Annotated in this window: 69 protein-coding genes and 1 pseudogene; 48 read left to right on the forward strand and 22 right to left on the reverse strand. The window is 71.6% G+C overall.

What is annotated here, in order from left to right:
* Window positions 1-7: 7 nt before the first annotated feature.
* The 4 genes from ACIHFE_RS07975 to ACIHFE_RS07990 form a co-directional block, all read right to left on the reverse strand.
* Window positions 8-1,249 (reverse strand): hypothetical protein, encoded by a 1,242-nt coding sequence (locus tag ACIHFE_RS07975; protein WP_400104945.1) that lies wholly within the window; start codon window positions 1,247-1,249, stop codon window positions 8-10.
* Complete coding sequence (locus tag ACIHFE_RS07980; RefSeq protein ID WP_400104946.1) at window positions 1,231-1,968, reverse strand: ABC transporter ATP-binding protein; 738 nt, start codon at window positions 1,966-1,968, stop codon at window positions 1,231-1,233. Before ACIHFE_RS07980 ends, ACIHFE_RS07975 begins: the two co-directional genes overlap by 19 nt.
* Before the next feature lie 261 nt (window positions 1,969-2,229).
* Complete coding sequence (locus ACIHFE_RS07985; RefSeq protein ID WP_400104947.1) at window positions 2,230-3,609, reverse strand: aspartate aminotransferase family protein; 1,380 nt, start codon at window positions 3,607-3,609, stop codon at window positions 2,230-2,232.
* Window positions 3,594-4,097, reverse strand: coding sequence for an Lrp/AsnC family transcriptional regulator (locus ACIHFE_RS07990; RefSeq protein WP_400104948.1), 504 nt, complete (start codon window positions 4,095-4,097; stop codon window positions 3,594-3,596). Before ACIHFE_RS07990 ends, ACIHFE_RS07985 begins: the two co-directional genes overlap by 16 nt.
* Before the next feature lie 166 nt (window positions 4,098-4,263).
* On the opposite strand from ACIHFE_RS07990, the gene ACIHFE_RS07995 reads away from it, so the two are divergent.
* Together ACIHFE_RS07995 and ACIHFE_RS08000 are read left to right on the forward strand one after the other, a co-directional pair.
* Window positions 4,264-5,715 (forward strand): gamma-aminobutyraldehyde dehydrogenase, encoded by a 1,452-nt coding sequence (locus tag ACIHFE_RS07995; protein ID WP_400104949.1) that lies wholly within the window; start codon window positions 4,264-4,266, stop codon window positions 5,713-5,715.
* A gap of 164 nt (window positions 5,716-5,879) precedes the next feature.
* Entirely contained in the window at window positions 5,880-7,043 is a 1,164-nt protein-coding gene (locus ACIHFE_RS08000) for a spermidine/putrescine ABC transporter substrate-binding protein (protein WP_400105038.1), read from the forward strand.
* A 58-nt stretch (window positions 7,044-7,101) separates the two neighbouring features.
* Here the strand turns inward: ACIHFE_RS08000 and ACIHFE_RS08005 are convergent, their stop codons facing one another.
* Both ACIHFE_RS08005 and ACIHFE_RS08010 read right to left on the reverse strand, forming a co-directional pair.
* Window positions 7,102-7,776 carry a glycerophosphodiester phosphodiesterase gene (locus ACIHFE_RS08005; protein ID WP_400104950.1) on the reverse strand — a complete coding sequence of 225 codons (675 nt, stop codon included), beginning with the start codon at window positions 7,774-7,776 and terminating at the stop codon, window positions 7,102-7,104.
* Window positions 7,777-7,799: 23 nt separating this feature from the next.
* Window positions 7,800-8,825, reverse strand: a complete 1,026-nt coding sequence (locus ACIHFE_RS08010) for an adenosine deaminase (protein WP_400104951.1) — start codon at window positions 8,823-8,825, stop codon at window positions 7,800-7,802.
* A 122-nt stretch (window positions 8,826-8,947) separates the two neighbouring features.
* On the opposite strand from ACIHFE_RS08010, the gene ACIHFE_RS08015 reads away from it, so the two are divergent.
* Window positions 8,948-9,670 (forward strand): DUF4190 domain-containing protein, encoded by a 723-nt coding sequence (locus ACIHFE_RS08015; RefSeq protein ID WP_400104952.1) that lies wholly within the window; start codon window positions 8,948-8,950, stop codon window positions 9,668-9,670.
* Here the strand turns inward: ACIHFE_RS08015 and ACIHFE_RS08020 are convergent.
* The gene (locus ACIHFE_RS08020) at window positions 9,619-10,230 is read right to left on the reverse strand and encodes an NADAR family protein (RefSeq protein ID WP_400104953.1); all 612 of its coding nucleotides are present in this window, start codon (window positions 10,228-10,230) and stop codon (window positions 9,619-9,621) included. The genes ACIHFE_RS08015 and ACIHFE_RS08020 overlap by 52 nt on opposite strands.
* Before the next feature lie 275 nt (window positions 10,231-10,505).
* Here ACIHFE_RS08020 and ACIHFE_RS08025 point away from each other — a divergent pair, with 275 nt between their 5' ends.
* From ACIHFE_RS08025 to ACIHFE_RS08040, 4 genes are read left to right on the forward strand one after another with little or no spacing between them, the layout of a single operon-like run.
* The gene (locus ACIHFE_RS08025; RefSeq protein ID WP_400104954.1) at window positions 10,506-11,663 is read left to right on the forward strand and encodes an ABC transporter ATP-binding protein; all 1,158 of its coding nucleotides are present in this window, start codon (window positions 10,506-10,508) and stop codon (window positions 11,661-11,663) included.
* On the forward strand, window positions 11,660-12,598 hold the full coding sequence (locus ACIHFE_RS08030; protein ID WP_400104955.1) for an ABC transporter permease: 939 nt from the start codon (window positions 11,660-11,662) through the stop codon (window positions 12,596-12,598). Before ACIHFE_RS08025 ends, ACIHFE_RS08030 begins: the two co-directional genes overlap by 4 nt.
* Entirely contained in the window at window positions 12,598-13,401 is an 804-nt protein-coding gene (locus ACIHFE_RS08035; protein WP_400104956.1) for an ABC transporter permease, read from the forward strand. Before ACIHFE_RS08030 ends, ACIHFE_RS08035 begins: the two co-directional genes overlap by 1 nt.
* Window positions 13,402-13,406: 5 nt before the next feature.
* Window positions 13,407-14,819, forward strand: a complete 1,413-nt coding sequence (locus tag ACIHFE_RS08040) for an NAD(P)/FAD-dependent oxidoreductase (RefSeq protein WP_400104957.1) — start codon at window positions 13,407-13,409, stop codon at window positions 14,817-14,819.
* Window positions 14,820-14,911: 92 nt separating this feature from the next.
* On the opposite strand, the gene ACIHFE_RS08045 is transcribed toward ACIHFE_RS08040, so the two are convergent.
* Window positions 14,912-15,691: a phosphatase PAP2 family protein gene (locus ACIHFE_RS08045; RefSeq protein ID WP_400104958.1), complete on the reverse strand. Its 780-nt coding sequence runs from the start codon at window positions 15,689-15,691 to the stop codon at window positions 14,912-14,914.
* Between the two features lie 115 nt (window positions 15,692-15,806).
* A complete protein-coding gene (gene gabT / locus ACIHFE_RS08050; RefSeq protein WP_400104959.1) occupies window positions 15,807-17,156 on the reverse strand; it encodes a 4-aminobutyrate--2-oxoglutarate transaminase in 1,350 nt (449 codons plus the stop codon).
* Window positions 17,157-17,390: 234 nt separating this feature from the next.
* Here gabT and ACIHFE_RS08055 point away from each other — a divergent pair, with 234 nt between their 5' ends.
* The 11 genes from ACIHFE_RS08055 to ACIHFE_RS08105 all read left to right on the forward strand — a co-directional run bounded on the left by ACIHFE_RS08055 (window position 17,391) and on the right by ACIHFE_RS08105 (window position 35,117).
* Window positions 17,391-19,934, forward strand: a complete 2,544-nt coding sequence (locus ACIHFE_RS08055) for an ATP/GTP-binding protein (protein ID WP_400104960.1) — start codon at window positions 17,391-17,393, stop codon at window positions 19,932-19,934.
* A gap of 98 nt (window positions 19,935-20,032) precedes the next feature.
* Window positions 20,033-21,592 (forward strand): PucR family transcriptional regulator, encoded by a 1,560-nt coding sequence (locus tag ACIHFE_RS08060; RefSeq protein ID WP_400104961.1) that lies wholly within the window; start codon window positions 20,033-20,035, stop codon window positions 21,590-21,592.
* A gap of 805 nt (window positions 21,593-22,397) precedes the next feature.
* Window positions 22,398-23,843, forward strand: coding sequence for an aldehyde dehydrogenase family protein (locus tag ACIHFE_RS08065; RefSeq protein WP_400104962.1), 1,446 nt, complete (start codon window positions 22,398-22,400; stop codon window positions 23,841-23,843).
* Window positions 23,844-24,814: 971 nt separating this feature from the next.
* Window positions 24,815-25,552: a response regulator gene (locus ACIHFE_RS08070; RefSeq protein WP_400104963.1), complete on the forward strand. Its 738-nt coding sequence runs from the start codon at window positions 24,815-24,817 to the stop codon at window positions 25,550-25,552.
* A gap of 269 nt (window positions 25,553-25,821) precedes the next feature.
* Entirely contained in the window at window positions 25,822-27,756 is a 1,935-nt protein-coding gene (locus ACIHFE_RS08075) for an acyl-CoA dehydrogenase family protein (RefSeq protein ID WP_400104964.1), read from the forward strand.
* Between the two features lie 53 nt (window positions 27,757-27,809).
* Complete coding sequence (dxr, locus tag ACIHFE_RS08080) at window positions 27,810-29,066, forward strand: 1-deoxy-D-xylulose-5-phosphate reductoisomerase (RefSeq protein ID WP_400104965.1); 1,257 nt, start codon at window positions 27,810-27,812, stop codon at window positions 29,064-29,066.
* Window positions 29,063-30,364, forward strand: a complete 1,302-nt coding sequence (locus ACIHFE_RS08085) for a M50 family metallopeptidase (protein WP_400104966.1) — start codon at window positions 29,063-29,065, stop codon at window positions 30,362-30,364. Before dxr ends, ACIHFE_RS08085 begins: the two co-directional genes overlap by 4 nt.
* A gap of 164 nt (window positions 30,365-30,528) precedes the next feature.
* Window positions 30,529-31,683 carry a flavodoxin-dependent (E)-4-hydroxy-3-methylbut-2-enyl-diphosphate synthase gene (gene ispG / locus ACIHFE_RS08090; RefSeq protein WP_400105039.1) on the forward strand — a complete coding sequence of 385 codons (1,155 nt, stop codon included), beginning with the start codon at window positions 30,529-30,531 and terminating at the stop codon, window positions 31,681-31,683.
* Window positions 31,684-31,811: 128 nt separating this feature from the next.
* Entirely contained in the window at window positions 31,812-32,657 is an 846-nt protein-coding gene (locus tag ACIHFE_RS08095; RefSeq protein WP_400104967.1) for a GNAT family N-acetyltransferase, read from the forward strand.
* A gap of 141 nt (window positions 32,658-32,798) precedes the next feature.
* Window positions 32,799-33,332 carry a GNAT family N-acetyltransferase gene (locus ACIHFE_RS08100; protein ID WP_400104968.1) on the forward strand — a complete coding sequence of 178 codons (534 nt, stop codon included), beginning with the start codon at window positions 32,799-32,801 and terminating at the stop codon, window positions 33,330-33,332.
* A gap of 84 nt (window positions 33,333-33,416) precedes the next feature.
* Window positions 33,417-35,117: a proline--tRNA ligase gene (locus ACIHFE_RS08105; RefSeq protein ID WP_400104969.1), complete on the forward strand. Its 1,701-nt coding sequence runs from the start codon at window positions 33,417-33,419 to the stop codon at window positions 35,115-35,117.
* A gap of 25 nt (window positions 35,118-35,142) precedes the next feature.
* Here the strand turns inward: ACIHFE_RS08105 and ACIHFE_RS08110 are convergent, their stop codons facing one another.
* From ACIHFE_RS08110 to ACIHFE_RS08120, 3 genes are read right to left on the reverse strand one after another with little or no spacing between them, the layout of a single operon-like run.
* On the reverse strand, window positions 35,143-36,066 hold the full coding sequence (locus tag ACIHFE_RS08110) for an aminoglycoside phosphotransferase family protein (RefSeq protein ID WP_400104970.1): 924 nt from the start codon (window positions 36,064-36,066) through the stop codon (window positions 35,143-35,145).
* Between the two features lie 29 nt (window positions 36,067-36,095).
* Window positions 36,096-36,554, reverse strand: a complete 459-nt coding sequence (locus ACIHFE_RS08115; RefSeq protein ID WP_400104971.1) for a ferritin-like domain-containing protein — start codon at window positions 36,552-36,554, stop codon at window positions 36,096-36,098.
* On the reverse strand, window positions 36,554-37,081 hold the full coding sequence (locus ACIHFE_RS08120) for a hypothetical protein (RefSeq protein ID WP_400104972.1): 528 nt from the start codon (window positions 37,079-37,081) through the stop codon (window positions 36,554-36,556). Before ACIHFE_RS08120 ends, ACIHFE_RS08115 begins: the two co-directional genes overlap by 1 nt.
* A 131-nt stretch (window positions 37,082-37,212) precedes the next feature.
* On the opposite strand from ACIHFE_RS08120, the gene rimP reads away from it, so the two are divergent.
* From rimP to ACIHFE_RS08165, 9 genes are all read left to right on the forward strand, one after another.
* Window positions 37,213-37,728 (forward strand): ribosome maturation factor RimP, encoded by a 516-nt coding sequence (rimP, locus tag ACIHFE_RS08125; RefSeq protein ID WP_400104973.1) that lies wholly within the window; start codon window positions 37,213-37,215, stop codon window positions 37,726-37,728.
* Between the two features lie 2 nt (window positions 37,729-37,730).
* A complete protein-coding gene (nusA, locus tag ACIHFE_RS08130; RefSeq protein WP_400104974.1) occupies window positions 37,731-38,729 on the forward strand; it encodes a transcription termination factor NusA in 999 nt (332 codons plus the stop codon).
* A 173-nt stretch (window positions 38,730-38,902) separates the two neighbouring features.
* A complete protein-coding gene (locus tag ACIHFE_RS08135; RefSeq protein ID WP_400104975.1) occupies window positions 38,903-39,184 on the forward strand; it encodes a YlxR family protein in 282 nt (93 codons plus the stop codon).
* Between the two features lie 152 nt (window positions 39,185-39,336).
* Window positions 39,337-42,366, forward strand: a complete 3,030-nt coding sequence (gene infB / locus ACIHFE_RS08140; RefSeq protein WP_400104976.1) for a translation initiation factor IF-2 — start codon at window positions 39,337-39,339, stop codon at window positions 42,364-42,366.
* A 160-nt stretch (window positions 42,367-42,526) separates the two neighbouring features.
* The gene (locus tag ACIHFE_RS08145; RefSeq protein WP_400104977.1) at window positions 42,527-42,823 is read left to right on the forward strand and encodes a DUF503 domain-containing protein; all 297 of its coding nucleotides are present in this window, start codon (window positions 42,527-42,529) and stop codon (window positions 42,821-42,823) included.
* Window positions 42,824-42,845: 22 nt separating this feature from the next.
* Window positions 42,846-43,298, forward strand: a complete 453-nt coding sequence (rbfA, locus tag ACIHFE_RS08150; protein WP_400104978.1) for a 30S ribosome-binding factor RbfA — start codon at window positions 42,846-42,848, stop codon at window positions 43,296-43,298.
* Complete coding sequence (gene truB / locus ACIHFE_RS08155; RefSeq protein WP_400104979.1) at window positions 43,295-44,197, forward strand: tRNA pseudouridine(55) synthase TruB; 903 nt, start codon at window positions 43,295-43,297, stop codon at window positions 44,195-44,197. The genes rbfA and truB overlap by 4 nt, the downstream gene beginning before the upstream one ends.
* A gap of 319 nt (window positions 44,198-44,516) precedes the next feature.
* On the forward strand, window positions 44,517-48,482 hold the full coding sequence (locus ACIHFE_RS08160; protein ID WP_400104980.1) for a serine protease: 3,966 nt from the start codon (window positions 44,517-44,519) through the stop codon (window positions 48,480-48,482).
* 45 nt (window positions 48,483-48,527) lie between these two features.
* The gene (locus tag ACIHFE_RS08165) at window positions 48,528-49,493 is read left to right on the forward strand and encodes a bifunctional riboflavin kinase/FAD synthetase (protein ID WP_400104981.1); all 966 of its coding nucleotides are present in this window, start codon (window positions 48,528-48,530) and stop codon (window positions 49,491-49,493) included.
* A gap of 44 nt (window positions 49,494-49,537) precedes the next feature.
* Here the strand turns inward: ACIHFE_RS08165 and ACIHFE_RS08170 are convergent, their stop codons facing one another.
* Complete coding sequence (locus ACIHFE_RS08170; RefSeq protein WP_400105040.1) at window positions 49,538-51,931, reverse strand: AAA family ATPase; 2,394 nt, start codon at window positions 51,929-51,931, stop codon at window positions 49,538-49,540.
* A gap of 172 nt (window positions 51,932-52,103) precedes the next feature.
* Here ACIHFE_RS08170 and ACIHFE_RS08175 point away from each other — a divergent pair, with 172 nt between their 5' ends.
* The gene (locus tag ACIHFE_RS08175) at window positions 52,104-52,331 is read left to right on the forward strand and encodes a hypothetical protein (protein WP_400105041.1); all 228 of its coding nucleotides are present in this window, start codon (window positions 52,104-52,106) and stop codon (window positions 52,329-52,331) included.
* Between the two features lie 23 nt (window positions 52,332-52,354).
* Here the strand turns inward: ACIHFE_RS08175 and ACIHFE_RS08180 are convergent.
* Window positions 52,355-52,555: pseudogene (locus tag ACIHFE_RS08180) on the reverse strand (hypothetical protein); the annotation flags it as partial.
* A gap of 212 nt (window positions 52,556-52,767) precedes the next feature.
* On the opposite strand from ACIHFE_RS08180, the gene ACIHFE_RS08185 reads away from it, so the two are divergent.
* From ACIHFE_RS08185 to ACIHFE_RS08195, 3 genes are all read left to right on the forward strand, one after another.
* Complete coding sequence (locus tag ACIHFE_RS08185) at window positions 52,768-53,775, forward strand: serine/threonine protein kinase (RefSeq protein WP_400104982.1); 1,008 nt, start codon at window positions 52,768-52,770, stop codon at window positions 53,773-53,775.
* Between the two features lie 5 nt (window positions 53,776-53,780).
* Window positions 53,781-56,045 carry a PQQ-binding-like beta-propeller repeat protein gene (locus tag ACIHFE_RS08190; protein ID WP_400104983.1) on the forward strand — a complete coding sequence of 755 codons (2,265 nt, stop codon included), beginning with the start codon at window positions 53,781-53,783 and terminating at the stop codon, window positions 56,043-56,045.
* Window positions 56,046-56,115: 70 nt separating this feature from the next.
* Complete coding sequence (locus ACIHFE_RS08195; protein WP_400104984.1) at window positions 56,116-58,257, forward strand: serine/threonine-protein kinase; 2,142 nt, start codon at window positions 56,116-56,118, stop codon at window positions 58,255-58,257.
* Between the two features lie 476 nt (window positions 58,258-58,733).
* On the opposite strand, the gene ACIHFE_RS08200 is transcribed toward ACIHFE_RS08195, so the two are convergent.
* Both ACIHFE_RS08200 and eccE read right to left on the reverse strand, forming a co-directional pair.
* Window positions 58,734-59,480: a hypothetical protein gene (locus tag ACIHFE_RS08200; RefSeq protein WP_400104985.1), complete on the reverse strand. Its 747-nt coding sequence runs from the start codon at window positions 59,478-59,480 to the stop codon at window positions 58,734-58,736.
* Window positions 59,480-60,664, reverse strand: a complete 1,185-nt coding sequence (gene eccE, locus ACIHFE_RS08205; protein ID WP_400104986.1) for a type VII secretion protein EccE — start codon at window positions 60,662-60,664, stop codon at window positions 59,480-59,482. The genes ACIHFE_RS08200 and eccE overlap by 1 nt, the downstream gene beginning before the upstream one ends.
* Before the next feature lie 288 nt (window positions 60,665-60,952).
* Between eccE and eccB the strand changes: the two genes are divergently transcribed.
* The 7 genes from eccB (at window position 60,953) to ACIHFE_RS08240 (ending at window position 68,052) form a co-directional block, all read left to right on the forward strand.
* Entirely contained in the window at window positions 60,953-62,548 is a 1,596-nt protein-coding gene (gene eccB / locus ACIHFE_RS08210) for a type VII secretion protein EccB (protein ID WP_400104987.1), read from the forward strand.
* A 3-nt stretch (window positions 62,549-62,551) separates the two neighbouring features.
* A complete protein-coding gene (mycP, locus tag ACIHFE_RS08215) occupies window positions 62,552-63,850 on the forward strand; it encodes a type VII secretion-associated serine protease mycosin (RefSeq protein ID WP_400104988.1) in 1,299 nt (432 codons plus the stop codon).
* 109 nt (window positions 63,851-63,959) lie between these two features.
* On the forward strand, window positions 63,960-64,403 hold the full coding sequence (locus ACIHFE_RS08220) for a hypothetical protein (protein ID WP_400104989.1): 444 nt from the start codon (window positions 63,960-63,962) through the stop codon (window positions 64,401-64,403).
* A gap of 5 nt (window positions 64,404-64,408) precedes the next feature.
* Window positions 64,409-65,968 carry a hypothetical protein gene (locus ACIHFE_RS08225; protein WP_400104990.1) on the forward strand — a complete coding sequence of 520 codons (1,560 nt, stop codon included), beginning with the start codon at window positions 64,409-64,411 and terminating at the stop codon, window positions 65,966-65,968.
* Between the two features lie 32 nt (window positions 65,969-66,000).
* Window positions 66,001-67,281 carry a S8 family serine peptidase gene (locus ACIHFE_RS08230; RefSeq protein WP_400104991.1) on the forward strand — a complete coding sequence of 427 codons (1,281 nt, stop codon included), beginning with the start codon at window positions 66,001-66,003 and terminating at the stop codon, window positions 67,279-67,281.
* A 97-nt stretch (window positions 67,282-67,378) separates the two neighbouring features.
* Window positions 67,379-67,693 carry a WXG100 family type VII secretion target gene (locus ACIHFE_RS08235; protein ID WP_400104992.1) on the forward strand — a complete coding sequence of 105 codons (315 nt, stop codon included), beginning with the start codon at window positions 67,379-67,381 and terminating at the stop codon, window positions 67,691-67,693.
* Window positions 67,694-67,749: 56 nt separating this feature from the next.
* Entirely contained in the window at window positions 67,750-68,052 is a 303-nt protein-coding gene (locus ACIHFE_RS08240) for a WXG100 family type VII secretion target (protein WP_400104993.1), read from the forward strand.
* A gap of 65 nt (window positions 68,053-68,117) precedes the next feature.
* On the opposite strand, the gene ACIHFE_RS08245 is transcribed toward ACIHFE_RS08240, so the two are convergent.
* The 3 genes from ACIHFE_RS08245 to ACIHFE_RS08255 form a co-directional block, all read right to left on the reverse strand.
* Window positions 68,118-68,351, reverse strand: a complete 234-nt coding sequence (locus ACIHFE_RS08245) for a DUF397 domain-containing protein (protein WP_109283884.1) — start codon at window positions 68,349-68,351, stop codon at window positions 68,118-68,120.
* Window positions 68,352-68,533: 182 nt separating this feature from the next.
* Window positions 68,534-68,815, reverse strand: a complete 282-nt coding sequence (locus ACIHFE_RS08250) for a hypothetical protein (protein ID WP_400104994.1) — start codon at window positions 68,813-68,815, stop codon at window positions 68,534-68,536.
* Between the two features lie 28 nt (window positions 68,816-68,843).
* Window positions 68,844-69,455 carry a hypothetical protein gene (locus ACIHFE_RS08255; protein WP_400104995.1) on the reverse strand — a complete coding sequence of 204 codons (612 nt, stop codon included), beginning with the start codon at window positions 69,453-69,455 and terminating at the stop codon, window positions 68,844-68,846.
* Between the two features lie 121 nt (window positions 69,456-69,576).
* Here ACIHFE_RS08255 and ACIHFE_RS08260 point away from each other — a divergent pair, with 121 nt between their 5' ends.
* Window positions 69,577-70,632, forward strand: coding sequence for an ArsR/SmtB family transcription factor (locus ACIHFE_RS08260; RefSeq protein ID WP_400104996.1), 1,056 nt, complete (start codon window positions 69,577-69,579; stop codon window positions 70,630-70,632).
* Window positions 70,633-70,668: 36 nt separating this feature from the next.
* Here the strand turns inward: ACIHFE_RS08260 and ACIHFE_RS08265 are convergent, their stop codons facing one another.
* A complete protein-coding gene (locus ACIHFE_RS08265; RefSeq protein WP_400104997.1) occupies window positions 70,669-72,051 on the reverse strand; it encodes a PQQ-binding-like beta-propeller repeat protein in 1,383 nt (460 codons plus the stop codon).
* A 479-nt stretch (window positions 72,052-72,530) separates the two neighbouring features.
* Window positions 72,531-76,520 carry a type VII secretion protein EccCa gene (eccCa, locus tag ACIHFE_RS08270; RefSeq protein WP_400104998.1) on the reverse strand — a complete coding sequence of 1,330 codons (3,990 nt, stop codon included), beginning with the start codon at window positions 76,518-76,520 and terminating at the stop codon, window positions 72,531-72,533.
* A 173-nt stretch (window positions 76,521-76,693) separates the two neighbouring features.
* Here eccCa and eccD point away from each other — a divergent pair, with 173 nt between their 5' ends.
* The 6 genes from eccD to ACIHFE_RS08300 all read left to right on the forward strand — a co-directional run bounded on the left by eccD (window position 76,694) and on the right by ACIHFE_RS08300 (window position 83,850).
* The gene (gene eccD / locus ACIHFE_RS08275) at window positions 76,694-78,160 is read left to right on the forward strand and encodes a type VII secretion integral membrane protein EccD (RefSeq protein WP_400104999.1); all 1,467 of its coding nucleotides are present in this window, start codon (window positions 76,694-76,696) and stop codon (window positions 78,158-78,160) included.
* A 279-nt stretch (window positions 78,161-78,439) separates the two neighbouring features.
* Complete coding sequence (gene rpsO / locus ACIHFE_RS08280) at window positions 78,440-78,727, forward strand: 30S ribosomal protein S15 (protein ID WP_400105000.1); 288 nt, start codon at window positions 78,440-78,442, stop codon at window positions 78,725-78,727.
* A 256-nt stretch (window positions 78,728-78,983) separates the two neighbouring features.
* Complete coding sequence (locus tag ACIHFE_RS08285) at window positions 78,984-81,203, forward strand: polyribonucleotide nucleotidyltransferase (protein WP_400105001.1); 2,220 nt, start codon at window positions 78,984-78,986, stop codon at window positions 81,201-81,203.
* Window positions 81,200-82,579: a M16 family metallopeptidase gene (locus ACIHFE_RS08290; RefSeq protein ID WP_400105002.1), complete on the forward strand. Its 1,380-nt coding sequence runs from the start codon at window positions 81,200-81,202 to the stop codon at window positions 82,577-82,579. The genes ACIHFE_RS08285 and ACIHFE_RS08290 overlap by 4 nt, the downstream gene beginning before the upstream one ends.
* 50 nt (window positions 82,580-82,629) lie before the next feature.
* Window positions 82,630-83,382 (forward strand): 4-hydroxy-tetrahydrodipicolinate reductase, encoded by a 753-nt coding sequence (gene dapB, locus ACIHFE_RS08295; protein WP_400105003.1) that lies wholly within the window; start codon window positions 82,630-82,632, stop codon window positions 83,380-83,382.
* A gap of 6 nt (window positions 83,383-83,388) precedes the next feature.
* Entirely contained in the window at window positions 83,389-83,850 is a 462-nt protein-coding gene (locus tag ACIHFE_RS08300) for a hypothetical protein (RefSeq protein ID WP_400105004.1), read from the forward strand.
* Window positions 83,851-83,906: 56 nt separating this feature from the next.
* Here the strand turns inward: ACIHFE_RS08300 and ACIHFE_RS08305 are convergent, their stop codons facing one another.
* Complete coding sequence (locus ACIHFE_RS08305) at window positions 83,907-84,164, reverse strand: hypothetical protein (protein WP_400105005.1); 258 nt, start codon at window positions 84,162-84,164, stop codon at window positions 83,907-83,909.
* A 185-nt stretch (window positions 84,165-84,349) separates the two neighbouring features.
* Between ACIHFE_RS08305 and thyX the strand changes: the two genes are divergently transcribed.
* The 3 genes from thyX (at window position 84,350) to ACIHFE_RS08320 (ending at window position 88,091) form a co-directional block, all read left to right on the forward strand.
* The gene (gene thyX / locus ACIHFE_RS08310) at window positions 84,350-85,129 is read left to right on the forward strand and encodes an FAD-dependent thymidylate synthase (protein WP_400105006.1); all 780 of its coding nucleotides are present in this window, start codon (window positions 84,350-84,352) and stop codon (window positions 85,127-85,129) included.
* A gap of 186 nt (window positions 85,130-85,315) precedes the next feature.
* On the forward strand, window positions 85,316-86,218 hold the full coding sequence (dapA, locus tag ACIHFE_RS08315) for a 4-hydroxy-tetrahydrodipicolinate synthase (RefSeq protein ID WP_400105007.1): 903 nt from the start codon (window positions 85,316-85,318) through the stop codon (window positions 86,216-86,218).
* Window positions 86,219-86,405: 187 nt separating this feature from the next.
* Window positions 86,406-88,091 carry a ribonuclease J gene (locus ACIHFE_RS08320; protein ID WP_400105008.1) on the forward strand — a complete coding sequence of 562 codons (1,686 nt, stop codon included), beginning with the start codon at window positions 86,406-86,408 and terminating at the stop codon, window positions 88,089-88,091.
* Window positions 88,092-88,333: the final 242 nt, after the last annotated feature.

The following is an 88,333-nucleotide window of genomic DNA, read 5'->3' on the forward strand; positions in this document are numbered from 1 at the left end:
ACGCCGCTCACCGCATCAGCGGCAGTGCGGTCAGCTCGGCGATCACCCAGGTCAGCGGGGCGAGCACGGCCAGCAGCACACAGGTGCGCACGGCGGCCGCACCACGCAGCAGGCCGGCCGGAATCCCCAGGCGCCGCAGCGCCGAGGTGGTTTCGGAGCGGAGCTGCCGGGCGTCCAGGGCGGCGGTGATGGCGGTGGCGGTCACACAGGCCATCACCACTGCCGCGCCCAGCCCGGTGAGCGGGCCGAAGGGGCGCGGGCCGGAGCGTTCCCAGGCCACCCCGTAGAGCTCCACGGCGGCCAGCACACCGGAGGCCATCGCGCACAGCACACCCAGCGGCCGCCCGATGCGGGTGGCGGTGTCCTGCAGCATCCGTCCGGCCAGCATGCGCACCGGCTTGGGGCGGCCGGCTGAGAGCACCACGCCGCACCAGTGGGTCAGCCCGGGCCCGGCCAGCACCAGCCCCAGCGAGGCCAGCAGCCAGCCGCCGAGCAGCCCCGGCGAGGCGCCGCGTTCCTGGCCCGGCAGGGCCAGCAGGGTGCCCGGCTCGGGAGCCGGCGCATGGCCCACATAGGCCTCCAGGGCCAGGCCGGTGGCGGTGATCGCCACACCCCAGGGCAGCCCCACGTAGGCGGGCCTGGGCTCGGGGCGGGGGCCCGTCGTGGGCATGGCGTCCGCCGTGGGCGCCGGAGCCTCGGTCTCTTCGGCCGCCTCCATCGGGGCGGCCGCGCGCTTCCCCTCGCGCGGGCGCAGCGCCAGCACACAGGCGCCCGCCGCCGCTGCCGGCAGCAGGCCCAGCAGGGTCAGCGTGCCGCCCCAGGGCAGCGAACGCCCGCCGTCCAGCAGACGGGCCGCGTGGCCGCTGAGCGGGGTGGCTCCGAGATCGCCGCGCAGCTCCAGGTAGACCAGCAGCGCGGCGCCGCTGCCCAGGGTGCAGGAGACCGCGGTCGAGGTGGCGGCCAGCAGGGACAGCCGCACGGGGCCGAAGCCGACCGCGTCCAGTCCGTCCCTGGGCCGGGTGGCCGGGTCGCTGCGAGCCACCGTGAGGGCGAACTGCACCACGGCGGCGAACGGCAGGGCGCACCACAGCAGCCGCACCACCGAGGCGTCGGTCTGCTCCGGGTGCGCCACCGCGTACCCCAGCGTGCACAGCAGCAGGAAGCCGACCCCGGCCGCGGCGATGGCCACCAGCAGCCGTCTGAGCAGGACGAGCGGATGAGCGCCGCGCGTCAGGCGGAGACTGAGCACGCGGCCCTGCCCTCTCCCTCGGGCGCGTCCGGCGCCGGGATGGCGCCGCCCCGGCGGCCGTCGAGCAGGCTGACGGTGCGGTCCGCCAGCGAGGCGCTCTCCTCGTCCAGCACGGCGAGGACCACCGTGATGGTGTGCGAGCGGGCGGCGGTGGTCAGGGTGCGCAGTACCTGGGCGCGGTCGGCGCTGTGCAGCGGGGCGGCCGGGTCGTCCGCGAAGATCACGGTGGGCTCGCCGGCCAGGGCGCGGGCGACGGCGATCCGCTGGCACTGGGCGCGCAGCAGTCCGCGGGGGCGCTTGCGGGCGCAGTCGCCGACGTCCAGGCGTTCGAGCCATTCATAGGCGGTGTTCTTGGCGGCGCGGTGGCCCACCCCGCGGACCAGCAGGGGCAGCGCGGCGTTCTCCCAGGCGGTCAGTTCCGGTACCAGATGGGGCTCGCTGTCGATCCAGCCGAAGCGCTCGCGGCGCAGGCGTTCACGGGCGGAGCGGGAAAGGGTGTGTACGGGCGCGCTGTTGAACCACACCTCGCCCTGGTCCGCCACCAGCTGGCCGGACAGGCACTTGAGGAGGGTTGACTTTCCCGAGCCGCGGGGCCCGGCGATGGCGAGGATCTCGCCTTCCCGGACGCCGACGGAGACGCCCGTCAGGGCGGGGGAACTGTTGTAGGAGTAGTGCAGGCCGCGTGCCCACAGCACGTCGTTGTCCGGCGGGGCCACCATTTCGAGCACACCTCGGGTCGCTGGAGGGTCCGTTCCCCTGTCCGGGTGAACGAACCGGAGGCCATTGGGTCACTGGGTCACACGCACCGTACGGAACCGGGATCCTAGCCCCGGTCCAGGCTCGGCGCGGGAGTGGCCCACTTTCCTCCCATCGGGCTCATGGCCGCGGGAGTTACCGGTGTGCGGCCGCGCATGGTGCAAACGCGCCATGGCCCACGCGGGAAGCGTGGGCCATGGGCGTGGGGGGTGGCGGACTGTGCGTCAGATCTTGGCCCAGGCCTCGGTGAGGACGGTGCGCAGGATCTGCTCGATCTCGTCGAAGACCGCCTGACCGGAGATCAGCGGCGGGGAGAGCTGGATGACCGGATCACCACGGTCGTCGGCACGGCAGTACAGGCCGTTCTCGAAGAGGTTCCTGGAGACAAAGCCGTAGAGCAGGCGCTCGCACTCCTCGGGGGTGAACGACTCCTTGGTGGCCTTGTCCTTCACCAGCTCGATGCCGTAGAAGAAGCCGTTGCCCCGCACGTCGCCCACGATCGGCAGGTCGTGCAGCCGGGACAGGGTGGAGTGGAAGGCGGCCTCGTTGTCCAGTACGTGCTGGTTGAGCCCCTCGCGCTCGAACAGGTCGAGGTTGGCCAGGGCGACCGCCGCGGAGACCGGGTGGCCGCCAAAGGTATAGCCGTGCAGGAAGGTGTTGTTCCCCTTGAAGAAGGGCTCGGCGATCCGGTCGGAGATGATCGCGGCGCCGATGGGGGAGTAGCCGGAGGTCATGCCCTTGGCGCAGGTGATGATGTCCGGCACGTAGCCGAACTTCTCGCAGCCGAACATGGTGCCCAGCCGGCCGAAGGCGCAGATCACCTCGTCCGAGACCAGCAGTACGCCGTGCCGGTCGCAGATCTCGCGGACCCGCTGGAAGTAGCCGGGCGGCGGCGGGAAGCAGCCGCCGGCGTTCTGCACCGGCTCCAGGAACACCGCGGCCACCGTGTCCGGGCCCTCGAAGAGGATCTGCTGCTCGATCTGGTCGGCGGCCCAGCGGCCGTACGCCTCGGGGTCGTCACCGAAGACCGGGGCGCGGTAGATGTTGGTGTTGGGCACCTTGTGGGCACCGGGCACCAGGGGCTCGAACGGGGCCTTGAGCGCGGGGAGCCCGGTGATGGACAGGGCGCCCTGCGGGGTGCCGTGGTAGGCGACCGACCGGGAGATCACCTTGTACTTGCCGGGGTTGCCGGTGAGCTTGTGGTACTGCTTGGCCAGCTTCCAGGCGGTCTCCACCGCCTCGCCGCCGCCGGTGGTGAAGAAGACCTTGTTGAGGTCGCCCGGCGCGTAGTGGGCCAGCCGCTCGGCCAGTTCGACCGCCTTGGGGTGGGCGTAGCTCCACACCGGGAAGAAGGCCAGCTCCTGCGCCTGCTTGTGGGCCGCCTCCGCCAGCTCGGCGCGGCCGTGACCGGCCTGGACCACGAACAGCCCGGCCAGTCCGTCCAGGTAGCGCTTGCCCCGGTCGTCGAAGATATACGTGCCCTCGCCGCGCACGATGGTCGGCACGGGAGCGTTCTCGTACGACGACATGCGGGTGAAATGCATCCACAGGTGGTCGTACGCCGCAGTGGAGTGGTCCTTGCTCACGGCTATCGGGTTCCCCATGTGTAGGTCTGCTTGCGGAGCTTGAGGTAGACGAAGCTCTCGGTCGAGCGCACGCCCGGCAGGGTCCGGATGCGCTTGTTGATCGTGTTGAGCAGATGGTCGTCGTCCTCGCAGACGATCTCGATGAGGAGATCGAAGGAGCCGGCGGTCACCACCACGTACTCCACCTCGTCCATCGCGGCCAGCGCGTCGGCGACCGGGTCCAGGTCGCCCTCGACGCCGACACCGACCATGGCCTGGCGCCGCAGACCCACGGTGAGCGGGTCGGTGACCGCGACGATCTGCATCACGCCCTGGTCGAGCAGCTTCTGTACGCGCTGGCGCACCGCCGCCTCGGATAGCCCCACGGCCTTGCCGATCGCGGCGTAGGGACGTCGGCCGTCCTCCTGGAGCTGTTCGATGATCGCCAGGGAGACGGCGTCGACCGGCGCCGTGCCGCCGGCGCCCTTCGGGTCTGCGTTACGAGTGGCCACGGCCCCACTGTGCATGAGGACTCCGCCGTGTGACAAGCCCTGTTCTTATGTTTTTCGTTGCCATGGGCTCCCTGCTCAACTGATTCCGTCGATACCGGCCAGTGGGTGTATCGAAAACGTCGCCCTCCTGGCTAGGCTGGGCGTCTCAGCCACCGGACATCTCACAGGAGAGGTGCATACCGTGACCACCGAGCTGCGCCGCTTGCGCAACTACATCGACGGAGAGTTCCGGGACGCCGCCGACGGGCGGACCACCGAGGTGGTCAATCCGGCGACGGGCGAGGCCTACGCCACCGCCCCGCTGTCCGGTGCCGCCGACGTGGACGCCGCCATGGCGGCGGCCGAGGCCGCCTTCCCCGTCTGGCGCGACCTGGTGCCGGCCGAGCGCCAGAAGGTCCTGCTCAAGATCGCCGACGCCTTCGAGGCCCGGGCCGAGGAGCTGATCGCCGCCGAGTCCGAGAACACCGGCAAGCCGGTCGGGCTGACCCGCTCCGAGGAGATCCCGCCGATGGTGGACCAGGTCCGCTTCTTCGCGGGCGCCGCCCGGATGCTGGAGGGCCGCTCCGCGGGCGAGTACATGGACGGGATGACCTCCATCATCCGGCGCGAGCCGGTCGGCGTCTGCGCCCAGGTGGCGCCCTGGAACTACCCGATGATGATGGCCGTGTGGAAGTTCGCCCCGGCGCTGGCCGCGGGCAACACGGTGGTGCTCAAGCCCTCCGACACCACCCCGGCCTCCACCGTGCTGATCGCCGAGATCGTCGGCGGGGTGCTCGCCGAACTCGGCCACCCGCAGGGCGTGTTCAATGTCGTCTGCGGCGACCGTGACACCGGCCGGCTGATGGTGGAGCACCCGGTGCCCGCCATGGTCTCGGTCACCGGCTCGGTGCGCGCCGGCAGCCAGGTGGCCGCCTCGGCCGCCGGGGACCTCAAGCGCGTCCACCTCGAACTGGGCGGCAAGGCGCCGGTGGTGGTCTTCGAGGACGCCGACATCGCCAAGGCCGTGGAAGGCATCACCGGCGCCGGCTTCTTCAACGCCGGCCAGGACTGTACGGCCGCCACCCGGGTGCTGGTGCACCAGTCCGTCCACGACGAGTTCGTCACCGCGCTGTCCAAGGCGGCCGCCGACACCAAGACCGGGGCGCCGGACGACGAGGACGTGCTCTACGGTCCGCTGAACAACGCCGGCCAGCTGGCCCAGGTCGCCGGCTTCATCGAGCGGCTGCCCGCCCACGCCAAGATCGAGACCGGCGGCCACCGGGTGGGCGAGAAGGGCTACTTCTACGCCCCGACCGTGGTCTCCGGCCTGAAGCAGGGCGACGAGATCATCCAGCGCGAGGTCTTCGGCCCGGTGATCACCGTCCAGTCCTTCACCGACGAGGACCAGGCCGTGGCATACGCCAACGGCGTGGAGTACGCGCTGGCCTCCTCGGTCTGGACCAAGGACCACGGGCGGGCCATGCGGATGTCCAAGAAGCTGGAATTCGGCTGTGTGTGGATCAACACCCACATCCCGCTGGTGGCCGAGATGCCGCACGGCGGCTTCAAGAAGTCCGGCTACGGCAAGGACCTCTCCGCCTATGGCTTCGAGGACTACACCCGCATCAAGCACGTGATGACCTCGCTGGACTGAGGACGGCGGGAGCGGGGCACGGGCCGGCGGTCGTTATCATCGACGGTCGGCCCGGGCCCGGCAGGCTGCCGTACCGCGCGGCCGGGTGCCGGACACTGCGTCCCTTGTCCGCCCAGATGTCGATCGGCCATCCTGCCGGAATGCGAGTGAGCCCCGTGAAGCCCCTGTCCCGCAGGTCCCTGCTGCGCGCACTCGGCGCGGGTGCCGGCGCGGCCGCGCTCGCCGGCTGCGGGGTGCCGGCCGCGTACATCGCCCCGGGCGACCGGACGGCGGCCGACCGCTCGGCGGCCGACAAGCGGCTGGTGTTCGCCAACTGGCCGCTGTACATCGACACCGACGACAAGAACCCGCAACGCCGCCCCACGCTGGAGGCGTTCGAGAAGCGCAGCGGCATCTCGGTGAAGTACACCGAGGAGATCAACGACAACGACGAGTTCTTCGGCAAGATCAGCCCGGCCCTGATGAACCATCAGGACACCGGCCGGGACGTCATCGTGGTCAGCGACTGGATGTGCGCCCGCTATGTGCGGCTGGGGTGGGTGCAGGAGATGGACCGGGCGGGCCAGCCCCATGTGGCCCGCAACCTCGACCCGCTGCTGCGCAACCCCTCCTTCGACCCGGGGCGGCGGCACACGGTGCCCTGGCAGTCCGGGATCACCGGCATCGCGTACAACCGCAAGAAGCTCGGCCGGGAGATCCGGCACACCTCCGACCTGTGGAAGCCGGACCTGCGCGGCCGGGTGACCCTGCTGTCCGGGATGGACGAGGCCTTCGCCCTGCTGATGATGGGCAACGGCGCGGACGTCACCCGCTGGACCGCGGACGACTTCCACAGGATGACCGACCAGTTGCGGCGCCTGGTGCGTGAGCGGCACATCCGCCGCTTCACCGGCAACGACTACATCAAGGAGCTGTCCTCCGGCGATGTGCTGGCCTGTCAGGCGTACTCCGGCGACATCATCCAGTTGCAGGCCGACAACCCGGACATCCAGTTCGTGGTGCCCGAGGAGGGCGCCGAGCTGTGGGCGGAGAGCATGATGATCCCGGATCTGGCCCGGCACAAGCGCAATGCCGAGCGGCTGATCGACTACTACTACGAGCCCGAGGTGGCCGCCCAGCTGGCGGCCTCGGTCAACTACGTCTGCCCGGTGCCGGCCGCACGTGAGGTGCTGGCCTCGTCCAAGGACAAGGACACCGCCGCCCTGGCGGAGAATCCGCTGATCTTCCCCAGCGACCGGATGCGCAAGCGGCTGGCGACGGCCCGGGACATATCGGCCAAGGAGCGGCCGGTGTTCGAGAAGGAGTGGAACGAGATCGTGGGACTGTGAGGCCCCGTTGAGCTCCGCTCCGGCGTATGCACGGGGCGAGAGGCCATAGGGCCCCGGGTCACCTGGTGAGCAGGGAGCGCAGCGTGCCGACCCGGTTGGTGGTGATGGAGTCGACGCCCGCGCGCAGCAGCCTGCGCATGGAGCGGCGGGTGTCGGCGGTCCAGGCCGAGACCCGGTAGCCCTCGGCGTGGTCGCGGGCCACCAGCTGCTCGGAGACCAGCCCGAAGCGGTAGTTGAGCCACTGCGGCCGGACCGCGGCCAGCAGCGCGGGGCGCGGCGGGGCCAGGGTGGTCCAGGTGAGGGCGATCTCGGCGTCCGGGTCGGCACGGCGGACCTCCAGCATGGAGGCGGTGCCGCCGCAGTAGTAGACACGGCCCGTGGCGCCACAGGCGCGCACCTCGGCCACCGCGGCGCCCGCGGCGGAGGGGTCCGGCAGGTCGATGAACAGCCGGCCGGTCCCGTCCTGCCCGAGCGCCTGGCGCAGGGTGGGGACCCCGCCGTGCGTCGCGGCATGCACCTCCTCGGCCGTCAGCGCGGCCAGCGGCCGCTCGTGGCCCCACAGCCGGGACAGCGTGGCGTCGTGCAGCAGCACCGGCACGCCGTCCCGGGTGAGCCGGACGTCGACCTCCACCGCCGTCGCCCCGGCCCGCCAGGCCGAGCGGATGGAGGGGAGGGTGTTCTCCCGGTGGACATAAGGGTCGCCGCGGTGGCCGACGGCGGTGCAGGCGCGCATGGCGCCCATTGTGCCCGGCGCGGTCAGCCGCGGCGCCAGGCGTCGGTGTAGGCGTCGATCTCGGCGTTCAGCCGGGCCTTGCCCGCCGCGTCCAGGAAGGACGCCTCCACCGCGTTCTTGGCGAGGCCGGCGACGCCCCGCTCGTCCAGCTCGAGCAGGCGGGCGGCCACCGCGTACTCGGTGTTGAGGTCGGTGCCGAACATGGGCGGGTCGTCGCTATTGATGGTCACCAGCACCCCGGCGGCGACCATCTCCCTGACCGGGTGCCGCTCGATGTCCGCCACGGCGCGGGTGGCCAGGTTGGAGGTGGGGCAGACCTCCAGCGGAATGCGGTGCTCCGCCAGGTGTGCCAGCAGCCGGGGGTCCTGCGGGGCGCTGGTGCCGTGGCCGATGCGTTCGGCGCGCAGCTCGGTCAGCGCGTCCCAGATGGTCTGCGGGCCGGTGGTCTCCCCGGCGTGCGGCACGCTGTGCAGGCCGGCCGCGATGGCCCGGTCGAAGTAGGGCTTGAACTGCGGGCGCGGCACGCCGATCTCGGGCCCGCCCAGGCCGAACGAGACCAGTCCCTCCGGCTTGAGCTCACAGGCGATGCGGGCCGTCTCCTCGGCGGCGGGCAGGCCGGCCTCGCCCGGGATGTCGAAGCACCAGCGCAGCACCACGCCCAGCTCGCTCTCGGCCGCCTTGCGGGCGTCCTCTATGGCCTCTACAAAGGCGCCGTCCGGGATGCCGCGCCGGGTCGAGCTGTAGGGGGTGACGGTCAGCTCGGCGTAGCGGATCTGCTGGCGGGCCATGTCGCGGGCGATCTCGTAGGTCAGCAGCCGGACATCCTCGGCGTCCCGGACGAGGTCCACGACCGAGAGGTAGACCTCGACGAAATGGGCGAAGTCGCGGAAGGTGAAGAAGTCGGCGAGCGCCTCGGGGTCGGCGGGCACGGGGGAGTCGGGGTGCCGGGCGGCCAGCTCGGCGACGATGCGCGGCGAGGCCGAACCGACGTGATGCACATGCAGCTCCGCCTTGGGCAGACCGGCGATGAACGAGTCGAGGGCGGGCATGCGGGCCTCCAGGGGCTGGTCGATCCATCGGGACGGGCAGCGTGCGCGGATCATCGTATGTGCGGTGGGTATGGGGCCGGTGCGTGGGCCTTAGCATGACCGCAGAGCAACGAGGGAGGGTCATGTCCGACCGGGACAACGTCCAGCCGGAGCCGCGGGACCGGGATCTCTGGGCTCCGCCGAGCGAGCGGGTGCCGCTCGACAAGCCGGCCGCCCCGCCGTGGGCCGAGGGGCCCGCCGCACCGCCCCCCGTGCCCGGTTACCAGATGCCCCCGGCCGCCCCGGTGCCCCCGGCGGGCGGACCGCCGCCGGGCGCCATGCCGCCGGTGCCTCCCGTGCCGCTCGCCCCGACCGGTCCGGGCACCCCGAGCGCGTATCAGGGTGGCCCCTACGGCGGCTCCGGCTACGTGCCGCCGCAGGCCCCCTACGGGGCGGGGCCGTACGGAGCGAGTCCCTATGGCCAGGGCGGCGCCTGGTGGGCGCCGGCGCCGGTGCCCAACAACGGCTTCGGGGTGGCGGCGCTGGTGCTCGGCATCCTCGGCCTGGTGCTGTCGATGACGGTGCTGTTCGGTGTGGTGCTGGGCGTGCTGGCGCTGGTCTTCGGCGTGATCGGACGGGCCAAGGCGGCGCGGGGCGAGGCCACCAACCAGGGCCAGGCGCTGGCCGGGCTGATACTCGGCGGGGTGGCCCTGGTCGCCTCGGCGCTGTTCGTGGTGCTGTACGTCAGCGTCGGACACAGCGACCGCCACCCCGACAAGGTGCCGGCTGACGACCCGGACGCCACCTACGGCGCCTATATGCCGGAGCCGTCCGCTCCCGGGCCGCTGCCGGCCGCCAGGCGCTGACGCGCCTCCATCAGCGCGAAACCCAGCAGGTTCAGTCCGTCCCAGTGCGCCGGGTGCTGGGCCCGCTCGTCGTCGGCCGCCAGCCCGATGCCCCAGACCCGGTCCAGCGGGCTGGCCTCCACCAGCACCCTGTTCCCGGTGCCCAGCAGGTAGTCCAGCAGCTCGGGGTGCTGGACGAACTTGTGCACGCTGCCCTGGACGACCAGCTCGAAGCGGTGGCGGCGCCAGGTCTCCTCGTCGAAGCCGCGCACCATGCGCCCGGCGTCCTTGGCCTGTTTGGGGTGGCCGGCGGCCAGCACCCGGGCCTCCGCCTCGGCGTCGCCGAACAGCCGGGCCTTGCCGGCCATCATCCAGTGCTCGGCGGTCGCGTAGCCGATGCCGTCCACGGTGAAGGGCGAGGGCCACCACTGGCTGAAGCAGCCGGGCCCCACGCTGTTGTCCCGGCGGGGCCGGTGGCCCCAGAAGTACACGTACTTGGGCTGCTCGCCCCGTGCGATGGCCGCCGTCAGCTGCTCGACCGAACGCGCATCCACGGCGCCATGGCCCGTCTTGATCGTCATGGCCTCATTCTGGCAGCGGCTGTGAGGCCCGGAAGCGGTCATACGGCGCCAGGAGGGGTGCTTGCTGATTCCGTTGTCTGGCCGACCCCCTACGACGGAATCTCTTGTTATGGGTGCTGGCCTCTGCCAGGATCGGCAACCACACCTCGGTGGTGCAACACCAGTTCCAGGCCGTCCGGTCGGGTGCGGGAGTGCGCGAAGACGGCCCGTATCCGAAGACGCTCAGCCGTATGTCACTGTTATGTGCTTTCGGCCCCGACACCTCTGGACCCCCCATGACCGCAACCGCCCCGAGCACCGGCGTCCGCCTCTCCGGGATCAGCAAGCGCTATGGCGCCTTCGCTGCTGTGCAACCGCTGGATCTGACCGTTCCCACGGGTTCGTTCTTCGCCCTGCTCGGTGCCTCCGGGTGCGGAAAGACCACCACCCTCCGCATGATCGCCGGGCTGGAGAGCCCCAGCACCGGCACCGTCGAGCTGGACGGTGTGGACGTCACCGCCCTCCCCCCGCACAAGCGCCCCGTCAACACCGTCTTCCAGAGCTATGCGCTCTTCCCGCACCTGGACGTGTACGAGAACATCGCCTTCGGCCTGCGCCGCCGCGGCCTGAAGTCGGTGCGCAAGCAGGTCGAGGACATGCTCGATCTGGTCCAGCTCGGCGATCTGGCACGCCGCAGGCCGCAGCAGCTCTCCGGCGGACAGCAGCAGCGCGTGGCCGTCGCCCGCGCCCTGATCAACCACCCCCAGGTGCTGCTGCTGGACGAACCGCTGGGCGCCCTGGACCTCAAGCTGCGCCGCCAGATGCAGCTGGAGCTCAAGCGCATCCAGATCGAGGTCGGCATCACCTTCATTCATGTCACCCACGACCAGGAAGAGGCGATGGCGATGGCCGACACGGTGGCCGTGATGAGCGAGGGCCGGATCGAGCAGCTCGGCGAGCCCGCCGACCTCTACGAACTGCCCCGCACCACCTTTGTCGCCAACTTCCTGGGCACCTCCAACCTCATCACCGCCGAGGTCGTGGACGCCGCCGGGGCCGAACTGGCGCTGCGTGCCGCGGATACCAAACTCACCCTGCCCGCGAAACGATGTACCGGCACCGCCCGGGTGGGCGAGAAGCTGCTGGTCGGGATACGGCCCGAGAAGATCACCCTCACCCCCGCCGAGGACGCCGGCACCGTGCCCGAGGGCCGCAACCGGGTCCACGGCCGTATCACCGAGTCCAGCTTCATCGGCGTCTCCACCCAGTACCTGGTCGACAGCCCCGTCGCCCCCGGCCTGGCCGTCTACCAGCAGAACATCGAGCGCGACTCCCGCCTGGCGCCCGGCGCCGAGGTGGTCCTGCACTGGAACCCGGGCCATGGCTTCGGGCTGGACGCCGCACAGCGCATCGAGGCCGGCACCGACGCGGACCTGGGGGAGGGGCCCTCGTGACGACGTTCACCGAACAGCCCCCCGCGCCGTCCCCCGAAGCGTCTCCCGCAGACGGCACCGTCAGGGCCGCCCGCCGCCGCAAACTCGTCCCCTACTGGCTGCTGCTCCCCGGCATCCTGTGGCTGCTGGTCTTCTTCGCCGCCCCGCTGGTCTACCAGGCGTCCACCTCGGTGCAGACCGGCTCCCTGGAGGACGGCTTCCACGTCACCTGGCACTTCGCCACCTACTGGGACGCCCTGAGCCAGTACTGGCCCCAGTTCCTGCGCTCCGTGGGCTACGCCGCCACCGCCACCGTGCTCTGCCTGGTGCTGGGCTACCCGCTGGCCTACCTCATCGCCTTCCGGGCCGGCCGCTGGCGCCACCTGCTGATGATCCTGGTGATCGCGCCCTTCTTCACCAGCTTCCTGATCCGCACCCTGGCCTGGAAGACCATCCTCTCCGACGGCGGCCCGGTGGTCTCCACCATGGACCGGCTGCACATCCTGGGACTGACCGACGCGCTCGGCGTCACCGAGGGCCACCGGCTGCTGGCCACCCCGCTCGCCGTGGTCTGCGGCCTGACCTACAACTTCCTGCCTTTTATGATCCTGCCGCTGTACACCTCGCTCGAACGCATCGACGGCCGGCTGCACGAGGCGGCGGGCGACCTCTACGCGCGGCCGCTGACCATCTTCCGCAAGGTGACCCTCCCGCTGTCCATGCCCGGCGTGGTGGCCGGCACCCTGCTCACCTTCATCCCGGCCGCCGGCGACTACATCAACGCCGAGCTGCTGGGCTCCCCGGACCAGAAGATGATCGGCAACGTCATCCAGTCCCAGTTCCTGCGGGTGCTGGACTACCCGACCGCGGCCGCCCTGTCCTTCATCCTGATGGCAGCGATCCTGGCCATGGTGACCGTCTACATCCGCCGCTCCGGGACGGAGGAACTGGTCTGATGCGCTGGTTCAACTGGTTCCGACGCAACCTGGTGGTCCTCGCGGGCCTGCTGACCCTGGGCTATCTGCTGCTGCCCAACGTCATCGTGACGGTCTTCTCCTTCAACAAGCCCAATGGGCGCTTCAACTACCAGTGGCAGCGGTTCTCCACGGACGCCTGGACGCACCCCTGTGACGTCGCCGATCTGTGCGGATCGCTCTCGCTGAGCCTGCGCATCGCCGTGTGGGCCACCGTCGGCGCCACTGTCCTGGGCACCCTGATCGCCTTCGCGCTGGCCCGCTACCGGTTCCGCGGCCGCTCCTCGGCGGGCACCCTGATCTTCCTGCCCATGGCCATGCCCGAGGTGGTGATGGCCGCCTCGCTGGCCACGCTCTTCCTCAACATGGGCGTCAGCTTCGGTTTCTGGACGATCCTCATCGCCCACATCACCTTCTGCCTCAGCTTTGTGGTCACCGCCGTCAAGGCCCGGGTGATGAGCATGGACCCCCGCCTGGAACAGGCCGCCCAGGACCTCTATGCCACCCCGGCACAGACCTTCTGGCGGATCACCCTGCCCATCGCCGCCCCCGGTATCGCCGCCGGAGCGCTGCTGTCCTTCGCCCTCTCCTTCGACGACTTCATCATCACCAACTTCAACGCCGGCTCGACTGTGACCTTCCCCATGTTCGTGTGGGGAGCCGCACAACGGGGCACTCCCGTTCAAATCAATGTCGTGGGCACCGCGATGTTCGCCGCCGCCGTGCTGTGCGTACTCGTCGGCCAGCTGGCCGGCAGACGTCAGAAAGACCGAAGAAGGAGCTGAGAACCATGGCCGCCCGTGCCATGAACCCTGTCCAAGCACTGTCTGACACTCATCTGCGCCCCTACTGGCTCGACGACCCCGGGCGGCCCGAGCCCTGCCCCGCCCTCGTCGGCGACGAGCACTGCGACCTGCTCGTCGTCGGCGGCGGCTACTCCGGTCTGTGGACCGCCCTCAACGCGAAGGAACGCGACCCCGGCCGCGACGTCGTCCTGATCGAGGGCGAGGAGTGCGGCTGGGCCGCCTCCGGCCGCAACGGCGGTTTCTGCGCCGCCTCGCTCACTCACGGACTGGGCAACGGCCTGGCCCGCTGGCCCGAGGAACTCCCGCTGCTGGAGAAGCTCGGCCACGCCAACCTCGACGGCATCGAGTCCGCCCTCGAACGCCATGGCATCGACTGCGACTTCGAACGCACCGGCGAGATCGACATCGCCACCGCCCCGCACCAGGTCCTGGAACTGCGCGAGACGGCCGAGGAACTGGCCTCGCTCGGCTTCGGCGGCCATGAATTCCTCGACCGCGACGCGCTGCGCGCCGAGGTGGACTCCCCGACCTTCCTGGCCGGCCTGTGGAACCGCTCCGGTGTCGCCATGCTGCACCCCGCCAAGCTGGCCTGGGGCCTCAAGCGCGCCTGCCTGGCGCTGGGCGTACGGATCTATGAACACACCCCCGGCAGCGAACTGTCCTCGCGTGACGCGGGCGTGGCGGTGCGTACGCCCTATGGACGGGTCTTCGCCCGGCACGCGGCCCTGGGCACCAACGCCTTCCCGTCCCTGGTGAAGCGGCTGCGCCCGTACATCGCACCGGTCTACGACTACGCACTGACCACCGAGCCGCTCAGCGAGGAGCAACGGGCGGCCCTGGGCTGGCTCCGGCGGCAGGGGCTGAGCGACAGCGCCAACCACTTCCACTACTTCCGGCTCACCGCCGACAACCGCATCCTGTGGGGCGGCTACGACATCGTCTACCACTACGGCGGGGAGATCCGGGCCGAGTACGACCACCACCCGGCCACCTACCAGAAGCTGGCCGAGCACTTCTTCCGCTGTTTCCCCCAGCTGGAGGGCGTGCGCTTCTCGCACGCCTGGGGCGGCGCCATCGACACCTGCTCGCGCTACTCGGCCTTCTTCGGCACCGCGCACGGCGGCCGGGTCGCCTATGCGCTGGGTTACACCGGCCTGGGGGTGGGCGCCAGCCGCTTCGGCGCGGACGTGATGCTGGACCTGCTGGCCGGGGAGCGCACCGAGCGCACGGAGCTGGAGATGGTGCGCAGCAAGCCGCTGCCGTTCCCGCCGGAGCCGGTGCGCTCCATGGGCATTGGCATCACCCAGTGGTCGATGACCCGGGCCGATGAGAACGGCGGCCGGCGCAACCTATGGCTCAAGGCGATGGACAAGGTCGGGCTGGGCTTCGACAGCTGAGGTCGGCCGGCGTCGGCTGACGCTGGCTCACATCAGGCCGGCTCACCTCCGGCCGGGTCCCGGCGGGCACGGGGCGCCGGGGCGCGTCGGCCTCAGCCGGCCGAGGCCCCGGGGCCGCCCGGCAGCACCCGCCCCAGGCACCACAGCACCATCCCCGACAGGCACCATGCGCCCAGCACATCAAGCGGCCAGTGGTAGCCGCAGCGGACCAGCCCCACGCCCACACACGTGTTGAGCAGCGCCAGGCCCAGCAGTACGGGCCACCGGGGCCGGCCGAACAGGAGCAGGACCGCCGCCCCGTACGCCACCGCCGCCGTGGCCGCGTGGCCGGAGGGGAAGAAGCCCCCGTGCGCCTCGGGGCCCATCATGGGCGGCCCGGGGCGGGCGATCCAGGCCTTGAGCGGGACGACCAGTGCCGGCACCGCCGCCATGGCCAGCGTGGCGGCCAGAGGCGCCCGCCAGGCGCGGGCGCGCCAGGCGGCCCAGGCCAGCGCCAGGCCCAGCACCGGCAGCGCCACCGGGGCATTGCCGAGGTCCGCGAAGAAGTGGGCGGCGGCGGAGGGCACGGCGGACCGCTCGGCCGCCCGCCCCAGCCGCTCGTCCAGGGCGCGCAGCGGGCCATGGGCGGCCACCTGCCAGGCGATCAGGGCGAAGAGCACGGCGCACAGCGCCGGGAGCAGGACGGCCGACGGCCCCGGAACCGGGGGGAGGGTTCCGGAGCCGTCATGACGACCGCGGGGCCGCGCGCCCCGGGGGGTGTGGGGCGGACGGCCGTCCGAGCCGTAAGGGTGCCCGGAGCGCAGAGCTCCGGTGTGCGCGAGGGCACGGCCGGACCGGTGCTGGGGATGCGCCGGCGCGGGTCTTTCGTTCACCGGGGAAACCGTACGGCAGTGCGGGTGGGGTCCGACAAGCCGGATCACCTCTCCACCACCCGCCCCGCACATCTCCTTCACGAACTCCTGAACGAGGAGTCGGCGGACGGACGGTTCAGATGCGCTCGAGGGCGGCCTCGATGATGTCCAGGCCCTCGTTGAGCAGGTCCTCGCCGATCACCAGCGGGGGCAGGAAGCGCAGCACATTGCCGTAGGTGCCACAGGTGAGCACCAGCAGGCCCTCCGCATGGCAGGCCTTGGCCAGCGCGCCGGCCGCCGCCGCGTTGGGCGTCTTGGTCCCCGGCTCCACCAGCTCGATGGCGATCATGGCGCCCCGGCCGCGCACATCGCCGATGATCTGGTGCTTCTCCTGGAGCGCGGTCAGGCGGTCCTTCATGACCTCCTCGATCCGCCGGGCCTTGCCGTTGAGGTCCAGCTCACGCATGGTCTCAATGGCTCCCAGCGCGGCCGCGCAGGCCACCGGGTTGCCGCCGTAGGTGCCGCCCAGGCCGCCCGCGTGCGCGGCGTCCATGATCTCCGCGCGGCCGGTGACGGCGGCCAGCGGCAGGCCGCCCGCGATGCCCTTGGCGGTCGTGATCAGGTCGGGCACGATGCCCTCGTCCTCACAGGCGAACCACTGGCCGGTGCGGCAGAAGCCGGACTGGATCTCGTCCGCGACAAAGACGATGCCGTTGTCCTTGGCGAACTGCGCGATGCGCGGCAGGAAGCCCTTGGCCGGCTCGATGAAGCCGCCCTCGCCCAGCACCGGCTCGATGATGATCGCCGCGACGTTGTCCGCGCCCACTTGCTTGCTGATCATGTCGATGGCCTGCGCCGCGGCCTCCTCGGCGCAGTTCTCCGGGCCGGTCGGCCAGCGGTAGCCGTAGGCCACCGGCACCCGGTAGACCTCGGGGGCGAAGGGGCCGAAGCCGTGCTTGTACGGCATGTTCTTGGCGGTGAGCGCCATGGTGAGGTTGGTACGGCCGTGGTAGCCGTGGTCGAAGACCACCACCGCCTGGCGCTTGGTGTAGGCACGGGCGATCTTGACCGCGTTCTCCACCGCCTCCGCGCCGGAGTTGAACAGCGCCGACTTCTTGGCGTGATCGCCCGGGGTCAGCTCGGCCAGCTGCTCGCAGACCTCCACATAGCCCTCGTAGGGGGTGACCATGAAACAGGTGTGGGTGAAGTCGGCCAGCTGCGCCGAGGCCCGCCGCACCACGGCCTCCGCGCTGGAGCCCACCGAGGTCACCGCGATGCCGGAACCGAAGTCGATCAGCGAGTTGCCATCCACGTCCTCGATGACCCCGCCGCCCGCGCGCACCGTGAACACCGGCAGCACCGAACCCACGCCACCGGCCACGGCGGCGGTGCGGCGGGCCTGGAGCTCCAGCGACTTGGGGCCGGGGATCGCGGTGACGACGCGACGCTCCTGGGGGAGGGACGGGCCTCCGGTCAGTTCGGTCATGAGGGGCTCCAGAGGATCAAAACGGGGGTTGTCGGTCGCAGGCTAGGGGCGCGGGCGGGGCCCGGGCATGTTCCGTTAGGGAGAAGTGCGCGCCGCGCCTTGTCCGTACCGGACATGGCGGGCCCCGTGCGGAGCGGGCCTTCGGCGCTGAACTCCCGCTGCGAAGACACTAGATTGAGCGCGGAGCGACGGCACGCGGACCCCGGGCCGGGGGTCGGGGGCGAGGAGCGGCAAATGGACACCGAGGGCACGTACGGGGCGCGGCATGGTGCGGTCCCTCGTCCGATGGCGGATGCAGCTATGGCGGATGCGCCGATGGCGGAGCCGGTGGCGGAAGTGCCGCGGGCCGGCGTCCCGGTCGAGGGCCTGCCGCGGCCGCGTGCGGTGCCCGGTGACGCCCCGCCACCACCGCCGTTCATCACCTGGCTCCGGGCGCCGCGCGCCGCCCCACGGCCCGGGGTCTGGGCGTACGAGCACCGGCCGCGCCCACCACGCGAACCGGGCCGGGTACCGGGCCGGCAGCTGGTCAGCGGCGCGGTGATCGCGTTCCTCTGCGGGTGGCTGCTGTGGTCGCTGCTGTGGAACGGGTTCCTGGGGCCGTACTGGACATGGCCGCTGCGGGCCATGATGCCCGGCTCCTGGGACCAGAGCACCCGCGCGTACTACGTGGCCTCCTACGCCTACTACGCCCTGTTCATGGTCGCCCTGGCGGTGGTCTTCGGCCGCATCGGCCGCTGGCCCGAGCTGGGCCGCCGCTACTTCATGCCGCTGTGGCGCCGGGCCGCCGAGCGGCTGCTGCGGCCGGCCCGCGAATTCATCGCCGCCCGCTGGCCCCGGCTGCTGGTGCGGGCGCGGCCGGAACTCATCCCCACCCGGGAGCTCGCCGTCCGCGCCGGGCTGGCCTTCGCCGGGGTCTGGGTGGTGTGGGCGCTGTGCTGGAACGGGGTGGTGGGTGATGTGTGGATGTGGCCGCTGGAGACCTTCGCCCCCGAGTCCTGGCGGCGGTCGGTCGCCGCCTGGCTCTACGCCTCCTACACCTACTACGTCCTGTTCACCCTCTTCCTCCTGGCCATCGCCCGCCGCGTGGGCCACTGGCGCGAGCTGATGCGCCGTTACGGCGGCGAGGGGCAGGAACGGTACCCCGGCCCGAAGAGCCCCAAGAGCTCGCAGGGCAAGGAACACTCCGCCCCGCAGCCCAGGCAGGATCCCGCCGAGTGGCCGCAACTGCGTGCCCATGGCGCGCATGACGCCGCCGACCGGCTGACGGCCGACGCCTGGGGCGGGCGGATGAACGACGTGGACCACGCCCGCATCGAGCACGCCTGGCAGTCCGTACAGCAGAAGCCGAGCCGGCTCGCCGGGTTCACCGACACCGTGCTGCGGCATGGGGCCGCCGCCTACCGCCACCCCTCCGGCGAACGGGACCTGCCGCAGCGCACGGCGCGCCATGACCTGGTCACCGCCCAGGTCCGCATCGGCACCGCCGCCGATGAGGAGCGCAACCCCTATGCGCACCGGGACGCCGGCTGCGCCCTCGACCCGAGCCTGCTGGGCACCTCGCTGCTGGCCGTGGGGCCGCCGGGCTGCGGCAAGACCGAGCGCCTGGTGCGGCCGGTACTGGAGTCGCTGTGTCTGCAGGCGCTCGCCGGGCGGGCCTCGGTGGTCGCCGTCGGAGCGGCCGGTTCGGCCCTGGCGCCCGATGACGCCTTTGATGTGGTGGTGAAGATCGGACGGCCGGATTCCGCCTACGACCTCGACCTGTACGGCGGTACCGAGGATCCCGACGAGGCCGCCGCCGTCCTCGCCGAAGGCCTGGCCGGCGACCTGGCCGACGGACTGCCCGGCAGCGAGGGCCGCCGGGTGGCCACCGCGCTGGCCCAGTTGCTCGGCCCCTTCCGGGCGGTGCACGGCCGCTTCCCCTCCGTACCCGAGCTGCGTGAACTGCTGGACGGCTCGGCGGACGCGGTGCGGGCGCTGCGCGAAGCACTGACCGCCGAGGGGCATGAGGCGCACCTGCGCGAACTCGACGCCCGGGAACGGCAGTCGCAGCGTCCGGGCGACCCCGGGCCGCTGCTCGCCGACCGCCTGGCGCTGCTCGACCGGCCCGCCTTCGCCCGTTTCTTCGACACCACCGATCCCAGCCGCACCTTCTCGCTGCGGGCCGTCGAACACCCGGTACGCGTCCGCATCGACCTGCCGGAACGTGGCCATGCCGAGGCGTCCCGGATGCTGGCCCGCCTGGTGCTCGCCCAGTTCACCGAGTGCGCCGCGGGGCGGGGCGACCGCTCGCTGTTCGCCTGCCTGGTGCTGGACGATGCCACCCACACCATCACCCCCGACGCCGTACGTGGCCTGGGACGGCTGCGGTCCGCCAACGCCGGCGCCGTACTGACCCTGCGTACGCTCGATGACGTACCCGAGGCCCTGCGCCCCGCGCTGCTGGGATCGGTGGGCTGCCGGATGGCGTTCTCCGGCGTGACGACCTGGGACGGCGCGCGGTTCGCCGAGGTCTGGGGCAAGGAGTGGGTGGAGACTCGCGATGTCACCGACCGCCAGATCATCGCCCATGAGCCGTTCACCCGGGCCATGCACATCGTGCGCCACCTGGTGACCGGCCGGGCGGTCACCGCCCAGTCGGTGACCGTGCGGCGGGTGGAGCGCGAGCGCTGGTCGGCCTCGGAGCTGGCGCACGCGGTGCCCGCCGGGCACGCGGTGCTGTCGGTGACCTCGGTACGGGGCGACAGCGCGCCCCCCGTGCTGGTCGACCTCACCCGGTGATCCGGACGCCGCTCCACCGGGCCCCGTGCTGAGGGACAATCGTTCGCAGCCGTTCAACCGGGACGGCACTGTCACCGCGATGCCCCACCGAAGGTGCCATGCCCCCGACGCTCGCCTCCCTCGTCCACCACTCCGCGCTGCGGCTGGCAGTACTCGCCGGCGCGGACCGGCTGGAGACCCCCGTGCGCTGGGCGCACGTCAGCGAGCTGCCCGACCCGGTGCCGTGGATGGACGGCGGCGAGCTGCTGCTGACCACCGCCCTGCAGATCGACGCCACGGACCCCGAGGCCATGCGCGCCTATGTGCGGCGCCTGGTGCGGGCCGGCGTGGTGGGCCTGGGCTTCGCGGTGGGCGTGAAGTACGAACGGGTGCCGAAGGCGCTGGTGGAGGCCGCCGAGGCGGAGGGACTGCCGCTGCTGGAGGTGCCGCGCCGCACCCCGTTCATCGCCATCAGCAAGGCCGTCTCGGCGGCCATAGCCGCCGACCAGTACCGCGCCGTGACGGCGGGCTTCGAGGCGCAGCGCGAGCTGACCAAGGCGGCGGTGGGCGCGGACGGCCCCTCCGCGCTGCTGACCAGGCTCGCCGCGCACCTGAAGGGCTGGGCCGCGCTCTACGACGCCTCGGGCGCGGTGGTGGCCGCCGCGCCCGAGTGGGCCGCGCGCCGCGCCGCCCGGCTGAGCGCGGATGTGGAGCGGCTGCGCCGCCGCCAGGCACCGGCCAGTGCGGTGGTCGGACCGGCCGAGGAGGGCGGCGACCGGGTCGAGCTGCAGTCCCTGGGCTCCGGCCGGCACGCACGCGGCGTGCTGGCGGTGGGCACCGGCGCCCCGCTGGGCACCGCCGAGCGGTACGCCGTGCACTCCGCCGTCGCCCTGCTCACCCTGGCCACCGAGCGCTCCCGCGCGCTGCGCGAGGCGGAGCAGCGGCTGGGCACGGCGGTGCTCAACATGCTGCTGGCGGGCGAGCCGGAGCACGCCCGGGCGGTGGCCGGTGAGCTGTACGGCTCGCTGCTGGACGCGCCCTTCCGGCTGCTGCTCGCCGAGGCACTGCCGGCCGCCGCGGAGCCGGAGGCCGCCGATCCGCTGGCCCTGCTGGCCGACACGGTGGAGACCGCCGCGGGCCGGGCGGGCGAGCCGGTGCTGGCCGTTCCGGACGGCTCCCGGCTGGTGGTCCTCGCCCCGGACGGCGGCGCGGCCGTCGCCGCCTGCGGGGCGCTGGCGCCCTCCGGGGACGAGACCGAACTCACGCTGGCCGTCGGCCTGTCCGCCCCGGCGGGCCCGGCCGGGGCGGCAGCCGCCTACCGCCAGGCCGAGCAGGCGCTGTCGGTGGCCCGCCGCCGGGGGCGGCTGCTGGTGGAGCACGAGGAGATGGCCGCCGGGTCGGTGCTGCCGCTGCTGGCCGACGACGCGGTGCGGGCCTTCGCGGACGGGCTGCTGCGGGCCCTGTACGAGCATGACGCCACGGGGCGCGGCGACCTGGTCGCCTCGCTGCGGGCCTGGCTGTCCCGGCACGGTCAGTGGGACGCGGCCGCTGCCGACCTGGGCGTACACCGCCATACGCTGCGCTACCGCATGCGGCGGGTGGAGGAGATTCTCGGCCGCTCGCTGGACGACCCCGATGTACGCATGGAGCTGTGGCTGGCCCTCAAGGCGAGCGGCTAGCCCATAGCTGGTCCCGCGCCTCACGCGCCGTGCCAGGCAACCTGTTTGGGCCGGCCCCCGAAGCGCCCGTCCAAAGACGGCGATCCGCCCTCAGGCCGCCTGCCCCCGGTGCGCCCCACCCCGGGTGACCTCGCCTTGTTCCTGTCGTTCCTGTCGTTCCTGTCGTTCCTGTTGTTCCTGGCGACCGGGGCGTTGTTGTGGGTGTCGCGCGCCATGCGGCTTCCCCCGGGGCGCAGCGCCGCAAGCCCCATGCGTCACGCCGCACCCGCAGGGCCGGCCCACGCGCCATGCCGCTGCCTCGGGAAGCCGTGCCACAGGCGCTCCACGCTGCGAAATGCCCTTGAGGCCCGCGCACCATGCGCCACGCCTCCCGAGCGGGCACGCTGCGCCCGGGGAGATGCTGCAGTTCCTGCACCGTGACGGGCTCCGTGCCCCATGCCTGGGCGGCATGACGCGTGGCCCTCACGCGCCATGCCGCATCAGGAGGCCCGCGCGCCATGCCGCCGTCCCAGGGAGATCCAGCCGCGCTTCGCGAACACGCCCGAGGTCGACGCAACGCGCCGCGCGCCTCAGTAGCCCACGCGCCCGATGCCCCACGCCCATGCCCCATGCCGCCATGTCCTCCCCCCCCACGCCCCAGCCCACACGCCCCGCCCATCCGCCGCCCCCTGCGCCAAACCGCCACCCCCCACGCCAATCCGGCACCCCCGCACCGCCCACCACTCCACCGCGGCCAATCACCAGCACCACGCCTCGCACCTACCGTGGGGGAGCCAATCCACCCCACAGCGAAAGGGCCGGAACCTTGACCGCTCCGCACGTGTTCTGGCTGGCCGGCCGAGAGGCCACCGGCGAGGAGAGCTTCGACGTCACCAACTCCTTCGACGGCCGGCTCGTCGGCACGGTCAGCGTGCCCACCGAGGCGCAGGTCGAGGAGGCCGTCGCCGCCGCGCACGCGGTGCGCGAGGAGTTCGCGGCGACCCCGGCGCACGTCCGCGCGGCCGCGCTCGACCACGTTTCGCGCCGCCTGGCCGAGCGCACCGAGGAGATCGCCCAGCTGATCTCCGCCGAGAATGGCAAGCCCATCAAGTGGGCCCGCGGTGAGGTCGGCCGAGCCGTCTCCGTGTTCCGCTTCGCCGCCGAGGAGGCCCGCCGCTTCAACGCCGGTGAGGCCCAGCGCCTGGACACCGACGCCGGCGGCACCGGCCGCCTCGCCCTCACCCGCCGCTTCCCCCGTGGCACCGTGCTGGGCATCGCCCCGTTCAACTTCCCGCTCAACCTGGCCGCGCACAAGGTCGCCCCGGCCATCGCGGTGGGCACCCCGATCATCCTCAAGCCCGCCCCGGCCACCCCGCTGTCCTCGCTGGTGCTGGGTGAGCTGCTGGCCGAGACCGAGCTGCCCGCCGGCTCCTGGAGCGTGCTGCCGGTGCCCAACGACCGGATGCCCGCCCTGGTGCGGGACGAGCGGCTGCCGGTGATCTCCTTCACCGGCTCCGGCCCGGTCGGCTGGTCCATCCTGGACTCCGCCCCGCGCAAGCACATCACCCTGGAACTGGGCGGCAACGGGGCCGCCGTGGTGCTCGCCGACTACTCCTCGGAGGAGGACCTCGACTGGGCGGCCCAGCGCATCGCCACCTTCTCCAACTACCAGGGCGGCCAGTCCTGCATCTCGGTGCAGCGTGTGATCGCCGATGCCTCGCTCTACGACCGCCTGGTGCCCAAGGTGGTCGCCGCCGTGGAGGCCCAGGTGACTGGCGACCCCTCCGACGCCGCCACCGACGTCGGCCCGCTGGTCAGTGAGGACGCCGCCAAGCGGGTGGAGTCCTGGGTGGACGAGGCCGTGGCGGCGGGCGCCGCCCTGCTCACCGGCGGCAAGCGGGACGGTGCCACATACGCCCCCACCGTGCTCGCCGATGTCCCCGCCGGGGTCACCATCGCCTGCGAGGAGGTCTTCGGCCCGGTGCTGACCCTCAGCCGCGCCGAGAGTGAGAGCGCCGCCTTCGCCGCCGTCAACGACTCGCCGTACGGCCTCCAGGCGGGCGTGTTCACCCACGACCTGCAGGCCGCCTTCCGGGCGCACCGTGCCCTGGAGACCGGTGGCGTGATCATCGGCGACGTGCCGTCCTACCGCGCGGACCAGATGCCCTACGGCGGCGCCAAGCAGTCCGGAGTCGGCCGTGAGGGCGTGCGCTACGCCATGGACGACTACACCTACGAGCGGGTGCTGGTCCTCACCGGTCTGGCCCTTTAGGGGCCTTGAGCCTCTCAAGGCCCCCAAGGCCCCAAGGCCACTGAGGGGGCAGTTTGCTCCGACTGATCCGGCCCCCGCGAGGGGGCCGGATCAGTCCGGCTTTCCCCCCATCCCGGGGGGAATCCCGCCTTCAACCCGTTGTGGCTATCCGGTGATGGGGAGGGACAGGGCGGTGCAGCCGCTTGCTGACCGGCCGCCGCCGACGACCTCGCGTTCGTCGCCCCGCGCTCCGGTCAGCCGCCGGATTGTGACGAGCGTGGTGTGCCGCTGGCCGGCGGCCGCGCATGGGGCGTCGGCCCTGACGGTCGTCCGGTGAATCCGCGACGGCGTCCGTCAACTCCTCGACCGCGGTGCCAGATTGTTGGACGCCGCCGCCCAACCCCGGTGCGAGTAGGCGGTGAATGCCCGCCACGCGGTGGCCGGGGAACGGGTGCGCGTCGCCCGTGAACTGCACGACCCTGGGCACCGTCTGCGTCGCCGGTCGCGCTGCGCATGGGGCCCGGGGGTGCGGCGCGGCGCGGCGCGGAGCGCGGGGGACCGCCCGTACCAGTTGCCCCCGGCCTGGGGCGGTTGGAGATCATCTTCGAACGGCTTCCGGCCGCAGGCGTTCCTGCCTGCCTGGACGATCAGCGGCGCCGACGGCCGCCCGGCCCCGGCCTGTGCGCCCACCATGTGGCCCAGGAGGCGCTCGGCAACGTCATCGAACCCGCCCGCCTCCGCCACGGTGCGAATGGAATTCCGCCCCGGCCGACTGGAGTTGGCGATCACCGAATGGCGGTCGGGCGGCAATTCGCGCCAAACCGGGCTCCGTTGGCGAACATGGATTGCTGGAGATGCGCGGGCGCGCGAGGATCTACGGGGGAACCCTGGTCGCCGGCCTGCGCCGGGACGGCGGATTCGAGGTCCGGCGGACCCTTCCCCGCTGCCGGCGACGGGGCCGGCGCTGGACGGGGCGTACGACGGGGAGTGGGATGACCGGCGAGACGGGGGACAACGCGGCGGAGAACGCGGCGGAGAACGTGAGGAAGAAGGCGGAGGACATCAGCGTCCTGGTCGTCGACGACCAGGTGCTCATCCGCGCCGGGGTCGCGGCCCTGCTGCGCGCCGCGCCCGGGATGACGGTGGTCGGCGAGGCGGCCGACGGGGAGCAGGCCATTGAAATGGCCGCCGAGCGCCAACCGGACGTGGTGCTGATGGACATCCGGATGCCGGGGCTGAGCGGCATCGCCGCCACCGAGCGCATCCTGGCCCAGGCGGCCGATCCGGCCCCCAGGATCCTGGTGCTGACCACCTTCGACCTGGATGAGTACGTCTACGCGGCGCTGCGCGCCGGAGCCGCGGGCTTTCTGCTCAAGGACGCCGGGCCGCAGCGCCTGCTGGCCGCGGTGAGCGCCGTCGCGGGCGGCGACATGCTCTTCTCGCCCTCGGTCACCCGCCGGCTGATCGAGGCGTTCACCCGGCGCCGCCCAGAGGCCGGCCCGCCGCCCGCCGAGGAGCTCCGGGCCCTGACCGGCCGGGAGGTGGAGGTGCTGCGGCACACCGGGCGCGGCCTGTCCAACGGCGATATCGCCGCCGAGCTGGTGATCAGCGAGGCCACCGTCAAGACCCACCTCAACCGCGCCATGGCAAAACTGGGCCTGTGCAGCCGCGCCCAGGCAGTGGTGGTCGCCTATGAGAGCGGGCTGGTCACCCCTGGTGCCCGGCACTGAGTGCATGGGGCGCCGCATCTGCACGGCTCGGGGCGCCCCACCCGCACCGCATGGGGCCACGCCCCTGCGCCGCATGGGGCGCCGCACCCGCGCCGCATGGGGCGCGCCACCTGCGCCGCACGGGGCATTGCGCCCACACCGCACGGGGCGCCGCACCCGCGACTGCACGGGGACTGGTAGAGCCCGTACGGACGGGGTACATACGGACGAGTAGCACCGGTCGGTAGCGACCGGGACAACCGCCCCGACTCCAAGCGGCGAGGTGCCTCATGACCGCACCATCCGTACGGCCGGTTTCCGAGCGCGAAGCCCGTCAGGTCGCCGAAGCGGCCCGCGAACAGGGCTGGAAGAAGCCGAGTTTCGCCAAGGAGCTGTTCCTCGGCAGGTTCCGGCTCGACCTCATCCATCCGTATCCGATGCCCGACCCGCAGGACGTACGGCGCGGCGAGGAGTTCCTCGGCAAGCTGCGCGCGTTCTGCGAGACCGGGATCGACAGCGCCCGCATCGAGCGCGAGGCGTGCATCCCCGACGAGACGGTGCGCGGGCTCAAGGAGCTCGGCGCCTTCGGCATGAAGATCGACACCCGCTATGGCGGCCTGGGGCTGACCCAGGTCTACTACAACAAGGCGCTCACCCTGGTGGGCTCGGTCAGCCCCGTGGTGGGGGCGCTGCTGTCCGCGCACCAGTCCATCGGCGTGCCGCAGCCGCTGAAGCTCTTCGGCACCCAGCAGCAGAAGGACGCCTTCCTGCCCCGCTGCGCCCGCACCGACATCTCGGCCTTCCTGCTCACCGAGCCGGACGTCGGCTCCGACCCGGCCAGGCTCGCCACCTCCGCGGTGCCGGACGGCGACGACTACATCCTGGACGGCGTCAAGCTGTGGACCACCAATGGCGTGGTGGCCGACCTGCTGGTGGTGATGGCCCGGGTGCCGAAGTCCGAGGGCCACAAGGGCGGCATCACCGCCTTTGTGGTGGAGGCCACCGCCGAGGGCGTCACGGTGGAGAACCGCAACGCCTTCATGGGCCTGCGCGGCATCGAGAACGGCGTCACCCGCTTCCACCAGGTGCGGGTGCCCGCCGCCAACCGCATCGGCCCCGAGGGCGCCGGGCTGAAGATCGCGCTGACCACGCTCAACACCGGCCGGCTGTCCATCCCCGCGATGTGTGTCAGCGGCGGCAAGTGGTGCCTGAAGATCGCCCGTGAGTGGTCCGCGGTCCGTGAGCAGTGGGGCAAGTCCATCGCCAGGCATGAGGCGGTGGGCGCCAAGATCTCCTTCATCGCCGCCACCACCTTCGCGCTGGAGGCCATCCTCGACCTGTCCAGCCAGATGGCCGACGAGGACCGCAACGACATCCGCATCGAGGCGGCGCTGGCCAAGCTCTACGGCAGCGAGATGGCCTGGCTGATGGCGGACGAACTGGTGCAGATCCGGGGCGGACGCGGCTACGAGAGCGCCGCCTCGCTGGCCGCACGGGGCGAACGCGCCGTGCCCGCCGAGCAGTTGCTGCGTGACTCGCGCATCAACCGGATCTTCGAGGGCTCCACGGAGATCATGCACCTGCTGATCGCCCGGGAGGCGGTGGACGCCCACCTCTCGGTCGCCGGGGACCTGATCGACCCGGAGAAGTCGCTGGGCGACAAGGCCAGGGCGGGCGCGAAGGCAGGCGGCTTCTACGCCCGCTGGCTGCCCAAGCTGGTCGCGGGGGCGGGACAACTGCCGCTGTCCTACGGTGAGTTCCACCCCACGGGGCACCGTGACCTGTCCGTCCACCTGCGCTATGTGGAACGCTCCTCGCGCAAGCTGGCCCGTTCCACCTTCTACGCCATGTCCCGCTGGCAGGGCCGGCTGGAGACCAAACAGGGCTTCCTGGGCCGGATCGTGGACATCGGGGCGGAGCTGTTCGCGATGAGCGCCGCCTGTGTACGGGCGGAGCGGCTGCGTGCCCAGGGCGAGCACGGGGCCCAGGCGTACGAACTGGCCGACGCCTTCTGCCGGCAGGCCCGCATCCGGGTGGAGGAGCTCTTCGGGCGGCTGTGGACCAACACCGACGCCCAGGACCGCAAGGTCGTCTCCGGGGTGCTGGCCGGGTCGTACCAGTGGCTGGAGAGCGGCATCCTCGACCCCAGCGGGGAAGGCCCCTGGATCGCCGACGCCGCCCCGGGCCCGTCCAAGGCGGACAACGTCCACCGCACCATCGGCTGAGCCGGTCCGCACCGCCTGTCCGGCGGGACGGGCGGTGCGGCAACAATAGGGGGATGACGGACTTCCTCGCTGACCCGCGCTACTCGGTACCCTCGCCCGCTTCCGGCGGACCGCGCGAGGTCGTGATCCTCGGCTCCACCGGTTCGGTGGGCACCCAGGCCATCGACCTCGTGCTCCGCAACCCCGGGCGGTTCACGGTGACCGGGCTGTCCGCCGCCGGCGGCCGGGTGGACCTGCTGGCCGAGCAGGCGCACCGGCTGCGGGTGCGCACGGTGGCCGTGGCGCGGCAGGACAAGGCGTCGGAGCTGCGCCAGGCGCTGGCCGCGCGGTACGGCGCCGAGCCGCTGCCGGAGGTCCTGGCCGGGCCGGAGGCGGCCACCGAGCTGGCCCGCAGCGAGTGCCACACGGTCCTCAACGGCATCACCGGCTCCATCGGCCTGGCGCCCACCCTGGCCGCCCTGGAGGCCGGCCGGACCCTGGCGCTGGCCAACAAGGAGTCGCTGATCGTGGGGGGCCCGCTGGTGAAGGCAGTGGCCAAGCCGGGGCAGATCATCCCGGTGGACTCCGAGCACGCCGCGCTCTTCCAGGCACTGCTCGGCGGCCCCCGCACCGAGGTCCGCAAGCTGGTGGTCACCGCCTCCGGCGGCCCGTTCCGGGGCCGCGGCAAGGCGGAGCTGGCCGCGGTGACCCCGGCGGACGCCCTGGCGCACCCGACCTGGTCCATGGGCCCGGTGATCACCATCAACTCGGCCACCCTGGTCAACAAGGGACTGGAGGTGATCGAGGCGCATCTGCTCTACGACATCCCCTTCGACCGCATCGAGGTCGTCGTCCACCCCCAGTCCTATGTGCACTCGATGGTGGAGTTCATCGACGGCTCCACGCTGCTGCAGGCCACCCCGCCGGATATGCGCGGGCCGATCGCCATCGGCCTGGGCTGGCCGGAGCGGGTGCCGGACGCCGCCCCCGCCTTCGACTGGTCCACCGCCTCCCGCTGGGAGTTCTTCCCGTTGGACGACGAGGCCTTCCCTTCGGTGGGCCTGGCCCGGCACGTGGGCACCCTGGGCGGCACCGCGCCGGCCGTCTTCAACGCCGCCAACGAGGAGTGCGTGGACGCGTTCCTCGCCGGGCGGCTGCCGTTCAATGGCATCGTGGACACCGTCGCCGAGGTCGTGGCGGAGCACGGCACCCCCGAGCGGGGAACCCTCCTCACGGTCCCGGACGTCCTGCAGGCGGAGACCTGGGCCCGTGCCCGGGCCCGCGAACTCGTGGCCGGCGCGGCCAAGACCACCTCGGAGGCCCACGCATGACGGCACTGATGACGGTCCTCGGGATAGTCGTCTTCGTGGTGGGCCTGCTGTTCTCCATCGCGTGGCACGAGCTCGGGCACCTGTCGACCGCCAAGATGTTCGGCATCCGGGTGCCGCAGTACATGGTGGGCTTCGGGCCGACCCTCTTCTCCCGGAAGAAGGGCGACACCGAGTACGGCATCAAGGCCGTCCCGCTGGGCGGCTACATCCGCATGATCGGCATGTTCCCGCCCGGTGAGGACGGGAAGATAAGCGCCCGCTCCACCTCGCCCTGGCGCGGCATGATCGAGGACGCCCGCTCGGCGGCCTTCGAAGAGCTGCAGCCCGGTGACGAGTCCCGGCTGTTCTACACGCGCAAGCCCTGGAAGCGCGTGATCGTGATGTTCGCCGGGCCCTTTATGAACCTGGTGCTGGCCGTGGTGCTGTTCTTCGGCGTGCTGATGACCTTCGGTATCAGCACCGAGACCACCCAGGTCCACTCGGTGCAGGACTGCGTGGTCAAGGCGTCCGCCGACACCGACAAGTGCCCCAAGGGCGCCCCCAAGTCCCCGGCCAACGCCGCCGGGCTGAAGGCCGGGGACAAGATCGTCGCCTTCAACGGCTCGGCGACCCCGGACTGGAAGACCATCTCCCAGGACATCCGCCGCACCACCGGCCCCGCCACCATCACCGTGGAGCGCGGCGGCAAGCGGCTGGACCTGCGCGCCGACCTCATCGAGAACCAGGTCCAGAAGTACGACGGCAAGGGCAATCCCGTCCAGGGCCAGTACGTCACGGCCGGTTTCCTCGGCTTCACCCCCGCCAGGGGCGTGGTCCAGCAGTCCTTCGGCCAGTCCGTGGACCGCATGGGCGACATGGTGCAGTCCGGTGTGGAGTCCCTGGTCAACCTGCCCGGCAAGATCCCCGACCTGTGGAACGCGGCCTTCGACGGCGGCGAGCGCAAGGCGGACTCGCCGATGGGCGTGGTGGGCGCCGCCCGGGTCGGCGGCGAGGTGTTCAACCTGCACATCCCGCCGTCCCAGCAGATCGCGATGATGCTGTTCCTGGTCGCCGGGTTCAACCTCTCGCTGTTCCTGTTCAACATGCTGCCGCTGCTGCCGCTGGACGGCGGACACATCGCCGGTGCCCTCTGGGAGTCCCTGCGCCGTGCCTTCGCCAAGGTCTTCCGGCGGCCGGACCCCGGTCCGTTCGACGTCGCCAAGCTGATGCCGGTGGCGTATGTGGTGGCCGGGATCTTCGTCTGCTTCACCCTGCTGGTGCTGATCGCGGACGTGGTCAACCCGGTACGGCTGACCTAGGCGCCGCCCGGTGCGGGGGCGTGCGGGCGGCGGCGGTGAGACCGTGGCACACCCGCCCGCCCGGTGCCCGAATGTGCCCGCACCGGGCCCCTTGCCGTAACCTCGAACCCCTCGGAGCCCGCCGATCTCGGGACCATGATGAAGACCTTGGGGTTGCTCGCCAGATGACTGCCATTTCGCTGGGAATGCCTTCCGTTCCGACCAAGCTCGCCGACCGCCGGGTCAGCCGCAGGATCCAGGTCGGGTCGGTGGCCGTGGGTGGTGATGCCCCGGTTTCGGTGCAGTCGATGACCACGACGCGGACCTCGGACATCGGGGCGACGTTGCAGCAGATCGCGGAGCTGACGGCGTCGGGCTGCCAGATTGTGCGGGTGGCGTGTCCCACGCAGGATGACGCTGATGCGTTGAAGGTGATCGCGGCGAAGTCGCAGATCCCGGTGATCGCGGACATCCACTTCCAGCCGAAGTATGTCTTCGCGGCGATTGACGCGGGGTGTGCGGCGGTGCGGGTGAACCCGGGGAACATCAAGCAGTTCGACGACAAGGTCAGGGAGATCGCCAGGGCGGCCTCCGACGCCGGGACGCCGATCCGGATCGGGGTGAATGCCGGGTCGCTGGACCGGCGGCTGTTGCAGAAGTACGGCAAGGCCACGCCGGAGGCGCTGGTGGAGTCGGCTCTGTGGGAGGCGTCGCTGTTCGAGGAGCACGGCTTCCGCGACATCAAGATCTCGGTGAAGCACAACGACCCGGTGGTCATGGTCAACGCCTACCGGCAGCTGGCCGCGCAGTGTGACTACCCGCTGCACCTGGGGGTGACGGAGGCGGGGCCGGCGTTCCAGGGGACGATCAAGTCGGCGGTGGCCTTTGGTGCGTTGCTGAGCGAGGGCATCGGGGACACCATCCGGGTCTCGCTGTCGGCGCCGCCGGCGGAGGAGGTCAAGGTGGGGATCCAGATCCTGGAGTCGCTCAATCTGCGGCAGCGTCGTCTGGAGATTGTTTCCTGTCCGTCGTGTGGGCGTGCGCAGGTGGATGTGTACAAGCTGGCGGATCAGGTTTCGGCGGGGCTGGAGGGGATGGAGGTTCCGCTGCGGGTGGCTGTGATGGGCTGTGTGGTCAATGGTCCGGGTGAGGCGCGTGAGGCGGATCTGGGTGTGGCCTCGGGCAATGGCAAGGGGCAGATCTTTGTCAAGGGCGAGGTGATCAAGACCGTGCCGGAGTCGAAGATCGTGGAGACCCTGATCGAAGAGGCCCTGAAGCTCGCCGAACAGATGGAGAAGGACGGCATCGCCTCCGGCGAGCCGGAGATCAGCGTCAGCTGACCCAAGCCGTCACGGTGCTCCGCCCGGTGCGGCGGAGCACCGTCATGTCCGCGACCGGAACCGGGAGGTACAGTGCCAGAACCTGTCCCCTTCGGCCTCGGGCCCGCGACGGTGAGGCAACCCCACTCGTGCTGACGACCACCACCACCAAGGTCCTGGACCCCGGCGAGCTCGACGCCGCCCTCGCCGTCCTCGACCGCGATCCGGTCGCCAACGCCTTTGTCGCCGCCCGGGTGCTCGCCGCGGGCCTGGACCCCTGGCGGCTGGGCGGTGAGATGTGGGGCTGGTACGCGGACGGCCGCCTGGAGTCGCTCTGCTACGCCGGAGCCAACCTGGTCCCCATCTGCGCCGGCCCCGAGGCCGTACGCGCCTTCGCCGACCGGGCCCGCCGGGGCGGGCGCCGCTGCTCCTCGATCGTCGGCCCCGCCGAGTCCACCGGTGCGCTCTGGGCGCTGCTGGAGCCGCACTGGGGTCCGGCCCGCGAGGTCCGCGCCCACCAGCCGCTGATGGTCGCCCGCGCCATGCCCCCGGGCATTGAGCCCGATCCGCTGGTGCGGCGCGTCCGCAAGGACGAGATGGACCTGATCCTCCCGGCCTGTGTGGCCATGTTCACCGAAGAGGTGGGGGTCTCCCCGCTGGCCGGTGACGGCGGGCTGCTCTACCAGGCCCGGGTCGCCGAACTGGTCGGTTCCGGACGGTCGTTCGCCCGGGTCGAGAACGGCCAGGTGGTCTTCAAGGCGGAGATCGGCGCCGCCACCGCCCGGGCCTGCCAGATCCAGGGCGTCTGGGTCGCGCCCGAGCACCGCGGCCGCGGACTGTCCGTCACCGGTATGGCGGCCGTACTGCGCCATGCGCTGCGCGAGGTGGCGCCGGTGGCCAGCCTCTACGTCAACGACTACAACGCCGCCGCCCGCGCCGCCTACCGCCGGGTCGGCTTCCAGGAGACCGGCGCGTTTATGAGTGTGCTGTTCTGAGCCCGCTGTTGTGAACGTGCTGCCCTGAACGTGCTGCCTTGAACGCGGCGTTCTGCACGGGGTGTTCCGGCCGCCCCCGCCATGGCGCGGGCATGGTGGTCCCGCGCCCCGCCATGGCGCGGGGCCGGGTAGCCTCCCGGCATGGATGACATCGTGGTCGGACCGCTCGACCTGGCGGCACGGGTGGACGACGCGCTGGCCGTGCAGGCGCTCGCCTTCGGACTCTCCGCGGAGGAGGTCGGCGTACGACGCCACATCGTGCTGCGGCACCTCACCAACCCCGGGGCGCGCGCCCTGGGCGCCACCACTTCCAGCGGACGGCTGGTCGGTTTCGTCTACGGCATGCCCAATGACCGCACGCACTGGTGGTCCACCGTGGTCGAGCCCTATCTGCGGGCCACCGGCACCGAGGGCTGGCTGGACGACTCCTTCGTCATCACCGAACTGCATGTCCACCCGGCCTTCCAGAACCGGCACATCGGCCGCACCCTGCTCACCGGCCTGACGGCCGGGGCGAGCGAGCCCCGCTCCATCCTCTCCGCCGTCGACGCCGAGAGCCCGGCCCGGGCGCTCTACCGGAAGCTGGGCTACCGGGACCTGGCCCGGCAGGTGGTCTTCCCCAGCGCGGCCAGCCCCTATGTGGTCATGGGCGCCACGCTGCCGCTGACGGGCTAGCCGCACGGCGAAATACGGTACGCGGCGGGCCCGGGGCGCCGTTACTCTCCTGCCACCGCATCCGCACCGCAGGGAGACCGCCCCATGCCCCAAGTCCAGCGCATGTCCACGATGTTGCTCAAGACACTGCGCGACGACCCGGCCGACGCCGAGACCGCCAGCCACCGGCTGCTGGTCCGCGCCGGCTATGTCCGCCGTTCCTCCGCCGGGGTGTGGACCTGGCTGCCGCTGGGCAAGCGGGTGCTGGACAACATCGCCCGCGTGGTGCGCGAGGAGATGGACGCCATCGGCGGCCAGGAGGTGCTGCTGCCCGCCCTGCTGCCCAGGGAGCTCTACCAGGCCAGCGGGCGCTGGGAGGAGTACGGCGATCTCCTGTTCCGTCTGAAGGACCGCAAGGGCGCCGAGTACCTGCTCGGACCCACCCACGAGGAGATCTTCACCCTCACGGTCAAGGACCAGTGCGCGTCCTACAAGGACCTGCCGGTGATCGTCTACCAGATCCAGACCAAGTACCGGGACGAGGCCCGGCCCCGCTCCGGAGTGCTGCGCGGCCGCGAGTTCCAGATGAAGGACTCCTACTCCTTCGACACCACCGACGAGGGTCTGGCCGAGTCCTACCGGCTGCACCGCGAGGCCTACCGCCGCATCTTCGAGCGCATCGGCCTGGACCACCGCATCGTCTCCGCCGTCTCCGGCGCCATGGGCGGCTCCGCCTCCGAAGAGTTCCTGGCCCCGTCGGGGGCCGGCGAGGACACCTTTGTGGACTGTCCCGAGTGCGACTACGCGGCCAACACCGAGGCGGTGACCACCGTGGTCGAGCCCCCGGCGAATGTGGCGCACGGCCCCGTCGAGGAACTGGACACCCCCGACACCCCGACCATCGAGGCCCTGGCCCGGCATCTGTCCGTGCCTGCCTCGGCCACTCTGAAGAACCTCCTGGTCAAGGTGGACGGCAAGATAACGGCGGTCGGCGTGCCGGGCGACCGCGAGGTGGACCTGGGCAAGCTGGCGGAGCATCTGGCGCCCGCCGTGGTGGAGCTGGTGACCGCCGAGGACTTCGCGGCCCATCCCGAGCTGGTCCGCGGCTATGTCGGTCCGCAGGGCCTGGGGCTGCCCTATGTCGCCGACCCGCGCATCGCCCCCGGCACCGCCTGGATCACCGGCGCCAACAAGCCCGGCACCCATGCCCGCGACGTGGTCTGCGGCCGCGACTTCACCGTCGACCGCTACCTGGACGTGGTCGTGGTCGAGCCGGGCGACCCCTGCCCCCGGTGCGGCGCCGGGCTCCGCATCGGCCGGGCCATCGAGATCGGCCATATCTTCCAGCTGGGCCGCAAGTACGCCGACACCTTCGGCTTCGATGTGCTGGGCCCCCAGGGCAAGCCGGTCCGGGTCACCATGGGCTCCTATGGCATCGGCGTCTCCCGGGCGGTGGCCGCGCTGGCCGAACAGACCCATGACGAGGCCGGGCTGTGCTGGCCCCGCGAGGTCGCCCCGGCCGACGTCCATGTGGTCGCGGCGGGCAAGGCACGGCAGACCGAAATCGCCCTGGAACTGGCCGGGCAACTGGCCCGCGCCGGGGCCCGGGTGCTGGTCGACGACCGCACCGCGGTGTCCCCGGGAGTGAAGTTCACCGACGCGGAACTCATCGGCGTGCCCACCGTGCTGGTGGTCGGCCGCCGCGCCGCGGAGGGCGTGGTGGAGCTGAAGGACCGCCGCACGGGGGAGCGCCAGGAACTCACCGTGGACGCGGCGGTGGCGGCCGTGGCGAGGCTGATCGCCTGACTGCCTGATGGACGTCGGCCGGCTGTCAGCCGATCGACTGGACGAACTCCAGCAGGAGTTCACCGGCCGGGCGGGCGCCCAGCGACAGCTCTCGCACGCCCGCCTCGGCCGCCCGGAAGACCGCCCAGCAGCGCAGCCGCTCCCGGTCCACCTCCAGCGAGTCCGCCAGCTTGGTCACCCGCCGCCGCGCCGCGGCCGCCGCGCCCGGGGCGGCCAGCAGGGTGTCCAGCCGGTCCCGGACCGGCCAGGCCAGGTCGTACGCCCGCTCGCCCGCCAGCGGCCGCGGGCCCACCGCCAGCCACGGGGCGCGGTCCCCGGCCAGCACCTTTCCCTGGTGGTAGGCACCGTGCAGCAGGTACGGCTCCTCCCCGTCGCCGGCGGTCAGCGCCTCGCGCAGCTCCAGTGCCTCGTCGATCAGCGCCCGGACGTCCGCCGCCCAGGGTTCCGCGCGCCACCGGCGCAGGTCCTGGGCCAGAGTCGCGGTGTGCTCGGCCACCGAGGGGAACGGGTGCTCCTCCGGCGGGCGCACCCACAGCCGCTGGAGCGTCGCCGAGGCCTCCAGCACGGCCTTGGGCTCGGGCAGTGAGCGCAGGTTGACCTCGCCGTGCAGCCGCTCCAGCAGCAGTGCCCCCGCCCCGGGCGCGGCGCGCAGCACCCGCACAGCGCTGGCGCCGTTCCAGTGCGCCAGCGCCGCGTGCTCCAGCTCCACGGTGCGCCCCGGGGGCGTGAGCTTCAGCGCGGCCGGAGTGCCGTCCGCCTGCCGCACCAGCACCACCATGCCGCGCCGCCCGCCGGGGCGTTGCACCCGTTCGGGTGTCAGTTCCCAGTGCGCCAGGTACTCCTGACAGGTCGCCGGCAGAGCGGCCAGCCATGGGCCGGCCTCCTCATCCCCGGCCAGGGCGCGCAGGAGCCGCTCCGGTGGTTCAAGGCGGTCGTTCCCACTGGCCATCCGTGCGCTGTCCCTTTCGTCGTTGCCGGTCAGGGCCGCGCCGCCGGGCTGCTCGGCGCGGCGGGAGCGGCCCGCTCGGCGAGCCCCGGGAAGGCTACGCCGTCGCCCTGCCAGCGCACCGACCGCACCGCCGCCTCGCGCAGCGCGGCCGCCGCCTCCCCGCGCAGCGCACCGGTGGCGGCACCCACCAGGTCGGCGTAGACCCCCGCCAGTCGGCTCTCCAGCTCCGCCGCCAGGCGCACCGCGGAGTCCGGGTCGGTGACCGGGAACGGCAGCCGGTAGCCGGCCGCCGCCGCCACGGGGCGGCCGTCCAGGTCCCGCACGGTGCGCTCCAGGGCGTCCCGGCGGGCCCGGTGCGCCTCGTACGCCTCCTTCGCCTGCCCGGCGCGCGCGCCGTCGAGGTGGCCGCCGGCCACGCCATAGCCGTAGACGGCGGCGTGCTCGCCGGCCAGCGCCGCCTGGGCCGCCTTCAAGACCGCCTGGTCCATCAGGCCCCCAGCAGATAGGTGTGCGCGGCGCCCGCGGCCGCGATGGACGCCAGCAGCCGGGCCAGCTCGCCCGGAGCGTTGGCCAGGGCCGCGGTGTGTGCCTCGGTGGTGCGCCGTTCGGCGTCCGCCAGGGCCTCCAGCGCGGCCTTCTCGTCGCCCGGCGCGGTGGGGGAGGCGGCGGGCGTGGTGGCGGGGGAGGCGGACGGCGCGGCGGTCGGGGTGCCCAGGGCCTGGACGTGCCGGGCCACCTGGTCCCGCAGCGGGCGCAGCCTGGGGGCGAGCGCGGGGTGGGCGGCGAGGGTGGCGTCGTACCGCCCCAGCAGTTCGGCGGAGCGGCGCGCGGCGCGGGCCCGCAGGGTGCTCCCGTCCGGGGCGCGCCCGTCGGCCGGCCCGGGCCGCGCGGTGCCGGAACAGCCGGACAGCAGCAGGGCCGCCGCGCCCCCCGCCAGTACCCTGCGTCTGCGCGGGCCGTCGGCGCCCCGCGTCGTCGTGGTGAGCGGCACGATCCTCTTTCCGTAGGACTCCATGATCGCCGCCTGCGAGAGTACCGGCGCCCGGGCACCCGGAACCGAATCGTCAGCCGGGTGCCGGAACAGATAGGCTTTGACCTGACACGCGACTTTCCCACAACAGCACACGCGGCCGAGGAGTCACCCGGATGAGCACCACCCAGAGCGAGCGGCTGCGCGAGCTGCTTGCCCCTCTCGTCAGCGCGCGGGAGCTGGATCTGGAAGAGGTCGAAGTGACACCGGCCGGCAAGCGCCGTGTGCTGCGTGTCGTGGTGGACGGTGACCAGGGCGTGTCGCTCGACGAGTGCGCCGAGCTGAGCCGCGAGGTCTCCCAGCGGCTGGATGACACCGATGTCATGGGCGGTGCTCCGTATGTCCTGGAGGTCACCTCTCCCGGTGCAGACCGCCCGCTGACCAGGCACCGCCACTATGTCCGGGCCACCGGCCGGCTGATCAAGGCCCAGCTCGCCGAGGGCGGCGAGCTCCTGGCGCGGATCACCGCCGTGGACGAGGAGGGGCTCGACCTCGAGGTTCCCGGCGTCAAGGGCCGCAAGCCCACCACCCGCCGACTGGCTTTCGACGAGATCAAGAAGGCCCGGGTGGAGATCGAGTTCAACCGCAAGGCCGCCGACAAGGCCGCCGACGAGAGCCAAGAGGAGGCGTAGCCGTGGACATCGACATGAGTGCCCTGCGGGGTCTGGTGCGAGAGAAGGAGATCTCCTTCGACCTGCTGGTCGAAGCGATCGAGTCGGCCCTCCTCATCGCCTACCACCGCACCGAGGGAAGCCGTCGCCGGGCCCGGGTGGAGCTGGACCGCTCCACCGGCCATGTGACGGTCTGGGCCAAGGAGGACCCGCAGGACCTCGCCGAGGGCGAGGAGCCGCGTGAGTTCGACGACACCCCCTCCGGCTTCGGCCGGATCGCCGCCACCACCGCCAAGCAGGTCATCCTCCAGCGTCTGCGGGACGCCGAGGACGAGATCACTTTCGGTGAGTTCGCCGGCCGCGAGGGCGATGTGGTCGCCGGCGTCGTCCAGCAGGGCAAGGACCCCAAGAACGTCCTGGTCGACATCGGCAAGCTGGAGGCCATCCTGCCGGTGCAGGAGCAGGTCCCCGGCGAGGAGTACAAGCACGGCGTCCGCCTGCGTACCTATGTGGTGCGGGTGGCCAAGGGCGTCCGCGGTCCGTCGGTGACGCTCTCGCGCACCCACCCCAACCTGGTGAAGAAGCTCTTCGCCCTGGAGGTCCCGGAGATCGCGGACGGCTCGGTGGAGATCGCCGCCATCGCCCGCGAGGCCGGTCACCGCACCAAGATCGCCGTACGGTCCAACCGCTCCGGGCTCAACGCCAAGGGCGCCTGCATCGGCCCCATGGGCGGCCGGGTGCGCAGCGTGATGGCCGAGCTCAACGGCGAGAAGATCGACATCGTCGACTGGTCGGACGACCCGGCCGAGCTGGTGGCCCACGCACTGTCCCCCGCGCGGGTGAGCAAGGTGGAGATCGTCGATCTCGCCCAGCGGTCCGCCCGGGTAACGGTTCCCGACTACCAGCTCTCCCTGGCCATCGGCAAGGAGGGGCAGAACGCCCGCCTGGCCGCCCGGCTCACCGGCTGGCGGATCGACATCCGCCCCGACACCGAGCAGGCCGAGCCGGCTCCCCAGGCGTAGCGGGGGAGCGCCGGGGGCGCGTGGGAGCGAGCCGGGGCGCATGGATGCGGTTTCCGATGTTCCGAAAAGCCGCGTGACAGGCGGCCCCGGTCCGAGGACCATGGTCATAACGGATACGTAGCCGATCAGTGCCCCGAAGGGGTGAGGTTGGCGCGGGGAGGTAGACTTAACCAGTGTCTGGCCGGACGCATGCCCGGGCATGCCCTGAACGTACCTGTGTGGGGTGCCGGGAGCGCGCGGCCAAGGGCGATCTCTTGCGGATCGTGGTGATCGAGGGCGCCTGCGTCCCCGATCCTCGCGGTACGCTGCCCGGCCGGGGTGCCTCCGTGCACCCCACACCGGTCTGTCTCGAACTGGCGGTGCGCCGCCGGGCGTTCCCCCGGGCCTTCAAAAGCCCGGGACCGTTTGATACCGCGGAGCTGCGTCGATATGTCGAACGCGGCGAGCGGCCATAGTTCGGCCCCGCGTTCTGTGGGGATGGTCCATGTCAGGTACCTCGCGAGTTGGAAGTAGGTCGAGATTGCGATGAGCACTCGATGAGTACGCGATGAGTACGCCCATGAAGTAGCGACGGTCCGGTTGACAACCCGGACCTAGAAGGAGCGAAGTGGCTAAGGTCCGGGTATACGAACTCGCCAAGGAGTTCGGAGTAGAGAGCAAGGTCGTCATGGCCAAGCTCCAAGAACTTGGTGAATTCGTCCGTTCGGCGTCCTCGACGATCGAGGCGCCGGTCGTCCGTAAGTTGACTGACGCGCTGCAGGGACCCGGTGGCAACGCCGGCAAGTCCGCTGCCAAGCCCGCGGCGCCGCGCAAGGCCGCGCCCGCGAAGCCGGGTGCCCCCACTCCGGGTGCCCCGCGCCCCGCCGCTCCGGCTCCCAAGCCGGCCGCGGCCCCCGTTACCCCTGTTACACCTGTTACCCCCAAGCCTGCCGGTGCCGCGCCCGCGCCCGGCCCGCGCCCGGGCCCCAAGCCCGGCCCGGCCGCCCCGGCCAAGCCGGTGCCCGCGGCGGAGTTCTCCGCGCCCCCGGCGCAGCCCGCCGCCCCCTCCGCCCCGCGCCCCGGTGGTGCCCCCGGTCCGCGTTCCGCGGGCCGTCCGGGCCAGGCCGGCCAGCAGGGCGGCCAGCGTGCTCCGCGTCCCGGCCAGGGCCAGGCGCCCCGTCCGGGTGCCCGTCCGGCCGGTCCCCGTCCGGGCAACAACCCGTTCACCTCCGGTGGCTCCACCGGCATGGCCCGTCCGCAGGCTCCGCGCCCGCAGGGCCCGCGTCCCGGTGGTGGCGGCCAGGCCGTTCCCGGCGCCCCGCGGCCGCAGGGCGGTCCCGGCGGTGCCCCGCGCCCGCAGGGCCAGGGCCCGCGTCCCACTCCGGGCGGCATGCCCCGTCCGCAGGCTCCGGGTGGCGCGCCGCGCCCCGGCGCCCCGGCGGGTAACCGTCCGAACCCCGGCATGATGCCGCAGCGTCCGGCCGCCGGCCCGCGTCCGGGCCCCGGCGGCGGTGGCCGCGGTCCCGGTGGCGCCGGTCGTCCCGGCGGTGCCGGCCGTCCCGGCTTCGCCGGCCGTCCGGCCGGTCCGGGTGGCGGCGGTCGTCCGGGTGGCGGCGGCGGCTTCGCCGGTCGTCCCGGCGGCGGTGGCCCCGGTGGTGGCGGTGGCGGCTTCGGCGGCGGTCGTCCCGGTGGCTTCGGCGGTCGTCCCGGCGGCCCCGGTGCCCGTGGCGGCACGCAGGGTGCCTTCGGCCGTCCCGGCGGTCCGGCCCGTCGTGGCCGCAAGTCCAAGCGCCAGCGCCGTCAGGAGTACGAGGCCATGCAGGCCCCGTCGGTCGGCGGCGTGATGCTGCCGCGTGGCGGCGGCGAGACCATCCGTCTCTCCCGTGGTGCCTCGCTCACCGACTTCGCGGAGAAGATCGGCGCCAACCCGGCGTCGCTGGTCGCCGTGATGATGAACCTCGGCGAGATGGTCACGGCCACGCAGTCGGTCTCCGACGAGACGTTGACGCTCCTCGGCGACGAGATGAACTACACGGTTCAGATCGTCAGCCCGGAGGAGGAGGACCGCGAGCTGCTCGAGTCCTTCGACATCGAGTTCGGTGAGAACGAGGGCGGCGAGGAAATGCTCGTCGCGCGTCCGCCGGTGGTGACCGTCATGGGTCACGTCGACCACGGTAAGACGCGACTCCTCGACGCGATCCGCAAGACCAATGTGGTCGCGGGCGAGGCCGGTGGCATCACCCAGCACATCGGTGCCTACCAGGTCGCGACCGAGGTCAACGACGAAGAGCGTCGCATCACCTTCATCGACACCCCGGGTCACGAGGCGTTCACCGCCATGCGTGCCCGTGGTGCCAAGTCGACCGACATCGCGATCCTCGTGGTGGCGGCCAACGACGGTGTGATGCCGCAGACGATCGAGGCCCTCAACCACGCCAAGGCGGCCGATGTGCCGATCGTGGTGGCGGTCAACAAGATCGACGTCGAGGGCGCCGACCCGACCAAGGTGCGCGGTCAGCTCACCGAGTTCGGTCTGGTGGCCGAGGAGTACGGCGGCGACACCATGTTCGTCGACATCTCCGCCAAGCAGGGTCTGAACATCGACAAGCTGCTCGAGGCCGTCGTGCTGACCGCCGACGCCGCGCTCGACCTGCGCGCCAACGCGGAGCAGGACGCGCAGGGCATCGCGATCGAGGCCCACCTCGACCGTGGCCGCGGCGCCGTGGCGACCGTCCTGGTCCAGCGCGGTACCCTCCGCGTCGGCGACACCATGGTGGTGGGCGACGCCTACGGCCGCGTGCGCGCCATGCTCGACGACAAGGGCCAGAACGTGGACGAGGCGGGTCCCTCGACCCCGGTCCTCGTCCTGGGTCTGACCAATGTCCCGGGCGCCGGCGACAACTTCCTCGTCGTGGACGAGGACCGCACGGCCCGGCAGATCGCCGAGAAGCGCGCGGCGCGTGAGCGCAACGCGGCCTTCGCCAAGCGCACCCGCCGGGTGTCCCTCGAGGACCTGGACAAGGTGCTCAAGGCCGGCGAGATCCAGCAGCTCAACCTCATCATCAAGGGCGACGCGTCCGGTTCGGTGGAGGCCCTCGAGTCCTCCCTGCTCCAGCTCGATGTGGGCGAGGAGGTCGACATCCGCGTGCTGCACCGCGGCGTGGGTGCGGTCACCGAGTCCGACATCTCGCTGGCGTCCGGCTCCGACGCGATCGTCATCGGCTTCAACGTCCGCGCCGAGGGCCGTGCCACCCAGCTGGCCGAGCGCGAGGGCGTCGACGTCCGGTACTACTCGGTCATCTACCAGGCGATCGAGGAGATCGAGGCGGCCCTCAAGGGCATGCTGAAGCCGGAGTACGAAGAGGTCGAGCTCGGTACGGCGGAGATCCGCGAGGTCTTCCGCTCGTCCAAGCTGGGCAACATCGCGGGTGTTCTCATCCGCTCCGGCGAGGTCAAGCGGAACACCAAGGCGCGCCTCATCCGCGACGGCAAGGTCGTGGCGGAGAACCTCAACATCGAGGGCCTGCGCCGCTTCAAGGACGATGTCACCGAGATCCGCGAGGGTTACGAGGGCGGTATCAACCTCGGCAACTTCAACGACATCAAGGTCGACGACGTCATCGCGACGTACGAGATGCGCGAGAAGCCGCGCGGCTGATCGCACTGACCGCACGCACGGGGCCGGTCGGCGGGAATATCCGTCGATCGGCCCCGGCCGTTGCGTGTACGGTTTCGAATGAGCCGTACGAATCACGGACCCCTCCAGTCACCGCTGGGGGACCCCCAACGGCCCCACGGGTGGCATGAACCCGCACTGCATGTACGTAGGGACGCTGTCCTTCGACCTCCTCCTCGGCGACGTCCGGTCGCTGAAGGAGAAGCGCTCCGTCGTCCGCCCGATCGTCGCCGAGCTGCACCGCAAGTACGCGGTCAGCGTGGCGGAGGTCGGCGAACAGGACCTCTACCGCAGGGCCCGCATCGGCCTGGCGGCGGTCTCCGGCGACATGGGGCACCTCACCGACCTACTGGACCGCTGCGAGCGCTGGGTCGCCGCACGTCCTGAAGTGGAGCTGCTGTCCGCGCGGCGGCGGTTCCACGGCGAGCACGACGACTGAACATCAAGAAGGAGACGGACCAGTGGCCGACAATGCGCGGGCGAAGAAGCTGGCGGACCTCATCCGGGAGGTGGTCGCCCAGAAGCTCCAGCGCGGAATCAAGGACCCGCGCCTCGGTACGCATGTGACCATCACCGACACCCGGGTCACCGGCGACCTGCGAGAGGCGACGGTCTTCTACACGGTCTACGGCGACGACGAGGAGCGGGCGGCCGCGGCCGCCGGCCTGGAGAGCGCCAAGGGCCTGCTGCGTTCCGCGGTGGGCAAGGCGGCGGGCATCAAGTTCACCCCCACCCTGACCTTTGTGGCCGACGCCCTGCCGGAGACCGCCCGGACCATCGAGGACCTCCTCGACCGGGCCCGCAACTCGGACGCCAAGGTGCGTGAGGCATCCTCCGGCGCCGATTACGCCGGTGAGGCGGACCCGTACCGCAAGCCGGGCGAGGCCGAGGACGGGGACGCGGCCGCCGAATGAACCGCAAGCCCACCGTTCCGGACGGCCTTGTCATCGTCGACAAGCCGGCCGGCTTCACCTCCCACGACGTCGTCGCCAAGATGCGCGGCATCGCGCGTACCCGCCGCATCGGCCACGCGGGCACCCTCGACCCGATGGCCACCGGCGTGCTGGTGCTCGGCGTCGAGCGGGCCACCAAGCTTCTCGGTCACCTCGCGCTGACCGAGAAGGAGTACGTGGCGACCATCCGGCTCGGCCAGAACACGGTGACCGATGACGCGGAGGGCGAGATCACCTCGTCCGCCGACGCCTCCGGGGTGACCCGGGAGGCCATCGACGCCGGGGTGGCCAAGATGACCGGGGACATCATGCAGGTCCCGTCCAAGGTCAGCGCGATCAAGATAGACGGCAAGCGCTCCTACAAGCGGGCGCGCGAGGGGGAGGACTTCGAGATCCCGGCCCGCCCGGTGACCGTCTCCTCCTTCACGGTGCACGCCGTGCACCCCGCCGAGGCCGAGGACGGTACGGCGGTGCAGGACCTGCTGGTCTCGGTGGTCTGCTCGTCCGGCACCTACGTCCGGGCGCTGGCCCGCGACCTGGGCGCGGACACCGGTGTGGGCGGCCACCTCACCGCGCTGCGCCGCACCCGGGTCGGTCCGTACCGGATCGGTGACGCGCGCACCCTGGACCAGCTCCAGGAGGAGCTGACCGTGATGCCGGTCGCCGAGGCGGCGGCCGCCGCCTTCCAGCGCTGGGACGTCACCGCCGAGCAGGCCCGCCTGCTGGGCAACGGCGTGCGGATCCGGGTGCCGCTCTTCGACACCACCGGGCCGATCGCCGTCTTCGGGCCGGACGGGGCCTTCCTCGCCCTGATCGAGAACCAGGGCGGACGGGCCAAGAGCCTCGCCGTCTTCGGCTGAGCCCGCCTCCGGCGACCTCCGGTCATCGTCGGCCGGGCACCCTCCCCGGGCCCGGCACGGCCCGTGAACACCGTCGGGCGGGGACCGCGATCCGCGTTCCCCGCCCGACGATCCCCCTCCCCCGCTCTCTATCCATCTGATACGTGGGATTCACCCCAACGGGCAGGCGCTCGGAGTGAACCAAGGGGGTGGAAGGGGGCGCGTTCGCCTCGCGATCTGTCCCGCCGATCATCCGCTGCCTACGGTCGGAGCGTTCCGGCGTGTGGCTGTCGCCATTACTGCGTAGGCGGACGTACGCCATTGCGGGGAGGTTCGGCGGATGAGCGGTCGGCGGACCGATGCCAGCGAGTCCTTGGTGCGCATCAGAGATCTCGCCGGCAGGCCGCGCGGCACCGGCTTCCCGGTGGACGACCGCTCCACCCTGATCACCAGCCATGAGGCCGTGGACGGCCTGGCCTGCCTGGTGCTGCACGCCCCGGGCGACCGCACGCTGGTGGTCGGCGCGGACGCGATCACCCCACTGCCGGAGTGCGACCTGGCTCTGGTGCGCGCCGAGGGGCTGGCCATGCCGCCGCTGCCGGTCGCCGCGGCGTCACGGGTGGACGGCGGCACCCGGGTACGGCTGAAGGCCGGCCACTGGCACGGGGCGGAGATCGTGGGAGACGCCCTGGTCACCTATACCGCCACCGACCGCTTCCATCTGCTGGGCGCCGCGCTGGAGCTGTCCATCGGCGACCGCACCACGCTGCGGCTGGGCGACGAGGCCACCGGCGGCCCGGTACTGGATGCGCGAACCGGAGCGGTGATCGCCGTCCTCGGTACCGCGCTTCAGGCCGACCATGAGGCGGCCGGCTTCGCCGTTCCGCTGCGTGCCGTCGCCGCCGCCCGCCCGGGCGGGGCGCTGGCCGAACTGCTGGAGCGCAACGCCGCGGCGGTGCCCGCCTACGGCCCCGACCTCAACCTGGCCGGGGCGCTGGAGCTCACCGCCACCTCGCTGGGCTCCGTGGCCACCCCCCGCGCCTGGCAGGACCCGGTCCAGCGTCCGGAGATCGAGCGGGAGCTGAGCCACTTCCTGGACCCCGGGCAGCGGGGCACCGCGCGAGTGCTGGGCCTGGTGGGGGATCCGGGCACCGGGCGCACCACCGAACTGGGGGCGCTGGCCGCCCGGCGGGCGCGTGGGGCCGAGCCCGCGCCCACCCTCTGGCTGCGCGGCGCCGACCTCAGGGCCGATGACGGGAGCCTGCGCGACGCCATCAGCCGGGCGCTGCGGTCGGCCGGGCGGATCGTCACCGCCTCCGCGGGCGCCACGGGCACGGTGGGCGACGCCTGCTGCGCCACCCCGGAGGCCGTCGTCGAGCTGGCCCATCAGGTGGGGCGGCCGCTGCTGGTGCTGCTGGACGGGCCGGAGGAGATGCCGCCGGTGCTGGCCCATGCCCTGCCCGCCTGGACCGAGGCCACCGCCCGGTGGCTGGAGCGGACCTCCGCCCGGCTGGTGGTCGCCTGCCGCCCCGAGCACTGGGAGAGCGCCGGGCGGCTCTTCCCGGCCGGCCTGCTGCACACCCCCCGCGCCACCCTGCGGGCCGCCGCCGAGCGCGAACCGGTCGGTGCCACCGTGCCCCCGTGCGTCCGGCTCGGCGACCTCACCCCCGGCCAGGCCGCCCGGGCCCGCGCCGCCCATGCCATCCCCGACGGGGCCATCGCCCCGGCGGACGCCTGCCACCCGCTGGCCCTGCGGCTGCTGGCCGAGGTGCGCGCCGCGCTGCCCGCCGGGGCCACCACGGGCACCATGCGCGTGCTGCCCGACCGGTGGGATGTCTTCTCCGCCTACCTGGACCTGGTCTGCCTGCGCATCGCGGTCCGGCTGGCCGCCGCCCGGCGTCCGCCGCTGCGCGGCACCGCGGTGCGGCGGTTGGCCGCCCGGGTGGCCGGACAGGTGCATGAGGCGGCCCGGCGCTGCCTCGGCCCCGGCCAGGGCGAGCTGGAGCGCGAGGCCTTCGAGGAGTTGTTCCCCTGGCGCACCGGCTGGGCCTCCGCCGTGCTCACCGAGGGCCTGCTGGTCCCGGCCGGCGCCGGCTACCGCTTCGCCCATGAGGAGTTCGCCGACTGGCTGCACGGCACCCACCTGGACCTGGACGCCGCCCTGCACGCCCTGGTGCACCGCTGGTGCGAGACCGGGGATTCGGCGGGTCCGCCCGCCGAGGCGGTGGTCCGGCTGCCGTCCCGGCGCGGTGGCTCGGCGCCCGCGCCCGACGGGCATGTGCCGCCTCCGCCCGGCTCCCGCCCTGCCGCCCGCGCCGGGCGGCGCCGGGGCCGCCGGGCGGGCACCGAGCCGGCCCAGGCGCCCCGTCCGCTGCCAGTGCCCCGGCACCGCATCGGCCCCGTGCTGCAAGCGATGATCATGCTGGCCCGGCGCTCCGGTCCCACCCAGCTCTCCCGCCGCCTGACCGCGCTGGTGCACGCGGTGGAAGCCCTGGTGCCCAAGGGGGCGGGCACTGGCATGGACGACGGCACCGGCATGGACAACGGCGCCAGGGACGCCCCTACCGCCGAGCACCAGCACGCCGAGGCCGCCCGCGCCGGCGGGACCGCGCCGCCCGCCGGGGACCAACCCCCCGGGCCCCGGGCCGTCGGCCATCTCCCCGACCCCGCCTGGTGGGCCGCCCACCTGCTCGCCGAGACCCTGCTCCGCGTCCCGGACGCCGCCCCCTACCAGCGCGTGCTGCGGCTGCTCGCGGACCGGCTCACCGCCTGCGCGCGCCTGGCGGGCGGCTTCGACAGCGGCGCCGTCGCCACCCTGGGCGGCCTCACCGTCTTCGGCCCCTCCTTCTGGCTGCGGCTGCGCCTGGGGCCGGCCGACCGGCTGGACCTGCTGCGCCGCCTGGTCCCCGCCGACGCTCCGCCCCGCGCCACCTCCGGCGCCGCCCCGGGCGACCGCTTCCTGCCCACCGTCGCCACTCTGCTCACCGAGGACCCGGGCACCGCCCAGCCGCTGCTGTGCCACTGGTTCACCGATGAGCGCCCGCTGCTCACCGGCCCCGAGCAGGACCCGGACCTGCCGCCCCCCACCGTCGCCGCCGCCGCCCAGGCACTGCTGCACACCCACCGCGGCCTGGCCCTGGACGACCTCACCGAGGCCCTGGTCGGCACCGCCCACCCCCGCGCCGACGAACTGCTGGCCGCCCTCGCCGAGGACGAGCCCTCCGCGCTGTGCCGCGCGGTGGACCGCTGGGCCCACGACGAGGAGCGGTTGGAGCTGCATGTGGCCGCAGCCGCCTATGGGCTGAAGGCGGCGCCCCATGCCGAGACCGCCGCCGACCGCGAACTGCTGCGCTACGCCGCGCTGACCCTGCTGGGCCGCTCCGGCGAGGACACCCTGCATGGCGCCGCGCTGACCCTGCTGATCCGCGACCGGGAAACCCGCGCCAAGCACCTGCCCCAGGCGCTGGCCCGCTTCGCCGCCGGCGACTCCCAGCTGCCGCCCCAGGCGCTGGCCGCCGCCCTCACCACCCATCCCGAACCGGTGCTGGCCGCCTTCCGGGCCCGGCTGCACGAGGTGGGTGACGGCCCGGCCGCCGTGCTCGCCACCCTGGCCCAGGTCAGCACGCCCGCCCTCGCCCGGCGGGCCTCCGCGCTGGTCCGCGAGTACTTGGAACACCATCCGGACGGCGCCGGGCACGCCGCCGCCTTCGTCGACCGGCGGCTGGAGGGGGGTTCCGCCGCCCGCGCCGTGCTCTTCCCGCTCGTCGCCGATCTGCTGCGCACCTGCCCCGCCCAGGTGCGCCGCGCCCTGGCCCCGGTGCTGGCCGCCCCCGGCACGCCCGCCTCCCGCCCGCTGCGCCAGGAGTTGCTGGAGGTACTGCTGGAGTGCGAGCAGCAGGGTCCGCCCGAGCAGAACGTCCTGGTGCTGGACATCCTGCTGCGCGCGGTGGCCGAGGGCGCCAGCGAGCGGGGCGAGGCCCGGACCCATGATCTGCTGCTGCGCACCGCGGAGCTGCTGGCCCGCAGCACCGAGGGCACCAGGTGCCTGGACCGGCGGCTGACCCAGCTGGCCCGTGAGGTCCCGGCGTTCGGTGCCCTGGTACGGCGCTGGCTGAAGTCCGCGCCCGCCGTATGGGCCGAGGTGATCGGCCCGCGGACCCGGATCCGGCTGACACTGGGCGTCCGCGAGCCGGAGGCGGAGCACCAGCAGCCCCTGGAACCGGAAGACGGCGCTGGTCAGGCGGGGGAGGAGGCCCAGCGCACCCCAGCCGATGCGGACCGCCGCCAACCGGCATGGCACTCTTAGACCTGCGAAATCGACAGACAAAGGTTCGGGCGAGGAGCGGGCACAGTGCAGCGCTGGCGTGGCTTGGAGGACATCCCCCAGGACTGGGGGCGCAGCGTCGTCACCATCGGCTCGTACGACGGGGTGCACCGCGGGCACCAGGTGATCATCGGCCGCGCGGTGGACCGGGCGCGTGAGCTCGGTGTGCCCTCCGTCGTGGTGACCTTCGATCCGCACCCCAGCGAGGTCGTCCGGCCCGGCAGCCACCCGCCGCTGCTGGCCCCGCACCACCGGCGCGCCGAGCTGATCGAGCAGCTCGGGGTGGACGCGGTGCTGGTCCTGCCCTTCACCGCCGAATTCTCCAAGCTCTCGCCCGCCGACTTCGTGGTGAAGGTGCTGGTGGACAAGCTGCACGCCAAGCTGGTGGTGGAGGGCCCCAACTTCCGCTTCGGCCACCGCGCGGCGGGCAATGTCGGCTTCCTGGCCGAGCTGGGCGTCACCTACGACTACGGTGTCGAGACGGTCGACCTCGAGCTGGCCGGCGAGGCCGGCGCCGGACTGCCGTTCTCCTCCACGCTCACCCGGCGCCTGGTCGCCGAGGGCGATGTGGCGGGTGCCATGGAGGTCCTCGGCCACCCGCACCGGGTCGAGGGCGTGGTGGTGCGCGGCGCCCAGCGGGGCCGCGAACTGGGCTTCCCCACGGCCAACATCGAGACCCTGCCGCACACCGCGATCCCTGCCGACGGGGTCTACGCGGGCTGGCTGGTGGTCGGCGGCGAGTCGATGCCGGCCGCCATCTCGGTCGGCACCAATGTGCAGTTCGACGCCCGGGAGCGGACCGTCGAGGCATATGCCATCGACCGGGTCGGCCTTGACCTCTACGGCCTGCACGCGGCCGTGGACTTCCTGGCCTATCTGCGCGGCATGGAGAAGTTCGAGAGCATCGAGGCGCTGCTGGAGCGCATGGCGGAGGACGTCCGCCAGGCCCGCGAGCTGGTGGCCGCCCACGACGGGGCTCCGGCCGGCTGCTGACGGCCCGCGCCGCGCCCCCGGGCGGGGGCGCGGACGGTACCGCCTCACGCCTGCGGGTACCCGTACCCGCCCGGTTGCTGCGGCTGCTGGGGCCACCCACCCTGCTGCGGATACCCGCCCGGCGGCATCGGCTGCGGCTGGCCATAGGGGTTGTACGGCCCCGGCATCGGCTGCCCGGGCTGTCCCGGCATCGGTTGCCCCGGCTGCGCGGGGGCCGGTGCCTGCGGCTGCTGCCCCTGCGGATACTGCTGAGGGTGCGCCTGCTGCGGCTGCTGCTGGACGGGCGCCTGCTGGGGGTGCGCCTGGGGCGTGCCGCCCCACAGCCCCTGCTGCGCCCGGACGAAGTCCTCGGCCACCATCGCCGACAGCGTGAAGTACGCCTCCCGGGTCTTGGGCCGCATCATGTCCAGGTCCAACTCGGCACCGGCCGCGAGGTGTTCGTCGAACGGCACCACGATCACGCCACGGCACCGTGTCTCGAAGTGGGACACGATGTCCTCCACCTTGATCATCTTGCCGGTCTCCCGGACTCCCGAGATCACGGTGAGGCTGCGCGCCACCAACTCGCTGTAGCCGTGCGCGGAGAGCCAGTCCAGCGTGGTGCTGGCGCTGCTCGCCCCGTCCACCGAGGGCGTGGAGACGATGATCAACTGGTCGGCGAGGTCCAGCACACCACGCATCGCGCTGTAGAGCAGCCCGGTGCCGGAGTCGGTCAGGATGATCGGGTACTGCCGGCCCAGGACGTCTATGGCCCGCCGGTAGTCCTCGTCATTGAAGGTGGTGGACACCGCCGGGTCCACATCATTGGCGATGATCTCCAGCCCGGAGGGGGCCTGCGAGGTGTAACGGCGGATGTCCATATAGCTGTTGAGTCGCGGGATCTCCGAGACCAGGTCACGGATGGTGGCCCCGGTCTCGCGCCGCACCCGGCGGCCCAGCGTGCCCGCGTCGGGGTTGGCGTCGATCGCCAGGATCTTGTCCTGCCGCTCGCTGGCCAGCGTGGCGCCCAGCGCGGTGGTGGTGGTCGTCTTGCCCACACCGCCCTTGAGGCTGATGACCGCGATGCGGTAGCAGGAGAGCACCGGCGTGCGGATCAGCTCCAGCTTGCGCTGCCGCTCCGCCTCCTCCTTCTTGGCGCCGAACTTGAACCGGCTGCCCGAACTCTGCTTCTTCGGCTTGGGCTTGTTCTTCAGCAGCCGCTCCGAGGACAGCTCCACGGCCGCGGTGAAGCCCAGCGGGGCCCCGTGCACGGAACGCTGGCGCTGCTCGGGTGTCACCGTTGGCCAGCCGCCGGTGCGCGGATCGGCCGGTGGCACGGGGGCCCCGGTCTCGCCGAGCCGGGGGTCCACCGGCCGTGTCTCGCCCGCCGGTTCGCCTTCCGGGCGCTGGTGGGCGTACGCGTCCCCGGCACCCGTCGCGGGCGGGGCGTAGGCGGCCTGGGGTACGGGCGCGGGGTACGCGGCCGGGGCGCCCTGCGGTGCGCCGTATGGTGCCGGCTGTACGGACTGCGGGGCCCCGGGGCCGCTTCCCGGCTCGGTGCCGTAAGGGGCCGGTGCGGCCGCGGGGTTGACGACGGGCTGGCCCGGGGTCCCGTAACCACCCGGCGTGACGGCCGGGTTGGGCGCGGGCTGGGCCGGGGCCGCGCTCTCCTGCGGGGCGGGTGCCGGGGCAGGCGCCGGGGTGGGCGGCTGCTGAGCCGGGACCGGGGTGCCGTATCCGGCCCCCGTGGCGGCCGCATGGGGCGCGGGAGCGGCGGCGGACGGGGCTGCGGAGCCCTCCGGCGCGGGGGCCGGCAGGCCGTAACCCGCCCGCGCCCCGCCCGGGTTGAGCGGGGCCGGTGCCGCCGGCAGGGCCGGCATCGCGGCGCCGTAACCGCTCTGCGGGGCGACCGGTTCGGGAGCCGCCGGGGCCGGGGTGGCCAGTTCGTAACCGCCCGATGCGGCCGCCGGACCCGGCGCCGGGGGAGCGGGGTGGTACTCGCCCGGCGGCAGTGCGGGGGCACCGGCCTGGGCATGGTCGGCGGCGGCCCTAGCCGGCGAGGTGCCGAACGCCCCATGCGGGGCAACGGGGTTCGCCGGCACCGGGGCCGGGATCGCGTAATCGCCGGCTGCGGCCTGGGGCTGGGCCGGCGGGGCCCACGCGGCCGGGGCGGTCGGCGAGGCGGGCTCGAAGTCCGGCGGCAACGGCGGCAAAGAGCCCTGCGGGACGGACGGCGGAGTCCACGGTTCCGGAGTGGACGGCGTGGCTGCGGCAGGCGCGGTGGGCGGGGCGGCGGGGGTGGGTGCGGGCGTGGCGGCCGGAGCTGACGGGGCGGCGGGTGCGGCCTCTGCGGCGGGCGCGTCCGGAGCGGGCGCGGCGGCCCCCTCCTCCCGCACCCGGTCGCGCAGCGAGGCAGCCGAGAACCGCATGGTGCCCTCACTGCGCAGGGTGCCGCTCATGTCCTCAACAGAGCCAGCCCCGGCGGCACCGGTACCAGTGGAGTCGGTACCAGTGGAGCCGGTCTCCGCGGCCCCGTCCTGGGCAGAACCGTCCTCAACAGCGCTATTCCCAATGGAACTGACAGCAGCGGAGGTTTCGGGCGAAGGGGAACTCTCCTGCGGAGCCTCCGGCTTGGCCGGTTCCTCCGTCTTCCCCACCCGCTCCGTGATCTCGTTCAGCAGCTCGGCGGCGGACAACCGGAGCGTCCCCCGGTCCCTGGCCGGGGCGGCGGGCGATTCCGCGCTCGGCGGCGCGGCCGGCGGCGCAACGGGCAACGAGTCGGCCGAGGGTGGCGGCGGCGGGGGTGGCGGCGTCTCACCGCCCGGCGTGGTCTGCGTGTACCAGGCGGGCGGCGTGTAGTCGATGGTGAACTCGCCCGTCCGGTCGTGCTCCTGTTCCGGGTCCCGCTCGCGCTCGTGACCGGCGTCGGACCGGTTCTCGCCGGCTGTGATCCCGGCCGCGCGGATCTCGTCCCGATCGCTGCTCACATTGCCTCCTGCTGGTGTGGCCCGGCACCCCGTTGAAGTCACCTGCCGGGAGCGGGCCGTTCCCGTGGTCCGGCCGTCCGGACCCCCGCTGACCACGCTGCTGGCAGGTCCGGCGCCGGCTCCTCAAGTGCGTACAGTCATCAAGACTAATCGTCATCAGTGAGACTGCGGCAGGCCCGCTGGCCCCTTACGCCCGCGCGGTGTGCCACCGGCCCGAGGGGCGCCGTGGGGGTCATGGGCATCGTCAATTCTGGATTGACGTTTGAGTAGGCTTCTGTCCCGTAATACCGACTTGGGGGACGCCGCTCATGGAACCGCTGTACCCGGGTGATCCGGAACGGATCGGCCCCTACCGGGTACTGGCCCGGCTGGACGCGCCGCTGCCCGAAGCCCCCGCCGCCGAAGAGCGCTTCCTGGCACGGGACATGGCGGGCGACCGCACGGTGCTGCTCGCCACCCCCCTGGAGGGCGTGGAGCCGGACCGGTTCGCCGGCGAGGCGGAGGCGGCGCGCAGGCTGTCCGCCCCCTGGCTCGCCGCCGTGGACGAGGCCGCCCCGTCCGGCGGCCCGGCCTGGCACGCCGGCCCCTACCTTCCCGCCGTGCCGCTGCCCGCCGCCCTCGCCGCGCACGGCGCCCCGCTGCCCGAGCGCACCGTCCTCGCGCTGGGCACCGCGCTGGCCGAGACGCTGGTCACCCTGCACCAGGCCGGCATCACCCATGCGGGCGTCTCCCCGGCGGCGGTTCTGCTGGCCGCCGACGGCCCCCGGCTCACCGGTTTCGGCGCGCTACGCGCCGCGGGGCCGGACGGGCAGCCCCGCGCCGGACTCCCGGGCCTGACCCCCGGCGCCGTGCCGCCCGAGCAGTTGTCGGGCGCACGGCCGCAACCCCCGGGCGACGTCTACGCCCTGGGCGCGGTGCTGGCCTACGCGGTGACCGGTCACACCGTCCCGGAGCGCGGCCGGCTCCCCGAGCGGCTGCGTGGCCTCATCTCCGCCTGCACCGCCGGCAATCCCGACAACCGTCCCCAAACGTGCCAAGTGCTCGATGAGTTGCTCTATGGCGCCGCGCCGGGCGGCGGATTCGGCCCCGCGCCGCAGGAGGTTGCTCCGCATGGGGCCGCCGTCCCGCATGGGGCCGCCCCGCATGAGGCCGTCCCGCACGGGGCCACCCCCTATGAGGCCACGCCGCACGGGGCCGTCCCGCCTGGCGCCCGCGCCGCCGCGCTCTTCGGCCCCGGCTGGCTGCCGCCCCGCGCCGTCGCCGAGCTGGCCCGGCAGTCGGCGGAGCTGCTCGCCATGGATCCCAGGACGGACTGAACCGCATGCTGCACCCCCTCATCCCCGAGGACCCCGCGGAACTCGGCGGCTACCGCCTGCTGGCCAGACTGGGTGGCGGCGGCATGGGCACCGTCTACCTCGCCCGCTCCGCCCGGGGCCGCACCGTCGCCCTGAAGACGGTGCACCCGCAGTTCGCCGAGGACGCCACCCTGCGCACCCGGTTCCGGCTGGAGGTCGACGCGGCGCGGGTCATCGGCAGCCGCTACGGGGCCCGGGTGTTCGACGCCGATCCGCTGGCCCCGCTGCCCTGGCTCGCCACGGAGTACGTACTGGGCCCGCCGCTCGGCGCGGCTGTCACCGCCACCGGCCCGCTGCCCGAGCGCACGGTGCGCGCCCTGGGCTTCGTACTCTGCGGCGCGCTGCGGCAGTTGCACGCCTCCGATGTGGTGCACCGGGACCTGAAACCGTCCAATGTCCTGCTCGCCGCCTCGGGCCCCAAGCTGATCGACTTCGGTATCGCCCGCGCCATGGGCGACCACCGGCTGACCCATGCCGGCACCGCCGCCGGAACGCCGGCCTTTATGTCCCCCGAGCAGGCGGCCGGGCTGGAACACACCTCCGCGGGTGATGTGTTCGCCCTCGCCGGACTGCTGGTCTTCGCGGCCACCGGGCACGGCCCCTTCGGCCTGGGGCGGCCTGCCGACCTGCTGTACCGGGTGCGCCATGCGGAGCCCGACCTGACCAGAGTCCCGGACGGACTGCGCCCGGTCCTGGCCGCCTGTCTGAGCAAGGACCCCGGAGGGAGGCCGGACGCCGCCGGGCTGGCCCGGGAAATCGACGCCGAGGAACGGTCGTTCGCCGACGTCCTGCCGGACGGCGTCCTGTCCGAGATCGCCCGCCGTGCCACCGAGGTGTGGCAGGTCCGGCCGCACCGGACGGCCATGGCCCCGTACCGGCCCCAGCCCAGCCCCGCGAAGCCCGGCCCGGCCGGCTTGTCCCGGCGTGGGGCCCTGGCGGTGGCCGGCGGTTCGGTCCTCGCCCTCGGCACGCTGGGGGCGGGTCTCTGGGCACTGACGGAGCGGCGGGGCCACCGCCCCACGGGCGGCAATCCCGCGGCCGCACCGCCCCGTTCCGGGCCGCGCCCCGCCAATGTGCCCGAACGCGCGGTGTGGTGGGCCACGCTCGACAAGGCCGACCCGGGGTTCGCACCCATGACCGTGGGCGACCTGGTGGTGGTGATGTCCCGCAAGGGGCTGGTGGGTTTCGACGCCACCAGCGGCAACCGGGCCTGGACCGCCGGCACGGTCAGAAGGCCCTTGCAGGTCACCACCGACGGAGCACGGATCTGCACCGTCACCCCGCCGCCGACCGGCTCGCGGACCGAGCCAGTGCTGTCCGTGCTGAGCACCGGGGACGGCAGCGCGCGGACCCTGCCCGCCGACTTCTCCGGCCTGTTCGCCGACGGCCAGTACCTCCAGCCACAGGCGCTGGCCGTCGGAGACGGCACGGTGTACCTGTCCGCCTACCGGGACGACGCCCAGCACCCCTACTTCCGGCAGAACGAGCAGCACCTCCTCGCCATCGACATACGCACCGGTGCGGAACGCTGGCGGCACCGGTTCCACATCGACCAGATGGATATGGCGCGGGAGTTCTCCGCCGTGTGCACCGGGGGGCACTTGGTCGTGACGCGGGTGCTGGACCACCTCAAGGCGGGCCGGGCGGTATCCGGTGAGGACTGGCTGGGTGCCTTCCGGGCGAAAGACGGCAGCCTGGCGCTGGACACCAGGATCCCCCGGCTGCGCCTGGCCGATCCTTCTCCCCTCCCCGGCCGGCTCGCGGTGGCGGACGACCAGGTCTGCCTGCGCGGCAGGACGCTGCGGATGTACCGGATTTCCGACGGCAGAGAGCTCTGGGAGTTCGGCGAGGGGCGCAATCCCGACTATGTCGGCCGTGAACTCAACCCTTATGGCGACCCGCTGATCAAGGATGGCGTGGTCTACGCCGCCGAGGGAGCGCTCGGCCTGATCGCCCTGGACGCCCACAGCGGAAGGCGGTTGTGGGACACGAAGCTGGGCAAGCTCACGCCCGTTCCCGGCATTCCGTTCGCCGTCGGCGAGCGACTCCTCTACGTCCCGGCGAAGGCGGACAACCATACGAAGATCGTGGCCCTCGACCGCCACATGCACCGGACCGCCTGGACCATGGACGTCCCCGGCGGCCTGGGTGCCGGCTTCACCGTCCACCAGCGGGCCCGGCGCATCGTCTGGGCCAGTGGCGACTACATCTGCGCCATGCCCCTCGAGTGATCCCGCCTCGCCAACTGACCCGCCCCTCCGCTGACTTCACCCAGAAGAGACCAGAAGAGAACCGAACAGCATGCACTCTCTCGGCAACGGCGACCCGCTGCGCCTCGGCCCCTACCGGCTCCTCGGAGTGCTCGGCGCGGGCGGCATGGGCAAGGTCTTCCTCGGCCGGGACGACGCCGGGCGGCTGGCCGCGGTCAAGGTGCTGCTGACCGAACTGGCCCAGGATCCCGGCATGTCCCAGCGCTTCATCCGCGAGGCGCAGACCGCCCAGGCGGTGCACAGCCCGGGCGTCGCCCGGGTCCTCGGCGCCCGCACCGAGGGCGGACGGCCATGGATCGCCACCGAGTTCCTGGCGGGGCCGACCCTGGACGAGGCCGTCGAGCGGCACGGCCCCTTCGAGGAGGCGGCGGTACGCGCCCTGGGCGCGGCGCTGGCACACACCCTGCGCGACATCCACATGGCAGGCTTGGTGCACCGCGACATCAAGCCGTCCAATGTGGTGCTGACCTCTGCCGGCCCGCGGGTCATCGATTTCGGCATCGCCCGCCCCGAGCACGGCCTCACCCTCACCGCCACCGGTCAGGTGCCGGTCTCCCCGGGCTATGGCGCCCCCGAACAGGTCCTGGGGCGGCGCGTGGCGGGAGCGGCGGACGTCTTCTCCCTGGGCGCCGTGCTGGCCTTTGCGGCCGGCGGGCGCCGGGTCTACGACGGCGGCCATGTGCTGGCCGTGCAGTACCAAGTGGTCCACGAGGAACCCGACCTGGCGGCCGTCCCGCAACCGCTGCGCGCACTGATCGAACCCTGTCTGGCCAAGGACCCGGCCGGACGCCCGGAGCCGGCGCGGCTCGCGACGGACCTCGCCCCGCCCCGGGGCGCCGAGCGGGCCTGGCGCGCCGGCCCGGTCGCCGACGACATCGCCCGCGGCGAAGCCGAGGCCCGCGAACTGGCCGCCTTCACCCACACCTCCGCCCCGCACGGGGCCCGGGCCCCGAGCCGCCGCGGACTGGTCACCGCGCTGGCGGCCGGCGGGACCGCCCTGCTGGCGGGCGGCGGCGCCGGGGCGCTGTGGCTGCTGCGCAAGAACGGGGGCACGCTCCGGCAGCCCGGTGGCGGCCGTACACCCACGGCGAGGACCTGGGTGGCCAGGCGCCTGGCGGGCACCGAGTACAACGACGGCGCGGCGCCACCCGAGTTGTGGGGCCCCGGCTATGTCAGCGGCGCGCCATGCTGGCCACTGCCGCTGGGTGAGTTCGTGGTGACCGGAGTGGGAGAGAACATCAGCGGCTGCTGGGTGACCGACGGCGGGCCCCGGTGGAGCGTGCCGGGGCGGGCGTATCTGGCACCGTCGGCGGACCTGGTGGTGGTGGCCGGCGCGGCGGGCGAACTCCTCGGCGTCGGAAGGACGACGGGTGACCGGCTGTGGTCCGCCAGGCCGGCCGAGCGGGCTGGTTCCCTCATCACCGCGGACCGCACCACCGTCTACTTCACCACTCCGGTCAAGAACGGGCAGACGACCGCCACGCTGTGCGCCTTCGACCTGCCCACCCGCTCCCTGCGGTGGTTCCGGCCCCTGCCGGTGAGCGTCACCTCGGTGACCCCCGTGTGGGGCGCGGCGGGCGAGGGGCGGCTGGTCGTCACCGGCACCGACGGCAATGTCGCCGCGCTGGACGCCCGCACGGGGGCCCCGGTGTGGCAGCTGCCCGGGCAGTCGAGCATGGGCATGGTGCCGGTGGTCTCCGGCAGCACCGTCTATCTGGGCGGGAAGACACTCACCGCCCGGGACCTGAAGTCCGGCAGAGAGCTGTGGTCGGTACGGGCCGGGAGCACTCCCACCGCGCAGCAGGCCGGCTGGGGCCCGCCCACCGTCGACGGCGACCTGCTGTACGCCACCGACGGGCCCCGGCTCTGCCGCCTCAGCAAGCGGGACGGCAAGGTGGTGTGGCACCGGGAGCTGCCGGACACCCTGCCCTGGCCGCTGCCGCCCGTGCCGCAGGGAAACACCGTCTGGGTGGCGCCCGATCTCAAGGGCCGTACCGGGTTCACCGCCGTGCACCGCGACACCGGGAAGGTCGCCTGGACCTACAGCCCGGGGGAGTTGACGGCCCGGAGTACGGACTCGCTGCTGGATGACGCCCGTTACCAGATGGCCGGAGCGGACAATCGCGTATTTGTGGTGGCCGGCGGCAAGTTGAGCGCCATGCCGGTGTTCTAGGCGCGGCGCGGGCGCGACCGCCCGACAGGCCGCCCGCAGCTCCCCGGCCGCCCGGTGCACGCCGCCGAAGGGCAGTGGTTGACCGCCGCCATCGGTCCGGCAGCCGTCCGGCCGGTCGGCGGCATGCGGCGGGCGTCCCCGGCATGGCGGCCCCGTCACGGCGGCCCAGGCGGCCGCATTGCGTCGGGTGCCCGCCAGGTACCGGAAGCGGCACGGCGGCGTGGCGCGCACTGGGCACGGCGGTGGCGCGGGCCACCCGCGGCGCGCCCACGCCGGGGACGCCCACGCCGGGGACGGTCACCGCGGCGGTGCCGCCGACGGCACGGGTCTCCCCGGACGGGACGGCGAGCGCGAGCCGGCCGGTCCGTCAACGCCCGCCCCAGGCCGCCCGCCTGGGGCCCCACGCCGGCCTGGCACCGTCATCCGGCGGGACCGCAACCCGCGCCGGCCGCTCACCCGGCCGGAGCCCCGCGCCCTCAGTCCATCCGCCGGGCCGCGCCCAGCAGCCCCGCCTCCGGGTCCGTCGGCTGGGTGGTGACATAGGTCCGCGAGGAGCGCGTACACCACAGCGTGACCCCGTCCGGAAGACCGGGCAGTGCCTCCACATCGGCCGCCGTCAGGTTCATGGTGCGGCCGATGACCCGGGCCTCGTCCGGGGAGACCCGCTGCACACCCACCACATCGGCATGGGTCATCAGACGCTCGGTGGTCGGGCCCGGATAGGGCAGCAGCGTCACCACCGCCTGCCAGGGCGCCACCGAGACCCGGCCATGCGGCGGGCGCACCCCGCAGTCGCGGACGACCAGCACCGGGCTGTGCACCGAGGGTCCCTGCGGCGGGACCCGGCCCACGGCATGCAAAGTGATCCATTGCTGGCCGGTGTTGGCGCCCTGGACCAGGGGCGTCCACAGCTGCTGCCGGCCGGACTCCACCGCCACCCGGGCGCCCATGCCCACCGTGCGCAGCGCCAGCACCTGTGCTGTCCAGGCTCCGCCCACCAGCACCACATCGAAGGGCGTGGGGCGGAACAGCCCCAGTACCGCCGGTGCGCCCTGGGCGTCGGTACCGATGACCACGCCGTCGTCGCCCACGGGCAGACCCAGCAGCTCCAGCTGCTCGGCGGGGACTTCATGGCGGCCGCGCCGCGGGCCGAGCAGCCCGAAGCCGCGCCGGGGACGCGGCGCCATGGGTGCGGCGTCGGCCGCCGGGAAGGTGGTGGTCATCAGCGCGTTCCTCCAAGCGGCAGGGTGGCGAGCACTCCGGGCACCTGCTCATGGTCCAGCCGCACCAGCCCGACCTTGACCCCTCGTGCGGCGCGTTCCAATTCGCGGCGCACCGTGGCCAGTTCATCGGCGCTGCGGCCGCAGACCCGCAGATGGCCGGTCAGTGTCGGGGTGTACTGCCCGCCGCGCGCCCCGCCCCGGCCGAGGGTCAGGCTGAGCGTGGAGGACAGCGCCGGGAGCGAGGTCAGCAGCGCGGCCAGCTGCGGCAGCGGGGTGGCGCCCGGCCCCAACTGGGGCCAGCGGCCGATCCAGTAGGCGGTGTGCCAGCGGTCGTCGCAGCGCCAGGTCCGGGAGGTCTCCGCGGTGCGCCGGGCAGCCGTGGCCGCGCGGCTCGCCTGGGCGGTGGCCGCCGGGTTGACGCCCGCCGCGGCGGAGACGGCCGCTGTCAGCTCGTCCTCGTTCAGGACCGTCGCCCGGAACCCGGCGCCCTGCAGCCGGCTGGCCAACTGGTCGGCCGCGCGCAGCGCACAGCGCCGGGCGCCCTCCAGGCCGCCACCGCGCGCCGCCACCGCCTCCGGGCACAGCTCGGGGTCGAGCTTCAGCGCCAGCCAGGTCTGGCGCACCGCCGGGGCGCCGGTGAGGGCCTGCAGCGGCGTGTAGTTACGGGCCGCCAGCGACTGCGCGGGCAGGTGCGGGGCGGGCGCCGGCAGCGCGTTCTGCACCACCTGTATGGATTCCAGCCGGACATCGGCCGCGTCCATGGCATCGCGCAGCAGGGCCAGCGGCAGCGCCCTGTCCACCCGCTGCGGGCGCAGCGGGGCGTCCATCGCCGCCACGCTCAGCAGCACGGTCACAAAGGTGCCGTCGCCGATCAGACCGATGCGGCGCCCCTCCCGGTCGGTGAACGACTCGGTGCGCAGCGCCGGTTCGCACTCCACCACCGGTGCCAGCCGGGGATCCGCGCCGGCGGCGGTGGCCTTGCGGGACCGCCGGGTGCGCCGCCGCAGGGCGACCCAGGCGGTCAGCCACTCGGCGATCGGCCGGCGGGCGCGCCGTACCAGGGCCAGCAGCACCAGCACCACGGCCACCACCGAGGCAGGCACCAGCCACATCCGGCCGGCCACCCAGGCGGCCAGCACCAGGGCGGCCGCCACCTCGATCAGCACCAGCTGCTGCAAGCGCACCGGCCCCAAACTGCCCGGCTGCGAAGCGGTGCGCGGCGCCACGGCCGCGGCCGATGCCGCCGTCGCGGACGGACGCGACCGGTCGTCCTGGCGCGCCGGCCGTTGCCGATTCGCCGAACCACCCCCGGTCCGCAGGCGCGTTGCGACAGCCATTCCCGCCGATACCCCCTTGAAGAGCCGAATTACAGCTACCGGCATAGTAGAGGCTCCCTCTGGTGGCGGGACCGAGGGCAAGGGCCTGCTCAACCGAGGCAACCGAGGCTGACAAGCGGGGAGAAACAGCTACAGATGGCATCACGGCGGGATGAGCTCAACGCCTATACCTTTGCGAAGAAACGGACGGTTGCCGCATTTCTCCAGCCGTCGGCGACCGGCACCGAGGAGGGGGCACCGCGGCCGCTGAAGACCGTACTGCCGGGGCTGGTGGTGGGCGCTCTGCTGGTCGCCGGGTTCGGGGCCTGGGGCATGTTCAAGCCCACCGCGCCCAAGGGCTGGGACGACGTCGCGGCGCACGTCATCGTCGGAAGCGACTCCACCACCCGCTATGTGGTGCTGGTCACCGACGGCAAGAAGCAGCTGCACCCCGTCCTCAACTTTGCCTCCGCCAAACTGCTGCTGACGCCGGACAAGTCCTCGGTCATCAAGGTCAAGGAGTCCGAGCTGGACAACGGCCATATCCAGCGCGGCCCGACGATCGGCATCCCCTACGCACCGGACCGCATGCCCGGCGCCGGTGAGGCGGGCAAGCAGAAGCAGTGGGCGGTGTGCGAACAGCCCGGCGGCAACGGCAAGACCACACAGAAGGCCGTCTTCGTCTTCGCCGACCGCGACCCCAGGCTGAAGAAGCTCACCGGCTCCCAGCGGCTGCATGGCAGCCAGGCGCTCTATGTCCAGGGACCGGACGACGCCCGCTATCTGGTCGACCCCCAGGGAACCAAGTACCTGCTGGGCGGCGCCGACTGGCAGTCGGCCGGCGCGGCCGAGCACAACCTGATGCTGCGTTCCATCTTCAAGGACGGCGCCCAGCCGCAGCGCGTCACCAAGGACTGGCTGGACACCTTCCACAACGGCACACCCATCGACTTTCCCGATGTTCCCGGCGCCGTCGGCACCAGTGCGGGCATCTCCACCCTGCCCGCCAACGCCAACAAGGTGGGCATGGTGCTCCAGGCACCCACCGGCACCGGCACCCAGGACTATGTGGTGCTGCCCGGCAAGGTGCAGCGGGTCTCCGAGTTCGTTGCCAAGCTGCTGCTCAGCAGCAAGAAGCTGGCCTCCCTCGGCCAGGCGGGCAGCCCCGAGCGGGTGAGCGCCGCCGCCTTCACCCCCGGCGACGAGGAGTTCGCCGGGGCCAACCACTGGCCCGCAAGCGTGCCGCAGCAGGTCAACTCCGTGGACACGGGCGGGGGCAGCGCCAACACCGTCTGCTCCATCCTCACCGGTGTGAGCTCCTCCGGTACCCCGCAACTGGCCACCTGGGCGGGCACCGACTACCCCGCCGCCATTCCCGACGGCGCCACCAGTGCCTATGTCACTCCCGGTTCGGGGCTGCTCTACCGACAGGTGACGGGGCACCAGACCAAGAGCGGCTCACTGTTCCTGATCACCGACACCGGACTGCGCTACGGCGTGCAGTCCAACAACGACAGCGCCACCGATAAATCGAAGATCGGCGCCGACAAGACCCCCGCGCCCGGCGGCGATGACGCCGGACCGGACCAGGAGCAGACCCCGGCCGCGCCTCCCCAGCAGGACTCCAACGCCCAGACCAGGCTGGGCTACAAGGACGTCAACCCGGTGCCGGTCCCGGCCAACTGGTCGGCCTTCCTGCCGACCGGTCCGCGCCTGGACACCAACAGCGCGCGACAGCCGCAGGGCGCTTAAGAGGTGACGGTGACCAGACTCCGCAACGCACGGCACGGGGCCGCCGGGGCCCTGCTGGCCCTGACGGCCCTCACCACCACGGCCGCCGCCCCCGCGCCCGGCCCCGTTCCCGTCCCGCTGGCCCTGTCCGGCAGCGGCGAGTGCACCTACCCCGCCAAACCGATCAAGGGAACTCCCTGGTCCTTGCAGCGTGTTCTGCTCGACCAGCTCTGGGCGCAGACCAAGGGCAAGGACGCCAAGGGCAAGCCGGTGCGGGTGGCCGTCATCGACACCGGCGTGGACACCTCCAACCCGCAGCTGAAGAACGCGGTGGACGCCAAGGCCGGCGCCGATCTGCTGTCCAAGCCCAAGGATCCTGACGCGGGCCAGACCCATGATGTGGTCGGCCATGGCACCAAGGTGGCGGGCATCATCGCCGCCCGCCCCATGCCGGATACCGGTTTTGTCGGCCTGGCCCCGGAATCCGTCATCGTCTCCATCCGGCAGAACGACGAAAAGGGAACGGGTACGTCGAAGACGCTGGCGGCGGGAATCCGCAAGGCCATCGACGACAACGCCGATGTCATCAACATCTCCCAGGACACGGTGGGTGACGGCAACTCCCGGATCGGCGGCCCGGATCCCGTGCTGGAACAGGCGGTGCAGGACGCGCTGGCCAAGGACATCGTGATGGTCGCCTCCGCCGGAAACGACGGTATGGACGGCGCCAAGAAACGCACCTACCCCGCGGCATATCCCGGTGTGCTGGCCGTGGGCGCCTCCGACCGCAACAATGAACGCGCCGTCTTCTCCCAGGCCGGCGACTTCATCGGAGTCGCCGCGCCCGGCGTGGATATGGTCTCCACCGTTCCGCACGGCGGCCAGTGCTCGGACAACGGCACCAGTTTCTCGGCCCCTTATGTGGCCGGCGTCGCCGCCCTCATCCGGGCCAAGCACCCCGACTGGAAACAGAACCAGGTCGTCGCCCAGATAGAGCAGACCGCCGAGCGGTCCGGCAACGCCCGTGACCCCTACATCGGTTGGGGTGTCGTCGACCCGGTACGCGCCCTCACCGACGACGCACACCCCATCGACCGCGTGACGGTCGACAAGAACCCGTCCCGCGCCATACACGCCCCCGAGCCGGCGGCCCTGACCCTGGGGGAGACCCCCGAACAGCGCCGCGAGCGGCTGGCCACCTACGCACTGGGCGGCACGGCGCTGCTGGTCGCGGTGATCGCGGGTACGGCGGTGGTGCTCCGGGACTGGCGGCGCCGGCGGGGCGTTGGCGCGGTGGGCCGTGGCGGCGGTGGTTCGGGGTGAAACCTGTTTCCGAACCGTCGAGAACCCTTGACGGGAATGTGGTTGGTGGCCACATCGAGTGTGGCTAAAGTGAACGCCTGGCAGTTGAGGTGCTGGAGGGGAGAGCACGGTGAGTTCGGGGGCATCGGGGGATGGCTCGCAGGAGCCGTTCGGCAAGGACTTCGCCAAGGCGGCGGAGACGCTGGGGAAGTTCAAGGGGCGGCTGGACGCGATCCTTTCGGACTTGGAGAAGTCACCCGCTTCGCAGAAGGCCATGGGTGACCTGAAGATCGACGCGGCGACGTATGGGACGTTGCCGAGTGCGAAGGCCGTGTCGGCCGCCTATGACAAGGTGCATGGCCGTCTGGCGGAGATGTCCAAGTCGCTTGGCATGCTGATCGAAGGCATGGGGATCAGCGCGATGATCGCCGACAAGGGCTACGACCATGTCGACGCAATGTACGCGGAGCGGTTGCGGGCCATTCAGAAGCAGTTGAAGAGCAGCTACCGTGAGCCGGCCGATACGCAGCAGACCCCGCCCGGTGTTGGCCAGGGCCAGCACGGCGCGACCTGAGTTCGGTGGCGGAGGAGAACATGGCGAACACGTCTGGAAACGGCGACAATTCATCCTTCAGCGGCTACTCGTATGAGCAGCTCTGCGCCATGCTGGCGAACGCGAAGGCCGATCCGATGCATACCGCGGCGGATGCTCTGACGAAGGCGCAGACCGACCTGAGCGCTCTGGCCGAGGAGCTCAAGGCCCACGTCGACAACGTCCAGTGGTCGGGGAAGGGCGCGGAAGCCTTCCGTAAGTGGGGCCATGACATGGCCAATGAGACCCATCGCATGGCCGAGTATGTGAAGGATGCCGGCAGCGCGATCGGGAATGTTGGCACGGGTATCAACGCGGGTAAGAGCAAGCTGCCGCCGGCCGCGGAAATGTGCTACGTGGATCCCAAGCTCGACCAGGCGAGCAAGGCGCCGGTGGAGCAGAAGCGGCAGGCTGCGATTCAGGCGCTGGAGGCGGTGGATTCGCATTACACGGCTTCGCTTGCTGATTTTGGGAAGCTGAAGGAGCCGAACTTTCCGCCGCTGCCGGGTGGTTTGGGTTATGACGACGGGCCGGAAGTGCGCATCGGTGCACCTGCACCCGGAGGTGGGTTTGCCGCGGGCGACGAGGTTGCCGCACGCCGTTCTCCGTATGTCTCCCATCCCACCGGACATGACAATGTTCTGAACCCTTCGGGGGAGAACGGCTCGAACACTCCGATGGGTTCGGACACTCCGGCCAGCCACCCGACTGGCACTCATATCGATTCGACGGCCACCCTGCCTTCGCATGAAGGTACTCGGACGCACCCGTCCACACCGCTACCTGATGGCGATACCCGTGTCCACCCGAGCGGTGTGGATCGTCTGCCCACCGTTCCGGTGCCCCCGACCGCTCCGCGCGTGCCGTCTTCGGAGAAGTCGAGGACGCTGCCCACGCTGCCCAGGACGCTACCTACGACACCTGGGACGCTGCCCACTGAGCCCCTGCCGGGCCAAAAGTATCCGCAGGGCGAGCCGCGAGCCTCTCGTACCGCTGTACCGGTGACGGGCATGCGAGATGAAGTGGTGGGCGGATTGCCTGGCCGAGCCGGTAGTCCGCCCGCTGCCGCGCGGCTACCCCGTGGAACGGTCATCGGCGCGGAGCCGCTGCCCGGTGCGCGTGGCCCCATCGGCACTGGCGGGCCGGGCGCTTCGGGCCCCGAGGCCGTGGGCGGGCAAGGAGGCGGCGCCCGGCGATTCGCCCAGGGCAATGTGGTGGGCCAGGAATCCAACGCCCTGGCACGCGGCCCCATGGGGGCAGGCATGCATCCTGTCTCGGGAGCCGGCGGGACCTCCGGGAGCAGGGGGACGATGCGTCGGCTGGCATCTGAGCCGGGTGGCATCGCTCGTGCTCCGCGCTCGGGTCAGGGGCGAACCGAGTTCACGACCGGGGGCACCGGACTGGTGCGTGAGGCGCATCTCGGTGACGCGCGCTCCGCACGTGGCACCGGGCGAGACCGGCAGCGGGAGCAGCGGAATCGGCAGGCGGAGCAAGAGGGGAGCAGTACTGACACTGCGCAGCGGACGGCACCGCCCGTCATCGAGTAGGCCTGCCAACCCTGAATAGGAGATCAAGTTACATGCCCGAGGTATCCAGCAGACTGAAGCGGTCGGCGGCGATGGCGCTGACGTCGCTCGGGCTTGGTCTCCTCTTTCAGGCGGGCGCCGCATACGCTGCCGTGGCCGATATCCGGTCTCATGAGTGGTATCTCGACGACATGCAGGCCGAGGCCATGTGGAAGGTGAGCACCGGCAAGGGCATCACCGTAGCCGTGCTCGATAGCGGAGTTGATTCCGCACTGCCTGAGCTGCGTAATCAGGTCGTCGGTGGAGTGGATCTGTCGAGCCACCCGACAGGGCCGCTCAAAGACGTGGAGGGGCATGGTTCAGAGATGGCCTCCATTATCGCCGGCGATGGAAGCAGCGGTGGAATCCAAGGGATCGCACCGGGGGCGAAGGTTCTTCCAGTAAAATTCGACAGGCTTGGCGATGTGGGGATGGCGCAAGGCATCCGGTACGCGGTAGACCACCATGCCCAGGTAATCAACATTTCTATGGGCGATGTGGTGGCATCGAATAATGAAAAAGCTTTGCGGCAAGCGGTGAATTATGCCCTGCGGAAGGGTAGCCTGATTTTTGCGAGTTCGGGAAATGACGGCGAGAACGGCAATATGATCTCTTACCCAGCCGCCCTGCCCGGATTTGTGGCCGTAGGTGCCGTCGACCGGAATGGGGACGTCACCAAATTTTCCACGCACGGCCCGCAGTTGGCCCTGGCTGCCTATGGTCAGGACATCGTCGTCCGCTGCAAGGACGACCGGAGCCAGTACTGCTTGGTGAAGGGAACTAGCCCCGCAGCCGCCTTCGCCTCCGCCTCCGCCGCCCTGATCTGGTCCAAGCACCCCGACTGGACCAATAACCAGGTCCTCCGCGTCATGATGGACACCGCCGGCAAGCCGACTGACGGCCAAGTGCCCAGCCAGTACCTGGGCTACGGCATCGTCCGCCCCCGCAAGGTCCTCCTCGAGGGCCAAGGCGACCCGGGCCCGGCCAACGTCAATCCGCTGCCCAGGGCACAGGAGGCACTTCGCGGCCAGTCCTCTGCCGACGCTTCGGCAACTCCCGGTAACGGAAACGGATCAGCCGCCCCCAAGGCACACGTAGACTCTGCCGCCGAACCAGCGTCGGGCAGCAGCAGCCACCTGATGCCCTGGATCGGCATCGGAGCCGCGGTAGCCGCCGTCGTCGCGGCCGCCGTCGTCTTCCTGATCGTCCGGCGACGGAGAGCGATGGCTTCGCAGCCGCCCCACCCCGGGGCGCCGCAAGTGCCGCCTATGGGAGGGGCATGGCGGGACCGGTAGCCAACCGGGCTCGCCAGCAAGGGCGTTGCGCCCTCCAAAGAGCAACATGAACAGGGCGGATCCCCGAGGATCCGCGGCTAACCAGAGAAGGTGGGGAATGTCCGGCAAGCAGAAGATCTCAGACGACGCGTTCACAACGTTCACCAAGAGCATCGACGACGCGATCGACCACTTCAACCAGAACGTGCAGAAGCTGCAGCACGCCATCACGATCGTCGAAGGCAACTGGAAGGGTGAGGCATTCGCCGCCTTCCAGAGGGCTCACCAGGAGCTCACCGACGATCACCGCGCAGTGAACAACAAGATCCAGCACATCCGTGAGGCAGTCGCCAAGACGCACACCATGGGTGGAGCGAACGACGCCGACGTCGCCTCGACGCTGAAGAGCGTCAGCGGGCTGGACCAGTACTGAGCACACCCCCCATCACGGGTCGCTCACATCACAACACCACAGAAGTGGGGGAACACATGTCAGGCAATGGCGGAGAACTCGCAGTAACTTACGCCAACATGACCGACACGGCCGGCCAGATCAAGCACGCGGCCGAAGTCGTCAGTGGCGAACTCCAGAAGATGGCCGCCGCCGTCGACAACGTCTCGGCCGGCTGGGAAGGCCAAGCCCACACCGCGATGACGGAGGCGGCAGCCGACTTCCGCAAGCGGGGCGAGCGGATCAAGTCGGCCCTGGACCAGGTGGCGAAGCTGATCGAGCGCGGCAGCGAGCACTACCAGATGACCGACAGCAAGGCGGCCAAGCTCTTCCAGATCTGACCTGGCCGAAGGCGTCAGCGGAGGGTGGGCAACCGATCAGACCGGTTGCCCACCCTCCGTCGTACTCACGTCAGGTCGAACTCCCCGTCCCGGACACCGAGGACGAACGCCCGCCACTCGGACTCCGTGTACCGCAGCACCGTGTCCGGATCCTCCGAAGACCGCATCGCGACCGCCCCGCCCGGCAGGTACGCGATCTCCACACGCGGCAGATCCGGCGGGCTGTCGGGCGCACTCAGCCACTCGACACCGGAGATGTCCATCGCGTACAGCGCGTCCGTCTCTTCTTGGGTTGCCATGGGCGCAGGACTCCCTATCCGAATCTGCCTACCGGCGCGGTCAGTTGATCCGCCAGCAGCGTACTCCGCGAAGCCGCGAAGCGTAGCGGGCTGACGCAATCCGCCGACCGCCGTCTACCGCCTTGCGGCCCTGCGGCCGTGCCGCCCCCATCACGGCACGGCCGCAGTCTTCCCGGTTGCGGTCAGGTATGGACCGATACGGCCCGGACGGGAACAAGCAAGAGCAGGAAAGCCAGATCGAGCGCGAGGCCGATGACGGTCAGCACAACGGCCACCCGGCTCCAGCGGGTGGCCGGCCGGTGCCGCACGTACTTCGTCAGCACCAGCGTGCCGGCGGCCGCCAGGTTGAGCGGCAGACTGACGTACCACGCCAGGAGCAGCGACGCGATTCCGGCCGAGGCCAGCCCGGCCGCCACCGCGTCACCCCGGGAAGTCCGCCGTCGCACCACCGTGTGAACCGTCATGATGGACCCTTCTGCCCCTGGCGCGGCCTCAGTAGAGGCTGCAGGAAGCGCTGCTGGAGTACAGGCCGGTGGCCCCGCCCCGGATCTGCACACAGGTGTTGGCGCTGTAGCCGTACGATCCGATGCCGAAGGTGAACTTCTCCTTGGTGTACTGGCGCACTTCCCATCCGACGTTACGAGAACCCTGGCCGTTGTCACCCTGGAAGCTCCAGCCGGGCGTCGAGGTCTCGCCACCGCGGTCGTAGACGTGGTAGCCGGTGATACCCGAGCCATTGCTGCACCAGTTCAGGCCCTGCCAGGCGGTGTAGACGGTGTTGCCTGCCGCGGCCCTGAAGTCGTACCGCACCCATTCGTCCCAACAACCGCCCGACATCGGGCGTATGGCGGCGGTCCTGACCGTTCTGTTGACCGAGACGGGCTTCTCCACACCGTCGAACGCGGCCTTGTCGGCAGCGGAGAGTCTCGCGTACGCCCGGGACGGATTGGCGGAGCTGAAGACCTGCTTGGCGAGGGCGAGACCGTGCGCGGGTCCGGTGTGCGCCGGTGTGGCGGGGCTCGCGGCCTGCGCGGTGGTGAACGAACCGCCCAGGGCGACCAGGCCCGCGAACACGGCGGTGGCGGCGGCTTTCGACAAGGACATGGCGAACTCCCCTTCTCTGGAAGGAACTTACGACCGCGGCCGGCGGCCATCAGCCGTCTGCGGCCTGGTGCCAGGGAATTGCATGCCGCGGGTGACTGGCGAATGATTCGACCAGGTTCGAATGCGACCGGATGCGACCGGTGCGGCGGCGGACGCGGCAAGGGTCAGCGGTCCGGAGGGGGAGACGGCTGTGCTGCGCATCGACATGGACGCACACACCTTGGCGAACACGCGCTTCGCGATATCGCCGCTGAGCACCACGGTGGAGGCGCTGTGGCTGTTACGCAGCGACGTACCGGCCTCGGGCGGGGGCTGGCGCGCCCTGATCCGTGAGACGGTGCGGGACCGCAGGCTGACTCTGCTGGGGTCGCTCTTCACCGGCTCCTGGGACTACGTACCGGACTTCGTCACACCTCATCCCGAGGTCCCGGAGGCACGGATTCAGGACGAGTTGCACGCGGTGGCGGCCATCGGCTCCGAACGCCTGGGGTATGAGATCGGGCTGATGCTCCGGGGCGACGCCGACGAGCGCATGGTGGGCCGTCCGCTGCCCGGCCCCCTGCTGGACGTACTGCAGCGGGGCGAGAGCGCGCTCGCCGAACGACTGGCCGCGGAACTGCACCAGTTGTGGCAAGCTGCCATCGCCCCGCACTGGTCCGCCCTGCACGCCCGGATGGACGCCGACATCAACCGCCGGGCCCAGGCCATCGCCCGGCAGGGCATGGCCGCCATGCTCGGCGGTCTGCATCCCAAAGTGGTGTGGCAGGGCGATCATTTGGGCCTGTTGACCCGGTTCCGGGGGCATATCTGCGACGGGGTCACTTCGCTGGTCCTGACGCCTTCGGTCTTCGGCACGGAGCTGCACATGATCGTTGATGGGCTGCCCGGTCCGTCGCGCCGGCAGCCCATGTTCCTCTATCCCGCCCATCCCGGCCCGGACTCCGCCTCGGATCCCGCCCAGCCCGCGCATGCCCTGCTGGGGGTGACTCGCGCTCGCCTCCTGACCGACCTGCGGACGCCCCGCAGCACCGTCGAACTGGGCGAGCGCCATTGTCTGGCGGCGAGCACCGTCTCCTACCACCTCGGGATTCTGCATCGCTCCGGGCTGGTGACCCGGACGCGGACTCGTCACCGGGTTCTGTACCAGCAGACGCCCCGTGCGGCCGGGTTGCTCTGACACGGGGAACACCTCCTGACGGTGCCGCGACACTCGTCAGCCGGCGCCCCATACCTCGACCAGGTAATCCTGGTGCTTTTCGTCATAGGGTTTGTTGATGGATTCCCGGCCCAGGTAGAGCCGGTTGTGGGCCCACAGGAGCCAATCGGCACCGGGGCTGAACCTGTTCAAGCTGTGGTGAGAGTTGCCGGAGAGTTTCAGCAGAGGTGTCACAGTGAATGCTTCCGGGTCGATGCTCACTACCGCATTATTGATGTCCCCGATCGACATTTGATACGCAATCAGGTGATCCTCTCCATCCATGTTCATGGGCGAGAGCCAAGTGGCCTCAGGGCTGGCTGCCTTTCCTTTGACCCGGCCGTTTGACAGATCGAACTTGACGATTTCATTGCTCGGGATGCCGTCTTGGTTCGTTTGATGCTCGCTTGTAGGCAGGTAGAGGGACTCCTTGCCGACCACGAGATTTCCGCAGCTCTGGGAGTCGTATGTGCATTTGACCGCGTATCTGCCGTTTCCCATGGAGAACTTGGCGCGCAACTTGCCGTCCCCGGCGCTGTCATCGATGGTCATCAGGTCGGAAACACCGTTGCCACTTGAGTCGTTGGCGTCGACGGCGACGATCAGGGGAGCGGCGGAGACCACATAGGCGTCCTTGATTCCGCGGGGCAGCATGAACTTGGAAGCCACCGCGCCGTTCGGCCTGAGGGTTTGGACGCTGTACTGCGCGTGCTCCAATTCACCGCATCTGCGCATCGCGACCAGCTTGCCTCCGTCGCCGCCATAGTTGTCGTCATGGCAGGTGTCTTCCGGTTTTGGCTTCCATAGCTCCTTGCCGTCATTGAGCGACCAGGCCGCGCCGCCTCGGGTGCCACCCGCCGCTACAGCGTTGCCGCCTATGGCGACTTGCCGGAATTCGACGGTTTGATCACCTGATCGAGCTTGTTTCTGCCACAGCTTTTTCCCGGTGCCGAGGTCCAATAGGACGACATCCGTGCAATGGTCAACGGCGCTGATGCCGACGTCGCCCGTTGCCTTGCTGCCCCGAACCAGCAAGGCGACCTTGTTGTCCGATGTGGCGTGGCGGGAGGCCGAGCAGATCTCGCCGTCCAGCGGCAGCTCCCACTTGCGGCCGCCGGTCGGGTCGTAACCGGTCACCTTGGACAGACCGGTTTTAACAAAGCCTTGCTCGGTGACCCACATGCCGGAAGTCGGACGCTGTGCGGGGACCGAGGGCTCGGCCAACGAGAGCAACAACCTGCCGTTGACAGGTTTCGGCTTGCTCGAATTCTTCGGCCTGTTTGCAGAACCCTTGCCACTGCCATGGCTTGCCGAGCTGTGTGAGTTGCCACTGCCCTGGGTGAACAACCAGACGCCGCCCCCGGCCAGTCCCAGGGCCGTTACGACGCTGACGAGGATCATCAAGCGCCGCTTGCCCCGCTTGCCGTGGCCGGCGTCCGGGGCAGTGGGGTAGGTGCTGATCGGTGGCCGTTGCCCCGGATTCGGGGAGGCCGGATCGGGTGGCGCCTGTGGGGACAGGGGGCCGGCCGGTGGGAGTGGCTGGGGCGGCATGGCCGGGGCCGGACCGAAGCCGCGCGGGGCCCCCGTGGCCGGAGAGGTGCCCTGCCGCGCGGCGCCCGGTGCGATCGATGGTGCTTCACCGGACAGGTCCGGCGGAGGGCCGAATGCCCCTTCGGCGGACGGAATCCGGGGTGAGCCGGAACCGGCGGCCGAGTCCTCCGGAGGATTCGCCTGTGGCGACTGGAATGGCTGGGGCGGCTGTGACATCAACCTTCCTCATGACGTACGGAAGCCGGGGAACGACTGCCTGCCTGCCGCATTCGTTCCCCGGCGCCCGTGGTGGGTGTTGCCGTCGCCAAGGGCCCGTACCCCGGGCGTGGCTACTGCTCCGCCAGCCACCCCGCCTGCATCAGCGGAGTCCCCCGCTTGCGCGACACAAAGAAGCCGCGGCCCGGCGGCATGGGGCGGGGGCGGACGTTGCCGAGGAGGTCGCCCTCGTTGGGGTCGCCGGAGAGGACGATGCCCTGGGCGCCGAGTTCCTTGATGCGCTGCATAAAGGACTCGTACATGGAGCGGGAGGCACCGGCCGAGTTGCGGGCGATGATGAAGCGTACGCCCACGTCACGGGCGAACGGGAGGTTCTCGGTGAGGACGGACAGCGGGTTTCCGCTGCTGGTGGAGACCAGTTCGTAGTCGTCGATGACGATGAAGAACTGCGGGCCGGACCACCAGCTGCGGTCGCGCAACTGCTGCGGGGTGATGTCGGGTTGCGGCGCGCGCCGTTCCATCAGGCCGTTGAGCGCGTTGGCGTGGGTGGTCATGGCGGACGCCGTGGGGGCGTACTCCAGCAGGTGGCTGGCGGGCACCACATCCAGCAGGGTGCGGCGGTAGTCGCCGACGATGATCTTCGCCTCGTCGGGGCCGTAGCGCTCGGTGATCTGCTTGACCAGCAGGCGCAGCAGCGCGGTCTTGCCGGACTCGCTCTCGCCGAAGACCAGGAAGAACGGGTCGGTCTCGAAGTCGATCCAGACCGGTTCCAGGTTGGTCTCGTCCAGGCCGATGGCGACGCCGTGCTGGGGGTACTCGAAGCCCTTGGGGAGTTCGTCGGCGCGCAGCCGGCGCGGCAGCAGCCGGACCTTGGGGGCGTGCGGGCCGGTCCAGGACTCGCGCACGGAGCGGATCAGCGCGGCGGTGCCGTCGGACATGGTCTCCGGGTCGTTGCCCGAGTCGATGCGCGGCTGGCCGCCCATGAAGTGGAGCTTTTCCGGGAGCTGACCGCGGCCGGGGACGCCGGCCGGCACATTGGCGGCCACCTTGCGGTCGAACTCGGAGTCCATGGTGTCGCCCAGGCGCAGCTCCAGGCGGTTGAGGAGCTGGTCCTTGAGGGAGGCGCGGACCTCCAGGTAGCGGGAGGCGGTGACCACCACATGGACGCCATAGCCCAGGCCACGGGAGGCGATGTCGGTGACCACGCCCTCCAGTACGTCGTACTCCTGGCGGAAGGTGCCCCAGCCGTCGACGACCAGGAAGACATCGCCCCATTCCTGGTCGGCGTACTGGCCCATGGCCCGGCCCCGCCGGTAGGTGGCGATGGAGTCGATGCCGCTGGCGCGGAAGTACTCCTCGCGGCGGGCCAGGATGCCCGCGACCTCGGCCACGGTGCGGCGTACCCGTTCCGGGTCCAGGCGGGAGGCGACGCCGCCGACATGCGGCAGGTCGGCGATGGAGGACAGGCCGCCGCCACCGAAGTCCAGGCCGTAGAACTGCGCTTCGGCCGGGGTGTGGGTGAGGGCGAAGGCGGAGATCAGGGTCCGCAGCAGGGTGGACTTGCCGGACTGCGGGCCGCCGACCACCATCATGTGGCCGGCCGCGCCGGAGAAGTCGCGGTAGAGGACGTCGCGCCGCTGCTCGAAGGGCTTGTCGATGAGGCCGACCGGCACCACCAGGTGCCCCAGGCGCGGGTAGTCGGCGGCGGTCAGGCCGCGGCCGTCCACCACCGACAGCGGGGGCAGCAACTGGTCCAGGGACGGGGCCGCCTCCAGCGGCGGCAGCCAGACCTGGTGGGCGGCGGGGCCCTGGCCCTCCAGGCGCCGCACGATGACGTCCAGCACGGTGTCGGCGAAGGCGTCCTCGCCCTTGGTGCCGGCGGAGGCGAGGGCGGCCGGGTCGGGGGCGGTGTAGCTGACCGGCACCGGATCGGCGGTGAACAGCACCGGCCGCAGCTCGATGGGCAGCGGGCCGCTGCCCGGGCCGGGCGCGGTGGCGCCGGTGCGGTACGGGCCGGAGACATACGCCGCCTTGAAGCGGGTCATCTCGTCGGTGCCGTACTTGAGATAGCCGGAGCCGGGCACCGAGGGCAGGTGGTAGGCGTCCGGAACGCCCAGCGCGGTACGCGACTCGGCGGCCGAGAAGGTGCGCAGGCCGATGCGGTAGGAGAGGTAGGTCTCCAGACCGCGCAGCCGGCCCTCCTCCAGGCGTTGGGAGGCCAGCAGCAGGTGCACGCCCAGCGACCGGCCGATGCGGCCGATCTGGATGAACATGTCGATGAAGTCGGGCTTGGCGGTGAGCAGTTCGCTGAACTCGTCGATGACCAGGACCAGCGAGGCCAGCGGTTCCAGCGGGGCGCCCGCCGCCCGGGCCTTCTCATAGTCGTGCATGTTGGCGTAGTTGCCCGCCGACCTCAGCAGCTCCTGGCGGCGCTGGAGTTCACCGGTGATGGAGTCCCGCATGCGGTCGACCAGGGTCAGGTCGTCCGCCAGGTTGGTGATCACGGCGGCCACATGCGGCAGTTCGGACATTCCGGCGAAGGTGGCGCCGCCCTTGAAGTCGGCGAGGACGAAGTTCAGCGTCTCCGAGGAGTGGGTGACGGCCAGGCCGAGGACAAGGGTGCGCAGCAGCTCCGACTTGCCGGAGCCGGTGGCGCCGACGCACAGGCCGTGCGGGCCCATGCCCTCCTGGGCGGCCTCCTTGAGGTCCAGCATCACCGGGGCGCCGGACTCGTCCACTCCGATGGGCACCCGCAGCCGCTCGGCGGTGGAGCGCGGGCGCCAGGTGCGGGTGACGTCGACCGAGCCGGCGTCGCCCAGGTTCAGCAGGTCGGTGAAGTCCAGGTTGGCCAGCAGGGGTTCCTCGTCGTCACCGCCACTGCCCATGCGCAGCGGGGCCAGTTGGCGGGCCAGCGACTCGGCGGCCGGCAGCGAGAGGGTGTCCGGCACGCCCTCGTAGGAGGCGATCTGGGAGAGCAGCTGGAGCTTGCCGGGGTGGGTCACGATGGACAGTCCGCCGCGCAGTTCGTCCAGTTCGCCGGGAATGACCTCGACGATGGTGACGCCCTGCAGGCCCTCCGGGGCAGCGAAGGCGGAGTCCGGCGGCACCATGCCGCCGGCCAGCAGCAGCACCATATGCGGCTGGTCGAGCACCGGCTGGCCGTCCCGGCTGAAGCGGGTGCGTCCCTCCAGGCGGGGCAGCAGCAGGCCCTCGAGTTCGGTGAGGTCGTCGCCGATCAGCCGGCGGGTGCCGGCCCCGTCCAGGGTGCCGGGGACCTGGACATGCGGCAGCCACTTGGCCCACTCCCAGTCCGCGGCGTTGCCCCGGCCGGTGACGATGGCGATGACCAGGTCCTCCGGCGAGTGCAGGGTGGCCAGTTGGGCGACAAAGGCCCGCGCGTTGCCCAGCACCGTCTCCGGATCGCCGGAGAGCGTCATGTGGTAGAAGGCGCGCAGCGACAGGGCCAGCGGCATGCCGTCCACGGCGCCGTGGGTGGCCAGGAAGCGCTGCATGGCGCCCGCGGTCAGCGGCTCCAGTTCGTCCACCGGGGCGGTTTCCGGGGCGATCAGGGGAGTGGCCAGCTGCTGGGAGCCCAGGCCGAGGCGCACCTGCCCGAAGTCGTCGTCGCCGACCCGCCGTTCCCACACCCGGCCCGGGGTCTCGCCGCCGACCCGGGTGGCGGTGGCCTCGGCCACGATGGACCACAGCTGGTCGGGCGCGGGGTGCAGATAGAACTGCGCGGCGCGCTGGGCACGGGCGGTCTTCCAGACCGTACGCCGGGTCTGCGCCAGGTACTTGAGATAGTCACGGCGCTGGTCCGCCAGCTGCCCCTGGGATCCCTGACGGTGCCGGACGATCATCGCGACGGTCATGCCGGCCGTCGAGAGCATCATCATGACGCCCATGATCTTCATCATGGGGGCGGCGCCCGGCATAAAGAAGTAGACCATCGAGGAGCCCATGCCCAGGGTCGGCAGCAGCTGCATCAGCATGCCTTCCTGGCGGCCCCGCGGCAGCTCCGGCGGTGCCTGGAGGCGCACTTCCTCGGCGGGTACCTCCGGCGGGAGCGCGCGTGGCTGGCGCTTGACGACGACTTGGCTCACCGGATGCCTCAACCCCTCCGCACTGCAAGGAGAATTCCGGACCGCCGCTCCCTGCGGCGTCGGCCCCCCTGCGCGAACGGCGATCCTATCGGCGTACTGATCAGCCGCACCGATAGGGTGGCCGCCGCGCGTATGCACGAGCGAAGAAGCAGACCTGACAGGGGGCTCAGAAGGTGAGTACGTCCGCTACGACCGGCTTCTGCAGGGTGACCGTGGTGGCACCGGACAGCCGGATCGATGTGGCTCTCCCCGAGGACATCGCCGTCGCCGACGTCTACCCGGAGATCCTGCGGCTGAGCGGGCAGACCCAGCCGGCCGGCGCACCGACCGGCTACCACCTGGTGCGCCGGGACGGCACCGTGCTGGACGGGGCGCGCTCGCTGGCCGCCCAGCGGGTGCTGGACGGTGAGCTGCTCTCGCTGCGGCCGTTCGCCGACTCGCTGCCGCCCGCGGTCTTCGACGATGTCTCCGACGCGGTGGCCTCCGCCGTCACCCGGGACCGCACCCTGTGGAACGACCGGCTGCTGCGCGCCTGCGGCCTGTTCGGCGGCGCGCTGCTGCTGGTGCTGATGGCCTTCCTGCTCTGGTTCGCCGACCCGGCCAGGCATGACATGCACGGGCTGCCGGGGGTCATCGCGGCCTCGGTGGGCGTGCTGCTGACCGCGCTGGCCGGGGTCCGGGCCCGGGTCTACGACGACCGGGCCTCGGCGGTGGCACTGGGACTGGCCGCGCTGCCGCACCTGATGGTCGCGGGCTCCGGCCTGCTGGCACTGGACAAGGGCGAGGGCATCGGGCGGCTGCAGTTCCTGCTCGGCTGTGTGGCGGTGCTGGTCGCCTCGGTGGCACTGGTGGTGGTGATGCCGGGCGGCGACGCGCCCTTCGTGGCCGCGGTGCTGGCCTCCGCCGCGGGCACGCTGGCCGCGTTCGGCGCCATCCTCAGCGGGGCGAGCGCCACCGGGACGGCTTCGGTGTGCGTGGTGGTGGCGATCGGGGCCATCGCCTTCCTGCCCGGGCTGTCGGCCCGGGTGGCCCGGCTGCCCATCGGTTACGCGGCGCCGCGTTCGGCCGCGGCGGACGACCTGGACGGCGGGGAGCCGGCCGGGACCACCGCCCGGGTGGACGCCGAGCGGATCGCCGCCCAGGCGCGGCGCGGCCACGAGATGCTGCTCGGCCTGGTCGGCGGCTGCGCCGCGGTGGTGGTCGGCGCGGTGGCGGTGCTGGGCTTCTCCGACAATGTCTGGGGCCAGCTGCTCGCCCTGGTGTCCGGCCTGGCGATGCTGCTGCGTGCCCGGCTGTTCCGCTACACCGCCCAGGTGGCCGCGGTGCTCGGCGCCGGTCTGGCCTCGCTGGCCCTGCTGGTGCTGGGCCTGGCCCTGAACCCGCCCGCCTCCGCCTTCCATGCGCTGGCCCGGGGCGACCACGGCCCGCTGGATGTGCGCACCCTGTGGGTGGCCGCCTCGGTGGCGGCGGGCGCCACGGTGCTGACCGCCGTCGCCCTGATCGTGCCGCGCAAGGGCCTGTCGCCGTTCTGGGGACGGCTGAGCGACATCGCCGAGGGGGCGTTTCTGCTGGGGCTGGTGCCGCTGTGCCTGGCGGTGCTGGAGGTCTACGGCCGGGTGCGGGGGCTGGCGGGGTCGTAAACCGCTCCTTCCGGGGGACAGCGCAGCGGTACGGTGGTTCACTCATTCGGGTGATCGTGTGGCGCGATTGCGAGTCCGCTCGCCGGCCGCCGCCCCCCGATAGCGCAGGTCCACGCTACTGGTACCCTGTGTGACGGCCGTTTGTGTACGCGCCCCCGGACAGCCTCGGCTTCTGGGGACAGCGCCCAGCGGGCCCCGCCTCCCGAGTAACGGAAGCTCCCCTGAGATCAAGACCAGGGGCACTCGGTGGCCGAAACAGAGACTCAGAAGGAGTACCGCGTGTCGCTCGACGCCGCTACGAAGAAGCAGATCATGGCCGAGTTCGCCACCAAGGAGGGTGACACCGGCTCCCCCGAGGTCCAGGTCGCGATGCTCACCCGTCGGATCTCCGACCTCACCGAGCACCTGAAGATGCACAAGCACGACCACCACTCCCGCCGTGGTCTGCTGCTGCTGGTCGGCCAGCGCCGCCGCCTGCTGCAGTACCTGGCGAAGAAGGACATCCAGCGCTTCCGCGCCCTGGTCGAGCGCCTCGGCATCCGCCGCGGTGCGGCCGGCGCCAAGTAAGACGGCGTGAAGGGAGCGGTTCCCACATCTGGGGGCCGCTCCCTTCGCCGTATCTCGTGGGAAGCAGAAGCTTTGTAGTCTGGTCCCACAACGCAAGACCGTATGAGGAGGAGCGCACCGCTCGCCGCCGGTCCTCGGTAGTGGCCCCCGGAACGGGGAATTCCGGGTGCTTCGATCGAAGACCGGCCAGCACAGGCGCCCTCCGCCACCGTCCCCGCCACACGGGCGCCGGGACGCAGACGAGGAGATAACCCTGGTGGAGAACGAGACCCACTACGCCGAGGCCGTCATCGACAACGGCGCCTTCGGCACCCGCACCATCCGCTTCGAGACGGGCCGCCTGGCCAAGCAGGCCGCCGGCTCCGCCGTCGCGTACCTGGACGACGACACCATGGTGCTGTCGGCCACCACCGCCTCCAAGAACCCCAAGGACCAGCTGGACTTCTTCCCGCTGACCGTGGACGTCGAGGAGCGGATGTACGCCGCCGGGAAGATCCCCGGTTCCTTCTTCCGCCGTGAGGGCCGGCCCTCCGAGGACGCCATCCTCACCTGCCGCCTGATCGACCGCCCGCTGCGCCCGTCCTTCAAGAAGGGCCTGCGCAACGAGATCCAGATCGTCGCCACGGTCATGGCGCTCAACCCCGACCACCTCTACGACGTGGTCGCCATCAACGCCGCCTCCTGCTCCACCCAGCTCGCGGGCCTGCCCTTCTCCGGCCCCATCGGTGGTGTCCGGGTCGCGCTGATCAAGGGTCAGTGGGTGGGCTTCCCGACCCACAGCGAGCTCGAGGACGCCGCCTTCGACATGGTGGTCGCCGGCCGGGTGCTGCCGGACGGCGATGTCGCGATCATGATGGTCGAGGCCGAGGCCACCGAGAAGACCATCCAGATGGTCAAGGACGGCGCCGAGGCCCCGACCGAGGAGGTCGTCGCCGACGGCCTGGAGGCCGCCAAGCCCTTCATCAAGGTGCTCTGCAAGGCCCAGGCCGACCTGGCCGCCAAGGCCGCCAAGGAGACCGGCGAGTTCCCGATCTTCCTGGACCACCAGGACGACGTCCTGCAGGCGCTGTCCGCCGCCGTCCGCACCGAGCTGGCCCAGGCGCTGACCATCGCCGGCAAGCAGGACCGCGAGGCCGAGCTGGACCGCGTCAAGGCGCTGGCCGCCGAGAAGCTCCTGCCGGAGTTCGAGGGCCGCGAGAAGGAGATCTCCGCCGCGTACCGCACGCTGACCAAGAACCTGGTCCGTGAGCGCGTCATCAAGGAGAAGAAGCGCATCGACGGCCGCGGCGTCACGGACATCCGTACGCTGGCCGCCGAGGTCGAGGCCATCCCGCGGGTGCACGGTTCGGCCCTGTTCGAGCGCGGCGAGACCCAGATCCTGGGCGTCACCACGCTGAACATGCTCCGCATGGAGCAGCAGCTGGACACCCTGTCGCCGGTGACGCGCAAGCGTTACATGCACAACTACAACTTCCCGCCGTACTCCACCGGTGAGACGGGCCGCGTCGGCTCCCCCAAGCGCCGCGAGATCGGCCATGGCGCCCTGGCCGAGCGCGCCCTGGTGCCGGTGCTGCCGACCCGCGAGGAGTTCCCGTACGCCATCCGCCAGGTCTCCGAGGCGCTGGGCTCCAACGGCTCCACCTCGATGGGCTCGGTCTGCGCCTCCACCATGTCGCTGCTGAACGCCGGTGTGCCGCTGAAGGCCCCGGTCGCCGGTATCGCCATGGGCCTGATCTCCCAGGAGATCGACGGCGAGACCCACTACGTCACCCTCACCGACATCCTCGGTGCCGAGGACGCCTTCGGTGACATGGACTTCAAGGTCGCCGGCACCAAGGAGTTCGTGACCGCCCTGCAGCTGGACACCAAGCTGGACGGCATCCCGGCCTCCGTGCTGGCCGCGGCCCTGAAGCAGGCCCGCGACGCCCGTCTGCACATCCTCGATGTGATGATGGAGGCCATCGACCGGCCGGACGAGATGTCCCCGCACGCCCCGCGGATCATCACCGTCAAGATCCCGGTGGACAAGATCGGTGAGGTCATCGGCCCCAAGGGCAAGATGATCAACCAGATCCAGGAGGACACCGGCGCCGAGATCACCATCGAGGACGACGGCACCATCTACATCGGCGCCGCCGACGGTCCGTCCGCCGAGGCCGCCCGCACCACCATCAACGGCATCGCCAACCCGACGATGCCGGAGGTCGGCGAGCGCTACCTGGGCACGGTCGTCAAGACCACCACCTTCGGTGCGTTCGTCTCCCTGCTGCCGGGCAAGGACGGCCTGCTGCACATCTCGCAGATCCGCAAGCTCGCCGGTGGCAAGCGCGTGGAGAACGTGGAGGACGTGCTGGCGGTCGGCTCCAAGGTCCAGGTCGAGATCGCCGAGATCGACCAGCGCGGCAAGCTCTCGCTGATCCCGGTCATCGAGGGTGACGACGACAACGCTGAGAACAAGGACGAGTCCGACAAGTGACGTCCCGTAGTACACGGAAGACGGCCCGCACCTCTTCGGAGGGGCGGGCCGTCGCCCGTACCCAAACGCTTCTCAAGGGCGCCAACGGCATCGGCACGGTGCGGCGCACCACCCTGCCCGGCGGCCTGCGCGTGGTCACCGAGACCCTGCCGTCGGTGCGCTCCGCGACCTTCGGCATCTGGGCGGGCGTGGGCTCGCGCGACGAGACCCCGGCGCTCAACGGCGCCACCCACTACCTGGAACACCTGCTCTTCAAGGGCACCCGCAAGCGCAGCGCCCTGGACATCTCGGCCGCCATCGACGCGGTGGGCGGCGAGATGAACGCCTTCACGGCCAAGGAGTACACCTGCTACTACGCGCGGGTGCTCGACACGGACCTGCCGCTGGCCATCGACGTGGTCTGTGACATGCTCACCGGCTCGCTGATCGAGGCCGCGGACGTGGACGCGGAGCGCGGGGTGATCCTGGAAGAGATCGCCATGACCGAGGACGACCCCGGCGACTGTGTGCACGACCTGTTCGCGCACACCATGCTGGGCGACACCCCCCTCGGCCGCCCGGTGCTGGGCACCGTCGACACCATCAACGCGCTCACCCGCGACCGGATCGCCCGCTTCTACAAGAAGCACTACGACCCCACCCATCTGGTGGTGGCCGCCGCGGGCAATGTCGACCACGCCAAGGTGGTCCGCCAGGTGCGGGCCGCCTTCGAGAAGGCCGGGGTGCTCGGCCGCACGGACGCGGTCCCGGCGGGCCCGCGCTCCGGTGCCCGGACCATCCGCACCGCCGGCCGGGTGGAGCTGCTGGGCCGCAAGACCGAGCAGGCCCATGTGGTGCTCGGCATGCCGGGCCTGGCCCGTACCGACGAGCGTCGCTGGGCGCTCAGCGTGCTCAACACCGCGCTGGGCGGCGGGATGAGCTCCCGGCTGTTCCAGGAGGTGCGGGAGAAGCGCGGACTGGCCTACTCGGTCTACTCCTACACCTCGGGCTTCGCCGACTGCGGCCTGTTCGGCGTCTACGCCGGCTGCCGTCCCAGCCAGGTGCACGATGTGCTGAAGATCTGCCGGGACGAGCTGGACAAGGTCGCCACCGAGGGCCTCTCGGACGAGGAACTCACCCGTGCCGTCGGGCAGTTGGCCGGTTCCACCGTGCTGGGCCTGGAGGACACCGGCGCGCTGATGAACCGCATCGGCAAGAGCGAGCTGTGCTGGGGCGAGCAGATGTCGGTGGACGACATGCTGGCCCGCATCTCGGCCGTCACCCCGGACGAGGTCCGCGCGGTGGCCCGCGATGTACTGGGACAGCGTCCTTCGCTGTCGGTCATCGGCCCGCTGAAGGACAGGCAGGCCGCCCGTCTGCACGAGGCCGTGTCTTAATTGACCCAGGTGTCATCCACTCGGGTGCATCGGTGAAGGAAGCAGGGACGATGAGCAAGCTGCGCGTGGCGGTCATCGGCGCCAAGGGCCGGATCGGCTCCGAGGCCGTACGGGCCGTGGAGGCCGCCGAGGACCTGGAGCTGGTGGCCGCGCTGGGCCGGGGCGACAAGCTGGAGGCGCTGACCGGGGCCGGTGCCCAGGTCGCCGTCGAGCTGACCCACCCCGACTCGGTCATGGAGAACCTGGAGTTCTGCGTGGCCAACGGCATCCACGCGGTGGTCGGCACCACCGGCTGGAACGAGGAGCGCCTGGCGCGGCTGGCCTCCTGGCTGGACGCCTCGCCGTCCACCGGGGTGCTGATCGCGCCCAACTTCTCCATCGGCGCGGTGCTGACCATGACCTTCGCCCGGCAGGCGGCCCGCTTCTTCGAGTCCGTCGAGGTGGTGGAGCTGCACCATCCCAACAAGGCCGACGCACCCTCGGGCACCGCCACCCGCACCGCGCAGCTGATCGCGGCGGCGCGGCGGGAGGCGGGCTGCGCCCCCCAGCCGGACGCCACCACCACGGCCCTGGACGGCGCCCGCGGCGCGGACGTCGACGGGGTGCCGGTGCACGCGGTGCGGCTGCGCGGGCTGCTGGCCCACCAGGAGGTGCTCTTCGGTGACGCCGGCGAGACGCTGACCATCCGGCATGACTCGCTGCACCACAGCTGCTTTATGCCCGGCATTCTGCTGGGCGCGCGGCGCGTGGTCAGCACCCCCGGCCTGACCTTCGGGCTGGAACACTTCCTGGATCTGGACTGAGCTGACATGCGCGCGAAGATCGTCTATTTCGCCCTGGCGGCCGTGCTGGTCGTCTACTTCGTCCTGGTCGGCAGCCGTGGGGTGATGCTCATCCAGCAGGGCACCGCCATCACCGTCGCCTTCGGGGCGGCGGTGCTGATCCTGCCGTTCATCGGCGCCTGGTTCCTGTACCAGACCACCAAGTTCGCCCGGGACGCCAACCGCCTGGCCACGGAGCTGGAGGGGGAGGGCGGCCTGCCGGTGGACGAGCTGGTGCGCACCCCCGGCGGCCGTATCGACCGGGACTCGGCGGACGAGGTCTTCGCCCGGCGCCGGGCCGAGGCGCTGGACGCCCCCGAGGACTGGCGCTCCTGGTTCCGGCTGGCCGTGGCCTACCACGACGCCCGGGACACCCCGCGGGCCCGTAAGGCCATGCAGCGGGCGATCGCCCTGCACGACGGGAAGCCGGTGCGTGCCGGCGCGCTGTAGCCGCAGGAGATGCCAAAAGGCCCGGTCACCCCAGGGTGACCGGGCCTTTGGGCTACTCAACGGCCTTGGGAGGCCTGCGAGTTCTGGGTGTTCTGCGCCGAACTCGTATCCAGCGCCGGAGTGCCGAACAGCAGCGCTCCCACCAGCCCCGCGGTGACCGTCAGCCCCACCAGCACCCGGCCGGCGATCTGTGACCGGCTGGCGCGTTCTCGGGGCGGCGGAGTGACGTTGCTGCGATAGCGCTCTGCGTCGGCTACGAAGGCGAATGGTACGGGCTCTCCCGTGGGGGTCACGGGCTCTCGCCGGCGGAACATTGAAGCTCTCCTAGGAACCTCGAAAGTGGGCTGTCACACAGAGGGACGACTGGGAAGCACCTCTGGTGCCCGTTTTCGCCGAACTGCTGTGAAAAATCTCAACCGCCGTGCCCCGGCGGCCGCCCGGGGCGTGGTGGGCGGGCCGGGTGTCAGTGGCGGCCCGTAGGCTTGGCGCCGCCCGAGCAATGCGATGGAAGGACCCGCCGGTGACCGACCGCACCACCGAAGACGCCAAGGAAGCCCCCGAGGCCAAGCCGACGTTCCGCAGTGATGTGACCGTCGAGCTGGTCAAGCACAGCGCGGCCGACAGCGATGTGCTGTGGGCGGCTCGCGTCTCCACGGCCGGTGAGCAGTCCCTGGAGGAGATCACCAAGGACCCGGAGCGGTCCAAGGGCCTGATCAACTACCTGATGCGCGACCGCCACGGCAGCCCCTTCGAGCACAACTCGATGACCTTCTTCATCAGCGCCCCGATCTTTGTCTTCCGTGAGTTCATGCGGCACCGGGTGGGCTGGTCCTACAACGAGGAGTCGGGCCGCTACCGGGAGCTGCAGCCGGTCTTCTACGTCCCGGACGAGTCCCGCAAGCTGGTCCAGGAGGGCCGCCCCGGCAAGTACGTCTTCGTCGAGGGCAGCAAGGCCCAGCACGAGCTCACCGGCCGGGTGATGGAGAGCTCCTACCGGGACGCCTACGAGGCGTACCAGGAGATGCTGGCCGCCGGTGTGGCCCGTGAGGTGGCGCGCTCGGTGCTGCCGGTGGGCCTCTACTCCTCGATGTACGCCACCTGCAACGCCCGCTCGCTGATGCACTTCCTGGGCCTGCGCACCCAGCATGAGCAGGCCGCGGTGCCGTCCTTCCCGCAGCGGGAGATCGAGATGGTGGGCGAGAAGATGGAGGCGGCCTGGGCCGGGCTGATGCCGCTCACCTACGCCGCCTTCAACAAGAACGGCCGCGTCGCTCCGTAACCGGCAGGCTCCCCGCAGCCAGTGGAGTACGGGGGCCTTTGTCCGAATTGCGGGATTTCGATGTCTTCATTTAGGCTGAATAAACGGACCCGGCACTGTTTGAACCCCCGAGCAGGCAGTGCCGGGATCCCCTTTGGTACTCCCCGACGGAGTACCTCACGGTGAGCAACGAGTAGCGTGGCCCCTATGGCTCCGATCTCCACACCGCACACCCCCTTCGGGCGGGTGCTGACCGCCATGGTCACGCCCTTCACCGAGGACGGCTCCCTCGACCTCGACGGCGCTCAGCGACTCGCCGCACACCTGGTGGACGCAGGCAACGACGGCCTGATCGTCAATGGCACCACCGGTGAGTCACCGACCACCAGCGACGCGGAGAAGGCCCGGCTGGTGCGCGCGGTCGTGGAGGCGGTGGGCGACCGTGCCAAGGTGATCGCCGGAGCCGGCACCAATGACACCCGGCACAGCACCGAGCTGGCCCGCGAGGCCGAGAAGGCCGGTGCGCACGGCCTGCTGGTGGTCACCCCCTACTACAACAAGCCTCCGCAGGAGGGCCTGTACCGGCACTTCACCGCGGTAGCCGACGCCACCGGCCTGCCGGTGATGCTCTATGACATCCCCGGCCGCAGCGGGGTGGCCCTGGAGACCGAGACCATCGTCCGACTTGCCGAGCACCCGCGGATCGTGGCCAACAAGGACGCCAAGGGCGACCTGTCCGCCGCCAGCTGGGGCATCGCCCGCAGCGGCCTGGCCTGGTACTCCGGCGATGACATGCTCAATCTGCCGCTGCTGTCGGTGGGCGCCGTCGGTTTTGTCTCGGTGGTCGGCCACTTCGTGGCCCCGGAACTGCGCGCCCTGCTGGACGCCTACCTCTCCGGCGACACCGGCAAGGCGACGGCCATCCACCAGAGTCTGCTCCCGGTCTTCACCGGTGTCTTCCGCACCCAGGGCGTGATCACCACCAAGCGCGCCCTCGCCTTGCAGGGGCTGCCCGCCGGGCCGGTGCGGCTGCCCCAGACCGAGCTGGACGCCGCGGGCACCGAGCAGCTCAAGCGCGATCTGGCCGCCGGCGGGGTACATCTCCAGTAGCGGGACCGCCAGGCGGCAGACGCGGCGGTTGACGAGCCAAGGACTTCACAACTGAACACCGGCGGTGCCGGCCGGCACCGCCGACAAGGACGGAAAAACAACTGAACACCGAACAACTGCAAGTGCACGAATGTCATGCGCGCCATGTGTCCTGGGGACATGTGGCGTGTGTGGTGAGGAGAGTCTTTTGAGCCACCCGCATCCTGAACTCGGTCCTCCGCCGCAGCTCCCCGAGGGCGGCCTGCGTGTCACCCCGCTCGGCGGCCTGGGCGAGATCGGCCGCAATATGACGGTCTTCGAGTACGACGGCCGTCTGCTGATCGTCGACTGCGGAGTGCTCTTCCCCGAGGAGGAGCAGCCCGGAGTCGACCTGATCCTGCCGGACTTCACGGTGATCCGTGACCGGCTCGACGATGTGGTGGGCATTGTGCTCACCCACGGTCACGAGGACCACATCGGCGGTGTGCCGTTCCTGCTCCGCGAGAAGCCGGACATCCCGCTGATCGGCTCCAAGCTGACCCTGGCCCTGATCGAGGCCAAGCTCCAGGAGCACCGCATCCGCCCGTACACCCTGGAGGTCGCCGAGGGCCACCGGGAGCGGGTCGGGTCCTTCGACCTGGAGTTCGTGGCGGTCAACCACTCCATCCCGGACGCGCTGGCCGTCGCCATCCGTACGCCGGCCGGCATGGTGGTGCACACCGGCGACTTCAAGATGGACCAGCTCCCGCTGGACCGCCGGCTCACCGACCTGCCGGCCTTCGCCCGGCTCGGTGAGGAGGGCATCGACCTGCTGCTGGTGGACTCCACCAACGCCGAGGTCCCCGGCTTCGTCCCCCCGGAGCGGGACATCTCCAATGTGCTGCGGACGGTCTTCGCCGGTGCGCAGAAGCGCATCATCGTGGCCAGCTTCGCCAGCCATGTGCACCGCATCCAGCAGATCCTGGACGCCGCGCACGAGTACGGCCGCCGGGTCGCCTTCGTCGGCCGCTCCATGGTCCGCAACATGGGCATCGCCCGGGACCTGGGCTACCTGCGGGTTCCGGCCGGCCTGGTGGTGGATGTACGGGCGCTGGACGACCTGCCGGACGAAGAGGTGGTGCTGGTCTGCACCGGCTCCCAGGGTGAGCCGATGGCCGCGCTGTCACGCATGGCCAACCGGGACCACCAGATCCGCATCGTCCAGGGCGACACGGTGATCCTGGCGTCCTCCCTGATCCCGGGCAATGAGAACGCCGTCTACCGCGTGATCAACGGGCTGACCCGCTGGGGCGCCAATGTGGTGCACAAGGGCAACGCCCGGGTGCATGTCTCCGGCCATGCCTCGGCCGGTGAGCTGCTGTACTTCTACAACATCTGCAAGCCGCGCAACCTGATGCCGGTGCACGGCGAATGGCGCCATCTGCGCGCCAACGCCGAGCTGGGTGCCCTCACCGGCATCCCCAAGGACCACATCGTCATCGCCGAGGACGGCGTGGTGGTGGACCTGGTGAACGGCAAGGCCAGGATCGTCGGCAAGGTCCAGGCGGGCTATGTCTATGTGGACGGCCTGTCGGTGGGCGATGTGACCGAGGCTTCCCTCAAGGACCGCCGGATCCTCGGCGACGAGGGCATCATCTCGGTCTTCGTGGTGGTGGACAGCACCACCGGCAAGCTGGTCAGCGGCCCGCAGATCCAGGCCCGCGGCTCGGGTATCGAGGACGCGGCCTTCTCGGCCGTGATGCCCAAGATCGAGGAGGCGATCGCCAGGGCCGCCGCCGACGGCATCGCGGAGCCGCACCAGCTCCAGCAGCTGGTCCGCCGCTCGGTGGGCAAGTGGGTGTCCGACAGCTACCGCCGGCGCCCGATGATCCTCCCTGTGGTGGTCGAGGTCTGACGTAGCGTCAGCGGCTGGACGGCCGCCCCGGCTTCGATTTGCATCCGGGCGTGGCCGTCCAGTACGTTTACGGCTCCACCGCGACGGGAACCCTGTAGCGCTTCGAGCGCCCAAGGGCTCCGGAAGCGGATGGAAAATCCGACTCGATCGAATCTGATAAAGTCGGAATCGCCGGAAAGCGAAAGCGGAAAGGCGAGAAACCCCGCTCCGACAGGGGGCCGGAAACGAGAAATCGGATCTGG

The sequence above is a fragment of the Streptomyces sp. NPDC052396 genome (assembly GCF_044593195.1).
Classification (GTDB): Bacteria; Actinomycetota; Actinomycetes; order Streptomycetales; family Streptomycetaceae; genus Streptomyces.

Bases quoted from the DNA above. Each gene is read 5' to 3' on its own strand.
- ACIHFE_RS08255 (WP_400104995.1), bottom strand. From the start codon at position 69,455: ATGTCCTTGTCGAAAGCCGCCGCCACCGCCGTGTTCGCGGGCCTGGTC.
- truB (WP_400104979.1), top strand. From the start codon at position 43,295: ATGAACCGCAAGCCCACCGTTCCGGACGGCCTTGTCATCGTCGACAAG.
- ACIHFE_RS08190 (WP_400104983.1), top strand. From the start codon at position 53,781: ATGCTGCACCCCCTCATCCCCGAGGACCCCGCGGAACTCGGCGGCTAC.
- ACIHFE_RS08305 (WP_400105005.1), bottom strand. From the start codon at position 84,164: ATGTTCCGCCGGCGAGAGCCCGTGACCCCCACGGGAGAGCCCGTACCA.
- ACIHFE_RS08020 (WP_400104953.1), bottom strand. From the start codon at position 10,230: ATGACGATCAAGACGGGCCATGGCGCCGTGGATGCGCGTTCGGTCGAG.
- dapB (WP_400105003.1), top strand. From the start codon at position 82,630: ATGAGCAAGCTGCGCGTGGCGGTCATCGGCGCCAAGGGCCGGATCGGC.
- ACIHFE_RS08230 (WP_400104991.1), top strand. From the start codon at position 66,001: ATGCCCGAGGTATCCAGCAGACTGAAGCGGTCGGCGGCGATGGCGCTG.
- ACIHFE_RS08200 (WP_400104985.1), bottom strand. From the start codon at position 59,480: ATGACCACCACCTTCCCGGCGGCCGACGCCGCACCCATGGCGCCGCGT.
- ACIHFE_RS08195 (WP_400104984.1), top strand. From the start codon at position 56,116: ATGCACTCTCTCGGCAACGGCGACCCGCTGCGCCTCGGCCCCTACCGG.
- ACIHFE_RS08035 (WP_400104956.1), top strand. From the start codon at position 12,598: ATGCGCTGGTTCAACTGGTTCCGACGCAACCTGGTGGTCCTCGCGGGC.
- dxr (WP_400104965.1), top strand. From the start codon at position 27,810: ATGACGGACTTCCTCGCTGACCCGCGCTACTCGGTACCCTCGCCCGCT.
- ACIHFE_RS08075 (WP_400104964.1), top strand. From the start codon at position 25,822: ATGACCGCACCATCCGTACGGCCGGTTTCCGAGCGCGAAGCCCGTCAG.
- ACIHFE_RS08105 (WP_400104969.1), top strand. From the start codon at position 33,417: ATGCCCCAAGTCCAGCGCATGTCCACGATGTTGCTCAAGACACTGCGC.
- ACIHFE_RS08245 (WP_109283884.1), bottom strand. From the start codon at position 68,351: ATGGCAACCCAAGAAGAGACGGACGCGCTGTACGCGATGGACATCTCC.
- ACIHFE_RS08040 (WP_400104957.1), top strand. From the start codon at position 13,407: ATGGCCGCCCGTGCCATGAACCCTGTCCAAGCACTGTCTGACACTCAT.
- dapA (WP_400105007.1), top strand. From the start codon at position 85,316: ATGGCTCCGATCTCCACACCGCACACCCCCTTCGGGCGGGTGCTGACC.
- ACIHFE_RS08060 (WP_400104961.1), top strand. From the start codon at position 20,033: ATGCCCCCGACGCTCGCCTCCCTCGTCCACCACTCCGCGCTGCGGCTG.
- eccB (WP_400104987.1), top strand. From the start codon at position 60,953: ATGGCATCACGGCGGGATGAGCTCAACGCCTATACCTTTGCGAAGAAA.
- ACIHFE_RS08025 (WP_400104954.1), top strand. From the start codon at position 10,506: ATGACCGCAACCGCCCCGAGCACCGGCGTCCGCCTCTCCGGGATCAGC.
- ACIHFE_RS08260 (WP_400104996.1), top strand. From the start codon at position 69,577: ATGCGACCGGATGCGACCGGTGCGGCGGCGGACGCGGCAAGGGTCAGC.
- ACIHFE_RS08265 (WP_400104997.1), bottom strand. From the start codon at position 72,051: ATGATCCTCGTCAGCGTCGTAACGGCCCTGGGACTGGCCGGGGGCGGC.
- ACIHFE_RS08100 (WP_400104968.1), top strand. From the start codon at position 32,799: ATGGATGACATCGTGGTCGGACCGCTCGACCTGGCGGCACGGGTGGAC.
- ACIHFE_RS08085 (WP_400104966.1), top strand. From the start codon at position 29,063: ATGACGGCACTGATGACGGTCCTCGGGATAGTCGTCTTCGTGGTGGGC.
- ACIHFE_RS08145 (WP_400104977.1), top strand. From the start codon at position 42,527: ATGTACGTAGGGACGCTGTCCTTCGACCTCCTCCTCGGCGACGTCCGG.
- ACIHFE_RS08110 (WP_400104970.1), bottom strand. From the start codon at position 36,066: ATGGCCAGTGGGAACGACCGCCTTGAACCACCGGAGCGGCTCCTGCGC.
- gabT (WP_400104959.1), bottom strand. From the start codon at position 17,156: ATGACCGAACTGACCGGAGGCCCGTCCCTCCCCCAGGAGCGTCGCGTC.
- rimP (WP_400104973.1), top strand. From the start codon at position 37,213: ATGAGCACCACCCAGAGCGAGCGGCTGCGCGAGCTGCTTGCCCCTCTC.
- thyX (WP_400105006.1), top strand. From the start codon at position 84,350: ATGCGATGGAAGGACCCGCCGGTGACCGACCGCACCACCGAAGACGCC.
- ACIHFE_RS08240 (WP_400104993.1), top strand. From the start codon at position 67,750: ATGTCAGGCAATGGCGGAGAACTCGCAGTAACTTACGCCAACATGACC.
- ACIHFE_RS08250 (WP_400104994.1), bottom strand. From the start codon at position 68,815: ATGACGGTTCACACGGTGGTGCGACGGCGGACTTCCCGGGGTGACGCG.
- ACIHFE_RS08160 (WP_400104980.1), top strand. From the start codon at position 44,517: ATGAGCGGTCGGCGGACCGATGCCAGCGAGTCCTTGGTGCGCATCAGA.
- ACIHFE_RS07985 (WP_400104947.1), bottom strand. From the start codon at position 3,609: ATGGGGAACCCGATAGCCGTGAGCAAGGACCACTCCACTGCGGCGTAC.
- ACIHFE_RS08010 (WP_400104951.1), bottom strand. From the start codon at position 8,825: ATGCCCGCCCTCGACTCGTTCATCGCCGGTCTGCCCAAGGCGGAGCTG.
- ACIHFE_RS08070 (WP_400104963.1), top strand. From the start codon at position 24,815: ATGACCGGCGAGACGGGGGACAACGCGGCGGAGAACGCGGCGGAGAAC.
- ACIHFE_RS08005 (WP_400104950.1), bottom strand. From the start codon at position 7,776: ATGCGCGCCTGCACCGCCGTCGGCCACCGCGGCGACCCTTATGTCCAC.
- ACIHFE_RS08300 (WP_400105004.1), top strand. From the start codon at position 83,389: ATGCGCGCGAAGATCGTCTATTTCGCCCTGGCGGCCGTGCTGGTCGTC.
- ACIHFE_RS08235 (WP_400104992.1), top strand. From the start codon at position 67,379: ATGTCCGGCAAGCAGAAGATCTCAGACGACGCGTTCACAACGTTCACC.
- ACIHFE_RS08185 (WP_400104982.1), top strand. From the start codon at position 52,768: ATGGAACCGCTGTACCCGGGTGATCCGGAACGGATCGGCCCCTACCGG.
- ispG (WP_400105039.1), top strand. From the start codon at position 30,529: ATGACTGCCATTTCGCTGGGAATGCCTTCCGTTCCGACCAAGCTCGCC.
- ACIHFE_RS07980 (WP_400104946.1), bottom strand. From the start codon at position 1,968: ATGGTGGCCCCGCCGGACAACGACGTGCTGTGGGCACGCGGCCTGCAC.
- ACIHFE_RS08015 (WP_400104952.1), top strand. From the start codon at position 8,948: ATGTCCGACCGGGACAACGTCCAGCCGGAGCCGCGGGACCGGGATCTC.
- ACIHFE_RS08120 (WP_400104972.1), bottom strand. From the start codon at position 37,081: ATGGAGTCCTACGGAAAGAGGATCGTGCCGCTCACCACGACGACGCGG.
- ACIHFE_RS07990 (WP_400104948.1), bottom strand. From the start codon at position 4,097: ATGCACAGTGGGGCCGTGGCCACTCGTAACGCAGACCCGAAGGGCGCC.
- ACIHFE_RS08055 (WP_400104960.1), top strand. From the start codon at position 17,391: ATGGACACCGAGGGCACGTACGGGGCGCGGCATGGTGCGGTCCCTCGT.
- ACIHFE_RS08170 (WP_400105040.1), bottom strand. From the start codon at position 51,931: ATGAGCGGCACCCTGCGCAGTGAGGGCACCATGCGGTTCTCGGCTGCC.
- ACIHFE_RS08115 (WP_400104971.1), bottom strand. From the start codon at position 36,554: ATGGACCAGGCGGTCTTGAAGGCGGCCCAGGCGGCGCTGGCCGGCGAG.